Consider the following 101064-nt stretch of genomic DNA (forward strand, 5'->3'; position numbering starts at 1 on the left):
CAGGTTGTCAGTAGCGTGCACGCACCATGCCTCTCATGCACGGCGCCCAGCGGCCCGCGCGTCAATTCCATTCATTGAAGACCAGAGAGGACCCGCCATGACAAACACCCCCGCAATCATCCAGATTCCAGCATTCAGCGTGGCCGGCATCGCCGTGCGCACCCGCAACAGCGAAGAGATGAACCCCGCCATCGCGCGCCTCGGAGGCCTGTGGAACCGTTTCTTCAGCCAGAGCTGGGAGCGCAAGCTGCCCAGCCGGGGCGACGATGGACGCATCTTCGGCGTGTACAGCGGCTACGAGTCGAACGAGCACGGCGCCTTTGATGTGACCGCCGGTGTGGCCGTGGCCGACCCCGATGGGGCCCAGGCCGTACCCGGCGCCAGCCGCGTTGACATTCAGGCTGGCGACTACCTGGTCTTTACCGGCCAGGGCGATATGCCCCAAATGGTGATCGACACCTGGGTGCGCATCTGGCATTACTTTGCCGAGAACCCGCAGGTGCAACGCCGCTTTGGAACCGACTTCGAGGCCTATGAGGGCCCGGACCAGGTGGCCATCCATATCGGAGTGATGCTTCAAAATTAATAGCTTGTAGCGCTTGATGGATAAGCGCTAGGGCCTTAGAACTCTGAAAAAATAAACCACCATGCGCCGCGCCGACCGCCTGTTTCAGATCGTCCAGCTCATCCGGGGTCGGCGCTTGTCCACGGCCGCCTTCCTGGCCGAGCGGCTCGAAGTCTCGCAGCGCACCATCTACCGCGACGTGGCGGACCTCCAGCACCAGGGCGTGCCCATTGAGGGCGAGGCCGGTGTGGGCTACCGCCTGGGCGCGGGTTTCGAACTACCGCCGCTGATGTTCAGCCAGGGCGAGGCCAACGCCCTGGTGGCCGCCGCGCGCCTGGCCCAGGCCTGGCTCGACGCTGGGCTGGCGCGCGAGGTCGAAGGGGCGCTGGGCAAGATCCTGTCGGTGCTGCCCCCCGCTGCCCGCGTAGCGGCCGAGGCGCAGGCGCTGTATGCGCCATCGGTGGGGCTGGACCCGCGCGTGCAGGCCACCCTGCAGGCCCTGCGCGAGGCGGTGCACAGTCGCCACGTGGTGCAGATCAACTACGCCGACGTACACGGCCGCCCCAGCCTGCGCCGCCTGCGCCCGCTGGGTTGCTTCTACTGGGGCAAGGTCTGGACGCTGTCGGCCTGGTGCGAGTTGCGCAATGACTTCCGGGGTTTTCGCATCGACCGCATCGTGGATCTGGTGGTGCTCGACGAACAGTTCCGCCAGGAGCCTGGCAAGACCCTGGCCGACATGCTGCGCAAGGTGGAGGCGGAAATGGCCGCCTGCCCGCCAGAATGGGGGGCTGCGCAGACGCCGGGGCTCAATGCCTGAAGTGAAACACCCCCTGAGTCGCTTCGCGCCTTCCCCCTCTCTCTCCTCGCTGCGCGAGTCGGGAGGGGTACGCCCCCAGCGCGGCGGGGCGGCCCTTGCGCGGGGGCACTGGCCTTGGCCGCGCCAGTTTTATGCGTGGAGGGTGGCGCGCAGAACAATGAATAACTGACATCGATTCGCGTTTGATCGCCGCAAGCCGTCCACGCTCAGCGTGAAGGGTTGTGTTTTGTGAACGCAGTCGGGTATGGGGCTTGAACAGCTCCCGAGGTATTTAGCCCGCGCGGGGCGCCAGCCCGTCCCGGTAGCGCCGACTGCAGGGCACGCTGCTGCCGTCCTTCATCACCAGGCGCGCGTCGCCGCTGTCCAGCGGCTCGATCACGGCGATGGCGTCCAGATTGACCGCGTAGCTGCGGTGCACACGCACAAAGCGTGACGGGTCCAGCTGGGTGAGGAAGTCGGTGAGCGTGGAGCGCAGCAGGTAGTCGTGCCCATTGACATGCAGGCCCACGTAGTTGGACTGGGCCTGCAGCCAGGCGATGTCGCCTGCGGCGATCAGGAACTCGCGGCGCAGCTTGCGCACCAGGAAGCGTTCGGGGCGTTGTGCGGGCGGGGCGTGCGGGGTTTCGGGCGTTGATGCCGGGGCTTGCGCGGCGGGCGTTTCGGGCACGTCCTGCACCTGTGGCGCGGGCGGTTCGGGGGCATCCAGCACGCGCGCCTCGCCCTGCAGGCGCAGCAGCAAGAAGCGGTAGCTGACCAGCGCGCACACCGTGAGCGCGTAGCTGCGCACGTCTTTCAGGTATTCATACCCCCACTGCGCCCACCAGCTTGGCGGCTGGTAGCGCTCGCCCAGGGCCGCATAGCCCGCATGGCGCAGCGCCCACATGCCCGCCAGGTGCACGGTGCAGTAGGCCACGCTGGCCAGCACGTGCCAGGGCAGATGGCGCCGCAGCGTGCCCCAGCGCAGCACAAAGCGCCGCTCGAACGCCACCACGGCCGGGATCAGCGCAGCCACCACCAGCGCGCTCGTCAGCTCCCACAGCAGCGGCTCCCACGCGGCCACGGTCCGCCCGGCGCTGCGCAGTTCGATCCGGGTCACCACCGTGTTGAAGGTCGCCTGCACCAGCAGCACCACGGCCCAGAAGCTGACTTCCGCACGGCGCCGCAGGGCGCGGTCGTGGGGGTAGCGGTCGATCCAGGCGGGCGCGGGGGCGGTCATGGGTGGCAAGTGTAGGCAGGGCCGTGCGCCGCCGGGCGGGAGTTTCCCTGGGGCGGTTTCTTTTCGTCCCTCCTGCCCGCCACTGGTCCCAGGGGCACCCCGGCCCGTCCCCCGGCGGTGCCGTGAGAAGGGGCGGGGCCGCAGCATCGGGCCCTGTGCCTACCCTGTCTGCGTTGTGCCATGTCTACACCTTCCTGTGCCTCCACCCCCGTCCGCCGCCATGACATCGACGCGCTGCGGGCGCTGGCCTTTGCCCTGGTCATCCTGTACCACGTGGCCATGTATTACGTGGCCGACTGGCACTGGCACCTCAAAAGCCCGTACGTGGCGGAATGGCTGCAGGCGCCCATGCGCGCGCTCAACCTCTGGCGCATGGACCTGGTGTTCCTGGTCTCGGGCCTGGCCTTCGGGCTGGTCCGGCGGGGGCAGTCGGTGGCGGGGCTGGTGCGGCTGCGCAGCCTGCGCCTGCTGGTGCCGCTGGCCTTTGGCATGGCCGTCATCGTGCCCTACCAGCCCTACGCGCAGGGGGTGGCCAACGGGCTCATCGCGCCGGGCTTCGGCGCCTTTCTGCTGCGCTACTACAGCGGCAGCACCTGGCCGCCGGGCGCATTTGACGGCTGGCACGCGGGCGTCACCTGGAACCATCTGTGGTACCTGGCCTACCTGTGGGCCTACACCGTGGTGCTGGCGGCGCTGCTGCCCTTGGCCGAATCCGCCGCCGGGCAGCGCCTGCGCCGTGCCTTCACCGGGCTGCGGGGCGCTGCACTGATGGTGGTGCCCGTGCTGCCGCTGGCGCTGTATTCGGTGCTGCTGTGGCCGCATTTGCCGCCCACGCACGACCTGGTCCATGACGGGTGGCTGCACGCCGTGTACTTCACGGTGTTTGTCTACGGCTACTGGATCGGGCTGGATACCGGTCTGTGGGTCGAACTGGTGCGCCTGCGCTGGCGCACCCTCGGCCTGGCGCTGGTGCTGCTGGTTCTGTACCTGGGTCTGCTGGGCCTGGCGCAGCAGCACGGCGTGCGGTCCGCGCGCTGGCCGCTGCGCGTGCTGGCAGACGTGTACCTGTGGGCGGCCCTGCTCACTATCCTGGGTTGGGCCCATCACCGCCTCAATCGGCCCTGGCCCTGGCTGCGCTGGGCCAGTGAGTCGGTCTACCCCTGGTACCTGCTGCACCAGACGGCCATCATCGTGCTGGTGGTGTGGCTGGCGCCTGCGCAGCTGGGGCCGGTGGTGGAGCCGCTGGCCGTGGTGGCCGGGACGGTGGGGCTCTGCTGGGGGCTGACGGCGGTCGTGCAGCGTGTGGGATGGTTGCGGCCGTTGTTCGGGTTACCCGGCCGAAGCCAGGTGCCATCGGCCAGGCTGACGGAAGTGGGATTGTGTGCAGACCCGGTACCCCCCGTGCGCTGACAATACCGCCATGCCGCCCAGCGCAATAGCTTCTGCCGTCCTGCCTTTCATGCGGCCCGCGACCGACGCCGACTCTGCCAGCCTGGCCCGCGTGTGGCGCCGGGCCTGGTGCTCCGCCAATCCGTCGGTGGAGTCGGTGGCTCCGCCCGGCCAATGGGAGGCGCGGGTCAGTGCGGAATTCGGTCCGCCCTGTGTCACGCTGGTGTGTGCCGAAGGGCCAGAGGTCACGGCGTTCCTGGTGCTGGATGTGGCCTGCGCCCATCTGCACCAGCTGTTTGTAGATCCCGATTGCCAGGGCCAAGGCGTGGGGGCCGAATTGCTGCAACAGGTGCATCGCCTGTGCCCAGGGGGCTGGACCCTGCATGTGGCCACGGCCAACCACGGCGCGCGGCGCTTCTACGCACGCCATGGCTTGGTGGAGGGGCTGGTCGACACCCATCCTGCCACGGGCCGGGAGCGGGTGTTGTGCCGGTGGTCGCCCCCTGCTACGCCTGCCGCAGGCTGAACAGGTCGGTGATTCAGGCGGCCAGCGCTGCCTCGATATCCCCCGCCAGCTTCTTCGGCGCATCCTGCGGCGCATAGCGGCGGATCACCCGGCCGTCCTTGCCGACCAGGAACTTGGTGAAATTCCACTTGATGGCCTTGCTGCCCAGCAGGCCCGGGGCTTCGGCGGCCAGCCACTGGTACAGGGGTGAGGCATTGGCGCCATTCACGTCGATCTTGGCCATCATCGGAAAGCTCACGCCGTAGTTGAGCTGGCAGAAGCTGGCGATCTCGTCGTTGCTGCCGGGGTCCTGGCTGCCGAACTGGTTGCAGGGGAATCCCAGCACCACCAGACCCTTGTCGGCATATTGCTTGTGCAGCTCTTCGAGCCCGCCGAACTGGGGCGTGAAGCCGCAGGCGCTGGCAGTGTTCACGATGAGCAGGACCTTGTCCTTGTACTGCGACAAGGGCACGGTCTTGCCGTTCATCTGCTGGGCTTCAAAGTCGTAGATGTTGGTGGGCATGCGGAACCTCCGGGGTTGGGATTGACGGGCCATGGTAGCCCCTGCCGCCAATCCGCGTGCGGCGCGTGGCCTGCTCAGTGGGCCGTGGCGCCGGGGCGGCGAAACTGCAGCGCCGCGAGCAAGGATGCCAGCAGGATCAGCGCGCCACCCAGCACGGTCCGCGTGCTCAGGGTGGCGGCGCCCAGCAGGGCCGACGACACGCTGGCAAACATCACCTCCGACAGCATCACCAGCGCCGTGGTGCCCGCCGCCAGGCGCGCGGCGCCGAACTGCAGCGCCCAGTTGCCCAGCATGAGCACCCCCGCCAGCAGCAGGCCGGTGACGACCCAGGTGCTGTTGGGGGCAGGGAAAGGCTCCACCACACCCACTTGCAGTCCGATGCAGGCCACCACCAGCGCCATGAGCATGCAGCCGCCGAACATGGTGACCATGCGCGCAGGCCCGGGCACGGCGTGCAGGCGGCGCAGCGTGACGTTGGTGAGCGCGAACATGAAGCCGCCCAGCAGGGCCAGGCCGTCGGCCAGAGACAGGTTCTGCAGCAGGCGCGTGGCGGGCGCGCCCTCGGGCAGCAGCACCAGCACCACGCCTCCAAAGGCCAGCGCCAGGCGCAGCAGCGCCGAGGGCGTGGGGCGCTCGCCCAGAATGCGCCAGGCCAGCAGCACGGCCCAGGCGGGCATCAGGTAGAACAACAGGATCACGCGCACAACGTCGCCAATGGTCACGGCCCAGTTGAAGGCCACGTTGTTCAGCCCCGAGGCCAGCGCCAGCAGCCACAGCTGCGGGTGCGCCCGCACCTGCGCCAGGATCCCCGGCCGCCAGGCCAGCAGCGCCACCAGCACCACGGCGTACATCGACGCCGTGGCCCACAGCGGATGCAGCCCCGCCTGGTGCATGCGCTGAAACGGCCACCACGCCAGGCCCCAGACGAAAGCGTTGAACAGCAGGGCGGCAAAGGGCAGGGGAGATTGCATTGAGAGTAAAAATAGGCTCTAGCGCTTTATGGATAAGCGCTGGAAGCTATAAATTATGTAGCAATTTGCGCCAAGTCACACAGCGCTCAAAACAGGCACGCCCCAAGGCCAGTGCACCCGTGGAACTGGATCTGCCAGGCCAGCGGGTGCGTCCCCCTCAGGGGGAAGGCGCCGAAGGCGACTCAGGGGGATTCAGTGGTGCGTATCGTGCCGCGCAATGTCCAGCAAGTGGTTCACTTCGTCGCGGTAGTTGATGCAGTTGCGCTGGTGCCAGCGGCGGATGATCCACATGATTCCGGCCACCACGAGGCCAAAGGTGACGATCGCGCCAAACACCGACAGCCCCAGCTTGAGCGACAGGCTGTAGAACGCGCCCAGGCCCAGGATGCAGGCCTGTTCGTTGAAGTTCTGCACAGCAATCGACCGGCCCGCGCCCATCAGGTTGTGGCCCCGGTGCTGCAGCAGCGCGTTCATGGGCACGACCAGGTAGCCGCCCAGGCCGCCCAGCAGGATGAGGAAGGGTATCGCCAGCCAGATGTTGCTGATGAACACCATGAGGATCAGCAACAGCCCCATGCCAATACCCAGCGGGATCACCTTGGTGGCCATGTCCAGGCGCATGCGCATGGACGCCACCACCGCGCCCACGGCCGTGCCGATGGCCACCACACCGGTGAGGGCCGAGGCCTGCGTGGTGTTGTAGCCCAGCGCCACAGCCGCCCAGGCCAGCACGATGAACTTGAGGTTGCCGCCTGCGCCCCAGAACAGGGTGGTGGTGGCCAGTGAGATCTGGCCGAGCTTGTCGCGCCACAGGCGGCCGTTGCAGGCCCAGAAGTCGGGCAGCAGATTGAGTGCGTTGGCCAGCACGCTGCGCGAAGGGTCGGCGCGCAGGGGGCGCATCTCCACCCCGGTGTGCGGGATGCGGGTGTTGAACCAGGCCGCCAGCGCATACACCGCAATCAGAGCGGCGATGGCGGATTCGGCGGGCGTGTCCACGCCGGTGTCGATCATGGGGATGTCGATGCCCAGCAGCATGTGCGACAGGTGCTGCCCCACCAGCTGGCCGCCAAACAGCACGCCGAGGATGATGGACGCAATGGTGAGCCCCTCGATCCAGCCATTGGCCTTGACCAGTTGCGAGGCCGGTAGCAACTCGGTGAGGATGCCGTATTTGGCGGGCGAGTAAGCCGCCGCACCCAGCCCCACCACCGCATAAGCCATCAGCGGGTGCGAGCCAAACAGCATCATGAGGCAGCCCACCACCTTGATGGCGTTGCTGACAAACATGACCTTGCCTTTGGGTAGGGCGTCGGCAAAGGCGCCGACAAAAGGCGCCAGCACCACATAGAAGAGCGCAAACATGGGCACCAGGGCGGCGCGCTGCCACTCGGGGGCACCTTCTGTACGCAGAAGCTCCACGGCGGCCACGAAAAGTGCGTTGTCGGCCAGCGAGCTGAAAAACTGCGCCGACATGATGGTGTAAAAACCGCGCTTCATCGAATGGCTGGTGGCAGCATCAGTTCGGCTGATGCCCTGTTAAATGTGGGGACCCTGGCAAGTGACGGACGGTTATATCACGCGGATAAACGGCCACGGTGCCAGAATCCGGTGCTTCCCACCCGGTCAAACCCCATGCCCCGTCCCATTGCCGCCACCATCCACACCGCCGCCCTGCACCACAACCTGGAGCGTGTCCGACAGGCGGCCCCTGATGCCAAGGTCTGGGCTGTGGTCAAGGCCAATGCCTACGGGCACGGCATCGAGCGCGCGTACGAAGGCCTGCGCGGCGCCGACGGTTTCGCGCTGCTGGACCTGGCCGAGGCCGAGCGCGTGCGCCATCTGGGCTGGCGCGGGCCCATCCTGCTGCTCGAAGGCGTGTTCGAGCCGCGCGACCTGGAGCTGTGTTCGCGCCTGGGCCTGTGGCACGCAGTGCATTGCGACGAGCAGATCGACATGCTGGCCGCCCACAAGACGCAGGTGCCGCACCGTGTGTTCCTCAAGATGAACTCGGGCATGAACCGCCTGGGCTTTGCGCCCCAGCGCTTTCGCGCGGCCTGGGCGCGCCTCAATGCGCTGCCGCAGGTGGACGAAATTTCGTTCATGACCCACTTCAGCGACGCCGATGGCCCCCGGGGCGTGGCGCACCAGCTGGCCGTGTTCAACACCGCAGCGCAAGACCTGCCGGGCGAGCGCACGCTGAGCAACAGCGCCGCCACCCTGCGCCATGCGGCGGACGCACGCGTGCGTGCCGACTGGGTGCGGGCCGGCATCGCGCTGTATGGCAGCGCCCCCGACTACCCGGAGCACACCGCCACACACTGGGGCATGCGCCCCACCATGACCCTCGCCACCCGCCTCATCGCTACGCAGCAGCTGCAGGCGGGCGACACCGTGGGCTATGGCTCGCGCTTCACGGCCGAGGGGCCGCTCTTGATTGGCGTGGCGGCCTGCGGCTATGCCGACGGCTACCCGCGCCACTGCGACACCGGCACACCCGTGCTGGTCAACGGCATCCGCACGCGGCTGGTGGGGCGGGTGAGCATGGACATGATCACGGTGGATCTCACGCCGCTGCAGCAGGCGGGCGTGGCCGCAGGGTTTGGCAGCGAGGTCACGCTGTGGGGCCAGGCCAGCAACGGCACGGTGCTGGGTGTGGACGAGGTGGCCGCCGCTGCGGGCACCGTGAGCTGGGAGCTGCTGACGGCGCTGGCCCAGCGGGTGCCGGTGTCGGTGGACGGCAACGCCTGATTCGTCGACAAGTTCACGCACGGCCGTATGCAGGGCTGCAGCGGCGCGGCAAACTGGTGTGAAATGGCGCGGTTCTGGTCGAACATGCGGCCGGCGACCACCCACTTTTCACCGCAGGCGTTCCCTCCATGGCCACTTCCCGCAGCGACCACAGTAAGAAGAAAACCTCCACCTGGCGCTCCGTGCGCATGCCGCACCACGGCACGGTGGCGCGCACCCTGCAGCAGCGCTACAGCCTGCGCTGGCATGGGCTGCTGATCGGCAGTTTCACGCTGCTGCTGATGTGGTGCACCTCCCATGTGCAGATGCTGCTGGGCGTGGAGTCGCTGGCGCTGCGGTATTTCGTGACCCTCTCGGTCGGCTACCTGGGCTACCTGCTGGTGTTGCGCGCCTGGGCGGCGCGGCTGGTGCAGCAGGAACGAGCATCCCATCACGACGGCAGCAGCCTGGATGTGCCCGATGTGTCCTGGCCCAGCGGGTCTTCCGGCGGCGGCAGTGGCCAGGTGCCGCTGCCGCGCACCGGCGGCGGTGATTTTGGCGGCGGCGGCGCATCCGGTGACTTTGGCGGTGCGTGGACGCAGGGCCTGTCCAGCGGGGGCTCCGGCAGCGATTCCAGCGCGCTGGGCGACCTGGCCAGCGGCGCCGCCGACGCCATTGGCAGCGCCGACGAAGGCGCGGTGGTGGTGGTGCCCGTGGTGGCGATTTTTCTCATCGGCGCGGCGATCATCTTTGGCGCGGGCTCGCTGGCCATGCTGTTCTTTGGCTGGGACGTGCTGCTCACGGTGGCGGTAGAGATCGCCTTCTCGGTGGCCACCGCCCGTGCCGCTGTGGGCGTGGAGCGCGAGGGCTGGCTCACGGCTGCCGTGCGCCTGACCTGGAAGCCGCTGCTGGGCGCGCTGGTCTGCGCCGTGGTGCTGGGCGCCTCCATCGACCATTTCATGCCCGGCGTGCAGTCGCTGCCCCAGGCCGTGCGGGTGATCCAGGGGCAGTGATGGAAAAGATGAAATGCTACTCAATTGATAGCTATAAATGTATATCCATAAAGCGCTAGGCCCCGGTTTTCACCATTTTTCCCTCTTGGAGCGGGGGCGGGCCTCCTGCGCCTCCCTTCCCGTCGCTAGCTGCGGCAGTCCCGGCCGCCCTGGCAGCCGGTGTCGATGGCGTCCAGGTTGCTGCGTACCTGTGCCAGCAGGGCGAGCAGCTGGGCCTGCGTGGCGTCGTCACACCCCTTGAGCAGCGACGCCGCCAGCCCCCGGCGGGCGTCGCGCAGCGCCTGGTGCAGGGCCGCACCCTGGGCGCTCAGGCGCAGGCAGCGGCTGCGCTTGTCCTCGGCATTCGGTGCGCTCTCCAGCCAACCCTTGTCCTGCAGCATCCCCACCATGCGGGCCACCTGTGCCTTGTCGGCACCGCTGTGCGCCACCAGTTCGCGCTGCGTGGTGCCAGGGTGGCGCCCCACGAACATCAGCGCCCGCACTTCGTTGTGCGTCAGGTCGGGGTGGATGGCGGCCATCGTGCGCACCATGTGCGCCCGGTAGGCATGCAGCAGGTCGTGCATGGCTTCAAAGACATCGGCGGGTGCGTGGGTCGTCATGGCGAAATGTGGTTGACAAAATCAACCAATGCGCAGATCATTGGTTGACTAAATCAACATTTTAAGCCATGAACGCACCTCTGCCCACCGCCACGCCCCCGATTGACGCTGCACACCTTGCCGTCGAACGTGTCCGCCATCCCTTGCAAGCCCGCCACCTCCAGGTGGTGCGGCGCACCGCCGTCAGCCCAAGTTTCGTGCGGCTCACCCTGGCCGGGCCCGAGCTGGCCGGGTTTGTGAGCGCGGGGTTTGACGACCATCTCAAGCTCATCCTGCCCCAGCCGGGCCAGGAGCGCCCCTCGCTGCCGTCCCTGCAGGACGGGCGCCCGGTTTTCCCCGATCCGCGCCCCGTGCTGCGCGACTACACCCCTGCACGCCATGACGCCGCCACGGGCGAGCTGGACATCGAAATCGCCCTGCACGACGCAGGCCCCGCCACTGACTGGGCCGCCAGTGCCGCCGTCGGCCACTGGGTGGGCATTGCCGGGCCGCGCGGCAGCATGGTAGTGCCCACCGGGTTTGACTGGCACTGGCTGCTGGGCGACGAAACCGCGCTGCCCGCCATCGCCCGCCGCCTGGCCGAGCTGCCCGCCCACACCCAGGCCACGGTGCGCATCCAGGTGCGCAACCCAGCCGACCAGCGCGCGCTGGCCAGTGCGGCACAGCTCGACCTGCAATGGGTGAGCGCGCTGCCCGCCGCCGTGGAAGCGCTGGCGCTGCCAACCGGCGCTGGGTTTGTCTGGGCAGCCGGCGAACACAGCGAGATGGCCGCCGTGCGCCGCGCCATGCTCGCCAAGCCCGGCGTGGACGCCAAGCGCATGCGCATCTCCGCCTACTGGAAACGTGGCGCCGCCGACCACCACGAAGACTTAGTCCAGTGAACCTGAGAAATCGGCGGTACGTGAGTACCTAGCCGCCCCGCATGCGGGGCGGCTAGGCACTCACCCAAAGGGCCGGGGCCCCACGAGTCGCAGTGCAGCGTTGCAGTCCTTGGAACACCGGCGTACCGTCGATTTTTCAGGTTCACTGGACTACTCAGCGCAGCAGGGTAAGCCCCGCCGCCCGCTGCACTGCTTCGGTCATGTGGTGCAGCGCCTGCACGTTCAGGCGCCAGCATTGCCAGTACAGCGGCACGTCCACCGGCTTGCCCGGAATCAGCTCGACCAGCGTGCCAGTCTCCAGGTCGTGCTGCACCATCGGGTCGGGCGTCATGCCCCAACCCAGCCCGGCCCGGGTGGCCATGACAAACGCGTTTGCCTCGGGCAGCCAGTGCACGGGCGGCGTGAGTTTGCGGCGCGTGATGCGCCCCACAAACCGGGCCTGCAGCGCATCCTTGCGGTTGAACACCAGCATGGGCGCCGTAGCCAGCGCAGCAGCGGTCACCCCCTGGGAAAAGTAGCGCTGCATGAACGCGGGGCTGGCCAGCGCCCGGTAGCGCAGCGTGCCCAGCGGGAGCACCTTGCAGCCCTGCACGGGTTGCGGGTCGGCCGTCACGGCGGCCATCACGCGGCCTTCGCGCAGCAGGTTGGCTGAATGGTCCTGGTCCTCCACATGGATGTCGAAGGTGATGCTCTGGCCCTCGGCTGCCTGGGCCATGGCGTGCGGGAACCAGGTGGCCAGCGAGTCGGCATTGACGCCAATGGCCAGGCGCGTGGACGTGTGCTGCCCACCGCCAATGGTGGCCAGCGCGTCGGTCTCGCTCAGTGCCACTTCGCGTGCATGCCGGTACAGCGCCTGCCCGGCTTCGGTGGGTGTGCAGGGCGTGGCGCGGCGCACCAGCACCTGGCCCACGCGTTCTTCCAGCAGTTTCACGCGCTGTGAAACCGCCGAGCGGGTGACGTGCAGCACGGCGGCGGCCCGCTCGAAGCTGCCCTCGTCGATCACGGTGGCAAAGGCGTTGAGCTGGGCAGAGTCGAGGCGCATGGTGCGTTAGCCATTTTGACGGATCGTTAAAAAGTATAGCTGGCGTGACGAGAATGCGATCCCCACAATCCACGCCCATGAGCACCACTGCCTTTCTTCACGGATTCACTTCGACGGCCCTTCTGATCATGGCCATTGGCGCACAAAACGCCTTTGTGCTGCGCCAGGGCCTGCGGCGCGAGCATGTGATGCCGGTGGTGCTGGTGTGCGCGCTGTCCGATGCGGTGCTGTTGCAGGCGGGCGTGTGGGGCATGGGCGGGGTGCTGCTGGCGCGGCCCGAGTGGGCGCAGTTCATGCGCTGGGCGGGCGCGCTCTTCCTGGCCGCCTACGCCGTGCAGGCCGCCAGCCGGGCCTTCAAGCCCGCCCAACTGCTGGTGTCCGCCAATGGGCCGGGCGCCAGCCTGCGCACCACCGTGCTCACGGTGCTGGCGCTGACCTGGCTGAACCCGCATGTGTACCTGGACACCGTGCTGCTGCTGGGCACCATGGCCACCCCGTACCCCACCTGGGGCCGTGCCACCTTTGCCGCCGGGGGCTCGCTGGCCAGCGCCTTGTGGTTCCTGACCCTCGGGTTTGGCTCGCGCTGGCTGGCGCCTTTGTTCGCATCGCCCGGTGCGTGGCGGGTGCTGGACGCTGGCACGGCCGTCACGATGATGGGTTTGGCCATGGTGATGGTTCTAAGCTAACAAATACAAGTTCGTTACACGGAGACGCGACTTGCGCCATAGTGGGGGACTGACTGATCTGGAGTTATTCCCCCATGCGTTTCAAGACCCTCTTGCTCGCGGCCGCGCTGGCCACGGCGCTTCCGATGGCTGTGCAGGCCAAGACCTTCCGCTGGTCCCGCTCGGTGGATATTTCCACCTGGGACATCCACACCCAGAACGTGGGCGTGAACAACACCATGCACGGCGCTGTGTACGACACGCTGGTCGAATACAACAGCAAGACCTTCAAGCCCGAGCCGTCGCTGGCCACCGAGTGGAAGCTGGTCAAGCCCACGCAGCTGCGCCTGACGTTGCGCAAGGGCGTGAAGTTCAGCGACGGCAGCGAGTTCACGGCCGACGACGCCAAGTTCTCGCTGGAGCGGGCCAAGGCCAAGACCTCCAACTTCGCCGTCTACACCCAGGGCATTGACCGCGTGGAAAAGGTCGATGCCTACACCATCGACATCCACTCCGACCTGCCCAACCCGGTGCTGGTGAACCAGCTGACCGAGCTGCGCATCATGAGCCGCGCCTGGGCCGAAAAGAACAAGTCGGTCGAGCCCAAGGACATCAAGACCAAGGACGAAACGTACGCCCACCGCAATGCGCTGGGCACCGGCCCGTACCAGCTCAAGCAGTGGGCACCCGACCAGCGCGTGGTGCTGGAGCCCAACCCGCACTGGTGGGGCAAGGGCAAGTACCCCACCAACCTGACCGAGATCGTCTACACCCCCATCAAGGCCGACGCCACGCGCACGGCGGCGCTGCTGTCGGGTGAGATTGACTTTGTGATCGACCCCAGCCTGCAAGACTTGGCGCGCATCAAGCAGACGCCCACCCTGCAGGTGCTCGAAGGGCCGGAGTACCGCACCATCTTCCTGGGTCTGGACCAGTTCCGCGACGAGCTGCCCGGCTCGGATGTGAAGGGCAAGAACCCGCTGAAAGACCTGCGCGTGCGCAAGGCGCTGTACCAGGCGATCGACATCCAGTCCATCCAGCGCGTGGTGCTGCGCGGCCTGGCCCAGCCCACGGGTACGCTGATTGCCAACCAGGTCAACGGCTGGACTAAGAAGGCCGATGTGCGCTACCCCTTCGACCCCAAGGCCGCGCAAAAGCTGCTGGCCGATGCGGGCTACCCCAACGGGTTTGAGGTGGACTTTGCCTGCAGCGCGGGCCGCTACATCAACGACGAGCAGCTGTGCCAGGCTATCACGTCACATTGGGCCAAGGTGGGAGTCAAGGCCAAGCTGCGCTCGCTGCCGTTTGCCACCTACTTCCCGATGATCCAGCGCAACGAAGCCAGCATCTACCTGCTGGGATGGGGCGTGCCCACGTTTGACGCGTTCTACAGCCTGCAGTCGCTGGTGCGCTCGCCCGGTGCTGGTGGGGATGGCAACTTCAACCTGGGCCGGTTCTCCGACCCGCAAATGGACGCGCTGATCGAGCGTGTGAAGAAGGAAACGGACACCGCCACGCGCAACGGCCTGATCGAGCAGGCGCTGATCAAGGAGCATGAACTGGTGTCGCACATCCCGCTGTACAACCAGGTGATTCCGTGGGCGGGCACCAAGAAGGTGGACATCATCCACCGCGCCGACAACCGCATCGACTGGCGGTATCTGAAGGTGAACTGATCCCGGTTGCCAGCAAAAAGCCCCGGTGCTTCGAGCCAGAAGCACCGGGGCTTTTTTGCGTCCGCAGGTGGCGTATCAGGCAAGTGCGCGCTGCACGGCGGGGCGCTGCAGCATGCGCTGCGTGTGTGCAAACACCTTCGGGAACTGGGCGATGTCCACGCCATCGCTGTGCAGCCAGGTGCCGATGGTGAACAGGTAGCCGTCGGCCACGGTGTATTGCTCGCCCATCACCCAGGGCCCCTGGTCCGCTTGCGGCAGGTAGTGGGTTTCGATGAGGTGAAAGCACTCGGTCATGTTCTGTGGCACCTTGCGCTGCATGGCGGCGTGGGCTTCGGGCTCGTCCGCCCAGCGGCTGGCGCGGGGGCGGTGGGCGTGGGCGATGTGCACCGTGGACGCGAGGTAGCTGTGGAACTCTTGCAGGCGCGCAAAGCCATGCGCGTCGGCGGGCGCCAGGCGCGCCTCTGGAAAGCTCTGCGCCACATAGGCCAGCAGCGCCGGGGTTTCGGTCAGCGTGCCGTGCGGCGTGGCCAGCGCGGGCACGCGGCCCTTGGGGTTCACCGCCAGGTATTCGGGCGTGCGTTGCTGGCCAGCGGCGAAGTCCACGCGCACCAGGTCGTAGGGGGCGCCCGCTTCTTCCAAAGCGATGCGAACGGCCTGCGCGCAGGTGCCGGGGGTGTAGTACAGCGTGAGTTGGGTCATGGTTGGTTTGCTATGAATTAAATAGCTGTTGACGCATATTCCACTAGCGCCTGCAGTCGATTTTGCTTGAAATGACTCAGTACAGGCCACGCGTGCGCGCCATCAGCCGCGTGAGGCCCAGCAGTGCGTCGGTGTGGGGCGTGGGCGTGCCGGTGATCTGGCCTAGCTCGCGCACCGCGCCCACCAGGGCGTCGATCTCCATCGGCTTGTTCGCTTCCACGTCCTGCAGCATCGAGGTCTTGAACGCGCCCAGCTTGCGCGTGACGGCGTGGCGGTCCTCGGGCTGCTGGTCAATCGGCAGGCCCAGTTGGTCGCCGATGGCCTTGGCTTCCAGCATCACGGCGCTCACAAAACCGCGCACCAGCTCGTCGTCCAGGATGCGGTCGGTAGTGGCGCCGGTGAGCGCGCTGATGGGGTTCATGGTGAGGTTGCCCCACAGCTTGAACCAGATGTCCTTCTGAATGCAGCTGCTCACCTCCACATCGATGCCACCGCGCTGCAGCGTGTCGGCCAACGCTTGCAGGCGCGCGCTCTGGCTGCCGTCCGGCTCGCCCACGATGAGGCGGTTGCCGAAATGCTGTTTGACGAAACCCGGCGCTTCGAGCGAGCAGCTGGTGTGCACCACGCTGCCCACCACGTTGCGCGCCGGGATGGCCTGGGCAATCACGCCCCCCGCGTCCACGGATTCGAGGGCACGCCCCTGCGCCGCGCCGCCAAAGCCGTCGAGAAACCACCACGGCACGCCGTTCATGGCGGTGAGCACGATGGTGTCGGGCCCGATCAAGGGCGCCATGGCGCGCGCCACGTCGGGCAGGCCCGGGGCCTTGACGGCGACCACCACCAGGTCCTGCACGCCCAGTGCCGCCGGGTCGCTGTGGGTCGTGACTGCCACCTGTGCCAAGGTGCCGTCCGCGCGCCGCATGCGCAGCCCCTCGGCCTGCAGGGCGCGCAGCGTGTCGCCGCGCGCCACCATGCTGACCGGGTGGCCCGCTTGCGCCAGGGCCACGCCCAGCCAACCTCCGATGGCGCCTGCGCCGTAAATACAAACTTTCATGGTGGTCGTGCCTTTGTCTTCCGGTGAGTGTCGTGGTGAATCGGTGTGTGGTGTCTTGTGGGCTTCAGTAGCCCGCAGGGCGCGCTGGTGTGCCCCCAGCGTCGGCGCGAAAGCGCGCCAGCAGATTCTGCGCAGCGCTGACCAGCAGCATGGTGTCCACGCCCACGGCCACAAACAGTGCGCCCGCCGCCAACCACTGGCGCGCCTGGGATTCGGTGGTGGCCAGGATGCCTGGCGCTTTGCCCGCACGCAGGATGCGGGTGATGCCGTCGTGGATGGCGGCCTGCACGTCAGGGTGCCCTGGGTTGCCGGGGTGACCCATGGAAGCCGACAGGTCGGCCGGGCCGATGAACACGCCGTCCACCCCTGGCGTGGCGGCGATGGCGTCGAGGTGGGCCATGGCTTCCACCGTTTCTGCCTGCACCAGCAGGCAGATCTGCTGGTTGGCCTCGTGCACATACTGGGGGTAGGCCTGCCAGCGCGACGAGCGGGCGAGCGCGCTGCCCATGCCGCGCACACCCTCGGGCGCGTAGCGCGTGGCGCGCACCAGCTGCTGGGCTTGCTCGGCCGTGTCCACCATGGGCACCAGCAGGGTCTGTGCGCCGATGTCCAGGTACTGTTTGATCAGTGCCGTGTCGCCCACGGGGACGCGTGCGATGGGGTGGGGCGCCTGCACGCCGGGGGGCAGCGCGCTGGTGGCGCTGGCGATGGCCTGCAGCTGGTGCAGGATGGAGCGCAGGTCATTGGGCGCATGTTCGCCATCGACCAGCAGCCAGTCGTAGCCGGTGCCCGCTAGGATTTCGGCGCTGTAGGCATCGGCCAGCCCGAGCCACAGGCCGATCTGCGCCTGGCCCTGGGCCATGGCCTGTTTGAAGCGGTTGGTGGGTGTCTGCAATCTGAACTCCGTGCGGCAGTGCCAAGCCCGCCATCGTACGGGCTGTTGCTATTCCAGTGGGCATGGCCGCTATAGTCGGCTGCCCCCACTTCGGGGCAGCCTCAACGACACCTGCCATGGCCAAAGAAAAAACCACGTTCACCTGCACCGAATGCGGCGGTACCAGCCCGCGCTGGCTGGGCAAATGCCCGGCCTGCGGTGCCTGGAACACGCTGATCGAGCAGGTGGCCGAGGCCGGGCCGGGCAAGAACCGCTACAGCGGCTCGCAGTTTGCGGGCCTGGCCCAGGCGCAGGCCGTGATGCCGCTGTCGGCCATCGAGGCCAGCGATGTGGAGCGCACACCGAGCGGCATCGACGAGCTGGACCGTGTGCTGGGCGGCGGCATTGTCGAAGGTGGTGTGGTGCTGATCGGCGGCGACCCGGGCATTGGCAAGTCCACACTGCTGTTGCAGGCGCTGGATGCGCTGCAGCGCGCAGGGCTGCCCACCTTGTATGTGACGGGTGAGGAAAGCGGTGCCCAGGTGGCCCTGCGCTCGCGCCGCCTGGGGCTGGACCACAGCCAGGTCAACGTGCTGGCCGAGATCCAGCTCGAAAAGATCCTGGCGACCATCGAGTCCATGCAGCCTGCGGTGGCCGTGATCGACTCGATCCAGACCGTGTACTCCGACCAGCTCACGTCCGCGCCCGGCTCCGTGGCGCAGGTGCGCGAATGTGCGGCGCACCTCACGCGTTGTGCCAAGGCCTCGGGCGTGGCCATCGTGCTGGTGGGGCATGTGACCAAGGAAGGTGCTCTGGCCGGGCCGCGCGTGCTGGAGCACATGGTGGACACGGTGCTGTACTTCGAAGGCGACACGCACAGCCAGTTCCGCCTGGTGCGGGCCATCAAAAACCGCTTCGGCGCGGTCAACGAAATCGGCGTGTTTGCGATGACCGAGAAGGGCCTCAAGGGCGTGAGCAACCCCAGCGCCATCTTTTTGAGCCAGCATTCCGAGCCCGTGCCCGGCAGCTGCGTGATGGTGACGCTGGAGGGCACGCGCCCGCTGCTGGTGGAGATCCAGGCCCTGGTGGACAGCGGCGGCCCCAGCCCGCGGCGCCTCTCGGTGGGCCTGGACAAGGACCGGCTGGCCATGCTGCTCGCCGTGCTGCACCGCCACGCGGGGGTTGCGTGCATGGACCAGGACGTGTTCGTGAATGCCGTGGGCGGCGTGCGCATCAGCGAGCCAGCGGCCGACCTGGCGGTGATGCTGTCCATCACCTCCAGCCTGCGCGGCAAGGCGCTGCCGCGCGGCTTTCTGGCGTTTGGCGAGGTGGGGCTGGCGGGCGAGGTGCGGCCCGCGCCCCGCGGCCAGGAGCGCCTGAGGGAAGCTGCCAAGCTCGGTTTCAGTGTGGCCGTGGTGCCCAAGGCCAATGCGCCCAAGAAACCCATTGAGGGGCTGACCATCCACGCGGTGGAGCGGGTGGAAGAGGCCATGAACGTGGTGCGGGGCTTGTAAGCAATGCCCACAGCCACACACGGTTGAGGCCGTAAGACAATCCCAGCCTATGAATCTGCGCAATATCCTGGTGCCCCTGGGGGCGGTGGCCCTGGTCGGGTTTGGTTTTACAGCCTACGGCTGGGCCGGTGTGGCGGCCGTGGTGGGCGGGCTGGTCATGTGGGCCCTGCTGCATTTCACGCGGCTGGTGAATGTGATGAAGAAGGCCGCCAAGCGCCCCATCGGCTATGTGGGCAGTGCGGTCATGCTCAATGCCCGGCTGGCTGAGGGCGTGAACCTGATGCATGTGGTGGCCATGACGCAGGCGCTGGGGGAACTGCTGTCGCCCGAGGGCGCTGACCCCGAGGTGTACCGCTGGACAGACGGCACCCAGTCGCATGTGACCTGCGAGTTTCGCCATGGCAAATTGGTGAAATGGACGCTGGTGCGGCCGGAGGGCGAAGCGGCCGCCACTCCCCCCCAAGGCTGACCGCTGCACAGGCCCTTGCCCTTGGCGGGGCACCATTTGCTGCACTGCACCCTGGTGCCCCGGTTCCTGGCCCGCTGCGGCCCCGTAAAATCCCGGTTTTGCGACCCACAGCAACCAAAGGATTCCCATGAGCCCCGTAGTTCCCTCGATGGCCGACCGTGACGGCAAGATCTGGATGGACGGCCAGATGGTCGATTGGCGCGACGCCAAGATCCATGTGCTGACCCACACCCTGCACTACGGCTGCGGCGCCTTCGAAGGCGTGCGCGCGTACAACACCGCCAACGGCACGGCGATCTTCCGCCTGGAAGAGCACACCGACCGCCTCTTCAACAGCGCCAAGATCTTGCGCATGAAGATCCCGTTCACCAAGGAAGAAGTGAACGAAGCCCAGAAGGCCGTGGTGCGTGAAAACAAGCTCGAATCCTGCTATCTGCGTCCATTGACCTGGATCGGCTCGCAAAAGCTGGGTGTTTCACCCAAGGGCAACCAGATCCACCTCATGGTGGCCGCCTGGGCCTGGGGCGCCTATCTGGGCGAGGAAGGCCTCAAGCGCGGCATCCGCGTCAAGACCAGCAGCTACACCCGCCACCACGTCAACATCACCATGACGCAGGCGAAGGCGGTGAGCAACTACACCAACTCCATCCTCGCCAACATGGAAGCCACGGACGATGGCTACGACGAAGCCCTGCTGCTGGACAGCTCGGGTTTTGTGTCCGAAGGCGCGGGCGAAAACATCTTTGTGATCAAGAACGGCGTGATCTACACGCCCGACCTGTCGGCCGGTGCCCTGAACGGCATCACCCGCAACACCGTGTTCCACATCGCCAAGGACCTGGGCCTGGAGATCGTGCAAAAGCGCATCACGCGCGACGAGGTGTACATCGCCGATGAGGCCTTCTTCACCGGCACGGCCGCTGAAGTCACGCCCATCCGCGAACTCGACCGCATCGAGCTGGGCAGCGGATCACGCGGCCCCATCACCGAAAAAATCCAGAGCGCCTTCTTTGACATCGTCAACGGCCGCAACTCCAACTACGCCCACTGGCTCGCGAAAGTCTGAACACCATGTCCCAAGCCGCCATCGAACTCCTGGCCAAGGACCTCAATGCCCAGGGTGGGGTTTTCTGCCCCAGCCCCAAGGCCGATATGAAAATCTGGAACAGCCACCCCAAGGTGTACCTGGATGTGGCCCGCACCGGCGAGGCCAAGTGCCCGTACTGTGGCACGGTGTACCGCCTGAAGGCGGGCGAGCACGTACACGCTGGCCACTGATTGATGCCCGTGGGAACCGGCGGCGCATCGGCGCCGCCCACGTTGACCGTGGCGGTGCTGACCCACAACGAGGCGCACCGTATTGAGGCCTGCCTGAAAAGCGCCGCGTTCGCCGACCAGCTGCTGGTGGTGGACAGCGGCAGCACGGACAACACCGTGGCCATCGCCCAAAGCCTGGGCGCCGAAGTCCACAGCTATCCCGACTGGCAGGGCTTTGCCGTGCAGCGCAACCGGCTGCTGGCGCATTCGCGCGGCGACTATGTGTTTTTCCTCGACGCTGACGAGGTGATGACACCCGCGTTTGCGCAGGAGCTGCAGGCCATCGTCCGTTCGGGCGAGCAGGCAGTGTGGACCATCCGCTGGCGCATGGTGGCCTATGGGCACGAGCTCAAGTATTTCCGGTCGCAGTCGCAGATCGAGCGCCTGTTTGTGCGTGCGCTGGTGAAGGAATACACCGGGGTGGTGCACGAGCAGGCCCAGCTCCATGCCCTGCCCGGTGGCGCAGCGGTGCCGCGTCGCCTCATCAAGGCGCGGCTGCTGCACTACTCACGCACCACGGTGCGCGGCAGCCTGGAGAAGCTTACCCAGTACGTGATGCTCGGTGCCGCCAAGCGGGCGGAGGCGGGCAAACGCGGCGGCGTCTTGCGGGGCCTGGCGTCGGGCGGGTCGATGTTCTTGCGTCTGTATGTGTTCCGGCTGGGCTTTTTGTGTGGCGGCGCGGGCTTTCTGTACTGCCTGTTTGTGGCGCTGGAGGGCTTTTTCCGGTACGCCGCCCTGCACTACGACCGCGACAGCCTGACGGGGCGGGTGATTCGCTGATGACGTCTTTGCAGGATACCCACCGCTGGTTTTCCCGTTGCGCCAGCATTGGCGCGTTCATGGTCCCGGGGCTGGCGCTGTGGCTGCCCTCGGGCTATTCCTACGGCGCCGTGCTGCTGCTGCTGGTCACGCTGGCCAGCGCGCCGCTGTGGTGGCGCCGCCCTGCGCCGCGTGCCGCCTGGTGGCTGACGGCGGCTTTTTCGTGCATGGCTGCGCTGTGGATGCTGGATGTGGGCGCCACCTGGGGCTGGGGCAGCATGGATCGGCCGGTCAAATACCTCCTGGCCTTGCCCTGCATCTTTTTCCTGATGACGTTCGAGCCCCGTGCCGCCTGGCTGTGGATGGGTGTGGCGGTCGGCGCAGTGGGCAGCGGGCTGGTTGCGCTGTACCAGACCTTCGTGATGGAGCTGCCGCGTGCCAATGGATTCACCAACGCCATCCAGTACGGCAATCTGAGCATGCTGCTGGCCGTGATGAGCGGCCTGCTGCTCGTCGTGCAATGGAAGCGATGGTGCCTGTGGCAGCGGTTGCTGCTGGCCAGCGCCATCGGGCTGGGTGCCGCCGGCTCGGTGCTCTCCCAGTCGCGCGGCGGCTGGCTGGCGCTGGTGCTGTTGCTGCCCGTGTGTGCCTGGCTGCTGGTGCGCACCACCGGGCAGCGGCGCGTGTACTGGGGCCTGTGTGCGCTGGCGCTGGCGGCGGCTGCGCTGTCGCAGGTGCCCGCGGTGGAGCAGCGGGTGGACGAGGCGCGCCAGGAAGTGCAGGTCTACAAGGACCACGGTGACGGCCGCAGCTCGGTTGGCCAGCGGCTGGCGCATTGGCGCCTGGCGTGGCAGATGGGCTGGGACCGACCCTTCACCGGCTGGGGCCGGGCCGGGTATACCGACGAGAAGGCCCGGCGCGTGGCCGCCGGGCTGGCGCATCCCGTGGTGCTCGAATTTGGGCACGCGCACAACGAAATCCTGGACCTGTTTGCCAAACGCGGGCTGCCTGGCGTGCTGTTGCTCATGGCGTTCTACGGCATTCCGCTCGCGATGTTCTGGCCCACGGCGCGGCGCATTCGCGACGGTGCCGGCAAGATGGACAAGGAGTCGCTCTCGCTGTGCCTGGTGGGTGTGATGGTGCCCCTGTCGTACATCGGGTTTGGGCTCACGCAAGTGTTTCTGGCTCACAACAGCGGCAACATGTTCTACCTCTTCATGTGCCCCCTGGTGCTGGCGGCCCTGCACGAGCGGCGCACGCGCATGGGCTGCCCAAGACCGCTTTAGATGAAGCTCCCCCTGAGTCGCTTCGCGCCTTCCCCCTCTCTCGCTGCGCGGGAGGGTGGCGCCACCCGTGGCCTGGCAAAGCCAGCTCCACGGTGGCACTGGCTTGGGCCGAGCCAGTTTCATGGTCTGCGGGTGTCGCGTAGCGCCATGGAAAACTGAGACGAAAGATTTCCCTATGCACATCCTGCTCATCAACAACTCCCCCATTCCCGTCTACGGCTACGGCGGTACCGAGCGTGTGATCTGGGATCTGGGCAAGACGCTGGTGCAGCTCGGTCACCGCGTGAGCTATCTGGTGCCCGACGGGTCCAGCTGCGACTTCGGCCATGTGCTGCCCATCCGCCCCGACGCACCGTGGGAGGGCCAGATCCCGGCCGATGTGGACATTGCGCATTTCCAGTTCAACCCCCGCACCGAGCTGAGCAGGCCCTATCTGGTCACCGAGCACGGCAACGCGCGCAAGCCCAAGCCGCTGCCGCTGAACACCGTGTTCCTCTCGCGTGACCACGCCGCGCGTTACGGTTCCACCGAGTTTGTCTACAACGGACTCGATTGGAGCGGCTATGGCCCTGTGGACTTTGACCGCCCACGGCCCCACTACCACTTTCTGGGCAAGGCGGCCTGGGGCGTGAAGAACGTGCGCGGCGCGATCAAGGTGGCCAAGATGGCCGGCGTGGAACTGGACGTGCTGGGCGGAGACCGCATCAACTTCAAGCGCGGCTTTCGCTGGACGCTGTCGCGCAAGATCCACTTTCACGGCATGGTGGGCGGCACGCAGAAGACCGGCCTGCTCAATGCTTCGCGCGGACTGATTTTTCCGGTGCGCTGGCACGAGCCCTTTGGCCTGGCCGTGATCGAAAGCCTGTACTTCGGCTGCCCGGTGTTTTCCACGCCCTACGGCGCATTGCCCGAGCTGGTGCCGGTGCACTGCGGCGTGCTGTCGGCCGAAGCCTCCGTGCTGGCCGAGGCGGTGCGCAACAACCGCTTTGACGCCCGCGCCTGTCACCAGCATGTGGTCGATCACTTCGGCGCCGAGCGCATGGCCCGCAACTACCTGCGCATGTACGAGCGCGTGCTGGCGGGTGAGAAGATCAACGCCCAGCCGCCTGTCATCCAGGGGCCTGCGCGCGAACTGCCCTGGAGGCAGTGAATCACCCCCTGAGACGCTGCGCGCCTTCCCCCTCTCTCTACGCGCTTCGCGCTATGGGAGGGGGACGCCACCGGTGGCCCGGCGAAGCCGGTTCCACGGTGGCACTGGTTTTTTGCGGCGCGCCGGTATCGAAAGGAGTGAGCATCGCGGGCCGGTCACCCGAGGGGCCGAGGATCGCCAACCGGCGCTCCCATGTCGCCCCACCCGTTGCCCGTCGGGCCGAGCCGTTCGAGGCGGGCACCTTCCCCGGTCATTCGGGCTGAGCTTGTCGACGCCAGGGCGCGCCATGCAGTGGCGGCCGCTGAAAAACCAGTCAAATAGGCCGCTAGCGCTTATTCATCAAGCGCAACTCGCTATTTAATTAATAGCAAAAGTCACCTCTGCCCCGCGCCCTGCGCTCCCACGGCTGCCAGCGCGGCGCGCCATTCCTCTTCCAGCACCGCCACGAGCGCCGCCGCTGGCATGGGGCGCACCGCCGCCACGCCCTGGCCGGCCCACAGTGAGAGGTAGTCCGCCCGCCCCGCCTCGGCAGACGCCCGGCGCAGCGCGCCGGTGAGGGCGTTCTGCACCGGGTAGGCTGGCACATCGGCCTCGTGCGCGTGCAGCCGCTGCAGCATCGTGTTGACGATGCCACGCGCCGGGCGGCCCGAGAAGACGCGGGTGGTGCGCGTGTCCGTGCCGGTGGCGTGGGCCAGCGCATCACGGTAGGCCGGGCCGATGCCCGACTCGTCGCAGGCCAGGAAGGCCGTGCCCATCTGCACCGCCTCGGCGCCCAGGGCCTGGGCCGCGGCGATACCGCGGCCGTCCATGATCCCGCCGGCCGCGATCACCGCCACGCCCCGGGGGCGCAGCGCATCCACGCACTGCGGGATGAGGGCCATGGTGCCCACCATGGACGCCGCAAAGTCGGCCTGCGAGGGGCCCTTGGCGGCAGGGGCCTTTTCTGCGGGCGCAAGGCCCTCGGCCTGCAGACGGCCCGTGGGCAAAAAAGTGCCCCGGTGGCCGCCCGCCTCCATGCCCGATGCGACCACCGCGTCCGCGCCCACATCGGCCCAGGCCACGGCCTCGGCCACGGTGGTGGCCGTGCCGATGACGGTGCAGCCCGCGCTGTGCAGCCGCTCGACCTGCGCGGCGTTCAGGATGCCGAAGGTAAAACTCGCTACGGCCGGGCGCGCTTCGACCAGGGCGTCGAACTGGGCCGCAAAGTCCTCGCACCAGCGCGCGGGCTCGGCGGGCGTGAGGCCGAACTCCGCATACAGCGGCGCCAGACGGGCCACGGCCTTTTCCACCGTGGCCGCATCGGGCGCGGGCGTTTCCTGCACGAAGAGATTGAGCCCGAAGGGCCGGTCGGTGCGCCGCCGCACCTCGGCCGCCGCCTCGGCCATGGCTGCGGGGGAGCGCATGCCGCAGCCCAGGGTGCCCAGCCCGCCCGCTGCGGACACGGAGGCAGCCAGCGCCGGGGTGTCGGAACCCGTCATGGGCCCCTGGATGATGGGCAGACGCAGGGAGAGGGCGGTGCGCAGGCTGCGGTGGGGCATGGTGGCGTTCCGTTCGCTAAAAAAGGGAAGAAGAGAAGGGTTGTCAGTCGCGCAGCACTTGCTGCAGCGCATCCAGCGCCGCGGACCGGTAGCCGTGGCGCGACACCAGCAGCGTCTGCAGGGTGGTCAGGGGGTGCTGGGCCAGCAGCGCGGCGTGGGGCGAGAGCTGGAGCACCGAGCGTGGCACGATGCCCACGCTGCCACCCCCCGCCACGCTGGCCAGGATGGCGTGGTACGAGCCCAGTTCCAGCGTCTGCATGGGCGGGGTGCGGGTTGCGAACCAGTCCTGCGCCACCCCCCGGTAGGTGCAGCCAGGCTCGAACACCGCCAGCGTGCCGGGCACCACATCCTGCGGGCCGGACACGGGCGGATGCCCCGTGGGCAGCACCAGGATCAGTTCCTCGGCGAACACGGGGCTGGCATCCAGCGCAGGGTCGGGCGACTGCCCTGGCGGCCAGGCCACCAGCACGGCGTCGAGCGCATGGGCGCGCAGCCGCTCCAGCAGTTCGCGCGTGGGGGCGGTCGACAGCTCCAGCGCCACCCCGGGCCACTGGCGGTGCAGTTGCGCCAGCGGGGCGGGCAGGCGGCTGGCGGCGGTGCTTTCCATCGAGCCCAGGCGCAGGCGTCCCGTGGGCTGGCCTGGCCGCACGGCCTGCCGAGCCTCCTCGGCCAGCGCCAGCAGCCGGTCAGCGTAGCCCCGCAGCACTTCGCCCTCGGGCGTGAGCGCCATGCGCTTGCCCTCGCGCAGGAACAGCGGGGTGCCCAGGTCGGCCTCCAGCTGGCGCACCCGCGTGGTCACATTGGACTGCACGCGCTGCAGCCGCTCGGCCGCGCGCGTGACGCTACCCTCTGCCGCCACGGTGCGGAAGATGTCGAGGGCGGCCAGATCGAGTGGGGGGGATGCTTTATCCATCTTGAAAAAGTATGAATGTCAAAAATTCAATCTCTTGCTAAGATCATAAGACCCCGCATCCGACGCCGCAACTCCCCCACCGTCCCACCCTCCCACAGCGCAACCGCCCCCATGCCGTGACCCAGGCCACTTCTTCTTCCACGCTTGCAGCCACCCGCCGTGGCGACACCGGCTCCTCCGCGCTCCAGGTCGCACTGGCGGGCATGGCCGCGCTGGCTGCCGCCATGGGCATCGGCCGCTTTGCCTTCACACCGCTGTTGCCCATGATGCTGCACGACGGCGTGGTGGACATCGCCACCGGCAGCTGGCTGGCCACGGCCAACTACGCGGGCTACCTGGGGGGTGCGCTGCTGTACATGGCCTTGCCCTGGCTGGGTCGGCGCCTGGGCGCGGTGCCCGGCAACGCGGCCCTGGTACGGGGCGGGCTGGTGGCCACGGTGCTGCTCACAGCCGCGCTGGCCCTGCCATGGCCCGTGCTGTGGCCGCTGATGCGGTTGCTGGCCGGTGTGGCCAGCGCCATGGTGTTCCTGGGCACGGCCAACTGGTGCATGGGCCGGCTGGCCCACCTGGGGCATCCGGCCCTGGGCGGGTTGATCTTTTGCGGTCCGGGCCTGGGCATCGTCGCCACCGGCCTGCCCACCAGCGCCATGGTGGCAGCGGGCTGGAGCGCCGCCACGGGCTGGGCGGTGTTCGCCGTGCTTGCCGCCTTGCTGTGCGCGCTGGTGTGGCCGGTGGTGCGGGGCAGCGAAGCCTCCTCGGTGGGGCCAAGCGCCGCAAGCATGGCGGCCACGGCGCCACCTCCGCCCGCGCCGAACCCGGCAGCCGAGCGCGCCCTGCTGGCGCTGGCCTATGGCCTGGCCGGCCTGGGCTACATCGTCACGGCCACCTTCCTGCCCGTGATCGCGCGGGCCGCGCTGCCTGCGGGCTCGGCCTGGCCCGACCTGTTCTGGCCCATCTTCGGCGCGGGTGTGGCGCTGGGGGCGCTGCTGTCCACGCGCATTCACCCTGCGCGGGACCGGCGCCTGCTGCTGGCGGGGGCCTACCTGTTGCAGGCGGCGGCCATCGGCCTGGGCCTGCTCTGGCCCGGCCCGGCAGGCTTTGCATTCGGTAGCCTGCTGCTGGGCCTGCCCTTCACGGCCATCACGTTCTTTGCGTTGCAGGAGGCGCGACATCAGTGGCCCCAGGCTGGCGCAGGCTTCACCGGCCTGATGACCGCGCTTTACGGCATCGGCCAGATCGCGGGGCCGCCCATGGCGGCTGCACTCCTGGCGCGCGCGGGCTCGCAGGCGCAGGGGTTTGACTGGGCGCTGGGTGTGGCGGGGGCTGCGCTGGGGTTGGGGGCGGCGCTTTACGGCTTTATGGCGTGGCACTGGCGGGAAGTGCATCAAAAAAAGTAGCTGCTAGCGCTTGCTGTATAAGGCTTGGCTGCCCATCTGACCCAAAAATACCGTGAAGCGCCTCGACCTGACCCTGGCCGCGCAGCCTTTGGCGCAAACCCTTTCCACGTTGGCGGGCCGCGTCCCCGCGCGGCAGGCGCAGGCCCTGGCGCTGCTGGCTGACCATCAACGCTGGGACGCCCTGCTCGCGCTAGCCCGGCTGTGGGGGCGGCCGGGTGCCAGTGAACTGCTTCGGCCCAAGGGGTTCACTCCGTTTCTGTACCGCGCCAGCGCCTGCGCCGCCGCGTCCGTGGCAACGCTCGATGGCCTTCGCCGCCTGGGCGGCCTTCCAGGCAGCGACGCCCAGGTGGCCGCGCAGGCCCGCGAGTTGGCCGAGTGGGAGCGCGGCAAGTGGCCTGCTGCGCCCTCCACTTTGCATGCCTGGCTCAATGAAGGGTTGCGCTGGGCGGTGTCCGGCGGCGATGTGGCGCGTGTGGAGTGGTGGGTGGCAGTGGGGGCTGACCTGCACCACCACGATGCCAAAGGCGACAACGCCATCCAACGGGCCCGCACACCGGAAATGCTGGACTGGCTGCTGGTTCAGGGCGTGTCCACGGATGGGACATGCCGCCACGGGGGCCGCGTCGCCTGCAGCGTGGTGCGCTGGGGCCGTTATGAGGCGCTGCGCTGCCTGCAAACGCATGGCCTGGACATGGAAAAGCTGGATTGGCCGCCGTTGCACCGGTTGGTGGCGCTGGGCACGGCGAAGGAGGTGGGCTCTGCGCTGCAGGGGCCGGATGGTGCGGCTCTGCGCATGCAGCTTGAAGTCCGCGACGGCTGGAGCCGCACGCCCGCCATCCACGCGGCGGCACAAGGTGCGGTGGACAAGCTCGCACTGCTGCGCGACGCAGGCGCCGACTTGCAGGTGAAGTGGCGCGATTTACCGCTGCTTCAGTGGATCATCGACTCCCGCCAGCCCGATGCGCTGCGCTGGTGGCTGGCCCAGCCGGGAGCGGATGTGGAAACGCCGCTGGGCGGCCTACGCGACACTCCCTTGCTCGCTGCGGTCGAGAACGACGACCTGCCCATGGCCAGTGCGCTGCTGCAAGCTGGCGCCGACCCTCAACGTTACAACGACAACAACAGCTGTCCTATGAACAGGGCCTGTAGCCGCGCCATGCTGGAGCTGCTGGTCGCCCACGGCGGCCAGGTCCAGCACCTGGGCCGCGATGGCACGCGCCTCTGGCTGGGCCAGCCGTTGTGGGACGAGCGCGAGCCAGGCTGGCTCGTCACCTGCACGCCCGACGGGTTCAAGCACCACCACACGCCCCGTCCAGGGCGGCAGAACGGCGAGGACGTCACCACCGCGTTTCACCTTGCCATGCTGGAGTCGGGTGAGAGCGCTTATGGCGCGGGCGAGGCGTTCGGATTGAACCGCAGCTTCAGCGATACACCCTGGCAGCACATCTGGAACGCCGACCGCTTCGGCCAAAGCCTGACCGGCCTGCCCGATGGTCGCTGGGTGCAGATCGGCGGAGAGCATGAGGACGGCTACGACCCCGACTTCTTCATCTACGCGGATGTGATCGTCCACACCCCGCCCAGCGAGCCGGGTGGCGCCTGGGACCGGCGCGTGTTCGCCTACCCGGAGGATGTGTTCCCGCCCACCGACTCCCACACCGCCACCCTGGTGGATGGCCGCATCATCGTCATCGGCTGCCTGGGCTACCCCGCGCAGCGCCGTCCTGGCGAGACGCCTGTCTACGCATTGGATGCGCACACCTTTCAGATGCAGAGGCTCGATGTCACGGGCACCGGGCCGGGCTGGCTGCACAAGCACCAGGCGCAGCGGGTGGCGCCGGGCGTGGTGGAGGTGTGGGGTGGAGAGCGCTGCACCGGCGCCAACCAATGGCAGGCCGTGCCGGGGCGTTGGCGGCTCGACCTGGCGCAGCTTCAATGGCAGGCCGTTGCTGGATCGTAAAAATTCAGGTCGATTTGGTTGCTAGCGCTTATCTGTAAAGCGCTAGAAGCTATTATTTTTGTAGCGGTAGCCGCAGCACAAAGCAGGCCCCAGGGGCGCCATCAGGCCGGTCCTCGCAGTGCACCGTGCCGTTGTGGCGCCCTGCAATCGAGCGCACCAGCGCCAGCCCCAGGCCCACGCCGCCTGCGCGTTCGCTGGCGCCGGGCAGGCGGTAGAAGGGCTCGAAGATGCGTTCGCGGTGGGTCACCGGCACGCCCGGGCCGCGGTCGCACACGCGCACCTCGGCGTGGCCCTGGCGGCGTTCGACCACCAGGGTGATCTCGCCGGTGCTGTAGCGCCGGGCGTTTTCCAACAGGTTGCGGATGGCGCGGCGCAGAAGCTTGGGGATGCCGTGCACGTCCACGGAGTCCGAACTCACGTCCAGGTCGGCGTCCACGCGTGCACACTCTTCGGCAGCCAGGCCGATCAGATCCACCAGCTCCACGGTACCCACATCGGCTTCGCGTGCATCCAGGCGACTGGCCAGCAGGATCTCGTCCACGAGCTGGTCCAGCTCGGCAATGTTGCGCAGGATTTCCTCACGGAACGCGGGCGAGGGCTGCTGTCCGCCCATCAGCTCCAGCCCCATGCGGATGCGGGTGAGCGGTGAGCGCAGTTCGTGCGAGGCGTTGGCCAGCAGCGATTTGTGCGACTTGACCAGCGTTTCCACGCGCGCAGCGGCGGCGTTGAACTGGCGCGCGAGGTCGGCCACTTCGTCCTGCCCTTGCTCGGGCACACGCACCGACAGGTCACCCTCGCCAAACTTTTGCACGCTGCGTTGCAGGGCTTCGAGCCGCAGCGTGAGGCGCCGGATGATGGGGTACACACCCACGGCCACGGCCAGGCCCACGATGCCCAGCAGCCACAAAAAGCCGAACGGTGGCCGGGTCCAGAACGCGGCGTCGCCCTGGTTCGGACCTCCGGGTCGGCCGCCCCGATCGCCGCGTGGCTGGCGAGGCGCCATCTGCAGCAGAAAGACCTGCCCGGTGTCCGATTGGATCTGGAATTCAATGCCTTCGCCCGGCTCGCTGGGCTGGCGCGTGGCCAGGCCCTTGAGCACCTGCGTGCCGTTGGGATCGCGCAGCACCATCTCGCGCGAGGGCGGCACGAACGGCTGGGCGTTCTGCGCCTTTTGTTCCTCGGCCATGCGCCAGGCCCAGCCCACGGTCAGCGTCAGCACCGCGATGCCGCCGACCACGGCCAGCCAGATGCGCAGGTACAGACGGCGGGAGAAGGGGGTGGAAAGGGACATTGAAACTCGATTAGCGTCAGCGTCAATATCCGCAGCACGCGCGCTGCTGGAAACTGGCGCAGCACAGGCCAGTGGCCGCCGCGCAAGGGCCGCCCCGCCGCGCTGGCGGCGTCCCCCTGTGGGGGATGGCGCGGAGCGACTCAGGGGGCATGGCTAATCCTGTTGTTTCGCAAAAACGTAGCCCACGCCACGCACCGTGAGGATGCGGCGCGGGTTCTTGGCGTCGGCCTCTATGGCGGCACGGATGCGGCCCATGTGCACGTCGATGGAGCGGTCAAACGCCTCCAGCTCGCGGCCGCGCACGGCCTCCATGATCTGGTCGCGCGTGAGCACCCGGCCCGCGCGCTCGGCCAGCGCCACCAGCAGGTCGAACTGGTAGGAGGTGAGGTCGGCCAGCTCGCCTGCCACGGTCACGGTGCGGGCGTCGCGGTCGATCTCCAGCGTGCCAAAACGCAGGACCTGCGTGGCCGCCGTTGCATTGCCGCCATCGGTGCGGCGGCGCAGGATGGCGCGGATGCGGGCCAGCAGCTCGCGCGGCTCAAACGGCTTGGGCAGGTAATCGTCGGCACCCAGCTCCAGGCCGATGATGCGGTCCATGGGGTCGCCCTTGGCGGTGAGCATGAGCACCGGCACCTGGGCCGCATGGCCTTGCAACGAGCGGATGCGCCGGCACACTTCCAGGCCGTCCATGTCGGGCAGCATGAGGTCCAGGATCACGAGGTCGGGCAGCGGCCCGGCGTCGGGTCCCTGCAGCTGCGCCAGGCCACTCTTGCCGTCCGCGCGGTGCGTGACCTGCAGGCCCGACTGGCCCAGGTACTCGCCCACCATCTGTGCGAGGCGGGCGTCGTCTTCGATCATCAGCAGTTGGGAACTCATGGGGGCAGTGTAGTAGCGGGTGGCTTCATGGTCGCCAAGGGCTGTCTCGGTGCGTTGTCGGCCATGTAAACCTCCCGTAAAGCCACCAAGCCCGTGCAGCCGTACGACCGCGGTCAAACTTGCCCTGCCGCGCGGTCCCGCCCGGGCCGCTTGTGTTGCACGCATGCCATGCGCAGGAGGCGCAGCTTCTTCTTGTGTGGGCACTGCTTTGCCCCTACGCTCGGAGCATGAATTCCCCCTTCCTTACGCCGGGATGCCACGGCGCCAGCCCGCCGTCCGCATGACGCTCCCGGAGCCTCGCCTTGCCCCGTCCGGGCGCGACGTCTCCGTGGCGATCGTGGAGGACGATCCGCGCACGCGGCGGCGGTTCGAGCACGCGCTGGCGCGGGCCGACCGCCTGTGGCTGGCCTACTCTGCGGGCACGGTGGGCGAGATGGTGGCTTGGCTGCGCGACAACCGTGTGGACGTGCTCCTCGTGGACCTCGGGTTGCCCGACGGCTCCGGCCTTCAGGTCATCAGCCATTGCCGCAAGCTTTCGCCCGGAACCGAGATCATGGTCATCAGCATGTTCGGCGACGAAGCCAACATGATGCGCGCCTTCGAAGCCGGCGCACGCGGCTACCTCCTCAAGGACGGGACCGAAGACGATCTCGCCGACCATGTCCTGAGCCTGAATGCCGGCGGATCGCCCATGACCCCCATCATCGCGCGCCAGTTGCTGACACGTCTGTCGCCCGCGCCAGCGACGACCAGTGCGCCTCCCGCCGATGCGACCTTGACGGCGCGGGAGCGGGATATCCTCGCCAAGCTTGCGCGCGGCTACACCTACGCCGAAACCGCAGAGATCCTAGGCATCTCGCCTTCCACGGTCCAATCGCATGTCAAGAACATCTACAGCAAGCTGGCGGTTCATTCAAAGACGGAGGCGATTCACGAGGCGCGGCAGCTGGGGCTTCTGTAGCAGGCTACCGGGCATGCCGCGGGAGGCGCCGCTGCGCGTGCTCTGGATTGCGGTGCTGTGGGTGCTTCTCGGCGGCACGGTGCAGGCCCAACCGGAGGTAGGGACGATTGCGCAGGCGCATGCGTACCTCGAACCCGATGGCGCCGAACCCTGGGCGGGGCTGGTGGCGCTTCCACATCTCTGGGACAAGGCCTACCCCGGCAAGTCCGGGCGCGCGCGCTACCTGCTGGCGCTTCCTCCCGTGCCGTCCGATGGGGTCCTCAGGGGGATCTATTTTCCCCGGGTGGGCAACCAGGTCGAAGTTTTCGTCGGCGGCGATCTGATTGCACACCGCGGCGTGCTGGGCGACGGCCGCACCGATGCGACCAAGGCGCCGCTGTGGGTGCCCGTGCCTGCGCGCCTGTTGTCACAAAGCGTCCCCACCGTGCTGGAGGTTCGTGTAGCCGTGCAAGCGGTGCGCTGGGGTGGACTGGCCGCACCGCGCTTCGGGCATGAGGCCGTGCTTCAGCCGCAGTACCGCGAGCGCTATGTCTGGCGGCAGTGGGGCGCAGTGGCCGTGGTGTTTGCACTGGCCCTCACGGGCGTGATTGCCGCAGGGCTGTGGCACCTCAACCGGGAGCCGGTGTACGGCTATTTCGCGCTGTGCGCGCCGTTCGGGATGCTGCGCTTCGGCGACCGGCTGTGGAGCACCTCGCCCCTGGGATGGCCGGTGTGGGGCGGCATCGTGGCGCTCTCGCTGGCGGTGCACGTCCTGCTGCTGGTGCGCTTCTCGCTGGCTTTGATCGGCCGCGACGGGCCTGGGGCCCGGCGGGCGTTCTGGGTGCTGCTGCTCGCTGAAACCATCCTGGTGTCAGCAGCTTTTGGCCTGTTCCAGCCGGAGTACTGGACCGCCGCACTGGGATTGCTGTTCGTGCCTGCGGTTGGGGCCTATGTCATCGCTGCAGGGGAAGCGATCGTGGCCCGCAAGCCCGAGGCCATCGCCTTCTGTATTGCCAGCTTCGTTCCCATAGGCGCGGGCCTGTACGACTTCCTGGAGATCCGCATCGCGACAGAAAGCGTGGGCCGCTCTTCGTACCTTCCTCTGGCGACCATGCTCTTCGTGCTCCTGATGGGCTGGCTCATCCTGGATCGTTATGCCCGCCAGGTGCGTGCATACCAGGCCCTGAGCAATTCCCTGGACGAGAAGGTGCGCCAGCGCGAGCGTGAGTTGGAGGTCAGCTACGCGCTCCTGCAGCAGGAGCATGAGCAGCACGCGGCCCTGCAGGAGCGCCAGCGCATCATGCGCGACATCCACGACGGCGTGGGATCGCAACTGGTGGGGCTGCTCAGCCTCATTGGCAAAGGCCGGTCCAGCCGGGCCGCGCTGCGTGAGCACGCGAATGCGGCGCTGGACGAATTGCGCATGGCCGTGGACGCCATGCAGCCGGTGGACGGTGACCTGGCCACCGTGCTGGCCACGCTGCGCTACCGGCTACAACCGCGGCTGTCCGCCTCGGGCATCTCGGTCGATTGGCAGGTGGACGAAGAACTGCCCACGCTGGACAGCCTCACACCGCACAGGGTGCTTCAGATCCAGCGCATCCTGCTGGAGGCATTCACCAACGTGCTGCGGCATGCGCAGGCCACCCGCGTACGGGTCAGCGCGCGCCAGCAGCCGGGGCCGGTGCGCCAGCCCGATGATGAGTCGCCGTGTCTGGTGCTGGAGATCGCCGACAACGGTGTGGGCATGAGGGACCCCGCCCACATGCACGGCGGACAGGGCCTGGCCAACATGCGCGCACGCGCGCAGGCTATCGGCGCGCAGTTGGATGTCACGTCTGTGCCGGGCCAGGGGACGTGTGTGCGGATTGCATTGCTGGGGGAGCCTGCACCCGCGATGCCAGCCACACCAGCACCAGCACCGGCAGCCCCAGCAGCGCCGTCGATGTGAAGAACTGCGCATAGCCAAATGCATTCACGTAATCGCCCGAGAAACCCGCCACAAACTTGGGCAGCAGCAACATCATCGAGCTGAACAGTGCGTACTGCGTGGCCGAGTAACTCACGTTCGTCAGGCTCGACAGATAGGCAATGAATGCGGCCGACGCAATGCCACTGGCCAGGTTGTCGGCCGACACCACGGCAATCAGCGCCGTCACGTCGTGCCCGTGGCCCGCCAGCCAGGCGAACAGCAGGTTGCTGGCGGCGCTCAGGATGGCGCCCAGCATCAGGATGCGCATCACGCCAAAGCGCATTGACAGCACGCCGCCCACAAAGGCACCGGCCAACGTCATGATGACGCCGTACACCTTGGTCACGGCGGCCACTTCGTCTTTGGTGAAACCCATGTCCACATAGAACGGGTTGGCCATGATGCCCATCACCACGTCGCTGATGCGGTAGACGGCGATGAGCGCCAGGATCAGCGCCGCGTGCCAGCCATAGCGGCGCAGAAAGTCGGCAAACGGCTCCACCATGGCGCCCTGAATCCACTCCGCCGCGTTGCGCGCCGGGGGCAGTTGCACTGGCGCGGGCTCGCGCGAAAACAGCACGGTGACCACGCCCACGGCCATCGAGGCCGCCATCACCAGGTACGCTACCTGCCACGCGCTGTTCTGGTAGGCCGCAGCGCCTTGCGCCACGGCCTGCCCGATGGCGGGTGCCACCTCGGACCGCGCTGCAATCCACAACACCCCCGCGCCGGCCCAGATCATGGCCAGGCGGTAGCCCGTCTGGTACGACGCTGCCAGCGCCGCCTGGTGGTTGGCGTCGGCGGATTCGATGCGGAAGGCGTCGAGCGCGATGTCCTGCGTGGCCGAGCCAAATGCCACCGCCAGCGCGCACCACACGATAGGGCCCAGCGTCTGGCGCGGGTCGGCCAGCGCCATGCCCACCAGCCCGGCCACGATCAGCGCCTGCGACAGCAGCAGCCAGCTGCGCCTGCGCCCCAGCGCGTGTGTGAGCAGCGGAATCGGCAGCCGGTCTACCAGTGGCGCCCACACCCACTTGAAGCCGTAGGCCAGGCCCACCCAGCTCAGGTAGCCGATGGTGCTGCGGTCAATGCCCGCCTCGCGCAGGCGAAAGCTCAGCGTGCCCAGCACCAGCAGCAGTGGCAGCCCGGCCGAGAACCCGAGCGTGAGCATGCGCAGACTGGCGGGCTCCAGGTACACGCGCAGGGTCTGCAGCCAGGGCGTGCGGTGCGGCTTTTCCGGGGTGAGGTTGGGGGCGGATGAAGTGGAGGTGTCTGACATGGGCGCGCGGAGGTTTTGTCTATCATCGCCGACACACCCTTGTAGCCAGCCTGCCGGCCTCCATCTGCGCGGCAGACTCTGGTGTGTTGTGTGCCAGCTCTGCTCATTATTCCTTCTGGGATCGCCTTGTATGTGTCTTTTCTGCCCCGCTCCCTCTGTTGCGCCCTCGTCCCCGTGGTCGGCGCGCCGCGCCTTCCTGCTGGCGGCAGGCGCCAGCGCTGCGGCGCCAGTGCTCGCGCAGGTCGAGGTGGGCTCGGCATCCAGCCTGCGCAAGCTGGTGCCCGCTGAAACGCTGGAAAACTCCGCAGCCCAGCAGTACCAGCAGATGCTGCAGCAGGCCAAGGCCAAGCGCGCGCTGGCACCCAGCGACCACCCGCAACTGCAGCGCCTGCACGCCATCGCCAAGCGGCTGATTCCGCACACCATGCCGTGGAACGACCGCGCCAAACAATGGCGCTGGGAGGTCAACCTCATCGGCAGTTCGCAGATCAACGCCTTCTGCATGCCCGGCGGCAAGATTGCGTTCTACACCGGCATCCTGGACCAGCTCAAGCTCACCGACGATGAGACCGCCATGATCATGGGCCACGAAATGGCCCACGCGCTGCGCGAACATGCGAGAGAGCGCATCGCCAAGACACAGGGCACCAACCTGGCGCTGCGCCTGGGCTCGCAGCTGCTGGGGCTTGGCGACCTGGGCCAGGCGGCGGCGGGGCTGGGTGGGCAGCTGCTCACGCTGCAGTTCAGCCGCTCGGACGAGACCGATGCCGACCTGGTGGGGCTGGAGCTGGCCGCCCGCGCAGGCTACCAGCCCTCGGCCGCCGTAAGCCTGTGGCAGAAGATGGGCAACGCCAGCGGCAGCAAGCAGGGCGGGCTGGCGTTTTTGTCCACCCACCCTTCAGGCCCCGCGCGCATCCGTGAGCTGGAGGTGAATGTGCCCAAAGTGCAGGGCCTGTACGAGGCGGCGCGGCGCAACGGGTAGTCGTGGACGGCGGGTGGGTGGCAGAGGCGCGCCATCGAAAGGTGCCTGGGAATCCTGATGCTACTGTTTTAATAGCTGTTAGCGCTTGATGAGTAAGCGATAGCGGCCAATTTGACTAAGAATTTGGCTGCCGTGGAGCTATGCCACGCTCACCCGGTTGCGGCCCGCGTTCTTGCTTTGGTACAGCGCCTTGTCGGCGCGTGCAATGGCAGCTTGCAGGTCTTCGGCGCTGTGCACCTGGGCCACGCCAAACGACATGGTCAGCGCGATGGGCGCCTGGCCCACGTCCAGTGGCGTTTGCTCGATGGCGGTGCGGATGCGTTCGGCGGTGGCGCTGGCGGCGTCCAGCGGGCTAGCGGGCATCAGCGCCAAAAACTCCTCGCCGCCCCAACGCGCCAGCACGTCCCCTTCGCGCAGGTTGGCGGCCAGCACTTTGGCCATGGCCACCAGTACCTCGTCACCCACGGCGTGGCCGTATTGGTCGTTGATCCGTTTGAATAAGTCCACATCACACAGCAGCAGGGTGACTGGCGCGCCGTCGCGCTGGCTGCGCGCCAGCGCGTTGGTAGACAGGGCTTCGAAGTGGCTGCGGTTGGCTAGGCCGGTCAGCGGGTCGAGCGTGGCCTGCTTGCGCAAGCGGGCCTCCGCGATCAGGATCGTGCGGCGGTAAAAGGCCGACAGCGCGGCCGACATGGCGAACACTAGACAGATGTGTACCCAGTTCACGATGTTGACGCTGCGGGCGGGCAGGGGGTCGAGCGGACCCAGGTGGCTGCTCAGTGCATGCAGGCCCAGGTAGTACGCCAGCAACGCCAGCACCATCGGTGCGGCATACCCCCGCGTATTGGCAATCACGATGGCAGGAATGAACATCAGCAGGTAGTAGTGAAACCCGCTGTCCCAGCCGATGAGCAGCGAACCCAATGCCGAATGCCCCACCACCTCCAGCCAGATCAGCACCAGCCCGGCCACGTTGTAGCGTTTCTGTATGAGCCGGTATGCGCCCAGGTACATGCCGATGCTGATCACGTTGATGGCCGCCAGGGGCTGCGAGCCCAACCACAGAAACAGCGCGATGTAGCCGACATCGATGGCCGCTGCGGTCAGCGCCACCCGCTGCACCATGGCCCAGTAAGCCTTGCCCGCCAGGCTGGAGCCGCGCTGCGGTGCTAGGGGAGGGCGTGGCTTGAAGGTGGGGTTCATGGCGCGAAAGCGGGGCGGGGCGGATGGAGCCTGGGCAAGGGTGCCACAGGCTGCTTACAACACGATACATCGTAAGCATGCAGACCATCGGCGGTCCGCAGAACTGGCCGCTTTTGCAACGCATATCCGCCCCGGGCGGGCGCCTGGGTGGGGCGGGGCGACCTCCTAAAAGGAGAAAGTAGTAGTCAAATTGGTCACTAGCGCTTGTCCATCAAGCGCTGGCAGGTATCAAAAAGTACTAACGAGGCGATGTGCAGTGAATCGCTGCGAGACGTTTCTGAGGCTCTTCAGGCACGTCTCAGGTCCCGCCCACGTAGGGATTGCTCTGGCGCTCACGCCCGAAAGTGCTCTCGGGCCCATGCCCCGGGATGAACACCGTCTGGTTGCCCATGGGCCACAGGCGCTCTGTGATGCTGTCGATGAGCTGCTGGTGGTTGCCCTGCGGGAAATCCGTGCGGCCCATGCTGCCCGCAAACAGCACATCGCCCACAAACGCCCGGTCGATCTGCGGCGCGTGGAATACCACATGCCCGGGGGTGTGCCCGGGGCAGTGGCGCACGTTCAGGGTCTCGTTGCCGATCTGCACCGTGTCGCCATCGTGCAGCCAGCGCGTGGGCGTGAAGTGCTGCGCGGGCGGAAACCCAAACATCGCGCTTTGCTGCGGCAGGCCGTCAATCCAGAACTGGTCACCCGGGTGGGGGCCAACGATGGGCAGCGAAAGCCGCTCTGCCAGCTCGCCCGTGCCGCCCGCGTGGTCGATGTGTGCGTGGGTGAGCCAGATCTGTTCGAGCGTGAGGCCCAGGCGCTGGATCTCTGCCAGCAGCACCTCCAGGTCGCCGCCGGGGTCGATCACGGCGGCTTTGTGGGTGGCGTCGCACCAGACGAGGGAGCAGTTTTGCTGGAACGCGGTGACGGGGATGGTGAGGTAGTGGAGCATGGTGGGTGAGGTGGTGGTGTGTATTTTTGCAGGCCTGGCGCACGGCGGCCGGGAGAGGCTCAAGCCTGTGCCAGCCGATCGACGAGGAAATCCACCAGCACGCGCACGCGCAGGGGCATGTGCCGGTTGGCGGGATACAGCAGCGAAAACGGGCGAGAGGCACCGGCATGGGCGGGCAGCACCTCCCGCAAGGCGCCGCTGTGCAGATCGGCCTCCACAATGAACCGGTAGGTCTGCAGCAGCCCTGCGCCTGCACGCGCCAGGGTCACGGGGCCCAGGATGTCGTCGGCACAGCGCAGGTGGCCTTGGGTGGGCACCTCCACATCGCGCCCGGCGGCGTCGCGCAGTATCCATGGCACCGCCTGGCCGCTGCTGGGCAGCACAAACTGGATGCATTCGTGCGCCGCCAGGTCGGCGATGGCATGCGGCGTGCCGCAACGCGCCAGGTACGCCGGGGCAGCGACCACCACCAGGGCGGCGTCCTCCAGCTTGCGCGCCACCAGCCCCGAGTCGATGGGGGCTCGACCGCGCACGGCCAGGTCATAGCCTTCTTCGGTGAAGTCCACGTTGCGGTTGCTCAACTGCAGTTCCAGCTCCACGTCGGGGTAGGCCTGCGCAAATGCGGGCAGCAGGGGCAGGATTCGGCAGTGCCCGTAGGAGGTGGGCAGGCTGAAGCGCACGAGGCCTGCCGGGCTTTGCTGCTGGCCCGACAGCTCGCGTTCTGCCTCGGCCAGCTGGCCCAGCGCCGGGCGGCATTGCTCGTAGTAGCGCTTGCCTGCGTCGGTCAGCCGCACCTGGCGCGTGGTGCGCTGGAACAGCCGCACGCCCAGGCGCGCCTCCATGCGCGCCACCGATCGGCTCACGGCCGCCGCCGTCAGCCCGGCCGCCTGGGCGGCGGCCGTGAAGCTTTGCCACTGCGCGGTCAGGCAGAACAGTTCGATGCTGCCCAGCTTCAGGTCGTCAAATTGGCGCGCCATGTTCTGTTTATTACTTCATGTAATCAGTGAAATTCCTGAAGCCTAGTTTATTGCTGTTTGCATCCTCAATACCATCGCTTCATCTTTCCACCACGCTCCAAAGGCAACCCCATGAAGCTGTACTTTTCTCCCGCCGCCTGCTCCCTGTCGCCCCACATCCTGTTGCGCGAATGTGGCCTCACTTTCGAACTGGAGAAGGTCGATACCGAGCGCCACCGCATGGCAGACGGGCGCGATTTTTATGCCATCAACCCCAAAGGCCAGGTGCCTGTGCTGGAGCTGGCGGACGGCTCCCGCCTCACCGAAGGCCCGGTCATTGCGCAATACATCGCCGACCAGGCCCAGGCCACGCAGCTCATGCCCGCAGCTCGTACGCTGGCGCGCTACCGGGTGATGGAGTGGCAGAACTACGTGAGCACCGAGCTGCACAAGTCCTTCACGCCCTTGTTCCACGCCGGGCTGGACGACAACGCCAAGGCCACGCTGGCCGCTCTGCTGCGCAAGAAGATGGACTGGCTGGACGCGCAGCTGCAGCACGGCCCCTACCTGACGGGCGAGCACTTCACGGCGGCCGATGCCTACCTTTTTGTGGTGCTGGGTTGGGCCAAGTTCGTGAAGCTGGATATCAGCGACCTGGCCCATCTGCAGGCTTTCCTGCGCCGTGTGGCCGCGCGCCCCGCCGTGCAGGCCGCGATGCGGGCCGAAGGGTTGCTGGGCTGAGAGGCCATTGCTTCATCCCAAGGAAAATAGCCATGCCTTACATCAACATCAAAGTGACCCGTGAAGGCGTCAGCAGTGCGCAAAAAGCGGCGCTGATCCAAGGCGCCACCGATTTGCTGGTGCGCGTTCTGAACAAGGAGCCCGCCACCACCTTTGTCGTGATCGACGAGGTCGAGACCGACAACTGGGGCGTGGCCGGTGAAACGGTGACCGTGCGCCGCCAGCGCGCTCGCGCCGCCGCCGACGGGAGCGCGCCATGAGTGACCCGCGCTTTGACGCAGTCGCCGCCGTGCTGCAGGAATATTTCGACGGCCTGTGCCACAGCGATACACAGCGCCTGCGCCGCGTGTTCCACCCGCAGGCGGTCTATGCCTGCGCCACGGCCGAGCCTGCGGTGATCCTGCGCATGGAGGAATATTTCCCCATCGTGGACCAGCGCCCCTCGCCCGCCAGCCGGGGCGAGACGGTGCAGGAGCGCATCCTGTCCATCGAGTTTGCCGGGCCGGTGACGGCCCTGGCCAGGGTGGAATGTGCCATCCTGCCCAAGCACTTCACCGACCTGCTGACCCTGATCCACGTGGACGGGCGCTGGCAGATCATTGCCAAGGTGTTTCACTACGAGCTGGATCGCTGAGGCGGCGGTGCGCGCAAGCCGGTGGGCGAGTTCCTCTTCTCGGAAGGACTCATTGATTGATAGCTGCTAGCGCTTGTCAGATAAGCGCTAGAGCCCAATTTGGCTAAAAAACCGGCGGCAGGCATCATCGGCGGTGGGCCCGCCTCACAGGTTGGTTGCCGCGACCACTTCCGACATGTCGGTCAGCCCCTGCAGCACCTTCTCGATGCCGTCCTGGCGCAGGGTCAGCATGCCGGCGGCCAGTGCCGAGTGGCGGATGTCCGAGGCGGGGGCGCGGTGGCGGATGTGCTGGCGAATGGTCTCGTCGCTCATCATCAGCTCATGGATGCCCAGCCGGCCGTGGTAACCATGGCCTTCGCACTTCGTGCAGCCCACATGGCGCCACAGGCGCAGCTCGCCCTGTGCGCCGCCGTGCTGCTGGCGCCAGCGCGCCACCTGTGCCTCGCGGGCCTCGGGGGAGTTGTTGGTGCCGCTGTCCAGGTACTGCGATGCCAGGCCCAGCAGCGTGTCGTGGTCGGCCACACGTGGCTCGCGGCAGGCTGTGCACAGGCGGCGCACCAGGCGCTGGGCCAGGATGGCGAGCAGCGAATCGGAGAAGTTGAACGGGTCCAGGCCAATCTCCAGCAGCCGCGCAATGCTCTCGGGCGCCGAGTTGGTGTGCAGGGTGGACAGCACCAGGTGCCCCGTCAGCGAGGCCTCGATGGCGATGCGCGCGGTTTCCTCGTCGCGCATCTCGCCGATCATGATCACGTCGGGGTCGGCCCGCAAAAAAGTGCGCATGGCGGCGGCAAAGGTCCAGCCGATGCGCGGGTTCACTTGCACCTGGCGCAGGCCCTCCTGCGTGATCTCGATGGGGTCTTCGGCCGTCCAGATCTTGCGGCCTGCGGTGTTGATGTCGCGCACCACCGAGTGCAGCGTGGTCGTCTTGCCGCAGCCCGTAGGGCCGCACACCAGCACCAGGCCATAACTTTTTTGCACCACGGAGCGCAGCGCCAGCAGGTTGGGCTGGCTCAGGCCGATGTTCTCCAGCGGCAGGGGCTTGGCACCCGCCAGCAGGCGCAGCACCACGTCTTCCAGTCCGCGCGAGGTGGGCACGGTAACCACACGCAGCTCCACCGGTGGGCCTCCGAAGCGCGCGAAGTCGATCTTGCCGTCCTGGGGCTTGCGGTGCTCGGAGATGTCCATGCCCGCCATGATCTTGATGCGCGCCACCATCGCAAAGCGGTAGCGCGCGGGCAGCTCCAGGTAGGGCGTGAGGTCGCCGTCGATGCGCAGGCGGATGCGCACGTTCTGCGGCGCGGGCTCGGTCTCGATGTGGATGTCGGACGCGCGGTGGTGAATGGCTTCGTCGATCACCGAGTTGATGAGCCGCACCAGGGTGTTGTCCGACTCGCTGATCACGTCGGCCTGCTCGGAGTCTGCGTCCGGGACGGTGCTGCCCAGGTTGGCGGCCAGCTCGCGCGAGGTGGCGCGGGCAGCGGTGGTGGCGTCGGCGCCGCCAGACTGGGTGCGGTAGGCGCGGTGGATGGCGGGCATCAGCGTGCCTGGCGCGGCCTGCAGCGGAATGAGCCGCCGCTGCGTGAGAAACCGCAGTTCGTCCAGCAGCACGCGATCGAGCGGGTCGGCCATCAGCAGCACCAGCGCGTCATCGCGGGCAATCAGCGGCAGCACCGATTCACGCTCTGCCATCGCCCGGGGCACCATGGCCAGGGCCGCCGGATCGGGGGTGATGTCGCCGGGGTGCACGGTGTAGTCGCCCAGCCACGCGGCAATGACCTGGCGCAACTGCTCCTGTGTCAAGACACCGTCATCCACCAGGATCTGCCCGATCAGCCGGTTCTGCCCGGCGCTGCGCTCCTGCTGCTGGGCCTGCAGGCCGTCTTGCAGGGCCGACGGGGACAACATGCCGGCGTGGATCAGCGCCTCACCCAGGTGCCGCGCCTTGCCGACGGTGGGATGGGGGGCGGAGAGCTGTTTCCACAAGGATTCCGCATTGGGCGGGCGGAATCCGTGGGCGGGGAGGGAGGGGGGAACAGCGGTGTCGGTCATCAAGGGTCAGGAGCGGGCATCGTCAAAGGCTGAAGTCATAGTCCACCGTGATGGGAGCGTGGTCTGAGAACTTTTCACCTTTGTAGATGGATTCAGCACGTGCCAGCGCCGCGAGCGCGGGGGTGGCCAGGTGGTAGTCCAGCCGCCAACCCACGTTGTTGGCATACGCCTGCCCCCGGTTGCTCCACCATGTGTAGGCGGTGTCTGTGGCGGTAGGTTGTAACTGACGGTAAACGTCTATGATGCCGCCGCCCTCATCAGTTGTGTGCAACAGTTTTGTCATCCAGGCCCGTTCTTCGGGTAAAAAACCACTGTTTTTCTGGTTGCTGCGCCAGTTTTTGAGGTCGATTTGCTGGTGCGCAATGTTGATGTCGCCGCACAGAATGAAGTCACGTTCGCGCTTGACTTTCATCAGGTGGGGATGGATCTCGGCCAGGAACCGGAACTTCGCCTGCTGGCGTTCTTCGCCCGAGGAACCACTCGGAAAGTAAGCGCTGATGATCGACAGCTTGCGGGCCGGTGTGTCAAAACGCAGCTCCACATATCGGCCTTCTGTATCGAATTCCGCTGACCCATAGCCAATGACTACATCAGAGGGTTCGTGCCGGGTATAGATGCCCACGCCGGAATAGCCCTTTTTTTGGGCATAGTGGAAGTGGCCCTGCAGGCCCGCCATGCGCTCGAACCGGTTGGCCATGTCGGCAGCCTGGGCCTTCACTTCCTGCACACAAATACAATCCGGCCGCGTGGCTGCCATCCAGCTTTCCACGCCTTTGCTGGTGGCCGAGCGGATGCCATTGAGATTGAGGCTGGTTAACTTGAACAAGGAATTCCCCATGGTGGATGTTGGCGCGCAAACCTCTGAACAGGGCCAGCTGGCGCAGGATTTTGTACGTTTTGCCGTCGAATCGGGCGTGCTGCGGTTTGGCGAATTCAAGACCAAGGCGGGGCGCCTGAGCCCGTATTTCTTCAACGCAGGGCTGTTCGACGATGGCCGCAAGATCGGGCGGCTCGCGGAATTCTATGCAAAAGCCCTGCTGGCCAGCGGCATCGAATTCGACATGGTGTTCGGCCCTGCCTACAAGGGCATTCCGCTGGCCGCTACCGTGGCCGTGGAGCTGGCGCGCCTGGGCCGCAACGTGCCCTTTGCCTACAACCGCAAGGAGGCCAAGGACCACGGCGAGGGCGGCACGCTGGTGGGCGCACCCCTCAAAGGCCGGGTGCTGATCGTGGACGACGTGATGTCGGCTGGCACCGCCGCCCGCGAGTCCATCGCCATCATCCGCGCTGCGGGTGCCACGCCGCATGCGGTTGCAATTGCGCTGGACCGCCAGGAAAAAGCCACGGAGAATGGCCAGGACGTGGACCACAGCGCCGTGCAGTACGTGCGCGAGCAACTGGGCATGCAGGTGTGTGCCATTGCCCGGTTGGCAGACTTATTGCTGTATCTCTCCCAAAACGGGGAAGAGGGGATGCGCTCGCATCACGAAAAGGTGCTGGCCTATCGCCAGCGGTACGGTGTTAACGAAGGGTAGACCATTTGAGCAAGTCGGCGTGGATCATGGGCGGGGTGATGCTGCTCACCCTGGGCGCAGAGCTGGCCTCGGCACAGTCCCAGGGTGCGACGGGCGGTATTTACACGTGCGTGGACCGCAACGGCCGTCGGCTGACGGCCGACCGGCCCATTCCGGAATGCCTGGACCGCGAGCAGCGCGAACTCAGCCCTTCGGGCATCACGCGCCGCCAGATTGGCCCCTCGCTCACCGAGCTTGAGCGCGCAGCCCAGGACGCCCAGAACCGCAAGGATGCCGAAGAGCGCGCCCGTGTGGTGGAAGAGCGCCGCCGCGAACGGGTGCTGGTGGCCCGCTACCCCGACAAGGCCGCCCACGATATGGAGCGCGCTGCGGCCATCCAGATGGTGGATGACGTGACGGCCACCGCAGAAAAGCGAACGCTGGAGCTGAAGGCGGAGCGCAAGAAGCTCGATGTGGAGATGGAGTTCTACAAGAAGGACCCCAACAAGGCCCCCATGACGCTGCGCCGCAAGATCGCTGAGATTGACGACAGCCTAGCCGAGCAGCAGCGCTTCATCGCGGGGCAAGACCAGGAAAAGCGCCGCGTGCATGCGCGGTTTGACACCGAGCTGTCGCAGTTGCGCAAGCTGTGGGATGCGCAGCGTGTGCCCCCCTCCGCAGCGTCTGCTGTCGCGGCGCCCGCTGCCAGCGCGGTGCCTGCGGGCGGCAGCCGATAACCCACCGAGTTAGGGTAGCAGCGGACCATAGAACGCGCCGCATCGCTGCCTCGGATGGACAGCATAAAAGCAAAGGGGCCGAAAGGCCCCTTTGTTTTTGCGGCAGCTTCAACAGCCTTGCGCTCAGTCCGCCAGTTTGGCGCGCAGCAGTTCGTTGACCTGCGTCGGATTGGCCTTGCCCTTGCTGGCTTTCATGATCTGGCCGACCAGCGCGTTGAAGGCCTTGTCCTTGCCCGCGCGGAACTGCGCCACGTTGTCGGGGTTGGCGGCAATCACTTCGTCGATGATCTTCTCCAGCGCGCTGGAGTCGTTCATCTGCTTGAGTCCCTTGGATTCGATGACGGCATCCACGTCGTTCGACTCTCCGGTCCACAGCGCGTCAAACACCTGCTTGGCGGCGTTGTTGGAGATCGTGCCGTCGGCAATGCGGCCGATCAATGCGGCCAGCTGAGTTGCCGTGACAGGGGCCTGCTCGATACCGGTCTCCGCCATGTTCAGGCGGCGCGACACCTCTCCCATGATCCAGTTGCTGGCCAGCTTGGGCTGGCTGCAGGCTTTGGCGGCCGCTTCAAAGTACGCCGCCATGGCCTTGCTCTGCGTGAGCGTGGTGGCGTCGTACTCGGGCAGGCCATAGTCCGCCACAAAACGTGCGGCCATGGTACGAGGCAATTCGGCCATTTGCGCCCGTTCTTCCTGCACCCACTGCTCTGAAATGTGTAGTGGAGGCAGGTCGGGGTCTGGGAAGTAGCGGTAGTCCGCCGCATCTTCCTTGGTCCGCATCGCGCGCGTTTCGCCCGTGTCCGGGTCGAACAGCACGGTGGCCTGCTGGATCGCGTGGCCGTCCTCGATCTGCTCGATCTGCCAGCGGATTTCGTAGTCGATGGCCTGCTGCATGAACTTGAACGAGTTCAGGTTCTTGATCTCGCGTCGTGTGCCCAATTCGGCGCCGGGCTTGCGTACCGACACGTTGGCGTCGCAGCGGAAGCTGCCTTCCTGCATGTTGCCGTCGCAGATGCCGATCCAGGTGACGATCTTGTGCAGCTCCTTCGCGTAGGCCACGGCCTCTTCGGACGAGCGCATGTCGGGCTCCGTCACGATCTCCAGGAGCGGTGTGCCCGCGCGGTTCAGGTCGATACCACTCTGGCCGATGAAGTCTTCATGCAAGGACTTGCCTGCGTCTTCTTCGAGGTGGGCGCGCACCAGGCGCACGGTCTTTTTCTCATCGCCCAGAAAGAATTCCACCTCACCGCCTTGCACCACCGGAATCTCGAACTGGCTGATCTGGTAGCCCTTGGGCAGGTCGGGGTAGAAGTAATTCTTGCGCGCAAAAATGCTCACTGGCGCAATGTGGGAGCCGAGGGCGAGTCCCAATTTGATAGCGCAGGCTACGGCCTCGCGGTTCATCACGGGCAGGGTGCCCGGCAGGGCCAGGTCCACCGCGCAGGCTTGCGTGTTGGGCTCGGCACCAAAGGCGGTGGGCGCGCGGCTGAAGATCTTGCTCTTTGTTGCGAGCTGGGTGTGGGTTTCGAAGCCGATGACGACTTCGTAGCCATGGATCAGTTTGGCGGTCATGTCAGAAGCCCTCCGGACGGCGGAGGTGGAAATCGGTGGCTTGCTGCAGGCGGTGCGCAGCGTTCAGAAGGCGGGCTTCCTGAAAGTAGTTGCCCAGCAGCTGCAGGCCCACAGGCATGCCGCCCTCGCCAAAACCGGCGGGCACGCTCATGCCCGGCAGGCCAGCCAGCGAGCCGGGCAGGGTGAAGATGTCGGCCAGGTAGTCGGCCAGCGGGTCGTTGCCGTGGTCGCCCAGCTTCCAGGCCACTGTGGGGGCCACGGGGCCGGCGATGACGTCACAGCTCTTGAACGCGTTCTGGAAGTCGTCGGCAATCATGCGGCGGATCTTCTGTGCCTGCAGGTAGTAGGCGTCGTAGTAGCCGTGCGAGAGCACGTACGCACCGATCATGATGCGGCGCTTGACCTCGTCGCCAAAACCTTCGGCGCGGGTCTTCTTGTACATGTCCACCAGGTCGGTGTAGTCCTTGGCGCGGTGGCCGAACTTCACGCCGTCAAAGCGGGAGAGGTTGGACGACGCTTCGGCCGGAGCAATGATGTAGTAGACCGGAATGGACAGCTGCGTGCGCGGCAGGCTGATGGGTACGAGTTTGGCGCCGAGCTTCTCGTATTCCTTCAGGGCACCATCTACGGCGGCGCGCACGTCGGGCGCCAGGCCTTCGCCAAAGAACTCGGCGGGGATGCCGATGCGCAGGCCGTCGATGCTGTCGTTGAGCTTGGCGCTGAAGTTTTCGGCAGGCACATCGAGCGACGTGGAGTCGCGGTCCGGGTCGGGGCCGCACATGGCGGACAGCAGCAGCGCGCAGTCTTCGGCCGAGCGGGCCATGGGGCCGGCCTGGTCGAGGCTGGAGGCAAACGCGATCATGCCGTAGCGGCTGGCGCGCCCATAGGTGGGCTTGATGCCGGTAATGCCGCAGAACGAGGCGGGCTGGCGGATGGAGCCGCCGGTGTCGGTGCCGGTGACGGCCGGGGCCAGGCGTGCGGCCACGGCCACGGCGCTGCCGCCGGACGAGCCGCCCGGGATGCGGTCGGTGGCCCAGGGGTTGCGCACGGGGGCGGGGGCGTCAAAGCCCACGGGGGCGACGGCCGAGTTTTCGTTGGCCGAGCCCATGGCGAACTCGTCGCAGTTGAGCTTGCCCAGTGTCACGGCGCCCGCGTCGGCGAGCTTGGTGACCACGGTGGCGTCAAAGGGCGACTGGTAGCCCGCGAGCATCTTGGAGCCGGCGGTGCTGGGGAAATCCTTGGTGACAAAGATGTCCTTGTGCGCAATCGGCACGCCCGCCAGCGGGCCGGCGGTGCCTGCGGCGATGGCTGCGTCTTGCGCGCGGGCCTGGGCCAGGGTGATGTCCGGGTTCACGGCCACGTAGGCGCCCAGGTTCTGGTGGGCCTGTGCGCGGGCGAGGAAATGCTGGGCGGCCTCGACGGCCGAGACGCGGCGCTCGCGCAGCTCGGTGGCCAGCTGGGCCACGCCCAGGTCATGCAATGCGGTGGAAGTCATGCGGCGGGGCTCTTACTCGATCACTTTGGGCACGAGGAACAGGCCTCGTTCGACAGCGGGGGCGCTTTGCTGGTTGGCTTCGCGCTGGTTGGGCTCGCTGGCCAGGTCTTCGCGCAGGCGCAGCTGCACGTCCTGGATGGCGGCCACGGGGTGGGCCAGGGGCGTGACGCCCGAGGTATCCACAGCCCGCATCTGTTCCACGATGTCAAAGAAACCATTGAGCTGCGTGAGCATGCGCTCACTTTCGGAAGGTGTCAGCTCAAGCCGCGCCAAGTTGGCAATGCGGCCGATGTCCTGGGGGGTCAGTGCCATAGGGAGGAGAATCTAGAGAAACCAGAAGTAAAGCTGTGATCCGGTGCTCGCCGGAGGGAGTTATTCACAGGGGATGGGGTATTATCCCGGCTTTGCCGCAAAGCTCCCGGAATGGGAGTCAATTGCGTGAAAAAAGCCAATAAACACCCCTGAAATACCTGGCGATGGCAGGCCGACGTGCATGCCGTGCCCGAGAGGACTTTTGAATGTTCGGAGCTTTCCGTCGGTACTTCTCCACCGACCTTGCCATTGACCTTGGCACAGCCAACACCCTCATCTTCGCCCGCGACAAAGGTATCGTTCTTGATGAACCTTCCGTCGTCGCCATCCGCCACGAAGGTGGCCCCCACGGCAAGAAAGTCATCCAGGCCGTAGGTCGTGAAGCCAAGGCCATGTTGGGCAAGGTGCCTGGCAACATCGAAGCCATCCGGCCCATGAAGGATGGCGTGATCGCCGACTTCGTGATCACCGAGCAGATGATCAAGCAGTTCATCAAGATGGTGCACCCGCGCACGCTGTTCACCCCCAGCCCGCGCATCATCATCTGTGTGCCCTGCGGCTCCACCCAGGTCGAGCGCCGCGCCATCAAGGACGCGGCCGAGGCTGCGGGCGCCACGGCGGTGTACCTGATCGAAGAACCCATGGCTGCTGGCATCGGCGCTGGTCTGCCCGTCTCGGAAGCCTCGGGCTCCATGGTCGTGGACATCGGTGGCGGCACCACCGAAGTGGGCGTGATCTCGCTGGGCGGCATGGTCTACAAGGGCAGCGTCCGCGTGGGCGGTGACAAGTTTGACGAGGCCATCATCAGCTACATCCGCCGCAACTACGGCATGTTGATTGGCGAGCCCACCGCCGAAGCCATCAAGAAGAACATCGGTTCGGCCTTCCCGGGCTCCGAAGTGCGCGAGATGGAAGTCAAGGGCCGCAACCTCAGCGAGGGCGTGCCACGCAGCTTCACCATTTCGTCCAACGAAGTGCTGGAAGCCCTGACCGACCCGCTCAACCAGATCGTCTCGGCCGTGAAGAACGCGCTGGAACAAACCCCCCCTGAGCTGGGCGCCGACATTGCCGACCGGGGCATGATGCTGACCGGCGGTGGCGCTCTGCTGCGCGACCTGGACCGCCTGTTGGCCGAGGAAACCGGCCTGCCCGTGCTGGTGGCCGAAGACCCGCTGACCTGCGTGGTGCGCGGCTGCGGCATCGCCCTGGAGCGCATGGACCGCCTGGGCAGCATTTTCACGAGCGAGTAAGCCAGCGGGCCTGTATGCTGCAGGCACTTTTTTCGCTCTGAATTGCATGACTGCACCTGCTCCAATGCTTGTTTCTGAGCACCCGCCCGTGGAGCCGCCTCCACGCGGCAGATCCTGACCGCTGCGCACCATGCCCCTGGGTACTCTGGAGCGCAGCGCTCCCCCTTTCTTCAAACAGGGCCCTTCGGCCCTGTCGCGTTTGGCCGTGTTCAGCGCGCTCGCGCTGTTCCTCATGGTGGCCGATGCACGCTTTCAGATCACCGGCCCCTTCCGTCAGGCCGTGGCCACGGTGCTGTACCCCGTGCAGTGGCTCATGCTGCAGCCCGTGGAATTCGCCAGCCACGGGCGCAGCTATTTCCAGTCGCTGCAAACCGCGCAGGATGACCTGGATGCCGCCCGCAAGAAAATGACCGTGATGGGCCAGCGGGCCAACCAGGCAGATCAGCTGGCGATGGAAAACCAGCGGCTGCGCAAACTGCTGGAGCTGCGCGACCGGCTGCAGACACCCGCCCAGGCGGCCGAGGTGATCTACGACACGGCCGACCCCTACACGCGCCGCGTGGTGCTGGACCGGGGGCAGATGGGTGGCGTGGAACTGGGCGCCCCCGTGATGGATGAAGCCGGTGTGCTGGGTCAGGTCACCCGCGTGTTCCCGCTGGTCAGCGAAGTCACCTTGCTGGTAGACCGCGATCAGGCGATTCCGGTGCTGAACATCCGTACCGGTGTGCGCGGCGTGGCCTATGGCGACCCGGTGGCGGGCCATGGCGGTGGCATGGAGCTGCGCTTCATGCCCGCCAATGCAGACATTCGCGAGGACGACCTGCTGACCACCAGCGGTGTGGACGGTCTGTACCCGCCCGGCCTGCCTGTGGCGCGCGTGGTGCGGGTGGAGCGCCGTGCCGACTCTGCGTTTGCGCGCATCTATTGCATACCGCTCGCCCAGGTGCAGGGCGCGCGCCATGTGGTGGTGCTCAAGCCGCTGGCCGACAATGAACTGGCGCGTCCCGAACCCGCCCCGGCTGTCCCCGCCAACAAGCGCGGAGGCCGCAAGTGAGCCACCGCTTGACCCCACAAGGAGGCCCACGATGATCATGCCGCGTGGTGAGCCCCTGCTGATGCCGGTGAACCCGGTCTTCATCTGGGCCAGCTTGGCTGTGGGCCTGGCCATCAACATGCTGCCGCTCGGCCGCATCGTCTGGACGCCCGATGTGCTTATGGTGCTGCTGGTCTTCTGGGGCGTGCACCAGCCGCTGCGCATCGGCATGGGGGTAGCGTTCCTGCTGGGCCTGTGCATGGACGTGAGCCAGTCGGCGCTGCTGGGCCAGCATGCGCTGTCCTATACCGTGCTGTCGTTTGGCGCGATTGCCATTCACCGCCGCCTGCTGTGGTTCAGCGTGCCGTCGCAGGCCTTACAGGTGTTGCCCCTGTTTGCCCTCGCCCACGCGATCGAGCTCTTGCTGCGGATGGCGTCCGGGGGCATATTCCCGGGGCTGTGGAGTTTTCTCGCACCGGTGCTGGAGGCCTTGCTGTGGCCCCTGGCCAGCTGGGTGCTTCTGGCTCCGCAGCGCCGCCCGCCCGACCGCGACCAGAACCGGCCTCTGTAGCCCATCATGCCTTTCTTGATGCCCGCGCATTTCGCCAGCGTTCCGCCTTGGCCCCTGGGGGTTGAGCCTGGGCTTGCGCGCGCCCGAATGGGAGGGTGGGCGTGACTGAGGTGCGCAGCAGCGAAGCCGATGCTTCGCGCTTTCGGGTGCGGGCCTTGGTCATCGGCGCCCTGGTGTTTTTTGCGTTCTGCCTCATTGCTGCCCGGCTGGTGTATCTGCAGGTGGTCCGGCACGAAGACCTGGCGGCGCAGGCCGAGAGCAACCGTACGGCGGTGGTGCCCATCGTGCCCAACCGGGGGCTCATCCTGGACCGCAACGGCGTGGTGCTGGCCACCAACTATTCGGCCTACACACTGGAGATCACGCCCTCGCGCGTCGGGGTGCTGGACGAGACCATCGACGAGCTGTCCAAGGTGGTGGAAATCCAGAGCCGTGACCGGCGCCGCTTCAAGCGGCTCATGGAAGAGTCGCGAAACTTCGAGTCCCTCCCCATCCGCACGCGGCTGACCGACCAGGAAGTGGCGCGGTTCACCGCACAGCGCTACCGTTTTCCGGGCGTGGACATCAAGGCACGGTTGTTTCGCAACTACCCGCTGGGTGACGTGGCCAGCCATGCCATCGGCTACATCGGCCGCATCAACCAGACGGAGAAGGCGCGCATCCAGGACTCCGAAGACGAGGCCAACTACCGGGGCACCGAATACATCGGCAAGCTGGGCATCGAGCAGAGCTTCGAGTCAGCCCTGCACGGCGCCACCGGGGTCGAGCAGATGGAAACTTCGGCCGGGGGGCGGGCGGTGCGCAAGCTCTCCAGCCACGCGGCCACGCCCGGCGACAGTGTGATGCTGTCGATCGACATCAAGCTGCAAAAGCTCATTGAAGACATGTACGGCAACCGCCGGGGCGCGTTGGTGGCCATCGACCCGCGCAACGGCGAGATCCTGGCGCTGGTGAGCAAGCCCACGTTCGATCCCAATCTGTTCGTCGAAGGCATCGACGTGGAGAACTGGACCGCGCTCAACGAATCCATCGACAAGCCCCTGCTCAACCGCGCCATGCGCGGCACCTACCCGCCGGGCTCCACCTACAAGCCTTTCATGGCGCTGGCCGCGCTGCAGCTGGGCAAGCGCTCGCCCAGCATGGTGGTCAACGACCCGGGCTTTTATACCTTCGGCGGCCACACCTTCCGCAGCCACGAGGGCGGGCTGGGCGGGGTGGACATGCACCGCGCCATCCAGCAGTCGAGCAACACGTATTTCTATTCGCTGGCGGTGGAGATGGGTGTCGATGCCATCCATGACTTCATGAAGCCGCTGGGCTTTGGACAGTCCACGGGCATCGACCTCAATGGCGAAGTGCGCGGCACCTTGCCCAGCACCGAGTGGAAGCGCAATGCCTACAAGCGCCCCGAGATGAAGCGCTGGTTCCCCGGCGAAACCGTGTCGCTGGGCATTGGCCAGGGCTACAACAACTTCACGATGCTGCAGCTGGCGCTGGCGCAGGCCACGCTGGCCAATGGCGGTATTCGCTACCGGCCGCACATGGCCAAGGCGGTGAAAAACGCGGTCACGGGCGTCGTCACCGAGATCAGCCAGCCGCCGGGAGTGGATCTGGGTTTTTTGCCGAAGAACGTGGACATCGTGCGCAACGCCATGGTGGCGGTGAACAAGGGCGGCACCGGCACGCGCGTGTTTGCCGGGGCGCCCTACACCTCGGGCGGCAAGACCGGCACAGCCCAGGCGGTGACGATGGGCCAGAACGTCAAATACAACGCCAGGGCGCTGGAAGAACACCAGCGTGACCACTCGCTGTTTGCCGCCTTTGCTCCTGCCGAAAACCCCACCATCGTGATTGCGGCCATCGTGGAAAACGCCGGTTTCGGCGCTGCGCACGCCGCCCCCATCGCGCGCCGGGTGTTTGACTACTGGCTGCTGGGTGACTATCCCAACGAGGAAGACATGGCGGCTGTGCAAAAAGGCCTGGCCTCGGCCCCGATCGGCAAGCCCCGCAAAGCGGTCGATGTGCCGCTGATTGCGCCATAGTTTGCTATATAAATAATAGCTGTTTGCGCTTTGTGGATAAGCGCTAGAGTCCGTCTTGGCTTGAAATGGCCGCGCCCGTGGTGCCCGTGCCACCTGTGGAACAGGCTCCGCCAGACCATGGGTGGCGTTCCCCTGAGAGGAACGCGCGGAACGGCTCGGAGGGCGTACCGCGCCTCTCAGGCCCGTTGCGTCCGGCCTGCGCGCGCAGCAGGCTGGATCTGGCTGAACACCAGCGCTGCCACGATGAGCGCGGCGCCACCGAGCCCCGCCCAGCCCAGCCTTTCCCCGAGCAGCACCCAGGCTGTGAGGGCCGCGAACACCGGCTCCAGCCCGAACACGATGGCGCTGCGCATGGCGTCCACGCGCTGCTGGCCCCAGGCCTGCAGCGTCACCACCACTACGCTGGCCAGCAGGCCCAGGTACAGCAGCGCCAGCAACGCATCCAGAGGCAGGTCGGCCACGGACCGTAGCCAGCCCATGCCCTCGCCCTGCGCAAGCAGCAGCGCGGTGGACGCCAGCGCCATCACCGTGGCCTGCGCGGCGGCCATGCGGGTGGCCCGCAGCGGCTGCGCGGCCGTGCGGCGTGCGCACTCTTCCAGCGCCAGGATGTACAGCGCGTAGAACACGGTGCTGGCCAGCGTCAGCGTATCGCCCAGGTTCCAGGGCTCGTTTTCGTGGAACATCAGCGCCATGCCCGCCAGCGCCATCACGCAGGCACCCCAGAGTCGCCAGCCATAGCGCCGTCCCAGGAAGGCCATGGCGATCAGCGGCACCACCAGCACGTTCAGGCCGGTGACAAACGCATTGCGGTTGCTGCTGGTGCGCGCGAGGCCCTCGATCTGCAGCCAGAACGCCAGGAACAGCAGCAACCCCAGCGCGCAGCCCCAGCGCCGCTCGTGGCGCAGCATGCCGCGCCACAACGGCGCCAGCACCAGCAGCGCGATCACGAACCGCAGCCAGATGATCTGCAGCGCGTCCAGGTGCGCCGAGAGCAGTTTCATCGCCGGGAAGGTGGTGCCCCACACCACGGTCACAGCCAACAGGGCCATCAGGCCCCAGCGTTCAGTACGCATCGGAAGAATTCCCCAAAACCAAAAGAAAAAAGGGCCGCCGGTTGCCCGGCGGCCTCTGCTTTGCAGTGCAGTCCGGTGAGGACGCGGCTCAGTGGCTGACCTGGCCCAGGAACGCGCGGATGCGGTCATTGGCCGGGTTGCTGAAGAACTCCTGCGGCGGCGCATCGTGCGCAATGCGGCCCTGATCGAAGAACATCACGCGGTCGGCCACCTCGCGCGCAAAGCCCATTTCGTGGGTGACCACAATCATGGTCATGCCACCACGCGCGAGGCCTCGCATCACGTCCAGCACTTCCTTGACCATCTCGGGGTCGAGTGCCGATGTGGGCTCGTCAAACAGCATCACCTTGGGTTGCATGGCCAGCGCACGCGCAATGGCCACCCGCTGCTGCTGCCCGCCCGACAGCTGCCACGGGTACTTGTGTGCGTGGTCCTGCATGCCCACGCGGCGCAGCAGCTGCATGGCTTCGTCGTTGGCCTGGGTGCGCGGGGTGCGGCGAATGCGGCGGGGCGCCAGCGTCACGTTGTCCAGCACGCTCATGTGGCCGAACAGGTTGAACTGCTGGAACACCATGCCCACCTCGCAGCGCTGGCGCTGCAGGGTGGCGAGGTCGTCGCAGACGTCCACGCCATCGATGGTGATGCGCCCGCTGTCGTGGGGTTCCAGCCGGTTGATGGCGCGCAGCAGCGTGCTCTTGCCCGAGCCGGAGGCGCCGATGATCACCGTCACCTCGCCGGTGTGGAACACGGTGGAGACGTCCTTGAGCACCTGGTGTGCACCAAACGACTTGCACACCCGCTCGGCCACGATGTAGGGCTTGGGCTGGTTGGTCGTTGCGGTCATCGGTTGCGCCCTTCCACGTCAAAGCGGTATTCGACGGCGTTGGAGACTTGCGTGACCAGCGTGGTCAGCAGCAGGTAGGTGATGGCCACCGTGGTCAGCGTGGCAATGGGCTGGAACGTGGCCGACTGGATGCGGTTGCCCACATTGGTCAGCTCCACCACGCCGATGGCGTAGGCCAGTGACGAGTCCTTGAGCAGTGCCACAAAGTTGCTCACCAGCGGCGGCAGCGAGATCTTGAACGCCTGCGGAAACACCACGTCCAGGAACACATGCATGCGGCCCAGGCCCAGCGCCTTGGCGGCCTCGGTCTGCCCGCGCGGCACGGCCAGCAGGCCTGCACGCAGGGCTTCGGCGTTGTAGGCGCCCACGTTCAGCCCCAGGGCCACGACGGCGGCGGCAAAGTCGGGCAGGTTCAGCCCCGGCACCAGCACGGGCAGGGCAAAGTACACAAACAGGATCTGCACCAAGAGCGGCGTGCCGCGAATAGCCCAGATGTACACGCCGGCAATCCAGCGCACGGCCGTCCAGCGGGCGGTGCGGGCCAGCGCCGCCGCCGTGCCCAGCACCAGGCCCACGGCACCACTGACCAGCGTGAGCCACAGCGTGGTGCGCGCGCCTTCGGAAAACGCCTGGGCGTTGGGGCCGATGGGGTCAGGAAAGAACGAAAGCAGCTGGCCCAGCAACGAGAGGGCCAGAACCATCAGCACCAGTGCAGCGACCAGCGTGGCATTGCTGCGCTGCTGTCGGGACCAGCCTTGTGGCCAAAGAGCGAGAAGCATGGATCGGACGACCGGAAGGTCTTGGTTGGAAATCGGGCCGGCGGCAGGACCATGGTGACGCCGTCAAAAACAGCAAAGGGTGCGCAACGGGCCAGGCCCAGCGCACCCCGTAGCGTGTTTTTATATCAGTTGCAGCGCACGTCTTCGTTGAAATACTTCTTGGAGACGGCGGCGTAGCTGCCATCGGCCAGCACTTCGGCAAACGCCTTGTTCCAGGCATCGGCCAGGCCGGTGTTGCCCTTGGCCATGGCGGGGGCGATGCGTTCGATGAACAGCATGTCGCCGAGCTTGAACCCGGCCTTGGCGTTCTTGGCGGCGGCTTCCTTGGCCACGAACTTGTCGCTCACCCAGGCGTCGACGCGCTTGGAGATCAGGGCGCGCTGGGCGTCGGTGTCCTGCGGGAAGTTCTTCACCTCCTTCACCCCGGTGAGCTTCTGCACGTTTTCCAGGTAGCTGGTGCCGGTCTGCACTGCCACCACCTTGCCGGTCAGGTCCTTGGCGTTGCGGATTTTTGCGTCCATGGCCACGATGATGCCGCCCGAGCAGTAGTGGGGGTTGGCAAACGTGACAGCCTTGGAGCGTTCTTCGGTCACGCCGTGCGAGGCGATGACAGCGTCCCAGCGGCTTTGGCCCAGGCCGGTCAGCAGCGCGTCAAAGCCCAGCGTCTTCCATTCGAGCTTCAGGCCCATCTTCTTGACCACCAGCTCTGCCACTTCCACCTCGAAACCCGTCAGCTTGGTGCCTTCGAAGAAGTTGAACGGGGCAAACTGGCCTTCGGTGGCCACGATGATCTTGCCGTCCTTCTTGATTTCGTCCAGCGTGCGGGCCTGGACGGCGAGGGCAGCGCACAGCGCCACGGCGGTGACAACGGCAGACTTGAAAAACTTCATGGCAGGTTCCTGTGGGGGTGGTTCAGGTACAAAAAATCCGGCATGCGGGTAGGCAAGCCGGAGCGGGTGAATGCAGGCATCGCCAACAGCGATGGGCCTCGTCATCAAACGGAAATGCGCAGAAATTATAGGACGGGCGTTCACATTCGGGCCATGCAGGGCAACCCCGATGACCTCGGGGCGCCCTGGTGGTAGGCCAGCTCAGCTTAGCAAGCATGATGCCATCCGGGGGCACGAGCCCCTTCGGGCCTCGGCTAGCGCAGGAACGCGTCGTAACCCGTCTTGAGGATCAGCGTGCTCACCACCACGATGAAGATGCCACGCACAAAACCCGTGCCGTGCTTGAGCGCCAGGTGCGTGCCCAGCAGGCTGCCCACCACATTGGCGATGGCCAGCGTCACCGCAAAGTGCCACCACACATGGCCCTTGGCGGCAAACAGCGCGATGGCGGCGATGTTGGTGGCGCAATTGAGCAGCTTGGCCGAGGCCGAGGCGTTCAGGAAGTCATAGCCCAGCAGCCGCACAAACAGAAAAACGAAAAAACTGCCGGTGCCCGGGCCGAAGAAGCCGTCATAAAAGCCGATGACCACGCCGATCAGGCAGGCCGCCAGCACTTCGGCCCTGCCCGCAAAGCGGGGTGTGTGGTGCCGCCCCAACTCTTTCTTGGCCAGCGTGTAGACCAGCACCCCCAGCAGCACCAGGGGCAGCAGCTTGCGCAGGAAGTCGGCCGACATCACGGTCACGGCCCAGGCGCCTGCAAACGACCCCGCAAAACCGGCCGCTGCCGCGGGCAGCATGGCCGACCAGCGAACCTGCACCTTGCGGCTGTACTGCCAGGTGGCCATGGCCGTGCCCCACACCGAGGCCGCCTTGTTGGTGCCCAGCAGCGTGGCAGGGGGCGCCCCGGGGAAAGCCGCAAACAGGGCCGGCACCATCACCAGCCCGCCACCCCCCACGATGGCATCCACGAAGCCTGCGAGCAGCGAGGCAAAGGTAATAAAAATCCATTCCATCGCAGGATTTTCGCAGCTTGCCTGCTATGGATTCAGGACTCCTCGGGGCACTGGCGAAAGGGAGGCCAGCGTAGAACAGGCAAGAAAAAGGCGCTGGGATCGCCAGCGCCTGGAAAAAAACGCACCTCGTTGGGTGCTTGAAATTTGTTTATTGGTAGAAAGAGTGTCTCCTCGGGCCCCTCGCTTGGCACACCGAAGCGCGCTTTCGAGTGCCGCAACTGTAGCGACTGCACTCCGCTGGTGCATTGGGGGTTTCCCGCCCCCGTTGTGGGGCAGTGATCGGGTTTCCAGGGGCGGAATCGGGGTGTTGGGGTTGGCACGGCTCGTGCAATCGCGCTTGTAACAATTTGCGAAAGGGAGCCGCCATGCGGGGAGTCAACCACCGGTTCGTTGGGGTAGGGTCGCTGTGTCTGGGCCTGTGCGCGAGTGCGCTGGCGCAGACGGCGCCAGAGGTGGCGGCGGGAGCGGTGCCTTCCTTGTCCCTCACACGTCCTGGGCTGGTGGCGCAGACCACGATCAGCGCGGCAGATACCGCGTGGATGATGACCTCCACAGCGCTGGTGCTGCTGATGACGCTGCCGGGCATTGCCCTGTTCTACGCAGGCATGGTGCGCAAGAAGAACGTGCTCAACACCATGGCCAGCGTGGTGGCCATTGCCGCGCTGGTCAGCCTGCTGTGGTTTGGGGCGGGTTACTCGCTGGCCTTCACCCCGGGCAGCCCCTGGCTGGGGGGATGGGACCGCATCGGCTTTGCGGGCCTGGACTTTCAGCTCGCTGGCGGCAAGCTGGCCGTAAGCCATGTGGCGCCGCACATCCCCGAGTCGGTGTACGCCATGTTCCAGCTCACGTTTGCCATCATCACTGCCGCGCTGCTGGTGGGGGCATTTGTCGAGCGCATGCGGTTTTCCGCCATGCTGATCTTCATCAGCCTTTGGACCCTGCTGGTCTACGCCCCTGTGGCGCACTGGGTGTGGGAGCCAGGGGGCTGGCTGGCCCAGATGGGTGCGCTGGACTTTGCCGGAGGCTCGGTGGTGCACGTGAATGCGGGTGTGGCCGGGCTGGTGTGCGCGTGGTTCCTGGGGCGGCGCACGGGCTATGGGCGCGAGGCGTTCGAGCCCTACAACCTGGGGCTGACCATGGCGGGCGCGGGTTTGTTGTGGGTGGGCTGGTTCGGCTTCAACGCAGGCTCTGCCGTGGCCGCCGACGGCCGTGCGGGGCTGGCGATGGCGGTGACGCACCTGGCCGCAGCGGCGGGTGCCTTGTCGTGGATGCTGGGCGAGTGGGTGGTGCGCGGGCGGCCATCCCTGCTGGGACTTTGCTCTGGCCTGGTGGCGGGGCTGGTGGCCATCACGCCTGCTGCGGGTTTTGTCACGCTGCGCTCGGCAGTGGTGATTGGCGTGGTGGCGGGTTTGGCCTGCTACTGGGGCGCCACGGGGCTCAAGCGCCTGCTGCGCGCCGACGATTCCCTGGACGTGTTTGGGGTGCATGGCATCGGCGGCATCGTGGGCTCGCTGCTCACCGGCATGCTGGCCAGCCGCACCGTGGGGGGGGTGCCAGGCAGCTTGCTCACCCAGGCCATTGGCGTGGGCGCTGTGATGGCCTACAGCCTCGTCGCAACCGCCGTGCTGTTGTGGATCACCAACCTGGCTGTGGGCCTGCGGGTGGATGAGCAAAGCGAGCAGACCGGGCTCGACATTGCCCAGCACCGTGAGCGCCTGGGGTAGATGGAAGCCCCCCTGAGCCGCTTCGCGTCTTCCCCCGAGGGGGACGCCACCCGTGGCCTGGCAAAGCCAGTTCCACGGTGGCACTGGCCTGGGCTGCGCCCCTGTCATGGCCAGTTGGTGGTGCGCAGCGCCATGGATGACTGAAATGCCATAAGGAGCCGACCATGCCCGATTCCGACAAGCTTGCCATTGCCGCCCATTTGCATGTGCTGCTGCGCCGCAAGACGGGGCGCGTGACCGACACTGAATGGATGGCTTCCAACGTTGAATATGCGCTGGAGATCGTGCGGTTCGCACGCCAACGTGCCCAGGAGGACAACGTTCCGGAGCTGGTCGAGTGGGCCGACCGTCTCGATCTCGCCATCCATGCCGCCCCACCTGCTGCGCCGCGCCGACCCTTGCTGGATGTGGCCACGCAGGCGGTGCGCCAGCGCATGGCGCCGCCGCCGCCAGAGCCTGCGCCGGAGGTTCCCCGTTATGTGGGAGGGATTCGCTGACCACGCTGCGGCCGGGTGGCCGTTGCGCGGGCGGTGTCAGTGCGCTGCCGTGCCTTGCACGAACAGGCCCGCCGTGGGCAGCAGCCCGGCCAGCTTGTCATCGCCATAGGTGCGCAGCACCTGCGCAATCACGACCTGGTAGCCGTTGAGCCACTGCGCTTGCGCCGCCTTGGCCTTCAGGTGGGCGGGGTGCTGCATCAATGCCTGCAGCGCTTCGAGCGACTGCCAATAGTAGACGTTGGACACGAGGCCCTTGCCCGTGTCCTCCCACGATTCCTCGCCCAGGTAGCCGTCGATGGAGCGGGCGGCGGTGGCAATCGCCTCGTCCAGGCGGTGGAAGGCGTCGTCGAATTGTTTGGTGGCAAAGATGAAGGTGGAGGAGTACATGGGCGCGATGGTATCCGCGCTCATGCCGCGCGCCGCGCCTGGATGATCCACTCCGCCGCCTTCTCGGCCAGCATCAGTGTGGGCGAGTTGGTGTTGCCGCTGGTGATGGTGGGCATGGCCCCCGCATCCACCACGCGCAGGCCTGCAATGCCGCGCACGCGCAGTTGGGAGTCCAGCACCGCCATCGGGTCGTCATCCCGCCCCATCTTCGTCGTGCCCACTGGGTGGAAGATCGTGGTGGCAATGTCACCGGCCAGGCGCGCCAGGTCCTCGTCGCTTTCAAACTGCACGCCGGGTTTCCACTCCTCGGGCTGGTACCTGGCCAGCGCGGGCTGGGCCACGATGCGGCGCGTGACACGCAGGCTGTCGGCGGCCACCTGGCGGTCTTCGGTGGTGCTGAGGTAGTTGGGGGCGATGGCCGGTGCGGCCTTGAAGTCGGCGTTCTTGATGTTCACCGTGCCCCGGCTTGTGGGGTTGAGGTTGCACACGCTGGCCGTGAAGGCCGGAAAGCTGTGCAGCGGCTCGCCAAAAGCGTCGAGCGACAGCGGCTGCACGTGGTACTCGATGTTCGGGTAGGGCTGGTCGGCGCTGCTGCGCGTGAAGGCCCCCAGCTGCGAGGGCGCCATGCTCATGGGGCCACTGCGTTTGGTCGCGTATTCGAGCCCGATCTTGGCCTTGCCCCAGAGCGAGCTGGCCATGGTGTTGAGCGTGGCCACGCCGTTGACCTTGAACACCGCGCGGATCTGCAGATGGTCCTGCAAATTGGCGCCCACGCCGGGCAGGTCGTGCACCACGTCGATGCCGTGCTGGCGCAGCAGCGCGCCCGGGCCGATGCCCGACAGCTGCAGCAATTGCGGTGAGTTGACCGCGCCTGCGCTCAGGATGACCTCGCCCGTTGCGCGGGCCGTGACCATCTCCTGGCCGTCCCACACCTGCACGCCAGTGCAGCGCTTGCTGCCGTCGGGCTGCGTCTCGACGATGAGCTTGGCGGCCTGCGCGCTGGTCCACATCTCGAAGTTGGGGCGGCCGTAGCAGGTGGGCCGCAGGAATGCCTTGGCGGTGTTCCAGCGCCAGCCGCTTTTCTGGTTGACCTCAAAGTAGCCCACGCCTTCGTTGCTGCCGCCGTTGAAGTCGTCGGTGGCCGGGATGCCCGCCTGCTGCGCGGCCTGGGCAAAGGCGTCGAGCACATCCCATCGCAGGCGCTGCTTCTCCACGCGCCACTCGCCGGTGCTGCCGGTGGCCTTGTTGCCATGCAGGCGCTTGAAGTTTTCATTCACGCCGCCGGGCTGGTCCAGGCGCCAGTGGTCCTCGTGGCGGCGGAAGTAGGGCAGGGCGTTGTCCCAGCGCCAGCTGGCGTCGCCCGTCAGTTCGGCCCACTGGTCGTAGTCGCGCGCCTGGCCGCGCATGTAGATCATGCCGTTGATGCTGCTGCAGCCGCCCAGCGTCTTGCCGCGCGGGTAGCGCAGGGTGCGGCCGTTCAGGCCCGCATCGGGTTCGGTGTTGTAGAGCCAGTCGGTGCGCGGGTTGCCGATGCAGTACAGGTAGCCCACGGGGATGTGGATCCAGTGGTAGTCGTCCTTGCGGCCGGCCTCGATGAGGAGCACGCGGTGGCGGCCGTCGGCGCTCAGGCGGTTGCTCAGCAGGGCGCCGGCGGTGCCGCCGCCGATGATGATGGTGTCAAACGTGGTGTGGTCGCTCATGGGCAGGGGCGGTGGCAATGTGTGGAAGGAGACGGAGGGCCATTGTGCGGACGGCGCCGGGTGTGTCGAGAGGGTCAGTGCCTATTGCTATTAAATATATAGCTATCAGTGTTTGGTGGTAAAGCGCTGGCGGCCTGTTTGATATTAATTTCACGCATTCCTGGCCCGCCTGTGCTTGGCGCACGGTCCTGGCGGGCATCAATCCTACGTGCCGCCTGCGTCCGGCTCCGCTACCATGCACGCTCCCTTTCATTCTTGGCAGCCCGCGCTGCCCAGTTCATGACCGACCCCGCTCCTCGCATTGTTCGCGCCGACACGCCCCAGGGGCCTTGTGCGCAGCTGCACGGGCGCTGGGGCGCGGCGGAGCTGGGAACCGGGACGCAGTGGCAGGCCGTGTCGGGTCAGCTACGCAGCCACCCGGCCGCGCCCACGCTGGGCTGGGACCTGATGCAGCTGCAGTGGCTGGACCACGTGGGCGCACAGTTGCTGTGGAACCACTGGCAGCATGCCTGGCCCGAGCGCCTGGCTTGCACCGACGCCCAGCGCGACATGCTGGCGCGCGTGGCGCAGTTCACCTGCACCGCTCCGCCGCCCGAGCCCTGGCGGCTGGGTGAGCAGGTGGACCATCTGGGGGTGCTGGTGCTGCACGGCGTGGACCATGCCCGCCACATGCTCGAAATGGTGGGCCGGCTGGTGCTGGACCTGGGCCGCCTGGCGCGCGCGCCGCGCAAGGGGCCGTGGCGCGACGTATCGGGCCACCTGTACCGCATGGGGGCCACGGCCCTGCCCATCACGGCGCTGGTGGGCTTTCTCATCGGCGTGGTGCTGGCCTACCTGATGAGCCTGCAGCTGCGGCAGTTTGGCGCCGAATCGTTCATCGTCAACATCCTGGGTATCTCGCTCATCCGCGAGCTGGGGCCGATGCTGGCCGCCATCCTGGTGGCGGGGCGCTCCGGCTCGTCGATCACGGCGCAGATCGGCGTGATGCGCGTGACCGAGGAACTCGATGCCATGCGCGTCATGGGCATTCCCCACGGCTTTCGGCTGGTGATGCCGCGCACCATTGCGCTGGCACTGGCCATGCCGCTCATCAGCGTGTGGACCACGCTGGCAGCGCTGGCGGGTGGGATGCTGGCGGCCGACGTGGCCATGGACATCTCGCCCGGCTACTTCGTGCAGGCCCTGCCCGCCGCCGTCAAGATCGGCAACCTGGGCCTGGCCATGGCCAAGTCGGTGGTGTTTGGCGCGTTCATCGCGCTCATCGGCTGCCACTGGGGCCTGCGCGTGAAGCCCAACACCCAGAGCCTGGGCGAGGGCACCACCGCTTCGGTGGTCACGTCCATCACCATGGTGATCATCGTGGATGCGTTGTTCGCTGTGGCATTTAAAAACATAGGCATATGAGCAGCCACGCACGCGCATCATTGCCCGAGCACATCGCCGTGGCGCCCGGCGAGCCGCCCATCGTGGACGTTCAGGGCCTGTGGACGCAGTTTGGCAAGGGCGATGAAACCTTCACCGTGCACCAGGACCTGAACTTCACCGTGCAGCGCGGCGAGATGCTGTCGCTGGTGGGGGGCTCGGGCACGGGCAAGACGGTGCTGCTGCGCCAGATCCTGGGCCTGGCCCGGCCTGCGCGGGGGCAGGTCACGGTGCTGGGGCGCCCGGCGTCCGAGATGGGGCGCGAGGGCGCGGCCAGCCGCGTGGGCATGCTGTTCCAGCACGGCGCGCTGTTCTCGGCCTTCAATGTGCTCGACAACGTGGCCTTTGCGCTGCGCGAGCAGGGCACGCTGCCCGACGACCTGGTGCGCGACGCCGCGCTGGTCAAGCTGCAGATGGTGGGCCTTCAGCCCGAGCACGCCACGCGCATGCCGGCGGATCTGTCGGGTGGCATGGTCAAGCGCGTGGCGCTGGCGCGTGCGCTCATCATGGACCCGCCGCTTCTGCTGCTCGACGAACCCACGGCGGGGCTGGACCCCAGCAGCTCCGACGACTTCTGTGCGCTGCTGCGCGAGCTGCGGGCCGCGCTGGGGCTCACGGTGGTCATGGTCACGCACGACCTTGATACGCTGTTTGCGCTGAGCACCCGCGTGGCCGTGCTGGCTGATAAGAAGGTCATCGTCACCGGTCCGCCGCACGAGGTGGCGCATTTCAAGCACCCGTTCATCGAACATTTCTTCCTGGGTGAACGTGGCCAGCGCGCCATGGCCCCGGTGCAATCCGTGGAGCACGCCCTGGCAGCACAGACTGCCGCCGCCGTGCCCACGCCCGACAAGGAACCCAGCTGATGGAAAACAAATCCCACGCCCTCGCCGCAGGCATCTTCGTGCTGGTGGTGGCCGCCATGCTGGCGGGCCTGGCCATCTGGCTCACGCGCGACAGCGCCAACTACGAGCAGTACGAGCTGTCCACCAAGGACGGCGTGAGCGGCCTGCAGCCCCAGGCCGCCGTGCGCTACAAGGGTGTGGCCGTGGGCAAGGTCACGCGCATCGGCTTCGACCCGCAGGTGACGGGCAACGTGCTCATCCGCATTGCCGTCAACGAGCAGGCCCCCATCAGCCCCACCACCTTCGCCGTGCTGGGCTACCAGGGCGTGACGGGCCTGGCCCACGTTCTGCTGGACGATGCCGACCAACCTTACCCCGAGCTGCCCCCGGGCCCCAGCGGCCTGCCGCGCCTGCCCATCAAGCCGTCGCCGTTTGGCAAACTCGCGGAGCAGGCCCCCGCCATCCTCACCCAGGTGGAAGAAGCCACGCGGCGCATCAACCAACTGCTGGGCGACACCAACCAGCAAAAACTCACCGAAGCCCTGGGCAACATTGCCCAGGCCGCAGGCAGCGTGAACACGCTGACCCAGCGGCTCGATGCCACCGTGGCCCAGCGCCTGGACCCGGCCCTGGCCGCGCTGCCCCCGCTGGCCAGCGATGCGCGCAAGACCCTGCAGTCCCTGCAGCAGGCCGGCGCCAGCGTGTCGGTGCTGGCGGCCGACGTCAGCAAGACCACGCAGCGCCTGGGGGCCGAGGGCGGCCCCATCGACCAGATCACCATCGGCACGCAGTCCCTCGCCCGCGCGGCCGACCAGTTCAGCACCGCCACGCTGCCGCGCCTGAACCGCGCGGCCGACGACACCTCGCGCGCGGCACGCACGCTCAGCCGCACGGCGGGTGGCGTGGCGGACAACCCCCAGCTGTTCATCTACGGCTCGGGCCGCATTCCGCCCGGCCCGGGCGAACCTGGTTTCGCGCCCTGAGGAGAAGCGTTGATGAAAAACACTATTAAAAACATAGCTGCTAGCGATTTACCATCAAGCGCTAGAGGTCTATTTGTTTCAGTTTTTGCAGTGGGACTGCTGGGTATCGCCGGCTGCTCGGCGCTGCCCAGCCCGCCCTCGCGCCCCGTGCTCTACGACTTTGGCCCCGGTCCGGTCGCCACGGCCCCCAGCGATCGCCGCGCCCCCCTGCCCCCGTTGGCGCTGGCCGATGTAGAGGCCCCGGGCCTGCCCGAGGGCAGCAACGCCGTGCTCTACCGCCTTGCCTACGCCGACGCCCAGCAGCTGCGCCCCTACAGCCAGGCCCGCTGGAGCCAGCCACCCGCCCAGTTGCTGCAGCAGCGCCTGCGCGAGCAGCTCGGCCAGCGCCGCGCCATCCTCAAGGCCGACGACGGCGCGGCCCAGGCGCGCGACGCCGCTCAGGGCGGCCGCTTGCCAGCCGTGCTGCGCGTGGAGCTGGAAGAGTTCAGCCACCTGTTTGCCAGCGCCTCGGACAGCGCGGGAGTGGTGCGACTGCGTGCCACGGTGGTGGATCTGACCCCGGGCGGTGAAGCGCTGCGCGGCCAGCGCGTGTTCACCGTGCGCACCCCGGCGCGCAGTGCGGATGCAGCAGGCGGCGTGGCTGCATTGGCCGATGCATCGACTCAGGTGGCGCAGGAAGTGGCGGAGTGGGTGGAGCAGGTGGGGCGGTAGACTGACGCTGCGGTGGGTGTAGCCCGGTGGGTGCCTGTCGTCTGTCGAGGCCTCGCCTTGTGGCGATCAGCGGCGCCCACCGGTTATGAACGTGTCGGCGCGGCGGTTTCTGCCTGTTTTGCGCCGTTGGATTTAGCGCTTCCCTCAATCCCCGTTACAACCCGCGCATAGCGCGCAAAGCTCCAGTACGCCCAGGCCCAGTCCAGCAGCACGACCAGGCGGTTGCGAAAGCCGATCAGGAAGTAGACGTGCGCGAACAGCCAGAACAGCCACGCAAAGTAGCCTGAAAAGCGCACCGGCCCAGCGGGCGAGGTGAGGTCCACCACGGCGGAGTTGCGGCCGATGGTGGCCAGGTTGCCGTAGTCGCGGTAGCGAAACGGATGCGTGGCCTGGCCGGCCAGGCGGCGCAGGATGTTGGCGGCCGTGGCGCGCCCCATCTGCTTGGCGCCGGGTGATACACCGGGAACGGGGGTGGGCTCCTGGCCGGGCGCGTGGCTCTTGGCAGCAGCCAGGTCGCCGATGACGCTGATCTCGGGGTGGCCGGGCAGGCTGAGATCCGGCGCTACCACCACGCGGCCCGCCCGGTCGGTGTCGCAACCTGTGGCCCCGGCCAGCTGGCGCCCCAGCGCCGAGGCCGCCACACCCGCCGCCCAGACAATACATTTGCTCTTAATTTGATAGCTAATTGCGCTTGTTGGTTGAGCGTTGGATGGCGATTCGACCATCAACCCGTCGCTGTCGATGGCGGTGACGCGGGCGTTCAGGCGCACTTCCACGCCCAGCTTTTCGAGCTGCTCCTTGGCGCGCTGGCTCAGTGCCTCGGGCATGGACTGGAGCACGCGGGGGCCGCCTTCGAGCAGGATGATTTTTGCGCTGGCCGGGTCGATGTGCCGGAACTCACCGGGCAGTGTGTGGCGTGCGATCTCGGCCAGCGTGCCCGCCATCTCCACGCCCGTGGGGCCTGCGCCCACGACCACAAAGTTGAGCCAGTCGGCGCGGCGGGTGGGGTCCGCTTCCTTTTCTGCCGCCTCGAAGGCCAGCAGGATGCGGCGGCGGATCTCGAAGGCATCGTCCAGCGTCTTGAGGCCCGGGGCATGGGGTGCCCAGTCGTCGCGGCCGAAGTAGCTGTGGGTGGCGCCTGCAGCAACGATGAGGTGGTCGTAGGGCAAGGGGGCAGACGGGTGGGGCCCGTCCTTCAAATGCACGGTGCGCGCTGCCACGTCGATGTGCGTGACTTCGCCGAGCAAAGTCGTGACGTTGGGCTGCTGCCGAAACAGGTGCCTGATGGGCGCAGCGATGGCCGGCGCCGACAGCCCGGCCGTGGCCACCTGGTAAAGCAGGGGCTGGAAGAGGTGGTGGTTGGTCTTGTCGATGAGCGTCACATCCAGCGCGGCACCGCGCAGCGCACGGGCGGCTTCGAGGCCGCCAAAGCCGCAGCCGATGATGACAACACGGGGGCGGGGCGAGGGAGCAGAAGAAGTGGTCATGCCCCCATTATTGGGGCTCGCAGCTTCCGGGCAGCCTGTGAAACGGGCGCCCTCCCGGACAAGGGCAGCCAAGCAAGGGCCGCCCCGCAGCGAGGGCTGCGTCCCCCCGCCCGCAGCGCGCAGCGCTACGAGAGCGGGGGGAAGCGGCGCAGCCGCTCCGGGGGGGCTCACATCACGCCATGAAACCCAGGTTGGTCGGGTAGTCGGCCCCGCCAAAGTGGCTCAGATTGGGCAGCACGCCCGCCAGTTCGCTGTTGCTCACGCCAAACCAGCTGGCCAGAGTGGCCGCGTACTGGTCCACCGAGGTGCTGGGCAGCAGGCGGCCCTGGCCCACATGCCACTGGTCGTTGGCATCGGCAGTGTTGGTGATGCTGACCGGCGGCGCCTTGCCATAGAAGGCCTTGCCCTTGACCGCGCCACCCACCATGAGATGGTGGCTGCCCCAGCCGTGGTCCGAGCCGTCGCCGTTGGAGCTGAGCGTGCGGCCGAAGTCCGAGGCTGTGAACGCCGTCACCTTGTCGGCCACGCCCAGTTCGACCGTGGCGTTGTAGAACGCGGTCATGGCTTCGCTCACGCGCTGCATGAGCGTGGGCTGCTGCGAGATCAGGTTGTCATGCAGGTCGAACCCGCCCAGCGACACCATGAACACCTGCCGTTTGCTGCCCAATGCGGTGCGTGCACCAATGAGGCGGGCGACCATCTTCAGCTGGTCGGCCAGCGAATTGCTGGTGGGGAAGGCCGTGGCCAGCGTGACACCGGCCAGCCCGGAGGTGATGGAAGCCTCGGCGCCCACAGCCCGCGCGGTGACGCGGTTGTATTCGTTCTCCAGCGTCTGGCCGCTGGTTTGCTGGATCAGCGAGGTCAGCGCTGCGCGCACGGCCGTGGAGCCGTAGACATTGCTTTTGACGCCGTTGATCGGGATCGCACCGTTGGTGCTGACCTGGTACTGCAGCGCGGAGTCGCCCGAGAGGAACACCGCATTGCCCGTGACGGAGATGCAGGTGAACAGCGAACTGCCGTTGGAGGACAGCGCCAGGTCGCCGATGTTGCCGCCCCAGCCCACGGTGGAGCCTTCGGGCGAGGACGACTGCCAGACCGATTGCTGGTCGTTGTGCGAGAACAGCTTGGGGGGCAGCGGGTACAGCGCACGGTTGCTGCCGCTGTACTGCGCACGCGTGAGTGGAACCACCAGGGGGCCCACGTTCAGCTGCACGGCTGCCTTGCCGGTGTTGAACAGGTTGGTCAGCCCGGTCATGGCAGGGTGCAGCGCGTACTGGCGCCCACCGGCCAGTGGCGTGGTGGGCGCGAGCAGGGTGGGGGTCAGGGCGGACTTGGCCAGGGCAATGCCCCCCGCCGTCTGCCCGGCACCGCCTCCGCGCGCGGCGCTGTATTTGTTGTAGCTGTCGTCGTCATAGGTAATGACGGTGTTGGCGTAGTCGTTGCCGCCGTACAGGAAGACGCAGACCAGCGCCTTGTAGTCGGTGGCCGTGAAAGCTGCGGCTTCGCCCACGGCGGCGAGATTGAGCGCAAAAGGCAGGGCGGTGCCTGCCATGCCCAGCTGGGCCGAGCGGCGCAGGAAGGCGCGGCGGGAATGGAGGTCGGGTTGGAGGAGATGCATGGCGGCGCGCCTTATTTCTGGATCAGGTATTCGGCCGAGGCCATGACGAGGAAAATCGCGGCCGCCACGCGGTCACGTTTGGCGTTGTCCGTGCTTGCCGCCGTGACGGGGGTCGTCTTGAGGGCGTCTGCGATGAGCTTGACGGTGGCTGCAGACAGCTGGCCAGCCGTCATGAGCAGGTTGATCCGGTCCACGAGCGCATCGGCATCGGCCACGATGGCCAGTTCGTTGGTATAGGCCGCCTTGATGTCGAAGCCGTTGTTGCCGTTGCTGCCGTTGTTGGGCAGGTCTGGCGCGTTCACGAAGATACCGTTGCGGATCACGCCCTGCATGTAGTTGAGGTAACCGCCCACGCTGCTCTCGTTGACCAGCTGGAACTCGGGCGCCACGGCACCGGCCGTGGCCAATGCCGTCGAAGGCGGCACATAGCCCGGCCGGAAGAAGTTGAACACCGATGGCGAGCGCAGCGGGCTCTGCGCCAGGCGCGAGCCGGCCGAGCTGAGGTCGCCGATCTTCCAGCTGCCGTATTGCGACGCGATGCCAAAGGTGCGGCCCCACTGCACAAAGCGCAGCATGGGCTCGCGCAGGCGGCCGAACATGGGGTCCGTGAGCCCGGCGGGCGCACGGGCTTCGTCGTCGAGCAACACAGCCTTGACCACGGCCCGCAGGTCGCCCCGCACGCCGAGGCCGTTGTTGTTGAATGCGGCGGCCACACGGCTGATGTAGCCGGGTGACGGGTTGCTGGTGACCAGGCGCTGGATCAGCTGCTTGCCGATGAATGGCCCCACGTTGGGGTGGTTGAAGATGGTGTCCAGCGCCGTTTTGAGCGCCGCCGCACCGGGTGTGCCAGCGGCAACCGTGGTGCCCAGGAAGGTGGCGGCCAACGTGGAGTGCCGCGACTCGTTGAGTGCCATGGGCAGCCGCGTGAAATGGGTGCTGGGCACGGTGCGCGTGGTGCCAGGCACAGTGGTCGGGGCATTTTGCGACTGGTCGTAGTCGTAGCCCGTGAACACGCGTGCCAGGTTGGTGATGTCGCTCTGGGTATAGCTATCGACCACCTGGCCCGAGCCATTGCGCTTGGCTGTGCCATCCTGGTTCAGCTCCACGAGCCCGATGGACATCAGCTGCAGGATCTCACGGGCATAGTTCTCATCGGGCTGGCGGCCGGTGGAGGGGTTTTCCTTCTGGTTGCCGCGCGTGTTGAGGTAGTAGCCCATCGCGGGGTTGAGGGTCACGTCCTCCAGCAGCTTGCGGAAGTTGCCGAAGGCATTGGCAACCAGCTGGTCCCAGTAGTGGGCGATGGCATGGCTGCGCCAGCTGAAGTCCAGGCCCGAGAGCGATACCACGCAGATCTCGGACAGCGCGAGTGCCACGCGTTTGCGCAAGCCGTCGCTGGATGTCATGAGCTGTTGCCAGATCATGTAGTCGCCCGGGTAGGTGTTGTCGTAGTACGACGTGGCGTTGTCCACCGTGTTGTACCCGCGCTGGTTCAGCCAGTCCCACCCTTTGGTGCCGACGGGCAGGCTGAACTGGTTGTTGATCCAGCTGTCGTAGGTGCTGGCGCGCAGGGTGGCGATTTCGCCGGTGGATGCCGAGAACTGCGCTTGCAGGAGAAACCGCGCCGCTTCCTGGTCGGTGTCGGCCCGTGTGTAGGAGTAGCTTCCAGCTCCCGGGGCTGGCGGTGGGGGCGGCGGCGTCGCAGGCCCTGGAGCGGGTGTGGGGCCGGGTGCTGGTGCAGGCCCTGGGGCGGGCGGCGTGGCGGGACCTGGTGCGGGGGCCGGGCCAGGCGCAGGTGCCGGTCCAGGGGGGGGCGCGGAGCCCGGTGTTGGCGTCGTGGGCGGGCTCACGGTTTCATCAGCCGCATCACCACCACCACAGGCCGCCAACGCCACGCTGGCCATCAGGGCGGCGAGCGTGGCCTCCTTGGGCAACGGGGCCGGGCGCGGAGCCGGCTTTGTGGTGTCGATTCCCTCTGCAACCTCGGCAGGCGCTGCTGCGCAAGGCTCCTCTTTCAACAGTGTCATGGTGGTTCTGCTAGTTGTTTGTCACGCGAGCAACACCCTGCGTAGAGCCTTCCAACGCATCGCGTGCACGGGCCGTTTGCGTGGGTAGCTCTGCCCTGGGTGCCAAGGCCGGTGAATCAAGTGTATGGATTTGCAACTGGGAGCCACTCGGGCTAAATCGTTATGAATGACTACAAAAGTCACCAAATGCAACTTTTTACCCAATGAGGTCGGTTTCGACTATGGCGTATTCACCCACGGTTTTCTGAGCGGCGATCCCGAGCGGCTTGTCTGGCATCGGTGTAGTCCACAGGCCGACGTTCTCTGCCTCTGACTGCCTACGTGTGGCGCGGCGCGGGGTTTCTACAGTGGGCTCATCGCTGACCGGCACCGTTTACCGCCATATCGGTGGCATGGCCGCAGCGAAACAACCGCAAGGAAGAAGACCATGAACGAAGACACCCTCAAGGGCAACTGGAAGCAGTTCAAAGGCAAGATGATTGAACAGTGGGGCAAGCTCACGAACGATGACTTTGACGTCATTGATGGCAAGCGTGAACAGTTCCTGGGCAAGCTGCAGGAGCGCCAGGGCATTGCCCGCGACGCAGCCGAAAAGCAGCTCAAGGAATGGCAAGAACGCCACCCGGACTTCCGCTTCAACGACTGACCGGTTGCCCGGCGCAGGGGCCCGGCCCCTGCCCTGCAGCAACACGGGAAACGACGGCTCCCGCACCCTGGTGCAGACAGCTGGACACCCCTGAATCACCCAATCCCGAGGAGAAACCCATGAAATTCGCACGTACTCTGATCGCATCCGTGGCTGCCGGCCTGCTGGCAACCTCTGCCTTCGCCATGACCGAACCCGAGCACAAGGCCGCCAAGGAGCGCATCTCGGCCGACTACAAGGCCGACAAACAAAAGTGTGATGCCCTGAAGGCCAACGCCAAGGACGTCTGTGTGAAGGAAGCCAAGGGCAAGGAAGATGTGGCCAAGGCAGAACTGGAAGCCCAGTACAAGCCGAGCCCCAAGGCCACCCAGAAGGTTGCAGAAGCCCGCGCTGACGCTGCCTACTCTGTCGCCAAGGAAAAATGCGATGACCTGAAGGGCAATGAAAAGGATGTCTGTGAAAAGGATGCCAAGGCTGCCCAGGTGAAGGCCAAGGAAGATGCCAAGGTTGCCGCAGCGCAGGCCAAGCCTGCTGACAACGCCGCCGAAAAGGGCGCCGCCGTGGCAGAGGCCCGCAAGGATGCCAACGCAGAAAAGAACGACGCCAACTACAAGGCCGCCAAGGAGCGCTGCGATGCGCTGTCGGGTGATGCCAAGTCCAAGTGTGTGGACGACATGAAGCGCATGTACGGCAAGAGCTGATCCGCTGGGGACCTCTCAGTGGCCGGTACTCCCAGCCGCTGGCAGTCTTCACAATGCCCCGCCCCGTGCGGGGCATTTTTTGTTGTGGGGTCCGGATGGTACTGAGCGGTTGATGCCGAACTGACCTGCATCAACACGCCCTGGTGGCTGGCGGCCTAAGCTCGAGCCCTGTTTTTGTCTCGCTGCAAAGGGATTCCCATGGCACAACTCGAATGGTCGGACGCGCTGGCCCTGGACCTGCCCCTGATGGACGACACCCACCGCGAATTCGTGGACCTGCTGGCCGCCGTGGACCGGGCCGACGATGCGCAGCTGCTCTCGACCTGGCATGCGCTCGTGGAGCACACCGATCACCATTTTGCGCAGGAGGACGCCTGGATGGCGTCCACCCGTTTTGCCTCGGGCAACTGCCACAGCATGCAGCACCGGGTGGTGCTGCAGGTCATGCGCGAAGGGGTGGTGAGGGCCCAGCAAGGCGACCTGCAAGTGCTGCGTGTGATGGCCAGCGAACTGGCGCTGTGGTTTCCGCAGCACGCCCAGAGCATGGACGCTGCGCTGGCCCTGCACTTGCGCCGTGTGGGCTTTGACCCGGTCTCGGGCGTGGTGCACGCGCCGCACGCGTTGCCGGGCGAACTGATCCAGGGTTGTGGTGGATCGACCTGCTCCGACACCTCGGCCGGTGTTGCCGCCACCGAGCCAGCGGCAATGGCCTGAGAGCGTCAACAGGCTCTTACCCCCGTGCGCAGGCCGCGCCGGTGTGGCATGCTGCCAAGTCTCTAGGCAAGTGGGCGGCATGACCGCTGTGTTTCATGGCCGAAACCTCTTCCCCAGTGGCTCTGTACGACGAGGCCGCAAGTCTCCAAGCCCTGCAGCGCTATGGCATTCTCGACACGCCGATGGAGCCCGCCTACGACGACCTGGCAGGGATTGCGGCCCATGTGTGTGAAGCCCCAGTCGCCCTGATCAACCTGCTCGACAGCCACCGCCAGTGGTCCAAGGCATCGTTGGGGGTTGCGGTGCAAGAAATCCCGCTGGACCAGTCCGTGTGCCGCTACGCCGTGCGGCAGCCCGGCGTGTTCATCGTGCCCGACCTGGCGAAGGATGCGCGTTTTGCGCACTTCAGCATCGTGACCCAAGAAAATCCGCTCCGCTTCTATGCCGGGGCGCCGCTGGTCACGCCCGATGGTTATGCCCTGGGCACGCTCTGCGTGCTGGACCACCGGCCGCGCCATCTGTCCCAAAAGGCCCAGGACATGTTGTGTGCGCTGGCGCGCCAGGTGATCCGCCTGCTGGAGCTCAAGCGCGCCAACGACCGCCAGGGCCAGATGCTGGTGGAGCTGGAAGAAGCGCGCCGCCAGATGGCCGTGCTGGCCCATACCGATGTGTTGACCGGCCTGGCCAACCGGCGCTCGTTCACCGCGCGCCTTTTGCAGGAGCAGGCCCTTTTGCGGCGCGACGGTGAACCCGCCTGTCTGTTGATGATGGACATCGACCACTTCAAGCGCGTCAACGACGTGCATGGCCACCATGTGGGCGACCAGGCCCTGCAGCTTTTTGCCACGCTCTGCCGCGATGTGTTCCGCGCGGCAGACATGGTGAGCCGCTGGGGCGGCGAGGAGTTTCTGGCCCTGTTGCCTGCTACCCGGGTGGAGCAGGCCCAGGCGGTGGCGCAGCGTGTGCATGACGCGCTGACCACCCACCCGGTGCCGGGGGTGATGCCGCCCTTGGCGCTGACCGTGAGCATGGGACTGTCCAACTTCGATCCCCTGCGCCCTCTCGACATCACCCTGCGCGCGCTGGATTCAGCGCTCTACACAGCCAAGCGCGAAGGCCGCAACCGCACCGTGGTGGTGTAAGTGCAGCGAATTTGCTTTAATTTTGATAGCTGCTAGCGCTTTTCAGTAAAGCTCTAGGGCCGTATTCTTTCAATATTTCGACGCGGCTTCAGTGCCCTGCGGTGCGGGGCAGTATCAGCGCAGCCATGCGCCATGACAGATCCCGCAGCGCCCGGCGCACGGCGGGTGAATCCTGCGCACCCACGGGGTTGGCATCGCTGCGCGGGCAGAACGCAGCCTCCAGGACCTGCTGCTTGGCGCAGTCCAGCGCCACCCGGTCTTGCGCCCGCAGGGCCGCCATCAGCTGGTCGCGGTGGCGCTGCACGCGCTCCGCTTCGGCCAGCGTCAGGGTGGGCGGGTGCGCGGCAGCGCCTGCGGCCGGGCCGGTGAGGTGCTGTGCCCAGGACAGGGGCGTGGTGCGCGTTGTCATACAGCGCTCACCGGCGGTGTAGGGGGCGTGGCGGGGCGCGCAGCCGGTGGGGCGGGAGGGCGCACCTCCGGTGGGGCCATCGGGCGGCGGGCCGGGGTGTTGCCCTGCGACAGGCCGTACCAGTTCACCTTGCGCGTCAGCACCATCACAGCGGTCAGTACCAGGAACAGCGCAATGGCACCCACCACCAGGGCAGTCTGCTCCAGCTGCAGCAGCACATATAGCAGGCCATACAGCACCGCGATGCCCCCGCCGAGCGGGATGCCCCGCGCCAGCCCACCCAGCATGTGGCTGGCGTAGTAGGCGAGCAGCAGCACACAGGCGCTGGCGGCCACGGCGTACGAGACGCCGAACGGCAGGTGCTCCGACAGGCTCACCAGCAGCAGGAAGAAGCTGCACAGCGCGCTGCCCACCAGCAGGTACTGCACCGGGTGCACGCGCAGCTTCTTCATCAGCTCGAACAGGCCCACGGCCACGAAGGTGAGGGCAATGAACAGCACGCCATATTTGGTGGCGCGGTCCGACAGCGAATAGGGGTTCACCGGGTCGATGAAAGCCACGCTGAAGCTGTCGGCGCAGTCGCCGGGGGTTGCGCCTCCGGGCACATAGTCGCTGTGGCCGCCGTCGTCTGTGCCGCCCAGGCAGATGCGTTTGCCGTTGGCAATGTCGGCCTGCGCCGTGGTGGCCAGCGACGACAGGCGCCACTGGGCCGCGAAACCGGTCTTCTTGACCTCGCGCTCAGACGGCAGAAAGCGGCCACCGAACGATGGGTGGGGCCAGCTGCTGGTCATCTGCACCTCGGTGTTGCCACCCAGCGGCACAAAGGCCAGGCGTTCGGTGCCCACCAGTTCCAGGTCTAGCGTGGCGGTCAGTCCGTCGGCCTTGCCGCGCACCGATTCTGGCAGTGCCGCATGCAGGCCCCGGCTGTAGGTGGGGTGGAAGGTGCCGGGCTTGAGGGCCAGGGTCTGCGAATCCAGGGTGAACTGCGCGGTGCGGATGCCACGCGCGTCGCCCACGGCCATCATGACGATGGGCGCGCCGCAGTGCATGCGCGAGTTTTTCATGCTGCTTTGCGGCACCAGGCTGACCAGCGGCCCCCACTGCGCCGTCACGTGGGCCTTGAGGTTGAAGGTGTTCACCTTGTGCAGGCCGCGCGCACGCTCTTCCATCGCGGCGCCGGTGCTGAGCTTGAGCTGCTCGGGCATGGCGGTCAGCAGGAACTCGCGGCGCTGCTCCACCATGCGGCGCTCGTCGCCCTTGCCGGTCTCTACCTCCCAGCTCTCCACACAGGCGCTGTGGATCATCGGGCCCATCAGCGTCTGCGGTCCGGCCAGGCTTTCGGCCACGCTCTGGGCGGTGATGCTGCGGTAACGCAACCGGTCGCGCACCACGTCTTCGATCATGCCGAGGCCAAAGAGAAGCAGCACGGTGATGGCGGCCAGCGCGGCCAGTTTGGTGAACAAGGGGTGTTTGAGCAAGAGATCCTCCACAAATGATGTTGTGGAGGCAGTGTTGGGGCCCGGTGTGAGGGCGCTATGAAGTTTGTGAGGCCAGTGTGAAGTCGGGCGTTGTGTCGGCATGACCTGTCAGGTCATCGACGGCCGAACTCCTTGCACCTACAAACGGCGCATGGCTAAAAGAAACACGTTTTAGGGGGCGGCATGCGCTATGGGGTTCCGTTGATTCTGGTCTTGGTGGCAGTGGTCCATGCACTGCCGCTGGTGGGCGTGCTCGGGGCGGGCAAGCTGGCGCAGCTGTACGGCACCCCGGTGCAGGATGCAGGCGTGGAGCTGCTGTTGCGGCACCGGGCCGTGCTTTTCGGGCTGCTGGCCGCCTTCATGGGCTATGCAGCCCTGCGCCCCGATCTGCATCGGCTGGGCCTGGTGGCGGGGCTGGTGAGCGTGGTGTCGTTTCTGCTGCTGTCGTGGCTGCAGCGGGGCAGCGCGCTCAGCGCCCCGCTGGTGACGGTCGTGCGGGTGGATGGGGTGGCACTGGCCTTGCTGGTGGTGGGGCTCGCTCTACACCTGCGCCGCTCGCATTAACTGGCGGGAAACTCCAGCGCCACTTGCAACCCAGGCCCGGTATTGCGCACCACCATCTGCCCCCCGTGCAGCGCCATCACGCGCTTGACGATGGCCAGCCCCAGGCCCGATCCGCTGCGCTCGCCGCCTGGCCGCGCGGTGGTGAAGAAGCGTTCGCCCAGGCGGGGCAGGGCGTAGTCGGGCACGCCGGGGCCGCTGTCCCGCACGGCCACGGTGGCGCCGTCCAGCTCCACTTGCACCGTGCTGCCTGCTGGCGCAAAGTCGATGGCGTTGTCCAGCAGATTGGTCAGTGCCATGGTCACCAGCTCGGCCTCCCAGGGGCCGTTGCTCCCCGTACCGGACAGGGCCAGCATGATGCCGCGTTGCGCAGCACGGGCGCGTGTCTGGCCGATGGCGGCCTCGGCGCAGGCCTGCAGGGCCACAGGCGCGCGACCCTCGGCATGGTGGCGCTGCTCCAGTTTGGACAGCTCCAGCAGCCGGTCGATGATGCGCTGCAGGCGCTCGCTTTGCTGCACGACCTGGGTCGCAAATTCGGCACGGTCGGCAGCGGGCAGCTCGTCCTGCAGCAGCTCGCCCGCGCCCCGGATGGCCGCCACGGGGCTTTTGAGTTCGTGCGTCAGTGCGCGCACATAGCCTTCGATGTAGTCGCGCCCTTCCAGCCGGGCACGCATGCGGTCCATGGCGCGGGCCAGGTCGCCCAGCTCGCCCGGTACCTCGGGCACGGCCAGCGCCGTGGTGGGCGGGGCGCCGGGGTCATGGCGCTCGCCATCGGCGGGGCCCTGCACGCTCAAGGCGTAGTCGCGCAGACGGCGCACGTTCCACACCATCCACAGCGTCACGGCCACGCCGACGGCGGCCGAGAGCGCCAGTAGCAAAAGGCCGCCCATGAACACCTTGCGCTCGGCGCGGTCGATGAAGCGCTGCACGGTGCGGGTGGGTTTGGCCACCGTCAGCACGCCTGCAATCTGTTCTTTCACGTAGATGGGCGCCGCCACATGCATCACGCCGCTGGTGTCGTCGTCTTCCACATCGCGCGTGGAGCGTGCGCCGTACTCGCCCCGCAGCGTGCGGGCCACGTCGCGCCACTGCGAGTAGTCGGCGCCGATGGCGCGGTTCTCCGAGTCGAACAGCACGCGGCCCGTGGTGTCGGTCACATAGATGCGGTAGTCCAGTGACTGCTTGGAGAAACCCCAGATCGCTGCATCGATGGGCCGCGTGGCGTAGCGGCGCACATGCTGCGCAAACGGGCTGGTGCTGCTGTTGTCAGCCCCCGCCGCCAACCGCCCGGCGGCCAGGTCTTCGCTGGCCAGCTCGGCCAGGATGTTGGCCGTGTCCACCATCATGTCCTCCATCACCTCGCGCACGCTGGGTTTGATCTCGGCCATGAACACGCGCAGCACAAAAAACGCGGCGATGCCGTTGATCAGGAAGAAGGCGAACAGCAGGCGGATGCCCAGGCGCATGGGGCAGTTCTCTTAAAAAATCTTGACCGGCAAAGCGTCTCAGAAGCGCTGAGTATCGGTATGGAGCAAGACGATGTGGGGGACGGGCAGTGCGTAGCACGCCTGGCGGACATGCTGGTCAGATCGTACAGGCGGTTGAATCGCAAGGTGAATTTGGCCAGGAAGCGCGTTGCGGGCTCCCTGTGCGTGATGCTGCGACCCAGTCCTTGCCATCTGGCACGGGATGCACCGTGGGGACTCAAAGCCTGTTGCGTGGCCCACATAAGTTGCAAGCGCGCAACGTTTTCGCTCGAAAACAGGTCGGTACGACTGGGCTGCTCCAGCGATCCCGTGCTACCCGCTGTTACCGCTTGAGACATGTCACCTAGGCTGAACCCGGAGCTGCCCACGGTGTGGCGTGGGCTTCTGCCAATTTCATGCAGCAACAGGAGACAAGTTATGAACAAAATGCGTGCCCTTTCAGCGGCCGTGCTTGGGTGCTTTTCGTCGTTTGGCATGGCGCAAAGCGCGGCTGACGGGAGCAGTGTGACGATGTACGGCATCGTCGACGTTGGCATCCAACATGTCACCGGAGCACCCGGCGGCTCTAAGACCAGCCTTACCAGTGGGAACATGCAAGGTTCGCGCCTCGGATTCAAGGGAAATGAAGACCTGGGCGGTGGATACCGCGTCGTCTTCACGCTCGAATCGCGGCTCGAAGCAGACACCGGCGCACTGGGCAACCGCCCCATTTCCCAAGGTCGGCTGCCGGACCGACTCAGCAACGCTGGATCGTTGGGCCTGCCTGCTGCGCTTCAGCCTGCTGTCTCCGCAGTGGCCGCCCAGATCGGTAGTTCCGTGGGCGTCAACTTGGGCAACAACTTCTTTGATCGGCAAGTATTCACCGGTCTGATCACCCCGTTCGGTGCCTTCACGTTCGGGCGACAGTACACACCGGGCTACTTGGCCAACGCCAACTTTGACGCGATGAAGACCGAGTCCAGCCTGTCACTGGGACAGTTGGTGGCGATTCCGGCTTCGTTCGATATCCGCGTGAGCAACTCACTCCAGTACGGTCTGCAATGGAACGGATTCACCGCCACCGCGATGTACGCAGCCGGGGAAGTCGCTGGTCGGTCGAGCGCGGGGCGGCTGTGGGGTGCCATGGCCATGTACAACGGCAACGGCTATTCGTTCGGCGGCGGTTACAACACACGCAACAACGAACTGGGTGAAAAGTCGCTGACGACCGCTGTCCTCGGCGCGACGCTGGATGTCGGGCCGGGCACCCTGTCGGGCCAATTCAGCGTCATCAAGGACGACCATCCCACCAACCTGTCCGGCATTTCCGCAGTCCTGTCTGCCAACCCTGCCACGGCACCAGTGGCCGGTCTGGTGCAAAACGCCTTCATTCAGGGTTTCCGGCAAGACGCACGCCTGTTCCAGGTTGGCTACCGCATCACCAGCGGCGTGCACGCCGTGACCGTGGCCTACAACAACATGAACGACAAACGCCCGTTCAATGCGGATCGCGCTTCGTATGGGGTGGCTTACACCTATGCACTGTCCAAGCGCACCGACCTGAATGCCGTACTCACACACCTGAACAACAAAAACACGTCGCAAGACATGTTGGGCGGCAACGGATTCCTGGGTGGCGTTGCGGCAGCGCCCGGAAAAGACGTCAATAGCCTGGCACTGTCGATTCGCCATCGTTTCTGAGGGCTTGCAGAGCGGAGGGCATCCGTGTGCTGCGCCGCTCAGGCCCTACACACTACCCCGCCAGATAGTCCGCCTGTCCAGCCCTCCGGCCCGAGCATTTCTCAGTTTTCGGTGGCATGCGGCCGTGGCCTGCACGCCAGTGCTCGTGCCTGCTGGGGCGGGATGCCTTGCAAGGGCCCGCTCTACCTATGAGTGCGTGCAATGTCATTGGCTCCATCGACGGGGGCCAATGGGGTTTTAAATATCGATGCAATACCCCATGCCCCGGTGTGTGCTGATGTACTCGCGCCCCGGGTCCACCTCGCGCAGCTTGGCGCGCAGGGTCTTGATATGGGTGTCCACCGTGCGGTCGGTGCTCTCGCTGTCGTCGCCCCAGGCAGCGGCAAGCAACGCGTCGCGCGAATGAATGCGGCCCGCGCCTCGCAACAGGTGGGACAGCAGGCGGTATTCGCGCCGGGTCAGCGGCAGGGCCTGGCCGCGCAGGCTGATGCGCTGGCCCGTCTCGTCGTCGAGGAACAGCGCGGAGGCCGTGGCGGTGGGCGTTGCCGGGTGGCCATTGCCGTTCCCGTTGCCCGCTCGGCGCAGCAGCGCCTTCACGCGCGCCGCCAGTTCGCGGGGGCTGAAGGGCTTGGTCAGGTAGTCGTCGGCGCCCAGCTCCAGGCCCAGCACGCGGTCGATCTCCTCGCCGTGGGCGCTGAGCATCAGCACGGGCAGGGCGGCGGTGGGCGCGGCGTTGCGAACGTCGCGCAGCAGGTCCAGGCCGCTGCCGTCGGGCAGGCCCACGTCCAGCACCAGCAGGTCAAAACGGGCGCGCTGCAGTTGCTGGCGCGCATCGTGTACCAGCAGGCTGTGCGTGACGGTAAGGCCATCGCGCTCCAGCGCATAGGCCACGGTGCGGGCGATGGCGGGATCGTCTTCGAGCAGCAACAGGCGGGCGGACATGGAGGGTCAGCGTGCGACGAGGATGGGGAACAGCTTGCCCAGCCCGTCGGCCATCACTTCCACGGCCAGCGCAGCCAGAATGAGGCCCATCAGGCGGGTCATCACATTGATGCCGGTTTTGCCCAGCACGCGCGCAATGGGGTCGGCCAGCGCAAAGCAGACGGCCGTGGCTAGCGCGATGACCACGCCGTAGCCCACCAGCGCGGCGTGCTGCCAGAAGGTCTGTGCGCGGTCGGCGTAAATCACCACCGTGGACATGCTGGCTGGGCCGGTGAGCAGCGGGATGGTGAGCGGCACCACGGCAATGCTGCTGCCCGCTGCTGCCTTCTCGGCCCCTTCTTCGTACTCATTGGTGCTGGGCTTGGCCTCAGCGGGCTGGGCGTTGAGCATGTTCATCGCGCTGATGAGCAGCAGCATGCCGCCGCCCACCTGGAAGCTCTGCAGCGAGATGTTGAAGAAGTCGAGGATCTGCAGGCCCAGCAGCGCACAGGCTGCAATCACGCAGAACACGCTGAAGCTGGCCACCTGTATGGTGCGTCGCCGCTGCGGGTACGAAAAGCCCTGCGTGTAGTGGATGAAAAACGGCACGATGGCCAGCGGGTTCACGATGGCGAGCAGGGTGATGAGCGGTTTGAGATCCATACTAGTTTTCCGTTTTGAAGCTTGTCGCCCATAGATTTTCGACTTGGCGCTGTCGAGGCCAGTGCCCCCGCGCAAGGGCCGCCCCGCCGCGCTGGGGGCGTCCCCCTCCCGCTTCGCGCAGCGAAGCGAGAGAGGGGGAAGGCGCGAAGCGACTCAGGGGGTGCTTCATTACCTTCCTCCAGAGACTTCAAGCAATGACATGGTGGTGTAGGGCGACGCATCCGACATCAGCCATACGATGGCCTCGGCCACTTCTTCGGCCGTGCCGCCGCGTTGCATGGGCACCTGGTGGGCCAGGTCGCGCACGCGGTCGGGCAGGCCGCCGCTGGCGTGGATGTCGGTCTCGATCAGGCCCGGGCGCACGGCGTTCACACGGATGCCTTCTGCCGCCACCTCGCGTGCCAGGCCGATGGTGAAGGTGTCGATGGCGCCCTTGGCCGCCGCGTAGTCCACATACTGGTGGGCCGCGCCCAGCCGCGCGGCGGCGCTGGAGACGTTGACGATGCTGCCGCCCGCGCCGCCGTGGCGGGTGCTCATGCGGCGCACGGCCTCGCGGGCGCAGACAAAGCTGCCGATCACGTTGATATCGAACATGCGGCGCAGACGCGCCACGCTCATTTCGTCCACCCGCTGGGTGGTGTCCACCACGCCCGCGTTGTTCACCAGGGCGGTGATGCGCCCGAGTTGTGTATCCACGGTGGCAAACATGGCCAGCACCTGGGCCTCGTCGGCGACATCGGCCTGCACGGCCAGCGCGGTGCCGCCTGCGGCGCGGATCTGCTGCACCACTGCATCGGCGGCGGCCTGGTTGCCTTGGTAGTTCACCGCCACCGCCCAGCCCTGGCGCGCGGCCAGTTGGGCGGTGGCGGCGCCAATGCCTCGGCTGGCGCCGGTGATTAAGACGATCTTGTCCATGAAATCGGGGTCTCCTGCAAGAATGGCGCATTGGAACAGGTTCTGGGTGCTGCGGGCAGCGGTTTGCAGCAGGCACACCTCCACTCCGGCGCATTTTTATCAAGGAGATTGCAGCATGGGACAGTTTGTCGATCTGACTTCGGGTGACGGTTTTGTATTTCCGGCCTGGGTGGCCCAGCCCGATGCCGCACCGCGTGGCGCCGTGGTGGTGCTGCAGGAAATTTTTGGCGTGAACTCCCACATTCGCGCCGTGGCCGACCGCTTTGCGGCGCGTGGCTACCTGGCGGTGGCGCCTTCGACCTTCCACCGCGTGAAACCCGGCGTGGACCTGGGCTACACCGGCGACGACATGCAGGCTGGCATGGGCCTGAAAGCGGCGGTGGAGGCGCTGCCCGCCCCTGGCGTGATGCCCGACATCCAGGCCGCCATCGACTACGCCGCCGCGCAAAGCGGCCGCAAGGTGGGCATCGTGGGCTTTTGCTGGGGTGGGCTTCTCACTTGGCGTGCGGCCTGTACGCTTACCGGCCTGTCGGCCGCCGTGCCCTATTACGGTGGTGGCATGACCAGCCCTGACGAAGCTGCGCGCCAGCCGCGCGTGCCTGTGCTGGCTCACTTTGGCGAGCGCGATCACTGGATCCCCGTGGACAGCGTGCAGGCCTTTGCCCGCGCGCAGCCGGGAGCCGAGGTGCACATCTACGCCGCCGACCATGGCTTCAACTGCGACCAGCGCGGCAGCTACGACGAGCCTGCGGCCATGACGGCACGCGACCGCACCCTGGCGTTCTTCGACAAGCACCTCGCATGAATTGGAATCCCCCCTGAGTCGCTGCGCGCCTTCCCCCAGGGGGGGACGACGCCGTCGCTGCGGGGCGGCCCTTGCTTGGCGTCTCTGGCGGGGGCGCGCCCATTGCAGGCGCCAGGGCGCAGCGATGAACTGCTCAATGTTTGGAGGCCGCCATGGCGAGTTCGACGTATATCCAGGTTTTGAGGCAAATTTGGCCGCTACCGCTTGCCTGTAAATCGATAGCAGCTATTGTTTTAATAGCATTTGGATTTCAGACCCATGCGGCCGACTACACCGGCCCCCTGTTCGACGCGCACCTGCACTACAACGAGGAAGCGTGGGACGGCAAAACCGGCCCCCACCCGCCCGCCGATGTGCTGGCGCGCATGAAGGCCAGCGGCGTGCGTGCCATCGTTGCCAATTCGCGGCCCAACGCGGGTTCGCTCACGCTGGCGGGCCTGCCGCAGACGCGCGAGGCGGGCGTCACCGTCGTGCCCTTTGTGCGGCTGTACCGCAACCGGGCGGACTACACCGGCTGGTTTGCCGACGAGAGCATCTACACCATGGTGCAGACCGAGCTGGCGCGCGGCACGGCGGCCGGGCCCTACCGGGGCATTGGCGAGTTCCACCTGTACGACAGCGCCAATGCCGACGGCCCGGTCGCCAAAAAGCTCATGGTCCTGGCCGAAGAGCGTGACCTGGTGGTGCTGGCCCATGTGGACGATGTGGCCATCGACCTGCTGATGGCCCACACGCCGTCGAAGGGCCAGAAGGCGCGCCTGATCTGGGCCCACACCGGCATCGGCGGTACGCCCGTGGAGCGGGTGGATGCGCTGATGGCGCGCTACCCCGGCCTGGTGGGCGAACTCTCGTACCGCCCGGGCCTGGTCTGCGACGACAACCAGCTGTGCCCCGCCTGGCGTGCGCTGCTGCTCAAGTACCCCACGCGCTTCGTGATCGGCTCGGACACCTGGGTCAACCAGCGCTGGCAGCACTACGAAAGCCTGATGCAGGGCTACCGCCAGTGGCTAGGTGGATTGCCTACCGATGTGGCGCGCAAGGTGGCGTGGGACAACGGGGCGGGGTTGTTCGGCGTCCAGGCGCCGCGCTGATCTTGCGACCCAAGGTCCCCGCCCGATCGCACCCCGTGCTACCGGCTGATACGCCCGCGTGATGGCCCAGCCTCCGGTGCACGCGGCGGTGGTGGCGGGAACCACAGGGTGAACACCGTCGGATGGCCTGGGGCGCTGCGCACGTAGACCAAGCCTCCATGCAATTCCATGGTGCTTTTTACGATGGCCAGCCCCAGGCCAACGCCGGGCGCTTGTTCGTTGCTCGGACTTTCAACCCGGTATGCGCGTTCAAAAATCCTGGCCTGGTGCTTGAGGGCGATGGGTTCGCCCTCGTTAGAGACCGAAATATGGCAGCCGCCATTTGATGCCACCGATCCTGAGAGCACAACCGTGCTGCCTGGGCGGGCGTGGCGAATGGCATTGGTCAGCAGGTTGCCGGTGGCGCGGGTGAGCAGGGTGTCATCAGCCCAGACGTGGGCGCTCTGGTCTACCTGGAGCGCCAGCTCCAAACCCTGCTCCTGGGCGAGCAGTTCGAAGAAGGCTGCGATGGCCCCCAGCCGTTGCTCCAGCGGGATGAAGGTGGCATGAACGGCGCTTTGCTGGCTCTCGGCGCGCGCGAGGAACAGGATGTTCTCGATCATCCGCCCCATGCGCTCATACGTTGGAACGGCCGACTCGATCACCGCACGGTATTCGTCCGCACTGCGGGGACGGTCCAGCGTGACCTGCGCGACCATCAGGAGGCGGTGGATGGGAGTGCGCAGATCGTGCGCAATGTCGGATGACACACCCGACAGGCGGGTGAAGGAATCCTCCAGCCGGTCGAGCATGTGGTTGAACGCCCGGGCCACAGGTTCCAGCTCGGCAATGTTGTTCTCAGGTGCCAGCCGTTCGTGCAAGGCCTGGGCGCTGATGCGGTTGGCCGTGTTGGCCAGGCGGTGGGCCGAGGACAGGATGAGCTTGGCGGTGCACCATGCGAAGAGGCTCGCGGCCAGCGCGCCGACACCCAGCGTGATGGCAAACACACGCCATGAGCGCAGGGCAAAGGCATGGCCCCGCGCGTGCAAATCCTCTGCAGGGATATGGACCATGCCTCCGTTGCTGGCGAGCAGCGGCAGGAGGTCGTTGAAATCCTGGCCCAGCAGGTAGATCACCATCCAGAAGCTGGCCGTGATCAACAGCAGGGTGATCAAAGAAATCGCCAGCGCGATTTTCAGGGGCAGAGAGCGCCGCAGAATGGACCGCGCCTTAGGCGTTATGCCGGGGCTCAAGGACATAGCCGACACCCCTCACGGTGTGAATGAGTTTTTCGGCGAAGGGCTCGTCGATCTTGGCCCGCAGTCGGCGCACCGCCACATCGACCACATTGGTGTCACTGTCAAAGTGCATGTCCCACACGTTCTGCGCGATCAGGGTGCGCGATACGACCTGGCCGGCATGGCGGGCCAGATAGTCCAGGAGAACAAACTCCTGGGTGGTGAGATCAATGCGCAGCGCGCCCCGTTTGACGCGTCGGCGGGCGGTATCGACTTCCAGCTCGCCCACGCGCAGCACGCCCTCTGGTGCGGACATGGGTGCGCGGCGGCGCGCGACCACCTGGATGCGTGCCAGCAGTTCGGAAAACGCAAAGGGCTTGACCATGTAGTCGTCGGCACCCAGCAGCAGCCCCTTGACGCGGTCTTCGACCTCGTCGCGGCCCGATATGAAAAACACCGGTGTCTGTTGTTGTGTGCGAATGCCCTGCAGCACTTCCCAGCCACTGGCGCCGGGCAGCCCCACGTCCAGCAGGATGAGGTCGTAGTGCCCTGAGGTAGCCAGGTGCAGGCCTTCCACCCCGTCGAACGCCGTGTCTACGACATGGCCATGCTCGGTCAAGCCCTTGTACAGGTAAGCAGCGGTTGATCGTTCGTCTTCAATGGAAAGCAAGCGCATGTGACGAGATCCCAGCGGTTTCTCAAGGGACAAAAAGAAGGTGGAGTGCAGACGGATGGAGGGAAGCTGCGGATTGACTTTGGTGGATTGTTGAAGGTGCGTGTGGATTTGAGAAGCTTGCTGGATCGAAATGCACTGTTGCGAATTCACGAACAGTCGTGAGAGCTTGTGTGCGGTCTCGCGGGAGGATTGGTCTGGAGCGTGACCATGATCCTCGCGGATGCTTCGGGTGCGCCGTTTGCGCTAGGGATCCTCTGCACGAATCGAGCGGCAAGTGGGCGCTGCGGATCGGGATGGGCTGCAAGGCGCAAAACGCAGCAATAGCCGCAGCTATTGCGAGGTTTTGCAACGCCGCAGACCGCCCGAGACTGCAGCTGCACACGGCGCGGTGATTTGTGCAGAGGGTCCCTAGCCCTTGCGCAATCAGCGGTTGTGTCTCCTCACCCGATTTCGCGGCAACCTTTCGGGCCGTGGTGTTTGCAGCCGGTCTCTGCTTTTGCAGCGGTTTTGCAAGTCCAGGCTATCTATCTTTTGCACACCGTGTCTGGCGTACCCATCCCGCCAAACCGCTGTGTGCCTCCCGGGGATCGCCAACAGCCTTTCAGTTCGGAGGGAATGTGGCACCTGTGAAACGGCGTTGTCCCAAACCGAGGGGGGGGCGCATGCGTGTCCCCCGTGGTTGCGCTCTGCGGTCTGTGGGCACGAGGGTGCAGTGCCTACGCTTGCACCATGTCCTGCCAACAAGGCGTGGGACATGACTCCGATTGAACCCACTTAACAAGGATGACCATGAAAAAATTCGCCACATTGGCTGTGCTTGCAGCCATCAGCGCAACCTCTTATGCACAATCGTCTGTCACGCTGTTTGGCGTGGCCGACGTGGCGGTTCAGGTGGGCCGCGGCAGTGAGACGAACCGGACCAGCGTGGGCAGCGGTGGTCTGGCTTCCAACCGCCTCGGTTTCCGAGGTATTGAAGATCTTGGTGGTGGCATGAAGGCTGGCTTCTGGCTGGAAGCCGGTTACAACCTGGACGACGGTACAGGCGTCGGCAACACCTTCAACTTCAACCGTCGCTCGACCATCAGCCTGATGGATGACCGCTGGGGCGAAGTTCGCCTGGGCCGTGATTTCACTGCGACCTACAACAACATCTATGACGCATTCGGCGACAACGGCGTCGGCGCTCTTCTGAAGACGACTTCGCTGGGCAGCAACTACGGCTACGCCATGCAGACGCGTACCAGCAATTCCGTGTCGTACTTCACGCCCAGGAATCTGGGTGGGTTCTTTGGCCAGGTGCAGTACTACCGTGGCGAGGCCGCCAATGGCTCCAATGACGGCAATGGTTATGGGTTGCGCGCTGGCTATGAAAACGGCCCCCTCAATGTGGGCGTGAGCTACGGCTCGGTGTCCAGCCTTGGTGCGTATGGCGACGTGACGAATGCCAACATCGGAGGTTCTTACGATTTCGGTGTGGCCAAGCTGCTGGTTGAAGCTGGGCAGGATGAGTCCAAGGCCCGCGACGAGAAGGCTCGCCACTACATGATCGGCGCAACGGCTCCCGTGGGCAGCGTTGGTCTGGTCCGCGCTTCGTGGTCCCGCGTCAGCGTTCAGGACACCAATGTGCAGGCGAACAAGTTTGCCGTGGGGTACGTGCACAACCTGTCCAAGCGCACTGCCCTGTACACCACCTTCGCGTACCTGAAGAACAAGAACGGTTCTGCGCTTGCACTGAACGGTGCCAAGACCAGTGCAGGTGACAACTCCAAGGGCCTGGACTTCGGCCTGCGCCACACGTTCTAAGACCCCAGGCGGTCTTCCTCTTGCCCATTGCGATGGGCAATTGTCTCCAAGGTAAACGATTGGCCCGCATCCCCCAGGGGATGCGGGCCTTTTTGCGTGGGCCGCAGGCCGGCCAGGTGGTTCATTACAGAAATGTCATGTGCACGCAATCCCGCTGTCAGGCGTGCATTTCTATTCTTCAAACCTGTCCAAAGCAGGGGGTGTTTGCCAGTTTGCGTGCCAAAAACCGCTCAGGTGTGCCGCCCCCGCAACACATATTGAAGAGAGCCGAGCATGCGCAGACAAGACATTCAATTGCTGACCCTGGCCCGCCAGGGTGATCCCGCCGCCCGCAGCAAAGCGGGCCGACGTTACCTGGTGGGGGGCGACGGCTTCCCGCGCCATGTGGCCACGGGGATCGAGTACCTCTCACATCCCAGCGTTCGAGAGCTGCCAGAAACCGCGTGTGCCATTGCAGAGAGTTTGCCGCTGCAGGACTTGCTGGACCTGAAACAGGAAGATGCATTGCACAAGGCTGCCGCTGCGGGAAGCCCCTTGGCGCAGTTCAAGCTGGGCGTGTGGATGGCGTTGACGCGCAGCTCCGTCACGGCGGGGCAGTCGTGGCTGGAGACCGCCGCTGCAGCCGGGCACGTCGAGGCCTGCCAGGTCATGGCGGCCGTGGAGGGTGCACGCTCGGACCGCGCCCTCGAGGCGATGGTGGAATCGATCCAATCCAGCGCCGCAGTGGACGTGGTGCAGGTCGCGGTGATCGCTGCGCGCCAGGCGCGTGAAGAAGGGGGACTGGACCAGCTGGTCGATTGCCTGCGGGTGGCGCTGATGGTGGCGCCGCGCTTGACACACGCCCTGTCGGACCTGGTCGTGGCGGCGGTCTTGTGGGCCGAGCGCGAGAAACACTCCTTGCGCGGGCTGGCACCTGACCAGATTGAGGCCAGCCTGGAGCTGGCTGTCGTACGCGGGGATCGGGACGCTGCGTGCCTGCTGGGCCGTGCGCGTTGCGGAATTGACAGCGGCACGCTGGCGCCAGCGCGGCTGGCCACGTCGCTGAACCTGCGCAAAGGCGTGGCCTTGTTGTTGCGCGCTGCGGACGCGGGCCGGGACGATGCATGGCTTGCCCTGTACGCAACGCATGCAGACCACCGCTCGTCGGTATCCAACCCGCAGATGGCCCGCTTCTTCCTGGAGAAAGCGGCAATGGCCGGGCAGTCCGAGGCGCAGCGCAAGCTGGGGGCTTTGATACTGCGCGCGTCGAACTCGGTGGTGGAGTCGGAGCAGGCCATTGCGTGGCTGCATGCCGCTGCCAACCAGGGCGATGCGCACGCGCAGCGCCTGTTGGGCTCACTGGTACTGCCGCTGCAGGGGAGTGAATCCGTGGCGCGCGAGGCGATTGAGCAAGTGCGTCAAGCCGATCCCTGGCTGGCCGTGCGGCTGGCGCTGGCGCGCGACTTCGGTTTGACCAAGCTGGAAGCCTTGAGTGTCGACCCTGTCGAGGGCCGTCGGCCCTGGGGGTTGCTGGTGGGGCAAAACCCGTTTATCGCGCAGGCCCGTTTGTCCGCACCGCGTGCCGTGCCGGCATTGACGCCCCTGGCGCTGCAGAACCTGGCGCGCGCGGCAGCATTGTTCGAACAATCGCGCGGTGACGGCAATGCCTTTGAGGGGGATCTGCGCCGCCGCTCGGTGCGCCAGCGGCGGGTATTTGAACGCCTCCATTTGTCCGAAGACCTCTTTTTTGCTACCGCTTCCTCGCGCAGGCTGGAGGCCTTCCGTCTGGGGCCGAAATGGGCTTTTCGCGCACGACAACCACTGGCCCTGGCGTTGGCGGGTTGACGGCTGCGTGGACTCTGGTGCGAAGAATGTCTGACTGGGAGAGCTTCGTCAGCTGAGTGCCTTCGCGAGCACGGTCACCTCGTCCTCGCCAGATACCGCTTGCGCCAGAACAGCATCACCAGCGACAGGGCGATGAAGACCATCGAGCCCAACGCCCACCAGAACCCATCGGCCTTGTGGATGAGCGGCAAGAACTCAAAGTTCATGCCGAAGATGCCCGCTATCAGATTGAGCGGCAGGAACACGGCGGTGAGCGCCGTGAGCGTGCGCATGATGTCGTTGGTGCGGTTGCTCTGCACGCTGAAATGCATCTGCACGGCGGTTTCGGTGCTCTGCTCCAGCCGCCGCACGTGGTGCACCACGCGCTCGATGTGCTCCAGCACGTCGCGGCTGCGCACCTTGAGCAGGTCCAGCTCGCGCAGGCCAGCCGGGGTGTCGGGCAAGGCCCAGGTTTCCAGCGCATCGATCCAGTCCTGCACGGCGGTGCGCTGGTCTTCGCAGATCTCGTCGAGCTTGTGCAGGGCCAGCCGTGCTTCCAGCAGCGAACTCCAGTTCACATACCGCGCCCGGGGCTTGAGCAGCTCGTTTTGCCAGTGGTCGAGCTGGCGCGTGAGTTCGCGGCGCAGGTCCAGATAGCGGTCCACCATCATGTTCACCACGCGCAGCATCAGGTCGGCCGGGCTGGCGGGAACGCGGGCGCCGGGCACGGGGCTGCTGCGGCCTTCGGTGCCGTTGCTGGTGGGTAGCGATGCCAGCAGACGGGCCGCATAGGCGTCGCGCACTGCGCAGTCTGCGGGGTGTACGGTCAGCAGCAGCTGGTCGAACACCGCAAACCCCACCGGGCTGGTGTCGATGCGGCGCAGCACCGGTGGGCCGCTGCGTTTGAGTGGGCTGGCGGGGCTATCACCTTCCACGGGCGAGTCGACGGTGTCGCCCTGCGCGGTGGCCAGGCGGCGAAACACCAGCAGGTCATATTGCGAGGTGTAGTCGTAGTGCGAGGGCAGCTGCGCGTTGAGCAGGTCGGACACGTGCAGGTCCACCAGCTGCAGCCCCACCAGGGTTTGCAGGCGTGCCTGGATCTCGGCCAGCCGCGCCTGGAAGGCGGGGCGCCCGCAGGCGATCCAGACAAAACCCTGGGCGGGCATCTGAGCGGGCAACGCGGTCAGCTCCTGCACGCCGCCGTTGTGGATGTGGAAGATGCGCATGAACCCGGTTTTGAATGAAAAGTGCCTCTAGCGCTTGTCCATAAAGCGCTAGTAGCTATTATTTTGTTAGCAAGCGAGCCGCGTCGCGCGCAAAGTAGGTCAGCACGCCATCGGCACCGGCGCGCTTGAAGGCCTGCAGGCTTTCCATCATCACGGCGTCGTGGTCCAGCCAGCCATTGGCGGCAGCGGCCTTGATCATGGCGTACTCGCCGCTGACCTGGTAGGCGAAGGTGGGCACCTTGAACTCGTCCTTCACCCGGCGCACGATGTCCAGGTACGGCATGCCGGGCTTGACCATCACCATGTCCGCGCCTTCGGCGATGTCGATGGCCACCTCGCGCAGGGCCTCGTCGCTGTTGCCGGGGTCCATCTGGTACACATTCTTGTCGGCCTTGCCCAGGGCGCCACGCGTGCCCACGGCGTCGCGAAAGGGGCCGTAGAAGGCGCTGGCGTACTTGGCGCTGTAGGCCATGATGCGGGTGTGGATATGGCCCTGCACCTCCAGCGCCTCGCGGATGGCGCCGATGCGCCCGTCCATCATGTCGCTGGGCGCGACGATGTCCACACCCGCCTCGGCGTGCGTGAGCGCCTGGCCGGTGAGGATCTCCACCGTCTCGTCATTGATGATGTAGCCGGTCTGGTCCAGCACGCCGTCCTGGCCGTGGCTGGTGTACGGGTCCAGTGCCACGTCGGTCATCACGCCCAGGCCGGGGAATTCCTTCTTCAGCGCCCGCACCACGCGTGGGATCAGGCCGTCGGGGTTCAGGGCCTCTTTGCCGTCGGGCGTCTTGAGCGACGGGTCGATCGCCGGGAACAGCGCCAGAACCGGAATGCCCAGCTTCACGCAGTCTTCGGCCACGGGCAGCAGCAGGTCCAGGCTCAGGCGGTCCACGCCGGGCATGGAGGTCACTGCCTCGCGGCGCTGGCTGCCTTCATGCACAAACACGGGGTAGATCAGGTCGTGCGGCGTCACAGCGTTTTCGCGCACCAGGTTGCGGGTAAAAGCATCGCGGCGCAGGCGGCGCGGGCGGTTCTGGGGGAAGGGAGCGGGGCTTTGGAGGTGCATCGCGAGATTATCTCCCTGAGCCGCTGCGCGGCTCCCTCGGGGGACGCATCCCTGGACCGGCGAAGCTGGATCCACGGGTCCACTGGCATGGGGCGCGCCGGTTTCAAACACCATGGCGACGCCTTCTCACCTTGGAAATGCCGCTTGTAACACCCGATGCCCGGTGCTAAATTGGCGCCGGGCGGCTTGCCGCCCCCCGCTTTCCCTCCCTGAGCGGGGCCTCGGGTTGCAGCGATGCAAAACAGGCTTTCCCGGCCCGGCGGATTTGCCGGGCTTTTTTTTGGTGCGGCCTCGTGTGGCCCGCACGGGCCCTTAAACTGCCTCCATGCTCTGGGTCAAAGCCTTTCACATCGTCTTCGTGGCCAGCTGGTTTGCTGGCCTTTTCTATCTACCGCGCATCTTCGTCAATCTGGCGATGGTGGCGCCGGGCTCAGCCGCCGAGCGCGACCGCCTGCTGCTCATGGCACGCAAGCTTTTGCGCTTTACCACGCTGCTGGCCGTGCCTGCGCTGGCGCTGGGCCTGTGGCTGTGGATGGGTTACGGCATCGGCTGGGGCCCCGGCAATGGCTGGATGCACGCCAAGCTTGCGGTGGTGCTGCTGGTGATCGGCTACCACCACGCCTGCAGCGTGGTGCTGCGCAAGCTGGCCGACGGCACCAGCCGCAGGAGCCATGTGTGGTTCCGCTGGTTCAACGAGGCTCCCGTGCTGATGCTGGTGGCCGCCGTCGTGCTGGTAGTGGTCAAGCCGTTCTAGGCCCGCACGCAGGTGCCCAAGACCTCCGCCTGGCCTCTCGCGCTGATCTATACAGCGCTCATCGTCTTTGCCAGCCTGTTCCCGTTTGACGGCTGGCGCGCCCAGGGCATTGACCCCCTGGTCTTCCTGCTGGCGCCGCTGCCCCCGCCGTACTGGACGGGTTTTGACATCGCCACCAATGTGGTGGGGTATGCCCCGCTGGGTTTTCTGCTGGTGCTGGCCATGCTGCGCTCGGGCTGGGGGCGGGGCGCGGTGCTGCTGGCCACGCTGGTGGGCATGCTGCTGTCACTGGCCATGGAGTTCCTGCAAATCTACCTGCCCCGTCGTGTGCCCTCCAATCTGGACTTGCTGCTCAACGCGGCGGGCACCCTGGCGGGGGCGCTGAGCGCCGCGCTGCTGGAGCGCCTGGGCGCCATCGACCGCTGGAGCGATTTCAAGGGCCGCTGGTTCGTGCAGGACGCCAGCGGCGCCATCGTCCTACTGGCGTTGTGGCCGCTGGCGCTGCTGTTCCCGGCGGCGGTGCCGTTCGGGCTGGGGCAGGTGCTGGAGCGGCTGGAAGCGGCGCTCATCGAGGTGCTGGCCGACACCCCGTTTCTGGACTGGCTGCCGCTGCGCGAGGCTGCGCTCGACCCGCTCTCGCCCAGTGGGGAGCTGCTGTGTGTGACGCTGGGCCTGCTGGCCCCGTGCCTGCTGGGCTACTGCGTGATCCGCCATGTGGGGCGGCGGGCGCTGTTTGCCCTGGGTGTGGTGGCCGTGGGCGTCACGCTCACTGCGCTGTCGGCCGCCCTGAGCTGGGGTCCCGTGCATGCCTGGGAATGGATGGGCCTGCCCACGCGCGTGGGCGTGTGGGGCGCGCTGGCGCTGGCGGTACTGCTGCTGGCCTTGCCTCGGCGTGCCTGCGCTGCCGTGCTGCTGGTGGCCCTGGTCTGGCACCTGGCGCTGCTCAACCAGGCGCCCACCAGCGCCTACTTTGCGCAGACGCTGCAGATCTGGGAGCAGGGCCGGTTCATCCGCTTTTACGGCCTGGGCCAGTGGCTGGGGTGGCTGTGGCCCTACGCTACGTTGATCTACGTGGTGTTTCGGGTGTCGCGCAAGGAAGGCTCCTCCTGAGTCGCATTCGGCGCAGCGCCGACATCGTGGACGCGTGGGTTCGTAAAATGCAGCCATGAGCGACACCACCCCCGCACCGGCCGCAGCGCCCGGCTACTACCAGCGCCACATCTTCTTCTGCCTGAACGAACGCACCAATGGTGAGGACAGCTGCGCCCACCACAACGCCCAGGCGGGTTTTGACCGCTGCAAGGCCCAGGTGAAGGCTGCAGGCCTGGCGGGGGCCGGCAAGGTGCGCGTGAACAAGGCCGGCTGCCTGGACCGCTGCGCGGGCGGCCCTGTCGCGGTGGTCTACCCCGAGGGCACCTGGTACACCTATGTGGACGCGGCTGACATTGACGAGATCGTCGAATCGCACCTGAAAAACGGCCAGGTGGTGGAGCGCCTGGTCACGCCGGCGGAACTTGGCCGCTGAATGCGCCTCCATCCGTCTCTTCGATCCATTTTTGAATTATTTTGGCTGCTAGCGCTTATCCATCAAGCGCAAGCAGCTATTAATTTGGTAGTAAATCCGTGAATGCCCAGACCGAACGCCTGACCCTATCCGGCCCCGCAGGCGCCATCGAGGCCGTGCGTGACGCTGCCGCGCTGGCCGACGGTGCTGCTGCGCCCCGTGGCGTGGCCATCATTGCCCACCCCCATCCGCTGTTTGGCGGCACCATGGACAACAAGGTGGTGCAGACGCTGGCGCGCGCCTTTGTGCAGTGTGGCTGGACAGCCGTGCGTTTCAATTTTCGCGGCGTGGGCGGCACCGAAGGCGTGTACGACGAAGGCCAGGGCGAGCTGCAGGACCTGCTGGCAGTGGTGGAGCAGGTGGCGCCCGTTGCCGCTGGTCAGCGGATTGCGCTGGCGGGATTCTCGTTTGGAGCATTTGTCACCAGCCATGCGCTGGCCGCCCTCTGGCCGCAGGGTCGCGTGGACCAGGCAGTGCTGGTGGGCACGGCAGCCAGCCGTTTTGCCGTTGCCCCGGTGCCGCCCGATGCCCATCTGCGCACCCTGGTCGTGCACGGCGAGCACGACGACACTGTGCCGCTGGCCGCTGTGATGGACTGGGCGCGGCCCCAGATACTGCCTGTCACAGTCATTCCCGCAGGGGGGCATTTCTTTCACGGACAATTGCCGCTTCTGAAAAATCTGGTGGTGCGCCACCTGCAATCGCGAGGCTGAGCCACTCAAGCCTGCGTCTGACTTTGGGTTGGCTTCAACCCGCCCCTCCTGGTCGCCTCCCAGCAGTTTCTGCTGTTTCTTTTTCCTCTTTTCCGAGCCTTTCCAGCCCCTTATTGCCCATGAAACGAATCCTGTCCGCGCTGCGATCCCTGGCCGTCTTTGCTGCCGTGGCCCCTGCCGCTTTCGGCGCCTATGCCCAGGCGCCCCAGCCTCCTGAAATTGCTGCGCGCACTTATATGCTGGTGGACGTCACGGCCAACCAGGTGCTGGCCGCCAAGGACATTGACGCGCCGGTGGAGCAGGCTTCGCTCACCAAACTCATGACGGGCTATCTGGTGTTTGACGCGCTGCGCGCCAAGAAGGTAACGCTGGACCAGAAGTTGCCCGTGAGCGTGCGTGCCTGGAAGATGCCCGGCTCGCGCATGTTCATCGACCCCAAGATGCAGGTGCCGGTGGAAGACCTCATCAAGGGCATGATCGTCCAGTCCGGCAACGATGCCACGGTAGCGCTGGCCGAGGGCGTTGGCGGCACGTACGAAAACTTCGTCAAGCTCATGAACGACCAGGCCAAGGCCCTGGGCATGAGCGGTACCAGCTACAAGAACCCCGAAGGCCTGACCGAGCCCGGCCACCTCACCACGGCGCGCGACCTGTCCGTTCTCGCCACGCGCCTGATGAAGGATTTCCCGGAGTACATGCACTACTACTCCACCAAGCAGTACAGCTACCCCGGCACGCCTGCATCGAACGGCAGCAATCGCAATTCCCTGCTGTTCCGCGATCCGACCGTGGACGGCCTCAAGACCGGCCACACCGCAGCCGCAGGCTACTGCCTCGTGGCAACGTCCAAGCGTGAATTCCCCGGCGTGGGCCAGCGCCGCCTGCTGTCTATCGTGCTCGGTGCCGCCAGCGAAAATGCGCGCGCCAACGAAAGCCAGAAGTTGCTGAACTGGGGCTATACCGCGTTTGAAGCCGTCAAGCTGTTTGACGCCGGCAAGCCCGTCGCCACGCCCGCTGTCTGGAAGGGCACGGAAAACACCCTCAAGATCGGCCGCGATGAGGCCATCGTGGTGACCGTGCCCGCAGGCAGTGCAGGCAAGATCACCACCCAGATTGCGCGCCCCGACCCGCTGGTTGCTCCGTTCACCAAGGGGCAGTCTGTGGGCGCCCTGAAGGTACTCCTGGGCGAACAGGCTGTGGCGGAAGTGCCGCTGGTCGCGCTGGAAGGCGTGGAACAGGCAGGCATCCTGGGCCGTGCATGGGATGCCATCCGGCTCTGGATAAAGTAGCAGGAACATCCCCCTCAGGCGCTGCCGCGTCTTCACCCCCTTCCCGAACAGCGTAGCCATTCGGGAAGGGGGTATCGCCAGCGCGGCGGTTCTGGCTTGCCGCGCGCTTTCGGCGGCTTTTGGTCTCCATCTTGAGCCTGGGTTTCCGAGGAAAACCGCGTAGCGCTTGCCCGTTCAAGGCCTTGCTGCTACATTAGAAGGCTTTTCGGAAATTCCGAAGGGTTTCACGTTTTCGTTTTTTACGTTTAGGGACGTATTCATGCCAACCATCAATCAACTAGTCCGTCAGGGGCGCGAGGTCGAAAAGATCAAGTCCAAGAGCCCTGCGATGGAAAACTCTCCCCAGCGCCGCGGCGTGTGCACCCGTGTGTACACCACGACGCCTAAGAAGCCTAACTCCGCTCTGCGTAAGGTTGCCAAGGTGCGCCTGACCAACGGTTTTGAGGTCATTTCCTACATCGGCGGTGAAGGCCACAACCTGCAAGAACACAGCGTGGTGCTGGTTCGTGGCGGTCGTGTCAAGGACTTGCCCGGTGTGCGTTACCACATCGTGCGTGGTTCGCTCGACTTGCAAGGCGTGAAAGACCGCAAGCAGTCGCGCTCCAAGTACGGTGCCAAGAAGCCCAAGGCCAAGTAAGCCCTGCGCTTTTGCACAAAAGAATTTTCGGTGCTGTCTCCCGCGTGGCGCGGTGAAGCAGCGTAGTGGCCCCAAACGCAGGTGTTCTGCGCGGGTCGAGTAAGTGGGAGTCCTTGATTGGCTCTCTCGGTGTCTGAAAAGATGCCAACTGAAGCAAAGATAGAGGTAAAAAATGCCACGTCGTCGCGAAGTCCCCAAACGTGAAATCCTGCCGGATCCCAAGTTCGGCAATGTAGAGCTGTCCAAATTCATGAACGTGATCATGGAAGGCGGCAAAAAGGCGGTTGCAGAGCGCATCATTTATGGCGCCCTGGAACTGATCGAGAAGAAGCACCCTGACAAGGACCCGCTGGAAGCCTTCACTGTTGCCATCAACAACGTGAAGCCCATGGTCGAAGTGAAGTCCCGCCGCGTGGGCGGTGCCAACTACCAGGTGCCTGTGGAAGTGCGCCCTGTCCGTCGTCTGGCTCTGTCCATGCGCTGGATTAAGGAAGCCGCCCGCAAGCGCGGTGAGAAGTCGATGGCCCAACGCCTGGCCAACGAACTGCTGGAAGCCACCGAAGGCCGTGGCGGCGCCATGAAGAAGCGTGACGAAGTGCACCGCATGGCCGAAGCCAACAAGGCATTCAGCCACTTCCGCTTCTAAATCGACGAACTGCCCTCGTCGCCAAGCGCAAGGCTGCCGGCAATTTTGCCTGCAGCCTTGTGGCGATTGAGGTGGTCACAAAATTGACGGGTCGCAGCGCCACAATGCTGGGCCCTTCCCCTGAATAACACGACCCATCCAAGGATCCACCATGGCTCGCAAGACTCCCATCGAGCGCTACCGCAATATCGGTATCTCGGCCCACATTGACGCTGGCAAGACCACGACCACCGAACGTATCCTGTTCTACACGGGCGTGAGCCACAAGATTGGCGAAGTGCACGACGGCGCTGCCACCATGGACTGGATGGAGCAGGAACAAGAGCGCGGCATCACGATCACCTCGGCTGCCACGACCTGCTTCTGGAAGGGCATGGACAACTCCTACGAGGAGCACCGCTTCAACATCATCGACACCCCCGGTCACGTGGACTTCACGATCGAAGTGGAACGTTCGATGCGCGTGCTTGACGGCGCCTGCATGGTGTACTGCGCCGTGGGTGGCGTGCAGCCCCAGTCGGAAACCGTCTGGCGCCAAGCCAACAAGTACAAGGTGCCTCGCCTGGCCTTCGTGAACAAGATGGACCGTACCGGTGCCAACTTCTTCAAGGTCTACGAGCAGATGAAGCTGCGCCTGAAGGCCAACCCTGTGCCCGTGGTGATCCCAATCGGCGCCGAAGACAAGTTCACCGGCGTGGTCGATCTGCTGAAGATGAAGGCCATTCTGTGGGATGAAGCCTCGCAGGGCATGAAGTTCACCTACGAAGAAATTCCAGCCGACCTGGTCGCATCTGCCAAGGAATGGCGCGAGAAGATGGTGGAAGCCGCTGCCGAAGCCTCCGAAGAGCTGATGAACAAGTACCTGGAAGAGGGCGACCTCTCCGAAGCTGAAATCAAGTTCGGCCTGCGCACGCGCACCATCGCCACGGAAATCCACCCGATGCTGTGCGGCACTGCGTTCAAGAACAAGGGTGTGCAGCGCATGCTGGACGCCGTGATCGACTACCTGCCGGCACCGACGGACATCCCTGACGTGACGGGTACCGATGAAGACGAAAACCCCGTCACCCGCAAGGCGGACGACAGCGAGAAGTTCTCGGCCCTGGCATTCAAGCTGATGACCGACCCGTTCGTGGGCCAGCTGACCTTCGTGCGTGTGTACTCCGGCGTTTTGAGCAAGGGCGATACCGTCTACAACCCCATCAAGGGCAAGAAGGAACGTATCGGCCGTATCGTGCAGATGCACGCCAACGAGCGCCAGGAAGTCGAAGAAATCCGTGCCGGCGACATCGCTGCCTGCGTGGGCCTGAAGGACGTGACGACCGGTGAAACGCTGAGCGACATCGACTCCCAGATCATTCTGGAGCGCATGGTGTTCCCTGAGCCTGTAATCACCCAGGCCGTGGAACCCAAGACCAAGGCTGACCAGGAAAAGATGGGCATCGCACTGCAGCGCTTGGCTGCAGAAGATCCATCCTTCCGCGTGAAGACCGACGAGGAATCGGGCCAGACGCTGATCGCCGGTATGGGCGAGTTGCATCTGGAAATCATCGTGGACCGCATGAAGCGTGAATTCGGCGTGGAAGCCAACGTGGGCAAGCCTCAGGTTGCCTACCGCGAAACCATCCGCAAGACGGTGGAAGAAGCCGAAGGCAAGTTCGTGCGCCAGTCCGGCGGTAAGGGCCAGTACGGTCACGTCGTGCTCAAGATCGAACCTAACGAAGCCGGCAAGGGCATCGAGTTCGTCGACGCGATCAAGGGTGGTGTGGTTCCTCGCGAATTCATCCCGGCCGTGGAAAAGGGTATCAACGAAGCCGTGACGCAAGGCGTGCTGGCTGGCTACCCCGTGGTGGACGTCAAGGTCACGCTGCACTTCGGTTCGTACCACGATGTGGACTCGAACGAACTGGCGTTCAAGATGGCTGCCATCTTCGGCTTCAAGGAAGGCTGCCGCAAGGCCGGCCCGGTCATTCTGGAACCCATGATGGCCGTGGAAGTGGAAACGCCGGAAGACTACGCTGGTACCGTGATGGGTGACCTGTCCTCCCGCCGTGGCATGGTCCAGGGCATGGACGACATCCCGGGCGGTGGCAAGGCCATCCGCGCTGAAGTGCCGCTGTCCGAAATGTTCGGCTACTCGACCTCGTTGCGCTCCGCGACGCAAGGCCGCGCCACGTACTCGATGGAATTCAAGCACTACAGCGAAGCACCGCGCAATGTGTCTGAAGCCATCATGGCTGCACGCGCCAAGTAAGCGCGTCGAGTGAAAGGTCTGCCCTGGGCAGGTCTTTCCTCTTTGTTTTTGAGTCAGATTGGCTGCTAGCGCTTGTCTATAAAGTGCTAGCAGCTATTGAAACAGTAGCAAAATTCTTGCAATCTGCGACCCGGTGCCGTCCTGTTGCCCTGTGCGGGACGAACCAGCAATCGGGTGCAGACGTTAAACCCCAACACAGGCATTGCTCTTTGGAGATTCAAAATGGCAAAAGGTAAATTCGAACGGACCAAGCCTCACGTCAACGTGGGCACAATCGGCCACGTGGACCATGGCAAGACGA

Annotated in this window: 96 protein-coding genes and 1 pseudogene; 55 read left to right on the forward strand and 42 right to left on the reverse strand. The window is 66.2% G+C overall.

Annotation, left to right across the window (positions count from 1 at the left end; all coding sequences use genetic code 11):
* The first annotated feature begins 97 nt into the window (after window positions 1-97).
* Both ACODS0_RS22920 and ACODS0_RS22925 read left to right on the forward strand, forming a co-directional pair.
* A complete protein-coding gene (locus tag ACODS0_RS22920) occupies window positions 98-586 on the forward strand; it encodes a GyrI-like domain-containing protein (protein ID WP_431151541.1) in 489 nt (162 codons plus the stop codon).
* Between the two features lie 61 nt (window positions 587-647).
* Complete coding sequence (locus ACODS0_RS22925) at window positions 648-1382, forward strand: helix-turn-helix transcriptional regulator (RefSeq protein ID WP_055399814.1); 735 nt, start codon at window positions 648-650, stop codon at window positions 1380-1382.
* 271 nt (window positions 1383-1653) lie between these two features.
* Here the strand turns inward: ACODS0_RS22925 and ACODS0_RS22930 are convergent, their stop codons facing one another.
* Window positions 1654-2598, reverse strand: coding sequence for a LytTR family DNA-binding domain-containing protein (locus tag ACODS0_RS22930; protein ID WP_488837373.1), 945 nt, complete (start codon window positions 2596-2598; stop codon window positions 1654-1656).
* 180 nt (window positions 2599-2778) lie between these two features.
* On the opposite strand from ACODS0_RS22930, the gene ACODS0_RS22935 reads away from it, so the two are divergent.
* Both ACODS0_RS22935 and ACODS0_RS22940 read left to right on the forward strand, forming a co-directional pair.
* Window positions 2779-4008, forward strand: coding sequence for an acyltransferase family protein (locus ACODS0_RS22935; protein ID WP_488837375.1), 1230 nt, complete (start codon window positions 2779-2781; stop codon window positions 4006-4008).
* Window positions 4009-4018: 10 nt separating this feature from the next.
* Window positions 4019-4513: a GNAT family N-acetyltransferase gene (locus ACODS0_RS22940; protein ID WP_487261636.1), complete on the forward strand. Its 495-nt coding sequence runs from the start codon at window positions 4019-4021 to the stop codon at window positions 4511-4513.
* Window positions 4514-4526: 13 nt separating this feature from the next.
* Here ACODS0_RS22940 and ACODS0_RS22945 read toward each other — a convergent pair whose 3' ends face one another.
* From ACODS0_RS22945 to lplT, 3 genes are all read right to left on the reverse strand, one after another.
* Window positions 4527-5015, reverse strand: a complete 489-nt coding sequence (locus ACODS0_RS22945; protein ID WP_488837377.1) for a glutathione peroxidase — start codon at window positions 5013-5015, stop codon at window positions 4527-4529.
* Between the two features lie 74 nt (window positions 5016-5089).
* Window positions 5090-5986 carry a DMT family transporter gene (locus tag ACODS0_RS22950; RefSeq protein WP_488837379.1) on the reverse strand — a complete coding sequence of 299 codons (897 nt, stop codon included), beginning with the start codon at window positions 5984-5986 and terminating at the stop codon, window positions 5090-5092.
* Window positions 5987-6178: 192 nt separating this feature from the next.
* Window positions 6179-7483: a lysophospholipid transporter LplT gene (gene lplT, locus ACODS0_RS22955; protein WP_488837381.1), complete on the reverse strand. Its 1305-nt coding sequence runs from the start codon at window positions 7481-7483 to the stop codon at window positions 6179-6181.
* A gap of 135 nt (window positions 7484-7618) precedes the next feature.
* On the opposite strand from lplT, the gene alr reads away from it, so the two are divergent.
* Window positions 7619-8734, forward strand: a complete 1116-nt coding sequence (gene alr / locus ACODS0_RS22960; protein WP_121507873.1) for an alanine racemase — start codon at window positions 7619-7621, stop codon at window positions 8732-8734.
* 128 nt (window positions 8735-8862) lie between these two features.
* Window positions 8863-9726 carry a hypothetical protein gene (locus tag ACODS0_RS22965; RefSeq protein WP_488837383.1) on the forward strand — a complete coding sequence of 288 codons (864 nt, stop codon included), beginning with the start codon at window positions 8863-8865 and terminating at the stop codon, window positions 9724-9726.
* Between the two features lie 125 nt (window positions 9727-9851).
* Here the strand turns inward: ACODS0_RS22965 and ACODS0_RS22970 are convergent, their stop codons facing one another.
* On the reverse strand, window positions 9852-10325 hold the full coding sequence (locus ACODS0_RS22970; protein WP_055399835.1) for a MarR family winged helix-turn-helix transcriptional regulator: 474 nt from the start codon (window positions 10323-10325) through the stop codon (window positions 9852-9854).
* 68 nt (window positions 10326-10393) lie between these two features.
* Here ACODS0_RS22970 and ACODS0_RS22975 point away from each other — a divergent pair, with 68 nt between their 5' ends.
* Complete coding sequence (locus tag ACODS0_RS22975; RefSeq protein WP_488837385.1) at window positions 10394-11206, forward strand: siderophore-interacting protein; 813 nt, start codon at window positions 10394-10396, stop codon at window positions 11204-11206.
* A 154-nt stretch (window positions 11207-11360) separates the two neighbouring features.
* On the opposite strand, the gene ACODS0_RS22980 is transcribed toward ACODS0_RS22975, so the two are convergent.
* Window positions 11361-12248, reverse strand: coding sequence for a LysR family transcriptional regulator ArgP (locus tag ACODS0_RS22980; protein WP_488837387.1), 888 nt, complete (start codon window positions 12246-12248; stop codon window positions 11361-11363).
* 77 nt (window positions 12249-12325) lie between these two features.
* On the opposite strand from ACODS0_RS22980, the gene ACODS0_RS22985 reads away from it, so the two are divergent.
* Entirely contained in the window at window positions 12326-12934 is a 609-nt protein-coding gene (locus tag ACODS0_RS22985; RefSeq protein WP_176887897.1) for a LysE/ArgO family amino acid transporter, read from the forward strand.
* 74 nt (window positions 12935-13008) lie between these two features.
* Window positions 13009-14589: an ABC transporter substrate-binding protein gene (locus tag ACODS0_RS22990; protein WP_431151547.1), complete on the forward strand. Its 1581-nt coding sequence runs from the start codon at window positions 13009-13011 to the stop codon at window positions 14587-14589.
* A gap of 75 nt (window positions 14590-14664) precedes the next feature.
* Here the strand turns inward: ACODS0_RS22990 and ACODS0_RS22995 are convergent, their stop codons facing one another.
* From ACODS0_RS22995 to hpaI, 3 genes are all read right to left on the reverse strand, one after another.
* Window positions 14665-15288 (reverse strand): glutathione S-transferase family protein, encoded by a 624-nt coding sequence (locus tag ACODS0_RS22995; RefSeq protein WP_121421944.1) that lies wholly within the window; start codon window positions 15286-15288, stop codon window positions 14665-14667.
* Between the two features lie 76 nt (window positions 15289-15364).
* Window positions 15365-16342 (reverse strand): 2-dehydropantoate 2-reductase, encoded by a 978-nt coding sequence (locus ACODS0_RS23000; RefSeq protein ID WP_488837390.1) that lies wholly within the window; start codon window positions 16340-16342, stop codon window positions 15365-15367.
* A 64-nt stretch (window positions 16343-16406) separates the two neighbouring features.
* On the reverse strand, window positions 16407-17237 hold the full coding sequence (hpaI, locus tag ACODS0_RS23005) for a 4-hydroxy-2-oxoheptanedioate aldolase (RefSeq protein WP_488837391.1): 831 nt from the start codon (window positions 17235-17237) through the stop codon (window positions 16407-16409).
* A 116-nt stretch (window positions 17238-17353) separates the two neighbouring features.
* Here hpaI and radA point away from each other — a divergent pair, with 116 nt between their 5' ends.
* The 7 genes from radA (at window position 17354) to ACODS0_RS23040 (ending at window position 23711) form a co-directional block, all read left to right on the forward strand.
* Window positions 17354-18730 (forward strand): DNA repair protein RadA, encoded by a 1377-nt coding sequence (gene radA / locus ACODS0_RS23010; protein WP_488837393.1) that lies wholly within the window; start codon window positions 17354-17356, stop codon window positions 18728-18730.
* A gap of 49 nt (window positions 18731-18779) precedes the next feature.
* On the forward strand, window positions 18780-19199 hold the full coding sequence (locus ACODS0_RS23015; protein WP_176887903.1) for a glycerate kinase: 420 nt from the start codon (window positions 18780-18782) through the stop codon (window positions 19197-19199).
* A 127-nt stretch (window positions 19200-19326) separates the two neighbouring features.
* On the forward strand, window positions 19327-20265 hold the full coding sequence (locus tag ACODS0_RS23020) for a branched-chain amino acid transaminase (protein ID WP_488837395.1): 939 nt from the start codon (window positions 19327-19329) through the stop codon (window positions 20263-20265).
* 5 nt (window positions 20266-20270) lie between these two features.
* The gene (locus ACODS0_RS23025; protein WP_055399857.1) at window positions 20271-20477 is read left to right on the forward strand and encodes a zinc-finger domain-containing protein; all 207 of its coding nucleotides are present in this window, start codon (window positions 20271-20273) and stop codon (window positions 20475-20477) included.
* Window positions 20478-20480: 3 nt separating this feature from the next.
* On the forward strand, window positions 20481-21296 hold the full coding sequence (locus tag ACODS0_RS23030) for a glycosyltransferase family 2 protein (protein WP_055399868.1): 816 nt from the start codon (window positions 20481-20483) through the stop codon (window positions 21294-21296).
* A complete protein-coding gene (locus ACODS0_RS23035; protein ID WP_488837398.1) occupies window positions 21296-22561 on the forward strand; it encodes an O-antigen ligase family protein in 1266 nt (421 codons plus the stop codon). The genes ACODS0_RS23030 and ACODS0_RS23035 overlap by 1 nt, the downstream gene beginning before the upstream one ends.
* 175 nt (window positions 22562-22736) lie before the next feature.
* A complete protein-coding gene (locus ACODS0_RS23040) occupies window positions 22737-23711 on the forward strand; it encodes a glycosyltransferase (protein WP_488837400.1) in 975 nt (324 codons plus the stop codon).
* 374 nt (window positions 23712-24085) lie between these two features.
* Here ACODS0_RS23040 and ACODS0_RS23045 read toward each other — a convergent pair whose 3' ends face one another.
* Together ACODS0_RS23045 and ACODS0_RS23050 are read right to left on the reverse strand one after the other, a co-directional pair.
* Window positions 24086-25249, reverse strand: coding sequence for an NAD(P)H-dependent flavin oxidoreductase (locus tag ACODS0_RS23045; protein WP_488837402.1), 1164 nt, complete (start codon window positions 25247-25249; stop codon window positions 24086-24088).
* Window positions 25250-25292: 43 nt separating this feature from the next.
* On the reverse strand, window positions 25293-26162 hold the full coding sequence (locus tag ACODS0_RS23050) for a LysR substrate-binding domain-containing protein (protein ID WP_121507858.1): 870 nt from the start codon (window positions 26160-26162) through the stop codon (window positions 25293-25295).
* Between the two features lie 203 nt (window positions 26163-26365).
* Between ACODS0_RS23050 and ACODS0_RS23055 the strand changes: the two genes are divergently transcribed.
* Window positions 26366-27559, forward strand: a complete 1194-nt coding sequence (locus ACODS0_RS23055; protein ID WP_488837468.1) for a YbfB/YjiJ family MFS transporter — start codon at window positions 26366-26368, stop codon at window positions 27557-27559.
* Between the two features lie 52 nt (window positions 27560-27611).
* A complete protein-coding gene (locus ACODS0_RS23060; protein ID WP_488837404.1) occupies window positions 27612-29519 on the forward strand; it encodes an ankyrin repeat domain-containing protein in 1908 nt (635 codons plus the stop codon).
* A 52-nt stretch (window positions 29520-29571) separates the two neighbouring features.
* Here ACODS0_RS23060 and ACODS0_RS23065 read toward each other — a convergent pair whose 3' ends face one another.
* Window positions 29572-30810, reverse strand: coding sequence for a HAMP domain-containing sensor histidine kinase (locus ACODS0_RS23065; protein WP_488837406.1), 1239 nt, complete (start codon window positions 30808-30810; stop codon window positions 29572-29574).
* A gap of 153 nt (window positions 30811-30963) precedes the next feature.
* Window positions 30964-31686 carry a response regulator transcription factor gene (locus tag ACODS0_RS23070; protein ID WP_055401574.1) on the reverse strand — a complete coding sequence of 241 codons (723 nt, stop codon included), beginning with the start codon at window positions 31684-31686 and terminating at the stop codon, window positions 30964-30966.
* A 280-nt stretch (window positions 31687-31966) separates the two neighbouring features.
* Between ACODS0_RS23070 and ACODS0_RS23075 the strand changes: the two genes are divergently transcribed.
* Both ACODS0_RS23075 and ACODS0_RS23080 read left to right on the forward strand, forming a co-directional pair.
* On the forward strand, window positions 31967-32647 hold the full coding sequence (locus ACODS0_RS23075; RefSeq protein ID WP_436131533.1) for a response regulator: 681 nt from the start codon (window positions 31967-31969) through the stop codon (window positions 32645-32647).
* Window positions 32648-32660: 13 nt separating this feature from the next.
* Window positions 32661-34577, forward strand: a complete 1917-nt coding sequence (locus ACODS0_RS23080; protein WP_488837409.1) for a sensor histidine kinase — start codon at window positions 32661-32663, stop codon at window positions 34575-34577.
* On the opposite strand, the gene ACODS0_RS23085 is transcribed toward ACODS0_RS23080, so the two are convergent.
* The gene (locus ACODS0_RS23085; protein ID WP_488837411.1) at window positions 34459-35877 is read right to left on the reverse strand and encodes an AmpG family muropeptide MFS transporter; all 1419 of its coding nucleotides are present in this window, start codon (window positions 35875-35877) and stop codon (window positions 34459-34461) included. The genes ACODS0_RS23080 and ACODS0_RS23085 overlap by 119 nt on opposite strands.
* A gap of 130 nt (window positions 35878-36007) precedes the next feature.
* Between ACODS0_RS23085 and ACODS0_RS23090 the strand changes: the two genes are divergently transcribed.
* On the forward strand, window positions 36008-36859 hold the full coding sequence (locus ACODS0_RS23090) for a M48 family metallopeptidase (protein ID WP_055401567.1): 852 nt from the start codon (window positions 36008-36010) through the stop codon (window positions 36857-36859).
* 138 nt (window positions 36860-36997) lie between these two features.
* Here the strand turns inward: ACODS0_RS23090 and ACODS0_RS23095 are convergent, their stop codons facing one another.
* The 3 genes from ACODS0_RS23095 to ACODS0_RS23105 all read right to left on the reverse strand — a co-directional run bounded on the left by ACODS0_RS23095 (window position 36998) and on the right by ACODS0_RS23105 (window position 39976).
* Window positions 36998-38062 carry a GGDEF domain-containing protein gene (locus tag ACODS0_RS23095; RefSeq protein ID WP_488837413.1) on the reverse strand — a complete coding sequence of 355 codons (1065 nt, stop codon included), beginning with the start codon at window positions 38060-38062 and terminating at the stop codon, window positions 36998-37000.
* A 298-nt stretch (window positions 38063-38360) separates the two neighbouring features.
* Entirely contained in the window at window positions 38361-38999 is a 639-nt protein-coding gene (locus tag ACODS0_RS23100; protein WP_488837414.1) for an MBL fold metallo-hydrolase, read from the reverse strand.
* 59 nt (window positions 39000-39058) lie between these two features.
* Window positions 39059-39976, reverse strand: coding sequence for a LysR family transcriptional regulator (locus tag ACODS0_RS23105; protein ID WP_488837416.1), 918 nt, complete (start codon window positions 39974-39976; stop codon window positions 39059-39061).
* A gap of 111 nt (window positions 39977-40087) precedes the next feature.
* Between ACODS0_RS23105 and gstA the strand changes: the two genes are divergently transcribed.
* Genes gstA through ACODS0_RS23120 form a run of 3 tightly spaced genes read left to right on the forward strand, consistent with a single transcriptional unit; the run spans window position 40088 to window position 41330 of the window.
* A complete protein-coding gene (gene gstA, locus ACODS0_RS23110) occupies window positions 40088-40696 on the forward strand; it encodes a glutathione transferase GstA (RefSeq protein WP_488837417.1) in 609 nt (202 codons plus the stop codon).
* 32 nt (window positions 40697-40728) lie between these two features.
* A complete protein-coding gene (locus ACODS0_RS23115) occupies window positions 40729-40956 on the forward strand; it encodes a tautomerase family protein (RefSeq protein WP_121421962.1) in 228 nt (75 codons plus the stop codon).
* Window positions 40953-41330, forward strand: a complete 378-nt coding sequence (locus tag ACODS0_RS23120) for a nuclear transport factor 2 family protein (protein ID WP_055400737.1) — start codon at window positions 40953-40955, stop codon at window positions 41328-41330. Before ACODS0_RS23115 ends, ACODS0_RS23120 begins: the two co-directional genes overlap by 4 nt.
* 144 nt (window positions 41331-41474) lie before the next feature.
* Here ACODS0_RS23120 and ACODS0_RS23125 read toward each other — a convergent pair whose 3' ends face one another.
* Window positions 41475-43379: a GspE/PulE family protein gene (locus ACODS0_RS23125; protein ID WP_488837420.1), complete on the reverse strand. Its 1905-nt coding sequence runs from the start codon at window positions 43377-43379 to the stop codon at window positions 41475-41477.
* Between the two features lie 22 nt (window positions 43380-43401).
* Entirely contained in the window at window positions 43402-44205 is an 804-nt protein-coding gene (locus tag ACODS0_RS23130; protein WP_055394411.1) for an exodeoxyribonuclease III, read from the reverse strand.
* Window positions 44206-44215: 10 nt separating this feature from the next.
* Here ACODS0_RS23130 and pyrE point away from each other — a divergent pair, with 10 nt between their 5' ends.
* Window positions 44216-44914 (forward strand): orotate phosphoribosyltransferase, encoded by a 699-nt coding sequence (pyrE, locus tag ACODS0_RS23135; protein ID WP_055394401.1) that lies wholly within the window; start codon window positions 44216-44218, stop codon window positions 44912-44914.
* 5 nt (window positions 44915-44919) lie between these two features.
* Window positions 44920-45630, forward strand: a complete 711-nt coding sequence (locus ACODS0_RS23140; protein WP_488837423.1) for a DUF4124 domain-containing protein — start codon at window positions 44920-44922, stop codon at window positions 45628-45630.
* A 123-nt stretch (window positions 45631-45753) separates the two neighbouring features.
* On the opposite strand, the gene gatB is transcribed toward ACODS0_RS23140, so the two are convergent.
* The 3 genes from gatB to gatC are packed head-to-tail and all read right to left on the reverse strand — an operon-like array spanning window position 45754 to window position 49009.
* Window positions 45754-47202 (reverse strand): Asp-tRNA(Asn)/Glu-tRNA(Gln) amidotransferase subunit GatB, encoded by a 1449-nt coding sequence (gene gatB / locus ACODS0_RS23145; protein ID WP_488837425.1) that lies wholly within the window; start codon window positions 47200-47202, stop codon window positions 45754-45756.
* Between the two features lies 1 nt (window position 47203).
* Window positions 47204-48697 (reverse strand): Asp-tRNA(Asn)/Glu-tRNA(Gln) amidotransferase subunit GatA, encoded by a 1494-nt coding sequence (gene gatA, locus ACODS0_RS23150; protein WP_228897654.1) that lies wholly within the window; start codon window positions 48695-48697, stop codon window positions 47204-47206.
* A gap of 12 nt (window positions 48698-48709) precedes the next feature.
* Window positions 48710-49009, reverse strand: coding sequence for an Asp-tRNA(Asn)/Glu-tRNA(Gln) amidotransferase subunit GatC (gatC, locus tag ACODS0_RS23155; protein WP_055394393.1), 300 nt, complete (start codon window positions 49007-49009; stop codon window positions 48710-48712).
* A 206-nt stretch (window positions 49010-49215) separates the two neighbouring features.
* On the opposite strand from gatC, the gene ACODS0_RS23160 reads away from it, so the two are divergent.
* The 4 genes from ACODS0_RS23160 to mrdA all read left to right on the forward strand — a co-directional run bounded on the left by ACODS0_RS23160 (window position 49216) and on the right by mrdA (window position 53905).
* Window positions 49216-50259: a rod shape-determining protein gene (locus ACODS0_RS23160; protein ID WP_005798130.1), complete on the forward strand. Its 1044-nt coding sequence runs from the start codon at window positions 49216-49218 to the stop codon at window positions 50257-50259.
* Between the two features lie 130 nt (window positions 50260-50389).
* Window positions 50390-51313 carry a rod shape-determining protein MreC gene (gene mreC / locus ACODS0_RS23165; protein ID WP_055394389.1) on the forward strand — a complete coding sequence of 308 codons (924 nt, stop codon included), beginning with the start codon at window positions 50390-50392 and terminating at the stop codon, window positions 51311-51313.
* A 31-nt stretch (window positions 51314-51344) separates the two neighbouring features.
* Window positions 51345-51863, forward strand: a complete 519-nt coding sequence (mreD, locus tag ACODS0_RS23170) for a rod shape-determining protein MreD (protein ID WP_055394387.1) — start codon at window positions 51345-51347, stop codon at window positions 51861-51863.
* A 101-nt stretch (window positions 51864-51964) separates the two neighbouring features.
* Window positions 51965-53905, forward strand: a complete 1941-nt coding sequence (gene mrdA, locus ACODS0_RS23175) for a penicillin-binding protein 2 (protein WP_488837428.1) — start codon at window positions 51965-51967, stop codon at window positions 53903-53905.
* Between the two features lie 176 nt (window positions 53906-54081).
* Here the strand turns inward: mrdA and ACODS0_RS23180 are convergent, their stop codons facing one another.
* The 5 genes from ACODS0_RS23180 to ACODS0_RS23200 all read right to left on the reverse strand — a co-directional run bounded on the left by ACODS0_RS23180 (window position 54082) and on the right by ACODS0_RS23200 (window position 58504).
* Complete coding sequence (locus ACODS0_RS23180) at window positions 54082-54978, reverse strand: DMT family transporter (protein WP_055394385.1); 897 nt, start codon at window positions 54976-54978, stop codon at window positions 54082-54084.
* Between the two features lie 88 nt (window positions 54979-55066).
* Window positions 55067-55822 carry an amino acid ABC transporter ATP-binding protein gene (locus tag ACODS0_RS23185; RefSeq protein ID WP_055394382.1) on the reverse strand — a complete coding sequence of 252 codons (756 nt, stop codon included), beginning with the start codon at window positions 55820-55822 and terminating at the stop codon, window positions 55067-55069.
* Window positions 55819-56601 carry an amino acid ABC transporter permease gene (locus ACODS0_RS23190; protein ID WP_121421972.1) on the reverse strand — a complete coding sequence of 261 codons (783 nt, stop codon included), beginning with the start codon at window positions 56599-56601 and terminating at the stop codon, window positions 55819-55821. Before ACODS0_RS23190 ends, ACODS0_RS23185 begins: the two co-directional genes overlap by 4 nt.
* 125 nt (window positions 56602-56726) lie before the next feature.
* Window positions 56727-57491, reverse strand: a complete 765-nt coding sequence (locus ACODS0_RS23195; protein WP_121421973.1) for a transporter substrate-binding domain-containing protein — start codon at window positions 57489-57491, stop codon at window positions 56727-56729.
* Window positions 57492-57745: 254 nt separating this feature from the next.
* Complete coding sequence (locus ACODS0_RS23200; RefSeq protein WP_055394375.1) at window positions 57746-58504, reverse strand: sulfite exporter TauE/SafE family protein; 759 nt, start codon at window positions 58502-58504, stop codon at window positions 57746-57748.
* Between the two features lie 365 nt (window positions 58505-58869).
* Here ACODS0_RS23200 and ACODS0_RS23205 point away from each other — a divergent pair, with 365 nt between their 5' ends.
* Together ACODS0_RS23205 and ACODS0_RS23210 are read left to right on the forward strand one after the other, a co-directional pair.
* Entirely contained in the window at window positions 58870-60228 is a 1359-nt protein-coding gene (locus ACODS0_RS23205; RefSeq protein WP_488837432.1) for an ammonium transporter, read from the forward strand.
* Between the two features lie 164 nt (window positions 60229-60392).
* On the forward strand, window positions 60393-60725 hold the full coding sequence (locus ACODS0_RS23210; RefSeq protein WP_121421975.1) for a hypothetical protein: 333 nt from the start codon (window positions 60393-60395) through the stop codon (window positions 60723-60725).
* A 36-nt stretch (window positions 60726-60761) separates the two neighbouring features.
* On the opposite strand, the gene ACODS0_RS23215 is transcribed toward ACODS0_RS23210, so the two are convergent.
* Both ACODS0_RS23215 and ACODS0_RS23220 read right to left on the reverse strand, forming a co-directional pair.
* Window positions 60762-61112 (reverse strand): antibiotic biosynthesis monooxygenase family protein, encoded by a 351-nt coding sequence (locus tag ACODS0_RS23215; RefSeq protein WP_121508865.1) that lies wholly within the window; start codon window positions 61110-61112, stop codon window positions 60762-60764.
* Window positions 61113-61132: 20 nt separating this feature from the next.
* Entirely contained in the window at window positions 61133-62812 is a 1680-nt protein-coding gene (locus tag ACODS0_RS23220) for a GMC family oxidoreductase (protein ID WP_488837434.1), read from the reverse strand.
* Window positions 62813-63091: 279 nt separating this feature from the next.
* Here ACODS0_RS23220 and ACODS0_RS23225 point away from each other — a divergent pair, with 279 nt between their 5' ends.
* Genes ACODS0_RS23225 through ACODS0_RS23240 form a run of 4 tightly spaced genes read left to right on the forward strand, consistent with a single transcriptional unit; the run spans window position 63092 to window position 66773 of the window.
* Window positions 63092-64216 (forward strand): MlaE family ABC transporter permease, encoded by a 1125-nt coding sequence (locus ACODS0_RS23225; RefSeq protein ID WP_436131518.1) that lies wholly within the window; start codon window positions 63092-63094, stop codon window positions 64214-64216.
* Window positions 64213-65100 (forward strand): ABC transporter ATP-binding protein, encoded by an 888-nt coding sequence (locus ACODS0_RS23230; RefSeq protein WP_488837436.1) that lies wholly within the window; start codon window positions 64213-64215, stop codon window positions 65098-65100. Before ACODS0_RS23225 ends, ACODS0_RS23230 begins: the two co-directional genes overlap by 4 nt.
* Window positions 65100-66062 carry an MlaD family protein gene (locus tag ACODS0_RS23235; protein ID WP_488837438.1) on the forward strand — a complete coding sequence of 321 codons (963 nt, stop codon included), beginning with the start codon at window positions 65100-65102 and terminating at the stop codon, window positions 66060-66062. The genes ACODS0_RS23230 and ACODS0_RS23235 overlap by 1 nt, the downstream gene beginning before the upstream one ends.
* A gap of 12 nt (window positions 66063-66074) precedes the next feature.
* The gene (locus ACODS0_RS23240) at window positions 66075-66773 is read left to right on the forward strand and encodes an ABC-type transport auxiliary lipoprotein family protein (RefSeq protein ID WP_488837440.1); all 699 of its coding nucleotides are present in this window, start codon (window positions 66075-66077) and stop codon (window positions 66771-66773) included.
* Window positions 66774-66856: 83 nt separating this feature from the next.
* Here ACODS0_RS23240 and ACODS0_RS23245 read toward each other — a convergent pair whose 3' ends face one another.
* The 3 genes from ACODS0_RS23245 to ACODS0_RS23255 form a co-directional block, all read right to left on the reverse strand.
* Window positions 66857-68260, reverse strand: a complete 1404-nt coding sequence (locus ACODS0_RS23245; protein ID WP_488837442.1) for an NAD(P)/FAD-dependent oxidoreductase — start codon at window positions 68258-68260, stop codon at window positions 66857-66859.
* 172 nt (window positions 68261-68432) lie between these two features.
* Entirely contained in the window at window positions 68433-69878 is a 1446-nt protein-coding gene (locus tag ACODS0_RS23250; RefSeq protein ID WP_121421982.1) for a DUF1501 domain-containing protein, read from the reverse strand.
* An 11-nt stretch (window positions 69879-69889) separates the two neighbouring features.
* Window positions 69890-71902, reverse strand: coding sequence for a DUF1800 domain-containing protein (locus ACODS0_RS23255; protein WP_488837444.1), 2013 nt, complete (start codon window positions 71900-71902; stop codon window positions 69890-69892).
* Window positions 71903-72329: 427 nt separating this feature from the next.
* On the opposite strand from ACODS0_RS23255, the gene ACODS0_RS23260 reads away from it, so the two are divergent.
* From ACODS0_RS23260 to ACODS0_RS23275, 4 genes are all read left to right on the forward strand, one after another.
* Window positions 72330-72548 carry a CsbD family protein gene (locus tag ACODS0_RS23260; protein WP_055398709.1) on the forward strand — a complete coding sequence of 73 codons (219 nt, stop codon included), beginning with the start codon at window positions 72330-72332 and terminating at the stop codon, window positions 72546-72548.
* Window positions 72549-72667: 119 nt separating this feature from the next.
* Window positions 72668-73249 (forward strand): hypothetical protein, encoded by a 582-nt coding sequence (locus tag ACODS0_RS23265; protein ID WP_121421983.1) that lies wholly within the window; start codon window positions 72668-72670, stop codon window positions 73247-73249.
* 198 nt (window positions 73250-73447) lie between these two features.
* Window positions 73448-73963, forward strand: a complete 516-nt coding sequence (locus tag ACODS0_RS23270; RefSeq protein WP_306555993.1) for a hemerythrin domain-containing protein — start codon at window positions 73448-73450, stop codon at window positions 73961-73963.
* Window positions 73964-74058: 95 nt separating this feature from the next.
* A complete protein-coding gene (locus ACODS0_RS23275) occupies window positions 74059-75105 on the forward strand; it encodes a sensor domain-containing diguanylate cyclase (protein WP_488837447.1) in 1047 nt (348 codons plus the stop codon).
* An 88-nt stretch (window positions 75106-75193) separates the two neighbouring features.
* Here ACODS0_RS23275 and ACODS0_RS23280 read toward each other — a convergent pair whose 3' ends face one another.
* Entirely contained in the window at window positions 75194-75514 is a 321-nt protein-coding gene (locus ACODS0_RS23280) for a hypothetical protein (protein ID WP_488837449.1), read from the reverse strand.
* The gene (gene creD / locus ACODS0_RS23285; RefSeq protein WP_488837450.1) at window positions 75511-76992 is read right to left on the reverse strand and encodes a cell envelope integrity protein CreD; all 1482 of its coding nucleotides are present in this window, start codon (window positions 76990-76992) and stop codon (window positions 75511-75513) included. Before creD ends, ACODS0_RS23280 begins: the two co-directional genes overlap by 4 nt.
* 183 nt (window positions 76993-77175) lie before the next feature.
* Here creD and ACODS0_RS23290 point away from each other — a divergent pair, with 183 nt between their 5' ends.
* Window positions 77176-77556, forward strand: coding sequence for a phosphopantetheine adenylyltransferase (locus ACODS0_RS23290; RefSeq protein ID WP_228897638.1), 381 nt, complete (start codon window positions 77176-77178; stop codon window positions 77554-77556).
* Here ACODS0_RS23290 and creC read toward each other — a convergent pair.
* Window positions 77553-79019: a two-component system sensor histidine kinase CreC gene (creC, locus tag ACODS0_RS23295; protein ID WP_218301226.1), complete on the reverse strand. Its 1467-nt coding sequence runs from the start codon at window positions 79017-79019 to the stop codon at window positions 77553-77555. The genes ACODS0_RS23290 and creC overlap by 4 nt on opposite strands.
* A gap of 438 nt (window positions 79020-79457) precedes the next feature.
* Here creC and ACODS0_RS23300 point away from each other — a divergent pair, with 438 nt between their 5' ends.
* Window positions 79458-80720, forward strand: coding sequence for a porin (locus ACODS0_RS23300; RefSeq protein WP_121421989.1), 1263 nt, complete (start codon window positions 79458-79460; stop codon window positions 80718-80720).
* A 237-nt stretch (window positions 80721-80957) separates the two neighbouring features.
* Here the strand turns inward: ACODS0_RS23300 and ACODS0_RS23305 are convergent, their stop codons facing one another.
* The 3 genes from ACODS0_RS23305 to ACODS0_RS23315 form a co-directional block, all read right to left on the reverse strand.
* Window positions 80958-81662 carry a response regulator gene (locus tag ACODS0_RS23305; protein WP_431151578.1) on the reverse strand — a complete coding sequence of 235 codons (705 nt, stop codon included), beginning with the start codon at window positions 81660-81662 and terminating at the stop codon, window positions 80958-80960.
* 6 nt (window positions 81663-81668) lie between these two features.
* Window positions 81669-82304, reverse strand: coding sequence for a MarC family protein (locus ACODS0_RS23310; protein WP_055402029.1), 636 nt, complete (start codon window positions 82302-82304; stop codon window positions 81669-81671).
* 168 nt (window positions 82305-82472) lie between these two features.
* On the reverse strand, window positions 82473-83219 hold the full coding sequence (locus ACODS0_RS23315; RefSeq protein WP_121423008.1) for an SDR family oxidoreductase: 747 nt from the start codon (window positions 83217-83219) through the stop codon (window positions 82473-82475).
* Between the two features lie 115 nt (window positions 83220-83334).
* Here ACODS0_RS23315 and ACODS0_RS23320 point away from each other — a divergent pair, with 115 nt between their 5' ends.
* The gene (locus ACODS0_RS23320; protein ID WP_055402028.1) at window positions 83335-84024 is read left to right on the forward strand and encodes a dienelactone hydrolase family protein; all 690 of its coding nucleotides are present in this window, start codon (window positions 83335-83337) and stop codon (window positions 84022-84024) included.
* Between the two features lie 152 nt (window positions 84025-84176).
* Window positions 84177-85115, forward strand: coding sequence for an amidohydrolase (locus ACODS0_RS23325; protein WP_488837454.1), 939 nt, complete (start codon window positions 84177-84179; stop codon window positions 85113-85115).
* 38 nt (window positions 85116-85153) lie between these two features.
* On the opposite strand, the gene ACODS0_RS23330 is transcribed toward ACODS0_RS23325, so the two are convergent.
* Entirely contained in the window at window positions 85154-86269 is a 1116-nt protein-coding gene (locus tag ACODS0_RS23330) for a heavy metal sensor histidine kinase (RefSeq protein ID WP_488837456.1), read from the reverse strand.
* Window positions 86270-86324: 55 nt separating this feature from the next.
* Complete coding sequence (locus ACODS0_RS23335; RefSeq protein ID WP_228897631.1) at window positions 86325-87008, reverse strand: heavy metal response regulator transcription factor; 684 nt, start codon at window positions 87006-87008, stop codon at window positions 86325-86327.
* A 789-nt stretch (window positions 87009-87797) separates the two neighbouring features.
* Here ACODS0_RS23335 and ACODS0_RS23340 point away from each other — a divergent pair.
* Together ACODS0_RS23340 and ACODS0_RS23345 are read left to right on the forward strand one after the other, a co-directional pair.
* Window positions 87798-88811, forward strand: a complete 1014-nt coding sequence (locus ACODS0_RS23340; RefSeq protein WP_488837458.1) for a porin — start codon at window positions 87798-87800, stop codon at window positions 88809-88811.
* Window positions 88812-89084: 273 nt separating this feature from the next.
* Entirely contained in the window at window positions 89085-90635 is a 1551-nt protein-coding gene (locus ACODS0_RS23345; protein ID WP_488837460.1) for a tetratricopeptide repeat protein, read from the forward strand.
* Window positions 90636-90709: 74 nt separating this feature from the next.
* On the opposite strand, the gene ACODS0_RS23350 is transcribed toward ACODS0_RS23345, so the two are convergent.
* Together ACODS0_RS23350 and hemB are read right to left on the reverse strand one after the other, a co-directional pair.
* Window positions 90710-91840: a magnesium transporter CorA family protein gene (locus ACODS0_RS23350; RefSeq protein WP_121421994.1), complete on the reverse strand. Its 1131-nt coding sequence runs from the start codon at window positions 91838-91840 to the stop codon at window positions 90710-90712.
* Window positions 91841-91898: 58 nt separating this feature from the next.
* Window positions 91899-92906, reverse strand: a complete 1008-nt coding sequence (hemB, locus tag ACODS0_RS23355) for a porphobilinogen synthase (RefSeq protein ID WP_488837462.1) — start codon at window positions 92904-92906, stop codon at window positions 91899-91901.
* A 325-nt stretch (window positions 92907-93231) separates the two neighbouring features.
* Between hemB and ACODS0_RS23360 the strand changes: the two genes are divergently transcribed.
* The 9 genes and pseudogenes from ACODS0_RS23360 to ACODS0_RS23400 all read left to right on the forward strand — a co-directional run.
* Complete coding sequence (locus tag ACODS0_RS23360) at window positions 93232-93660, forward strand: CopD family protein (RefSeq protein ID WP_121507830.1); 429 nt, start codon at window positions 93232-93234, stop codon at window positions 93658-93660.
* A 12-nt stretch (window positions 93661-93672) separates the two neighbouring features.
* A complete protein-coding gene (locus ACODS0_RS23365; protein WP_176887946.1) occupies window positions 93673-94770 on the forward strand; it encodes a VanZ family protein in 1098 nt (365 codons plus the stop codon).
* Window positions 94771-94825: 55 nt separating this feature from the next.
* Window positions 94826-95185: a (2Fe-2S) ferredoxin domain-containing protein gene (locus ACODS0_RS23370; protein ID WP_121421997.1), complete on the forward strand. Its 360-nt coding sequence runs from the start codon at window positions 94826-94828 to the stop codon at window positions 95183-95185.
* Between the two features lie 98 nt (window positions 95186-95283).
* A complete protein-coding gene (locus tag ACODS0_RS23375; protein ID WP_121507827.1) occupies window positions 95284-95937 on the forward strand; it encodes an alpha/beta hydrolase in 654 nt (217 codons plus the stop codon).
* A 119-nt stretch (window positions 95938-96056) separates the two neighbouring features.
* Window positions 96057-97226: a D-alanyl-D-alanine carboxypeptidase family protein gene (locus ACODS0_RS23380; RefSeq protein WP_488837466.1), complete on the forward strand. Its 1170-nt coding sequence runs from the start codon at window positions 96057-96059 to the stop codon at window positions 97224-97226.
* Between the two features lie 259 nt (window positions 97227-97485).
* Window positions 97486-97863: a 30S ribosomal protein S12 gene (gene rpsL, locus ACODS0_RS23385; protein ID WP_007851137.1), complete on the forward strand. Its 378-nt coding sequence runs from the start codon at window positions 97486-97488 to the stop codon at window positions 97861-97863.
* A gap of 172 nt (window positions 97864-98035) precedes the next feature.
* Window positions 98036-98509, forward strand: a complete 474-nt coding sequence (gene rpsG, locus ACODS0_RS23390) for a 30S ribosomal protein S7 (protein WP_005798541.1) — start codon at window positions 98036-98038, stop codon at window positions 98507-98509.
* Between the two features lie 151 nt (window positions 98510-98660).
* Window positions 98661-100763 carry an elongation factor G gene (fusA, locus tag ACODS0_RS23395; RefSeq protein WP_055401687.1) on the forward strand — a complete coding sequence of 701 codons (2103 nt, stop codon included), beginning with the start codon at window positions 98661-98663 and terminating at the stop codon, window positions 100761-100763.
* Between the two features lie 222 nt (window positions 100764-100985).
* Window positions 100986-101064 (forward strand): annotated as a pseudogene (locus ACODS0_RS23400) (GTP-binding protein); the annotation flags it as partial.

Source organism: Acidovorax sp. FG60 (assembly GCF_057808995.1).

What these genes read in the sequence shown, in the direction of transcription:
- ACODS0_RS22920 (WP_431151541.1), top strand. Translation starts at nt 98, where the DNA reads ATGACAAACACCCCCGCAATCATCCAGATTCCAGCATTCAGCGTGGCC.
- ACODS0_RS22925 (WP_055399814.1), top strand. Translation starts at nt 648, where the DNA reads ATGCGCCGCGCCGACCGCCTGTTTCAGATCGTCCAGCTCATCCGGGGT.
- ACODS0_RS22930 (WP_488837373.1), bottom strand. Translation starts at nt 2,598, where the DNA reads ATGACCGCCCCCGCGCCCGCCTGGATCGACCGCTACCCCCACGACCGC.
- ACODS0_RS22935 (WP_488837375.1), top strand. Translation starts at nt 2,779, where the DNA reads ATGTCTACACCTTCCTGTGCCTCCACCCCCGTCCGCCGCCATGACATC.
- ACODS0_RS22940 (WP_487261636.1), top strand. Translation starts at nt 4,019, where the DNA reads ATGCCGCCCAGCGCAATAGCTTCTGCCGTCCTGCCTTTCATGCGGCCC.
- ACODS0_RS22945 (WP_488837377.1), bottom strand. Translation starts at nt 5,015, where the DNA reads ATGCCCACCAACATCTACGACTTTGAAGCCCAGCAGATGAACGGCAAG.
- ACODS0_RS22950 (WP_488837379.1), bottom strand. Translation starts at nt 5,986, where the DNA reads ATGCAATCTCCCCTGCCCTTTGCCGCCCTGCTGTTCAACGCTTTCGTC.
- lplT (WP_488837381.1), bottom strand. Translation starts at nt 7,483, where the DNA reads ATGAAGCGCGGTTTTTACACCATCATGTCGGCGCAGTTTTTCAGCTCG.
- alr (WP_121507873.1), top strand. Translation starts at nt 7,619, where the DNA reads ATGCCCCGTCCCATTGCCGCCACCATCCACACCGCCGCCCTGCACCAC.
- ACODS0_RS22965 (WP_488837383.1), top strand. Translation starts at nt 8,863, where the DNA reads ATGGCCACTTCCCGCAGCGACCACAGTAAGAAGAAAACCTCCACCTGG.
- ACODS0_RS22970 (WP_055399835.1), bottom strand. Translation starts at nt 10,325, where the DNA reads ATGACGACCCACGCACCCGCCGATGTCTTTGAAGCCATGCACGACCTG.
- ACODS0_RS22975 (WP_488837385.1), top strand. Translation starts at nt 10,394, where the DNA reads ATGAACGCACCTCTGCCCACCGCCACGCCCCCGATTGACGCTGCACAC.
- ACODS0_RS22980 (WP_488837387.1), bottom strand. Translation starts at nt 12,248, where the DNA reads ATGCGCCTCGACTCTGCCCAGCTCAACGCCTTTGCCACCGTGATCGAC.
- ACODS0_RS22985 (WP_176887897.1), top strand. Translation starts at nt 12,326, where the DNA reads ATGAGCACCACTGCCTTTCTTCACGGATTCACTTCGACGGCCCTTCTG.
- ACODS0_RS22990 (WP_431151547.1), top strand. Translation starts at nt 13,009, where the DNA reads ATGCGTTTCAAGACCCTCTTGCTCGCGGCCGCGCTGGCCACGGCGCTT.
- ACODS0_RS22995 (WP_121421944.1), bottom strand. Translation starts at nt 15,288, where the DNA reads ATGACCCAACTCACGCTGTACTACACCCCCGGCACCTGCGCGCAGGCC.
- ACODS0_RS23000 (WP_488837390.1), bottom strand. Translation starts at nt 16,342, where the DNA reads ATGAAAGTTTGTATTTACGGCGCAGGCGCCATCGGAGGTTGGCTGGGC.
- radA (WP_488837393.1), top strand. Translation starts at nt 17,354, where the DNA reads ATGGCCAAAGAAAAAACCACGTTCACCTGCACCGAATGCGGCGGTACC.
- ACODS0_RS23015 (WP_176887903.1), top strand. Translation starts at nt 18,780, where the DNA reads ATGAATCTGCGCAATATCCTGGTGCCCCTGGGGGCGGTGGCCCTGGTC.
- ACODS0_RS23020 (WP_488837395.1), top strand. Translation starts at nt 19,327, where the DNA reads ATGAGCCCCGTAGTTCCCTCGATGGCCGACCGTGACGGCAAGATCTGG.
- ACODS0_RS23025 (WP_055399857.1), top strand. Translation starts at nt 20,271, where the DNA reads ATGTCCCAAGCCGCCATCGAACTCCTGGCCAAGGACCTCAATGCCCAG.
- ACODS0_RS23030 (WP_055399868.1), top strand. Translation starts at nt 20,481, where the DNA reads ATGCCCGTGGGAACCGGCGGCGCATCGGCGCCGCCCACGTTGACCGTG.
- ACODS0_RS23035 (WP_488837398.1), top strand. Translation starts at nt 21,296, where the DNA reads ATGACGTCTTTGCAGGATACCCACCGCTGGTTTTCCCGTTGCGCCAGC.
- ACODS0_RS23040 (WP_488837400.1), top strand. Translation starts at nt 22,737, where the DNA reads ATGCACATCCTGCTCATCAACAACTCCCCCATTCCCGTCTACGGCTAC.
- ACODS0_RS23045 (WP_488837402.1), bottom strand. Translation starts at nt 25,249, where the DNA reads ATGCCCCACCGCAGCCTGCGCACCGCCCTCTCCCTGCGTCTGCCCATC.
- ACODS0_RS23050 (WP_121507858.1), bottom strand. Translation starts at nt 26,162, where the DNA reads ATGGATAAAGCATCCCCCCCACTCGATCTGGCCGCCCTCGACATCTTC.
- ACODS0_RS23055 (WP_488837468.1), top strand. Translation starts at nt 26,366, where the DNA reads ATGGCCGCGCTGGCTGCCGCCATGGGCATCGGCCGCTTTGCCTTCACA.
- ACODS0_RS23065 (WP_488837406.1), bottom strand. Translation starts at nt 30,810, where the DNA reads ATGTCCCTTTCCACCCCCTTCTCCCGCCGTCTGTACCTGCGCATCTGG.
- ACODS0_RS23070 (WP_055401574.1), bottom strand. Translation starts at nt 31,686, where the DNA reads ATGAGTTCCCAACTGCTGATGATCGAAGACGACGCCCGCCTCGCACAG.
- ACODS0_RS23075 (WP_436131533.1), top strand. Translation starts at nt 31,967, where the DNA reads ATGACGCTCCCGGAGCCTCGCCTTGCCCCGTCCGGGCGCGACGTCTCC.
- ACODS0_RS23080 (WP_488837409.1), top strand. Translation starts at nt 32,661, where the DNA reads ATGCCGCGGGAGGCGCCGCTGCGCGTGCTCTGGATTGCGGTGCTGTGG.
- ACODS0_RS23085 (WP_488837411.1), bottom strand. Translation starts at nt 35,877, where the DNA reads ATGTCAGACACCTCCACTTCATCCGCCCCCAACCTCACCCCGGAAAAG.
- ACODS0_RS23090 (WP_055401567.1), top strand. Translation starts at nt 36,008, where the DNA reads ATGTGTCTTTTCTGCCCCGCTCCCTCTGTTGCGCCCTCGTCCCCGTGG.
- ACODS0_RS23095 (WP_488837413.1), bottom strand. Translation starts at nt 38,062, where the DNA reads ATGAACCCCACCTTCAAGCCACGCCCTCCCCTAGCACCGCAGCGCGGC.
- ACODS0_RS23100 (WP_488837414.1), bottom strand. Translation starts at nt 38,999, where the DNA reads ATGCTCCACTACCTCACCATCCCCGTCACCGCGTTCCAGCAAAACTGC.
- ACODS0_RS23105 (WP_488837416.1), bottom strand. Translation starts at nt 39,976, where the DNA reads ATGGCGCGCCAATTTGACGACCTGAAGCTGGGCAGCATCGAACTGTTC.
- gstA (WP_488837417.1), top strand. Translation starts at nt 40,088, where the DNA reads ATGAAGCTGTACTTTTCTCCCGCCGCCTGCTCCCTGTCGCCCCACATC.
- ACODS0_RS23115 (WP_121421962.1), top strand. Translation starts at nt 40,729, where the DNA reads ATGCCTTACATCAACATCAAAGTGACCCGTGAAGGCGTCAGCAGTGCG.
- ACODS0_RS23120 (WP_055400737.1), top strand. Translation starts at nt 40,953, where the DNA reads ATGAGTGACCCGCGCTTTGACGCAGTCGCCGCCGTGCTGCAGGAATAT.
- ACODS0_RS23125 (WP_488837420.1), bottom strand. Translation starts at nt 43,379, where the DNA reads ATGACCGACACCGCTGTTCCCCCCTCCCTCCCCGCCCACGGATTCCGC.
- pyrE (WP_055394401.1), top strand. Translation starts at nt 44,216, where the DNA reads ATGGTGGATGTTGGCGCGCAAACCTCTGAACAGGGCCAGCTGGCGCAG.
- gatB (WP_488837425.1), bottom strand. Translation starts at nt 47,202, where the DNA reads ATGACCGCCAAACTGATCCATGGCTACGAAGTCGTCATCGGCTTCGAA.
- gatA (WP_228897654.1), bottom strand. Translation starts at nt 48,697, where the DNA reads ATGACTTCCACCGCATTGCATGACCTGGGCGTGGCCCAGCTGGCCACC.
- gatC (WP_055394393.1), bottom strand. Translation starts at nt 49,009, where the DNA reads ATGGCACTGACCCCCCAGGACATCGGCCGCATTGCCAACTTGGCGCGG.
- ACODS0_RS23160 (WP_005798130.1), top strand. Translation starts at nt 49,216, where the DNA reads ATGTTCGGAGCTTTCCGTCGGTACTTCTCCACCGACCTTGCCATTGAC.
- mreC (WP_055394389.1), top strand. Translation starts at nt 50,390, where the DNA reads ATGCCCCTGGGTACTCTGGAGCGCAGCGCTCCCCCTTTCTTCAAACAG.
- mreD (WP_055394387.1), top strand. Translation starts at nt 51,345, where the DNA reads ATGATCATGCCGCGTGGTGAGCCCCTGCTGATGCCGGTGAACCCGGTC.
- ACODS0_RS23180 (WP_055394385.1), bottom strand. Translation starts at nt 54,978, where the DNA reads ATGCGTACTGAACGCTGGGGCCTGATGGCCCTGTTGGCTGTGACCGTG.
- ACODS0_RS23185 (WP_055394382.1), bottom strand. Translation starts at nt 55,822, where the DNA reads ATGACCGCAACGACCAACCAGCCCAAGCCCTACATCGTGGCCGAGCGG.
- ACODS0_RS23190 (WP_121421972.1), bottom strand. Translation starts at nt 56,601, where the DNA reads ATGCTTCTCGCTCTTTGGCCACAAGGCTGGTCCCGACAGCAGCGCAGC.
- ACODS0_RS23195 (WP_121421973.1), bottom strand. Translation starts at nt 57,491, where the DNA reads ATGAAGTTTTTCAAGTCTGCCGTTGTCACCGCCGTGGCGCTGTGCGCT.
- ACODS0_RS23200 (WP_055394375.1), bottom strand. Translation starts at nt 58,504, where the DNA reads ATGGAATGGATTTTTATTACCTTTGCCTCGCTGCTCGCAGGCTTCGTG.
- ACODS0_RS23205 (WP_488837432.1), top strand. Translation starts at nt 58,870, where the DNA reads ATGCGGGGAGTCAACCACCGGTTCGTTGGGGTAGGGTCGCTGTGTCTG.
- ACODS0_RS23210 (WP_121421975.1), top strand. Translation starts at nt 60,393, where the DNA reads ATGCCCGATTCCGACAAGCTTGCCATTGCCGCCCATTTGCATGTGCTG.
- ACODS0_RS23215 (WP_121508865.1), bottom strand. Translation starts at nt 61,112, where the DNA reads ATGTACTCCTCCACCTTCATCTTTGCCACCAAACAATTCGACGACGCC.
- ACODS0_RS23220 (WP_488837434.1), bottom strand. Translation starts at nt 62,812, where the DNA reads ATGAGCGACCACACCACGTTTGACACCATCATCATCGGCGGCGGCACC.
- ACODS0_RS23225 (WP_436131518.1), top strand. Translation starts at nt 63,092, where the DNA reads ATGACCGACCCCGCTCCTCGCATTGTTCGCGCCGACACGCCCCAGGGG.
- ACODS0_RS23230 (WP_488837436.1), top strand. Translation starts at nt 64,213, where the DNA reads ATGAGCAGCCACGCACGCGCATCATTGCCCGAGCACATCGCCGTGGCG.
- ACODS0_RS23235 (WP_488837438.1), top strand. Translation starts at nt 65,100, where the DNA reads ATGGAAAACAAATCCCACGCCCTCGCCGCAGGCATCTTCGTGCTGGTG.
- ACODS0_RS23240 (WP_488837440.1), top strand. Translation starts at nt 66,075, where the DNA reads ATGAAAAACACTATTAAAAACATAGCTGCTAGCGATTTACCATCAAGC.
- ACODS0_RS23245 (WP_488837442.1), bottom strand. Translation starts at nt 68,260, where the DNA reads ATGACCACTTCTTCTGCTCCCTCGCCCCGCCCCCGTGTTGTCATCATC.
- ACODS0_RS23250 (WP_121421982.1), bottom strand. Translation starts at nt 69,878, where the DNA reads ATGCATCTCCTCCAACCCGACCTCCATTCCCGCCGCGCCTTCCTGCGC.
- ACODS0_RS23255 (WP_488837444.1), bottom strand. Translation starts at nt 71,902, where the DNA reads ATGACACTGTTGAAAGAGGAGCCTTGCGCAGCAGCGCCTGCCGAGGTT.
- ACODS0_RS23260 (WP_055398709.1), top strand. Translation starts at nt 72,330, where the DNA reads ATGAACGAAGACACCCTCAAGGGCAACTGGAAGCAGTTCAAAGGCAAG.
- ACODS0_RS23265 (WP_121421983.1), top strand. Translation starts at nt 72,668, where the DNA reads ATGAAATTCGCACGTACTCTGATCGCATCCGTGGCTGCCGGCCTGCTG.
- ACODS0_RS23270 (WP_306555993.1), top strand. Translation starts at nt 73,448, where the DNA reads ATGGCACAACTCGAATGGTCGGACGCGCTGGCCCTGGACCTGCCCCTG.
- ACODS0_RS23275 (WP_488837447.1), top strand. Translation starts at nt 74,059, where the DNA reads ATGGCCGAAACCTCTTCCCCAGTGGCTCTGTACGACGAGGCCGCAAGT.
- ACODS0_RS23280 (WP_488837449.1), bottom strand. Translation starts at nt 75,514, where the DNA reads ATGACAACGCGCACCACGCCCCTGTCCTGGGCACAGCACCTCACCGGC.
- ACODS0_RS23290 (WP_228897638.1), top strand. Translation starts at nt 77,176, where the DNA reads ATGCGCTATGGGGTTCCGTTGATTCTGGTCTTGGTGGCAGTGGTCCAT.
- creC (WP_218301226.1), bottom strand. Translation starts at nt 79,019, where the DNA reads ATGCGCCTGGGCATCCGCCTGCTGTTCGCCTTCTTCCTGATCAACGGC.
- ACODS0_RS23300 (WP_121421989.1), top strand. Translation starts at nt 79,458, where the DNA reads ATGAACAAAATGCGTGCCCTTTCAGCGGCCGTGCTTGGGTGCTTTTCG.
- ACODS0_RS23305 (WP_431151578.1), bottom strand. Translation starts at nt 81,662, where the DNA reads ATGTCCGCCCGCCTGTTGCTGCTCGAAGACGATCCCGCCATCGCCCGC.
- ACODS0_RS23310 (WP_055402029.1), bottom strand. Translation starts at nt 82,304, where the DNA reads ATGGATCTCAAACCGCTCATCACCCTGCTCGCCATCGTGAACCCGCTG.
- ACODS0_RS23315 (WP_121423008.1), bottom strand. Translation starts at nt 83,219, where the DNA reads ATGGACAAGATCGTCTTAATCACCGGCGCCAGCCGAGGCATTGGCGCC.
- ACODS0_RS23320 (WP_055402028.1), top strand. Translation starts at nt 83,335, where the DNA reads ATGGGACAGTTTGTCGATCTGACTTCGGGTGACGGTTTTGTATTTCCG.
- ACODS0_RS23325 (WP_488837454.1), top strand. Translation starts at nt 84,177, where the DNA reads ATGGCGAGTTCGACGTATATCCAGGTTTTGAGGCAAATTTGGCCGCTA.
- ACODS0_RS23335 (WP_228897631.1), bottom strand. Translation starts at nt 87,008, where the DNA reads ATGCGCTTGCTTTCCATTGAAGACGAACGATCAACCGCTGCTTACCTG.
- ACODS0_RS23340 (WP_488837458.1), top strand. Translation starts at nt 87,798, where the DNA reads ATGAAAAAATTCGCCACATTGGCTGTGCTTGCAGCCATCAGCGCAACC.
- ACODS0_RS23345 (WP_488837460.1), top strand. Translation starts at nt 89,085, where the DNA reads ATGCGCAGACAAGACATTCAATTGCTGACCCTGGCCCGCCAGGGTGAT.
- ACODS0_RS23350 (WP_121421994.1), bottom strand. Translation starts at nt 91,840, where the DNA reads ATGCGCATCTTCCACATCCACAACGGCGGCGTGCAGGAGCTGACCGCG.
- hemB (WP_488837462.1), bottom strand. Translation starts at nt 92,906, where the DNA reads ATGCACCTCCAAAGCCCCGCTCCCTTCCCCCAGAACCGCCCGCGCCGC.
- ACODS0_RS23360 (WP_121507830.1), top strand. Translation starts at nt 93,232, where the DNA reads ATGCTCTGGGTCAAAGCCTTTCACATCGTCTTCGTGGCCAGCTGGTTT.
- ACODS0_RS23370 (WP_121421997.1), top strand. Translation starts at nt 94,826, where the DNA reads ATGAGCGACACCACCCCCGCACCGGCCGCAGCGCCCGGCTACTACCAG.
- ACODS0_RS23380 (WP_488837466.1), top strand. Translation starts at nt 96,057, where the DNA reads ATGAAACGAATCCTGTCCGCGCTGCGATCCCTGGCCGTCTTTGCTGCC.
- rpsL (WP_007851137.1), top strand. Translation starts at nt 97,486, where the DNA reads ATGCCAACCATCAATCAACTAGTCCGTCAGGGGCGCGAGGTCGAAAAG.
- rpsG (WP_005798541.1), top strand. Translation starts at nt 98,036, where the DNA reads ATGCCACGTCGTCGCGAAGTCCCCAAACGTGAAATCCTGCCGGATCCC.
- fusA (WP_055401687.1), top strand. Translation starts at nt 98,661, where the DNA reads ATGGCTCGCAAGACTCCCATCGAGCGCTACCGCAATATCGGTATCTCG.